This is a genomic window from Sinorhizobium fredii USDA 205 (assembly GCF_001461695.1).
GTDB classification, from domain to species: Bacteria; Pseudomonadota; Alphaproteobacteria; order Rhizobiales; family Rhizobiaceae; genus Sinorhizobium; species Sinorhizobium fredii.
The window spans coordinates 112,327-212,733 of sequence record NZ_AUTC01000035.1; the positions used below are offsets into that span (position 1 = coordinate 112,327).

The window sequence follows — 100,407 nt, forward strand, 5'->3', positions numbered from 1 at the left end:
AATTTGCGCTCATCCGCAAGCGAGGTGTTGACCTCGAGAGCGATGCCGGCCGAGGAGAAGACTTTCTGACCATCGGTCGAGGCGAGGCGCCACGTATACGCCTCGTAGCCGAGCATGCGGTTGGCGATGCGGAGAGTTTCGATCGCCGCGGAGAAGGGCAGCATTGAAAAGTTCGGCACCAGAAAGAAGACGAGCGAGCGCTTTTTGGTCAGAGGCTTGTTCATGAGGCTTCCCATGCTGGACGAGGGTGTCTATTCGTCGCTTGGAATATGTCAAACGGCTTGTCGATTTGCGACATTGACATGGAAAGCCGCGACCGGGAAGAAATTTCGCATTGCGACATTGGGGCAATGGAGTTCCTCGGGCGTCGGAATCGGCGATTGTGTGAAAGCGACGGAATGCCCGTCTGAAGTGGCGCAATCCGACAAAATATGCTGCGGGCGCCGGAAGGTGTCGCCTTACAGGGGGTGGTTGCAATATTGCAGATTGCGACTTTTCCGATGAGGGGGCGACTGATGTCGGTATCTGACAAGCGGCAGGAGCCCGGACAAGCGGCGTGAAGGCCATATTGCATGGGCTGGCCGCGACGCTCGGCTCCGGTCTGGCGAAAGTCGCGCCGTGGCGACGCGCCCAAAAATGAAGGGCATTCCGTTTGCGGGAATGCCCTTCATCGTCTCATCACCACCCAGCAGGCGCGGGGCGTATGACAGGTCGTGTCGCTGTTCATTGTTCCGTCTTATGCACCGCGTCGTCGACGGATGGGAAGCCGATATCCTTCAGCGTGTCGTAGGAGAGGTTCTCCAGAACTCGTTCGTTGCGGTGCCGCTTCCAAGCGGCCCAGGCGCGTGCGCGCAGGCTGAAAAGACCGGGCAAAGCCGCAAGGCTCTGGCTCGACGATGCGTTTTGGTTCATAGACATTGCTGGTTCCTTCTGAGCTTTTCAAAAGGTCGCGACCATGTGTCGGTTATGACGCAACCTCATTGATCAATCAAACGAATATGTTTGATGTTTTTCATCAAACATTGTGATCGGTTAGGGCCTGGCGTAACAGCTTCCCTCAGGTGCGCTGATCGCCTTATATTCTGCTTGCAACACGTCCTTTCGGACCCATGCCGGCAGTTTCGCCAATTGCCGCCGGGTTTCCACCCGGTTTCTGGCGATCTTGGTCGCGCGCCGTCTGTCTGCAATCCGCTCGATCAAGGTCCGGGCTCGCGACAGCATCGAGAGAACGAAATCGCTGCCGTCGTCCGCCTGCCGCGTGTTGGAATGCAAACCTTCTGCGTCCATCATCGGCACGCCTTTATCGATCGTAGGAGTGCCGCTGATCCGTCGTGCGGTTGCGGCGGCGTTGTCGATGGCCAATGTCAGGGCGGTCATGACCTTGCTCCTTTGCGTTGTGCGGGGTGCTTCCCGCCTCCTTACGAGCTTGACTATCGCTCCAATGTGATGTTCAATCAAACGAAATGCAGTTAAGGTATCTTTCAGATTTTCTGAATGAGGAGGCCGCCATGAACATGATACTGCGCCACGCGCTTCCGCTGCTCGAGATGGACGTGTTGAAGACCTTTGTCGCCATTGCCGAAACCGGCAATTTCACGACTGCGGCCGAAGCTGTGTACCGGACGCCATCCGCCGTCTCGATGCAGATCAAGAAGCTCGAGGAGACGCTCGGCTGCACGCTTTTCCTGCGCGATGCGCGGTCGGTCTCGCTGACGCCGAAGGGCGAGCTGCTGCTCGGCTTCGCCCGCCGGCTTTTGTCGCTCAACAACGAAACGGTGTCTCGATTCCTGCTGCCAGACATGAACGGTGTCGTGCGCGTTGGCGCACCGGAGGACGTCGGCGAACGCATCCTGCCGGAGGTACTGAAGCGCTTTGCCGAAACTTACCCGAATGTCACGGTCGATGTGTCGATCGGCATGAGCACCGCGATGCGCAAGCGGGTCGACGAGCACAGGCTCGACATCGCCATCTATAACAGCTTGTCCGACGAAGCGGCCCAGGACGGCGAAATCCTCATGCAGGAAAAGCTGGTCTGGGCCGGTGCCAAGTGCGGCAATGCTCATCTGCGCGATCCGCTGCCGGTTTCGATGTGGGAGGACGGCTGCGTATGGCGCGCCGATGCGGTCGAGAAGCTGTCGCGGGCCGGGCGCAAGTTCCGCGTGGCGTTCCTGAGCGCCTATACAACGGGACAGCGCGCTGCGGTTCTCGCCGGCCTCGCGATCGCGCCACTGCCGCGGTATCTCGTCCGGGGCGAGATGGTGCAACTTGGCGAGCGCGACGGGTTGCCGGATCTCGGGCATTACGAAATCGGCCTGAAGGTGGTCGAGGGTGCACCGGCACCGGTGCTCGCGGTCGCTGATCACGTCCGCGAGGCCTTCGCCGACCTCCAAATGCATGCGGGCAGGGTGGCCGAGCCCGTCTAGCTGTGGAGCCCCAAGCGCGTTCATCTGAACGCGCGGCGCTCTAGATCAGGGGCAGACGCTGCCGCACGACTGCAGCGTGAAACTCCACGCCGTGGATCAGCCCGGCATCGTTGAAATCATAGTTCGGATTGTGCAGCGGCGCCGAGTTGCCGTTGCCGAGGAACACGAAGCAGCCCGGAACATGGGCGAGGAAGCGGGCGAAGTCTTCCGAACCGGTCATAGGCTCGCGAGCGACCCGAATGTGGCCCGCATCGAACACGCTGCGCGCTGCGGAGAAAGCATGCTCGACCAGTCTCTCATCGTTGACGAGCGGCACGAACTCGCGCGTGTAGCTCACCGCTGCTGAAACATTGTGAGCGAGGGCGGTGCCCTCGGCGATCAAGCGCATCTGCTTTTCGATCTCGGCGCTGACTTCGGGGCGGAAGCTTCGGGCGTCGCCCAGAATGCGGGCGAGCCCGGGGAGGGCGTTACGTGTGCCATCCGTGACGAGCTCTGTCACCGACACGACGCCGATATCGGCCGGGCTCAAACGACGAGAGACGATCGTCTGAAGATTGGTGACAAGCGCGCAGGCGGCGACCAGCACTTCGTTGCCGGCATGCGGTCGTGCCGCATGTCCGCCAACACCCTTGAGCACGATCTCGAAATTGTCTTCGGCCGACATGATTGGGCCGGGGCGCGTCTCGAAATGGCCGATCGGAAGCCCGGGCATATTGTGCAGGCCGTAAATTTCCTCGAAGGGAAACCGCTCCATCAGCCTATCGTCGAGCATGGCGAGCGCGCCCTTGCCCCATTCCTCCGCCGGCTGGAAGATGAAGCGCACCGTACCGTCGAAACCGCCATCCTGGGCAAGCAGCTTTGCCGCGCCGAGCAGCATGGTCGTGTGACCGTCATGGCCGCAGGCGTGCATCACGCCCGGGTTCTGTGAGCGATATTCCAAGCTTCCCTGTTCGGGGATGCGCAGCGCATCCATGTCAGCCCGGAGCGCTATGGCGCGATTGCCGGTGCCGCGTCTCAGCGCGCCGACGACGCCGGTGCCGCCGACACCTTCGGCGACCTCAAGTCCGAACTCCCTGAGCTTTTCTGCGACGAAGGCGGAGGTGCGCTTCTCCTCGAAGCCGAACTCCGGATGAGCATGAAGGTCGCGCCGCCGACCGATCATCTCACGTTCAAGCAGTTTCAAATCGGACATTTCATTTCCTCTACCCTGCGCTTGCGAGACTCTTGACGACGTCGAGCAGAACATTCGCCCCGGCGATGAGGTCGTCATCCGGCGTGTATTCGAGCGGATTGTGACTGATGCCGCCAACACTCGGGACGAAGATCATCGCGGATGGCGCAATTCGCGCGATCATCTGGGCGTCATGGCCGGCGCCGGAGGTCATGCGTTTCGAGGCGAGGCCGCGCCTGATGGCCGCTTGCTCGATGATCTCGACAATCCTTGCGTCGAAAGTCACCGGCTCAAATCGCGCCAGGCGCTCGGTCGAAATCGTCACGCCCTCGGCCGCCGCCAATTCTTGCAGGAAGCCGGCGAGCGCCGCTTCTTCCGCTCTCAGCCGTTCCGCGTCCGGATCGCGCAGATCGACGGTGAAGGTGGCGCGCGACGGAATGACGTTGATCGCATTCGGTTCGAAAGCGATGCAGCCGACCGTGGCGACGGTCGACGTGCTGGAGGCCATGGCGCGATCGCGCAGGAACCTGATGACGCGGGCGGCCGCATGGCCGGCATCGCGCCGCATCGACATCGGCGTCGTTCCGGCATGGTTGGCGACCCCGTCAATCGTCACCCGCTGCCAGGAAATCCCCTGCAGGTTCTCGACGGCGCCGATCGGTACGCCCTCGCGTTCCAGCACCGGGCCCTGTTCGACATGGAGCTCGACATAGGCGTGGGGTTTCAGAAAGCCCGGCTCTTCTGCGCCCGAATAGCCGATGCGAGTCAATTCCTCGCCAAGCACACTGCCATCCGTGCCGACGGTCGCGAGAGCTTCTTCAGTCGGAAGCCCGCCGGCATAGACGAGCGATCCCATCATGTCGGGTGCATATCGCACGCCTTCCTCGTTGGTGAAGGCGGCAATAGCGATCGGCCGTGTCGGAGCGAAGCCGGACGCCTTCAACGTCTCGACCACCTCGAGACCCGAAAGCACACCATAGCAGCCGTCATAGATGCCGGCATTGATGACGGTATCGATATGCGAGCCGATGAGGAGCGGGGCTTGCTCGGCATCGCCGCTGTGGCGCCAGATTCCGAAAATGTTGCCGATCCGATCGACGGCGACTTCCAGCCCCGCATCCTGAACCCAGGCAACAAATTGGTCGCGTCCAAGCTTTTCCGTATCCGAGGCAGCGAGGCGGACAAGCCTGCCTTCTTCATCGCGGCCGATCGCACCGAGCGCGTCGATGCGTCCAAGGAGCCGCGCTGCATCGATGAGGAGATTGCTCATCCTTCGGCTCCCATCCGGTTCTTCGCCGCAACGGCGGCAGGCGTGAGTCCGACGATCTCTTCGAATTTAGCCGGATCCGTCGCGCCTTCAGTGTTTACGAGGAAGATGCGCGCGTGTTCATCGATGCGAAGAGCGGCCCTGATCGCTGGATCGGAGACTGCCTTGATCAGACCAGCCAGTCCGACGCCGCCGCTCTCACCTGCGACGATGGCCGGGTCACCGGCGACGGGATTGGCGAGTTGCTTCATGACGGAGATCGCATCCTCTTCATCGACGGTCATGAAGGCGTCGGCGACGCGGGAGAGGACACGCCATGCCACAAGTGAGGGCTCGTAGCATTCGAGCATGGCCATGACTGTGGGCTCCCCGTGCGCAATCGTCACCGGATGCCCCGCGCGTGCTGTCTCGAAGATGCAGGCCGCGCGGGCAGGATCGACGACCGTGAAGACAGGGCGTTTGTCGCCAAGCACGATCGCCAGATGGGCCGCGACGGTGGCGGCAATCCCGCCAACGCCAGACTGGATGAAAACATGTGTGGGGGGCTTCTGCAGTTTCTTCAAGGCTTCGCGGACAAGTGCCGTGTAGCCCTGCATTACGAGGCCGGGAATGCGTTCGTAGCCGGGCCAGGACGTGTCCGAGACGATGGTCCAGCCGTTTGCCTCCGCGATGCGCGCAGCCTCCCGAACGGATTCGTCATAGGTGCCGTCGACGCGGATCATCTCGGCGCCGAAACGGGCAATGGCTGCGACACGCTCGTCGCTCACGCCGGAATGCACGAAGATTGCCGCCCGCGCGCCCACGAGCTGCGCACCTTGTGCAACCGACCTGCCGTGGTTGCCGTCCGTAGCGCAGGCAAATGTCATGGTGCGTACGACTGCCTGGATGTCTGGCGATTGAAGTTCGGAAACATCGACCGGACGGCCAAGTTCTTTGCCTGCTTCCTCAAGAACAAGCCGGATCACCGCGTAGGCTCCGCCGAGCGCCTTGAAACTTCCCAGCCCAAGGCGATGGCCCTCGTCCTTGATGTGGATGGCGCCGACGCCGAGTTCGGTGGCCAGGGCCGGGAGCGCGTGCAGCGGCGTTTCGGCATGATTGGCGCGGTGCGCTAGGAACCGTTCGACCGTGTCCGCCGTGCGTTCGCCGAGGGTTTCCACGTCGACGGAGGTGAGCGGTCCGTTGTGGCTGGGAAGTGTGTTGAGTAGAAACATGGCCAACCTCGTTCAAAAATGCTGGCGAAGATATATTGCATGCACGACGAAAATTGCGATGTATTCGCGGGCGCAAGTTGCAAGTTTGTTTCGTGAGGAGCTCCTTTGGCGAAGACCGTTCCCGAAATTGCTCTCGACTCCTTCGACCTGGCGATCCTGAAGATCCTGCAGAGGGACAATGCGACGCCGCAGCGCACGATCGGCGAGGCGGTCAATCTTTCCGCGCCGGCGGTGCAGCGGCGCATCAAGCGCATGGAGGAGGCGGGAGTCATCCAGGCGAATTGCGCGATCGTCGACCCGGCCAAGGTTGGCCAGCCGATCACCATCTTCGTCGAGGTCGAGGTGGTCAGCGAGACGGCCGAGCTGATCGACGCGGCCAAGGCCGAGTTTTCAGCAACGCCGGAGGTGCAGCAATGCTACTACGTCACCGGCGAGGCGGATTTCATCCTGGTGATCGTCGTCGCCACCATGGCCGACTACGAGGCGCTGACCCGGCGCCTCTTCTTCGGCAACAACAATGTCAAGAAATTCCGCACATTCGTCGCCATGGATCGGGTGAAGGTGGGGCTGACGGTGCCGCTCGAGGCGTCCGTTTCGGCCCGTTGACTGCGCCTCGGGCCGCGCCACATGGGGCCAGTTTGTGAGGGGTTATTCCCGGCTCCGGCGCCTCCTGCGCCCGCCGCCTTCGCCGCCGTCGTCGGCGGGCACCTTGCGTTCGGGGAGCGTGACGACCTCGGCGAGTTTCGGGAAGGCATCGACTTTGTTCGGCATCGCCATGGCGTTGACGAAGTGCTCCTGAAATTTCGATTCAAGAGCTGTCTCTATCTTCTCGATTTTCCTCACGGTTTCCTCGATCTCGCGGCGGTGGCCGCGGTTGAGGAGCGCCATCAGTGCGCCGGTGCCGGCAGCATTGCCGACCGCCTTCACTTCGGCGAGGTCGCAATCCGGGATGAGGCCAAGCACCATGGCGTATTTCGGGTCGATGAAGGAGCCGAAGGCTCCGGCAAAGCGGATTGTGTCGACGTGCTCGACGCCCTGCTTTTCCATGAGCAGCTTGATGCCGGCATAGAGTGCGGCCTTGGCGAGCTGGATTGCCCGGATGTCATTCTGCGTCACGGTAATGCGCTGATCCCCGTCATGCAGCAGGTAGGAGAAGGTGCGGCCGTTTGGGATGATGCGCGGGCTCTTTGCGGCCATGCCGCCATCGACGACGCCGTCCTGCGAAATGATGCCTGTCAGATACATCTCCGCGACCACCTCGATGATCGCCGAGCCGCAGATGCCGGTGACGCCGGTCGCTGCGGCGGCTTCCGCAAAACCCTCTTCATCCGACCACTTGTCGACGCCGATCACGCGGAAACGCGGCTCCAGCGTTTCCGGGTCGATGCGGATGCGCTCGATCGCGCCGGGAGCGGCGCGCTGGCCGGATGAAATCTCCGCGCCCTCGAAGGCCGGGCCGGTCGGCGAGGAGGCGGCGACGACGCGTTCCTTGTTGCCGAGCACGATCTCGGCATTGGTGCCGACATCGACGAGCAGCATCATCTTGTCCTGACGGTGCGGGCCCTCCGAAAGCGCCGCACCGGCGGCGTCCGCTCCGACATGGCCGGCGATGCAGGGCAGCATGTAGAGCCTCGCGCCGCGATTGACCTCGATGTCGATCTCATGCGCCCAATATTGCAGCGCGCCGGAAACGGCGAGCGCGAAGGGCGCCTGGCCGAGTTCCGTCGGGTCGATGCCGAGGAAGAGGTGGTGCATGATCGGATTGCCAACGACCACCATGTCGAGGATATCGTGGCGATCAATCCCGCCCTCGGCGCAGACCTTGCCGATGAGCCCGTTCACCGCCTCGCGCACCGCCTTGGTCATCGCCTCGCGGCCATCCGGGTTCATCATCACATAGGAGACGCGGCTCATCAGATCCTCGCCGAAGCGGATCTGCGGGTTAGATGTGCCGGAGGAGGCAACGATGCGTCCGGACAAGAGCGAGACCAGATGCATGGCGATCGTCGTGGAACCGATGTCGCAGGCAACGCCATAGGCCTCGTTCTTCAGCCCCGGCCAGAGGCCGACGATGAAGGGGCGGGAGGAATCCATGTCCCGGTGGATCGCGGCGGTCACCGCCCAGTTGCCCTTGCGCAGGACGCCCTGAACCTGTGGGATCAGATGAGGCGCGATCAGGAGATCCTTCCAGCCCCAGTCCTTCTCGAGTATCACCTTCATCCGGTCGAGATCGCCGAGCGGCTTGTGCATGTCCGGTTCGTCCACTTCGACATAGCACATCTGGACGGCGGCATTTCGCTCGATGACACGGTCCGACGCAGCCTTGCGCACCACCTGAGCATTGATGACGGTATCCTGCGGCACGTCGATGACGAGATCGCCGACGATCTGGGCCGAACAGGACAGGCGTCGGCCATCGGGTAGTTCGCGCACGGTGGCGTAGCGCTGCTCCTTCGGGCCGATAGGCGAGACGTGGTCGTTCGAGGAGACGATCTTGTGCTTGGCGAAATTACCTTCCTGCACGGAAACCTGACAGCGTCCGCAGGTGGCGCGGCCGCCGCAGACGCTTTCGACATAGACCCCGAGCTTGCGTGCAGCATCGAGCACGGGCGTGCCAACCGGGAAGCGGCCGCGCTTGCCCGAGGGCATGAAAAGCACCAGAGGATCCTTCTGCGCGGCTTCGGTCATATTGGTCTCGATTTCGGAAGTGCTTTCGATGCGCATGCTGGTCGGTCTTTCGTCAGGTCCGCTTCAACCGGGGAGCGAAGCGCGGGTAGACCGCTTCAGACTGAACCGGAATGACGCTTGATAGTTGTCAGATCCCGACATGAAAAGATCTGCCAGCACATTTCAGAAGGGTTGTCGTGTGCTGACGTACAGGATGGTCACGGTTTGCTGCGCGATAGCCGCCGGGCGTTGCTGCGCACCCGCTTGCCATAGGGCTTGAGGGCCGCTGCGGCAATAGCCGTCCCGTGCTTGGAACCGCTGCCGGTCACCAGCCGCATCGTGCTGTCGAGAGTCGCCTTCCAGAGGGCCAGGTTCACGGCCATCCCGCTCTCGGCCGCCGCCGCGACCTTTTCGGAAACCATGCGTTGGAGCTCGGCTACGTCCTGCGTCTTGCCGGTCATTGCCGCAAGCTGCATCTGATGCAGCCGAAGCGCAATCACGAATGGAGCTTCGAACCAAAGCGTGGCGGTGTCCAGGCGGAGGCGGCGCGGTGTCATTGGTTATCTCCACTCTTCGGCCGGATGCGAGTTCCGGACGCTTCGCTATGGTGCCGCTGTCAGCTTCACGACTGCGAATGCGTAGGCGACTGCCGCTGCCAACACCGTCGAACTACCCCAAAAGCATAGGTTTATCACCCGCTCTCGGGATTCGGGATCGATCTTATTCGTCAAAGCCGCACCTAATAGGACTGTAAGCACCGCGAGCATTACAAACACGACTGGGAGAAGATAGATCCGAAGCGCACCGTAAAATCTTTGAAACTCGCCCGCATCCTCAAACAGCGTGTATCTCGCGAGGAGGGTCAAGGGGACGAGAACCGCAAAAAGCCGAAGATGGCTCTTCATGGCAATTCCCCTTGATAGGCAGTGCAGCGTCGAAGCAAAATGTTACTCTCGCACTGCGCCAGCGCCAGCCCGCGCCGCGCGTCCGCCCCGCCGTCCACCGCCGGCAGCCGGAGCCGCAGCGGCCACGACATGGCCGCCTTCGGCCGGCTTGTGGTCGCGATAGGTCATGATCCAGTTGGTGCAGTTCGCGTCGGTACCGTTCAGGACGTTCGCGGCGCGCACGGCTTCCATTTCCTGCGGGCGGCAGGGGTTCATGATCGCCGAGGTCATGCCGGCGCCGATCACCATCGGGATGAAGCCGGCATTGATGCCGTGGCGGTGCGGCAGGCCGAAGGAGATGTTGGAAAGGCCGCAGGTGGTGTTGACCTTCAACTCTTCGCGGAGGCGCCGCAGGAGGGCGAAGACCTGCCGGCCGGCATCGCCAAGCGCGCCGATCGGCATGACGAGCGGATCGACGACGATGTCGTGCGGCTTGATGCCGTGATCCATGGCGCGCTCGACGATCTTCTTGGCGACGGCGAAGCGCACGTCCGGATCCATCGAGATGCCGGTTTCATCGTTGGAGATCGCCACGACCGGTACGTCGTATTTCTTGACGAGCGGCAGGATCGCTTCCAGCTTCTCCTCTTCGCCGGTGACCGAGTTGACCAGCGGCCGGCCCTTGGCAACGCGCAGGCCAGCTTCGATCGCCGCCGTCACGGAGCTGTCGATCGACAGCGGCACGTCGACGAGGCCCTGGACGATCTCCAGGGTCTTGACCAGAAGCGGCGGTTCGGTCTCGTTCGGGTTGACGGCTGTCACGCCGGCATTGACGTCCAGCATCGTCGCACCCGCGGCGACCTGCTCCAGCGCGTCCTTGATAACCGTCTCGAAGTTGCCTTCGATCATTTCGGCGGCGAGCTTCTTGCGGCCGGTCGGGTTGATGCGTTCGCCGATGACGCAGAAGGGCTGGTCGAAGCCGATGACGATCTCGCGGGTGGCGGAAGCGACAATGGTGCGGGTCATATAAGATCCTCTGATCCTGGAGCGTGGGGCTATGTAATAGGCCCGGTCTGTGTTTGTAAGGCGCGGGACGAGCCGAAGCGCCGGTTTTCCTCTGTTAAAGCCACGAGCCGTGGCTTTGTCCTCAATGCGGATGGTGAGCCGCGGCCTCCGCCAACTGCTGCTGGTTTTCCTCGATGCCTTCGCGCAGATGCCCAAGCCGCTCGGCGACGAGCGTTTCCGTCGGCGTCGCCTCGTGCTTCCACGGCTTGCGGCCTTTCAGGACGCCGGACTCGTGGACGATCTCCGCCACGTACTCCTCCTGGCGATAGGCCATGACGTGAACGCCCGAAACGCCCTCTATCTCCTTCACCTCGTTGATGATGTCGATGCAGAGCTGTTTGCCTTCCTTCTTCTGGTCCTGCGCGCCTTCAAGGCGTGTGATGATCGTATCCGGAATATGGATGCCCGGCACGTTGGAGCGGATCCAGCGCGCCGTCTTGGCAGAAGCCATCGGCCCGACGCCGACGAGAATGAAGCATTTCTCGTGCAGGCCGAGGTCGCGGACCTTCTTCATGTATTCGCGGAACATCGGCACGTCGAAGCAGTACTGGCTCTGGACGAACTGGGCGCCCGCTTCGATCTTCTTTGCCAGCCGATAGGGCCGGAAATCGTAAGGCGGCGCAAAGGGATTGATTGCCGCGCCGAGGAAGACCTGCGGCGGCGTCGTCAGCTTGCGGCCCGAGAGGAATTTCGAGTTGTCGCGCATGATCCTGACGGTCTCGAGCAGCGACATGCAGTCGAGATCGAAGACGGGCTTGGCGCCCGGCTGGTCGCCGGCCTGCACGCCGTCGCCGGTCAGGCACATGATGTTCTGCACGCCCATGGCCGAGGCGCCGAGGACGTCGCCCTGGATGGCGATGCGGTTTTTGTCGCGACAGGCGATCTGCATGATCGGGGCGTAGCCCATGCGGGTCAGTAGCGCGCAGATGCCGACCGAAGACATGTGGCAGTTGGCGCCAGAAGCGTCGACGGCGTTGATGCCGTCAACCCAGCCGTCGAAGATCGCCGCCCGCTCGTAGACGTCCTGCGGGTTGGCGCTGTCCGGCGGGTTGAGTTCGGCCGTCACGGCAAATTCGCCGCGGCGGAGCACCCGCTCAAGCCGGCCGCGCGAGGAATGGCCGGGCAGGGGATCGAGCGGCGCGCTAGGGTCGAAAGGGTTGATATCGGGGCTCATTGCTGGCCGTCCTTCCTCGTCTCTGCGCTCGCCGCGGCTTCCGCCGTCACCCGCAACCAGGACGAGGTTTCCCGCAGCGACTGGTTGACCGGCTTCTGGACGTTCATGATCGCGTTGCCCTTCTCCATGTTCTGTGAACCCTTCCACGCCTGCACCCAGACACAGGGCATGTCCGGCTCCACTTCGCAGTTGCCGTTGGCACGCACGCCGCCGCAGGGTCCGTTCCTCAGCTGTTTCGGACAGTTCATCGGGCAGGACATGCCGGTCGAGGACAGCGCGCACTGACCGCACATGCGACAGTCGAACAGGAAACCCTTGACGTGACGTTCGACAAAGGTAACTGGCCGCTCAACGCGGCCATAGCCGATGGCGTTCCAGAGCGGATGGAGCATCAGGAACATGTCGGCGAAGCGATTGTAGAACCACTCGAGGAAGCGAGAATGGCGCACCGCCCACAGCCGGACCGTGTATTTGTGGCGCGAGCGCCGGCTCGGCGAAACGTTCGTCGGCGTATAGGCGCCGCTCGCCGCCTTCTTGGCGGGCTGGGCGTTGCCGGTGACGATCTTGGGGTCAGGCATTTTCCCGCCCTCCGGCCTTGACGAGTGCAACGAGCCGCTCCCGGTCGTAGGCGGCCTCCAGTTCGGCTGCCGCCTTGTCGGCCTCCGCCTCGAGATCGTCTGACACCGGGACAGGATCGGCCTTGCGCCATTCGGCGAGATAGTCGTCGGTCTCGGCGGCGCCGGTGCGCATGGCGCACATGTCGATCGCCTCGGTGAAGCGCAGCGAAAGCTCGCGCTTGGCGCTTTTGCGGCCCTGCTTGATGATGACCTGGGCGGGAATATCGCGCCAGAAGACGATGATGCGGTCTGCCATGGGATTCTGTTCTCCTCAAGAGGGGACAATGCGCATGTCCATGCGCCGTGGCTCACCTTGCCACGACGTCGGATATGTCAAAAAACGACGCTCCACTGTTCCTATACGAGCGAAATGCGTCACGGCTCTCTGAGCGGCCGTGTTTGACATTCGAGACGCCGAAACACGCCCGGAAAAGCCGCTGTTTTGGATGGCGATATTGCGCGGGAGGTCGAGTCGAGACGCTGACCTACGCAGCGAGCTCAGAATATCAGCAAGAGGTCATTCACCATCCATTCACGTCACATTCGGCAAACAGGTATCATTGCAACAGATCGGATGTTGAGATGAAGAAGATAGGTATCCTGTTCCTCGCGGCCGCAACGGCTTTCACGAGCTATGGGTCTGCACAGGCCATGCCCGTTCCGTCGGCGCCGCAGTCTGGCTCCAGCGTAGAACTTGTTCACCACAAGCCGTGGCATCACCGTGGTGGTCCCCGACGGGCCTGGCGTGAAGCGGAAGGCGCCCGCTACGGCTATTACCATGGGTATCGTGGTTATCGCTACCGCCGGGAAGGGTATCGCCGGCATGACAATGGCTGGTGGTATCCGCTGGCCGCCTTCGGAGCGGGCGTTGTCATCGGCGGCGCCATCGCCGCGCCGCCGCGTTACGCAGAGCCCAGCTATGCCGAACCTCGGTTGCCGCAGCGCCATGTCAGCTGGTGCTACGATCAGTACCGGTCTTATCGCGCCTGGGACAATTCCTTCCAGCCCTACGGCGGTCCCCGGCAACAATGCTACTCGCCTTATTACTGAGGCTCTCGAAGCCCGTTCGCCATACCGCGAGCGGGCTTCAGCTTGGATGCCGATCAGTAACCGGAACTTCCACCGCCTTGGCTGCCGCCCATGCTGCTACCGCCGGAGCCGCTTGAAGCGCTTGCGGGAGGCGGGCTCGTGTTTCGGCTGGCTTGATTGGTCATACATCCCGCGAGCGTCAAAACGGCAATCGCGGCTGCGACGATCGATGATTTGCGGGTCATCATGATTCTCCAATCATAGATTGGGTATGACATATGGCGTGCCGCCACTATTCCCTGGAGATGCTCACCCGAGACACCCGCGCCGCTTGATTTCGCAGAAACGCGCATCATTTCCATCGGATGTGCCGACGGAGGTCATGATGCCAAAGACTGCGATCGCAATGTTGTGTCTCGCACTTCTCGCGCTTTCATCCTGCGCAAACACTGCGCGCGGATTCAGGCAGGATAGTACGCAGACGGGCCATGCTGTGGATAGTGCGACCAAACGCGTCTTGACGGCCGCTCAGTAGGATAACGCGAAGATAGCGCGCGACGTCGAAAGTGACTATGCCGCATCCTCGGTCGCTGTCGGGCAGCTCGCCTCGATTGCGACGAGAACTCGGAGCGCTGCTTCCGCCTCGGATTCCGTGAGCCCGGCTAGAATCTGGTCCGCGAATACCGCGGGTACACCGGTCATATTGTCCCATACGGTCCAATGGTCGGTCGGGTCGAGAACGAGTTCATAGCGGTCTTGCTGCATCGGGTCTCTCTTCCTCGCCTTACCAGATCCCGCGTCGCATGCCATTCCAGAGCCAGGTCCAGACGGGTGGATGATACCATTGCCGGGAGGGCAGAGAGACAGCGACGGGTTGGAGGTTCCCGGCGAGCGCGTCTTCGACCGCCCGGATCGCGATAGCCGTCGAGGCGGCGGTCTGGAGCAGCGGATAAGTGTGCATCGTATCGGCACTGGTGGGCGTTTGTCGTGACTGATAGAGGATGCCGCCTGTATCGACGCCTTCGTCGACCAGATGCACGGTCGCACCGAAGTTTTCCGGATCGCTATGCACGAGTGCCCAATAGCCGCCCATCAGGCCGCGATACTGCGGGTTGATGCCGGCATGGAAGTTCAGGACAGGACAGGGGATCGCAGCCAGCGTTTCCGGCTTCAGCATGCGGCAGCTGACGAGGAAGACGACAGCGGGCTGAAGCGCCGTGAGCCGCGCGCGGCCCACGGCGTCGTTGATCGAGGCAATGTGGTGCACCGGCACCGAGGGATTGGCCGCTGAAGACACTCCGTACAGGCGCAGGATGTCGCCTGCTCGCCGTTGCGTGAAGCGCTTGCCGAGACGCGAGGCGATCATCGTCGCGAACTGGCCCAAGGCCGTGGCCCAGCCGAGATTGCGGGCGCGCCGTCTAACGAAATGCGCCTTCGATTCCGGCTGCTCCTGCAGGACCACGACCTCCTCGAAACGCGACGCGAGTGCATTGACGAGGATGTTCGGATTTTCGCCACCGGCGGTGACCACGACGATGCGTCCTCCGGCGGCCAAGGTCGCGGCGGCTTGCTGCCCCGCAGCTGATCGGCAGGGGACGTCCATCTTTGTTTCGGGTCCGTGTCAGTTCGCCGCAATCGCCTGCGGCGACCGGCTTGGATTCGCTGGAAATGCGGATGAAAAACGCATTCGTCTGCGAGGCAATATGCCAAGACAGCGTTACCGTCTTCTTAAGGACGGCGGCGATAGAGCCGTAGGGCGGGGATTTACGCTTCGACGAGGGCCCGGTTGAGGTCGCCATAGCCCGTATAGCGATACTCGTAATCGAGGCCAAGGTATTCAGCGGCTTGACGGGCCTTTTCCTGCAGCGCCGGGTCTTCCACCTGCGAGAGATAGACGAGCTTGCGGTAGTGGCCGAAATACATGTCGCGCAGTTCCGGATGCCGGTCGAGGCCGAGCGGCTCGATGACAAAGGCCTCGAACTGGCGGGCGAGAAAATCGGTGAGGAAGAAGGCCGTCAGATCATCGTCCCAACGGGCGGCGAAGTCCGCATTGCCGGCGAAGAAGGAATAGCAATGCGGACCGGGAATCCGCTCGACGCCCTCCTCCTCGCAGAGCCGGTCGAGGAGCCCGCCGGTGCCGCAATCGGCATAGGCAATGAAGATGCGTTCGAAGCCGTCGGCGCGCGCACGGCCGATCGCCTCACGCAGGCCGGGCACGATCTTTTCCGGCGTGTTGTGCCAGATGGCGGGCAGACAGTTGAGCTCGATATGCTGGAGCTTGTTCGCCTCGCAAATCGCAAGAATTTCACGCGCGATGGCGCCGCAGCCGATGACGTGAACTTTCTTTGGTTGTGCACGTTCTCTTGCCGACGTTGCGTTTTCCATCTTTATTCCGCCTTGCAGCAACATGAAGGAATCATGGTCATGACAACAAGAATTTTTGCAACGATTGGCGTCATTCTGATAGCGCTGACAACCCTGAGTTCCTGCGCCAACACAATCCGCGGCATGGGACAAGATACTGCGAATACCGTCAACGCGACAGAGTCGGCCGGCCGCCGGGTAGCCAAGGCAGCCAACTGACAACTGCGTGTCCGGAGGGGGCGCTGCACGGGCGCCCCTGCCTTGCAACAGATAAGAAAGCCGGCTGTCGGTTTCATCCGCGCAGCCGGCTTTTTTTCAAAGCCGGACGGCCTCAGCCGGCGGCAAGCTGGTTGTGTTTGCGCCGCATGAAATCCTTTGCGGTTTCGACGGCAACGGCGGCATCGCGGCAATAGGCATCAGCGCCGACAGCCTTGCCGAATTCCTCGTTGAGCGGCGCACCGCCGACGAGAACGACGTAGTCGTCACGCAGGCCTTTTTCCTTCATCGTGTCGATGACGACCTTCATGTAGGGCATGGTGGTCGTCAGGAGCGCCGACATGCCGAGGATGTCCGGCTGCTCGCGTTCGATCGCTTCCAGATAGTTCTCGACCGGATTGTTGATGCCGAGGTCGACGACATCGAAGCCGGCGCCTTCCATCATCATGCCGACGAGGTTCTTGCCAATGTCGTGGATGTCGCCCTTGACGGTGCCGATGACCATCTTGCCGAGCTTCGGCGCACCGGTTTCGGCGAGCAGAGGACGGAGAATGAACATGCCCGCCTTCATCGCATTGGCCGAAAGCAGAACTTCCGGTACGAAGAGGATGCCGTCGCGGAAGTCGATGCCGACGATGCGCATGCCTTCGACGAGCGCCTGGGTCAGGATGTCATACGGGGTCCAGCCACGCTTGAGGAGGATGTTCGTTCCATCCTCGATTTCCTCCTTGAGACCGTCATAAAGGTCGTCATGCATCTGCTGCACGAGTTCCTCGTCGGAAAGGTCCTCGAGAATGATTTCATCGTCTGCCATAGTAGGGTTCCTCGGTTCCTGGCATAGCCGTTTCGCGCCGGTGGCACGATCTCACTCCGGACGCGTTGTCTCATCCTTAGCGGGTGGCGCCTAAAAATCTCCTTTCGAAAGCGACGTCGCACATGATGAAAAACGACGACGCGGCCTTCCTGTCCTTCCGCTCTGTAGTCGTACCGCATCTTGGGCAGACGCGGAATCGGCCGGTCGGTAAAATTATGCAACAGTTCAAGATGTTAGTTCGACCGATTGCGCAATCCTTCGGCGAATGGCCGGGGCGCGGCTCGTCGCCTTGCTGCTGCAACGGCAAACCCGGCCGCGTCGGGAGAGTGTCTAAGTTGCGCCACCTGTTGGCGCATTGAGACCCGTACCGCTCCGACGGCTTGGTAGCATTAGGCCAAATCCATGCCGGGCGCATGGTGCCGCCACTGGATTCGACCCGCGGAAAGGATTATGCGCCCACCCACCGAAATTGTTGCAGCGTCCTTCGTGCGAGGGCGCGGCGGGAGAGGAATGAGCGAATGAGCGACGTTACAGAACAAGGCGCGGTCGAAGGCGGCGGACGCCGTGCGCGTGGCGAGGGACGGGGAGCGGCAGCGCGCCGCGCATCCCGCACCGGCGGCGGCGCAGGACCGTCTCTGCCCTATATCCAGCGCAAGATTCGCGAGTATGAGGTACTCGACGAGGAGGGCCTGCAGCTCATCGAGCGCAATGCCGACATCATTCTCGAGGAGATCGGCATCGAATTTCGTGACGACGCTGAGGCGCTCGAGCTCTGGAAGGCTGCGGGCGCCGATGTGCGCGGCCAGCGCGTGCATTTCCCGAAGGGCCTCTGCCGCGAACTTTTGAAAACCGCGCCGTCGAACTTCACCTGGCATGCCCGCAACCCGGAGCGCAATGCCCATATCGGCGGCAAGGCGACGGTTTTCGCGCCGGTCTACGGCCCGCCCTTCGTGCGCGACCTCGACGGCAACCGCCGCTATGCGACGATCGAGGATTTCCGCAATTTCGTGAAGCTCGCCTACATGGCGCCGTCCGTCCATTCGTCGGGTGGCACGGTTTGCGAGCCGGTCGACGTCCCGGTCAACAAGCGCCATCTCGATATGGTCTACAGCCATATCAAATATTCCGACAAGCCGTTCATGGGCTCGGTGACGGCGCCGGAGCGTGCGGAAGACACGATCGCCATGGCGAAGATCGTCTTCGGCGACGATTTCGTCGAGAACAACACCGTCACGCTGAACCTCATCAACGCCAATTCGCCGATGGTCTTCGACGAGACGATGGTGGGCGCGCTGAAGGTCTACGCACGCCATAACCAGGCCTGCGTGCTTTCACCCTTCATCCTGTCCGGCGCGATGAGCCCGGTGACCGTCGCCGGTACGCTGACGCAGATTCTCGCCGAAGTGCTCGCCGGTGCCTCGTTCACCCAGCTCATCCGCAAGGGCGCGCCGGTGCTCTTCGGCACCTTTGCCGCCTCGATCTCGATGCAGTCGGGCGCCCCGACCTTCGGCACGCCGGAGCCGTCGCTCGTCTCCTACGGCGCGGCACAGCTCGCCCGCCGCCTCGGCCTGCCGTTCCGTACCGGCGGCTCGCTCTGTGGCTCAAAGGTGCCGGATGCCCAGGCCGCGCACGAGTCGGCGAACACGATCAACATGACGCTGCTCGCCGGCACCAATTTCGTGCTGCATGCGGCCGGCTGGCTCGAAGGCGGTCTCGTCTCGTCCTACGAGAAGTTCATGATCGACCAGGATCAGCTCGGCATGATGCAGAAGATGGCCGAGGGCGTCGATCTTTCCGAAAACGCCCAGCGCTCGACGCGATCCGCGAAGTCGGTCCCGGCAGCCACTATCTCGGCTGCGCCCACACCCAGGCCAACTTCCAGACGGCGTTCTACCGCTCGCCGCTCGCCGACAACAATTCCTTCGAACAGTGGGAGATCGAAGGCGAGAAGCGGATCGAGCAGCGCGCCAATGCACTCGCCCGCAGCTGGCTCGAACATTACGAGGCACCTTACCTCGACCCGGCGATCGACGAGGCGCTCAAGGACTACATCGCCAAGCGCAAGGATTCGATGCCGGACGCCTTCACCTGAAAGGCTCCCGAGCGAGCCAGGGAGCAAGGCGGCGCGGCGCAGGTGGCCGACATGATCCAGAAGGAGGTCTGGCGCCCGCATTACGAACTTCAGGGGCCGAAACCAAAATGACGGCTGCCCCTGCTTGTGTCGACAATCTAGTCGAAACGCTCCGTGCGGCTCTTGAGCCGCACGGTCTTTTTTTGCGCGGCAGCGTGAATTTCACGCCGGGGGAGACTTCGCCCTTGCTGGACGGTGGCGAGCCTGCCGCGAGCGTTGCGCTGATCGGCAATATTGGCGGTTCGATCTGGGAGCCGTTCAGCCGCTGGCGCGAAGGCGGACGGGACCGCGGCGGCGCCGACCCGCTCGACGAGTGGTCGAAGCAGGTGATCTTGCCGGTGGCGGAGGCCGCCGGCGCCACCGCCTATTTCCCCTCTGATCCGCCCTGGCAGCCCTTTCAGCAATGGGCGAAGCGCGCCGAAGGATTGAAGGCTTCTCCGCTCGGTATACTCATACATCCGAGATTTGGTCTCTGGCACGGCTATCGCGGCGCACTCGGGTTTGACTGGGCATTGCCGCAGGCGGACGAGTTCGCAGTTGGCCATCCTTGCGACGACTGTATGGAAAAGCCGTGCATTTCCGCCTGCCCGGTGGATGCCTTGGGGATCGATATATTCGATGTGGGGCGATGCCGCACGCATCTGAGGACGAAGGCAGGGGCGGCCGGCTGTCTTGTAGATGGCTGCCTTTCCCGCGATGCCTGTCCTGTCGGCCGAGATTATCGCTATTCTCCGGCGCAACTGCGTTTCCATATGGCTGCGCTCAGTCTCTGAGCAGAATACGCGCCCACCGTGTTTGAATGCGATCCTGAGAGTCTCTCGCACCGCAGACGCGCCGCGAGAGAAGTCATTCACGTGTTGGCAAAGACGCGCGCATCAATCCGCCGGAATCTATGCGATGCTTCATGTGACGATTCCACTTACGTTTTGGACAAATGCCGCTGTTTCCAAAAGCCATTCTCGCTGGCGCCGCCATTCTCTCCGCCGGCCTTGCTGCCCCTGCGGTCGCTGCCTGCCGCAACGTCAGTCACCTCGGCGAGGACTATATCGCCTGCAGCTTCGATCCTGCGGCGAACGACATTCGCCTCTACAGCAAGGATCAAGCCGGTGCGCCGTTCAAGTCCTTCAAGGCGCTATCGCTCGAACTACGCCACCGGGACGAATATATCGTCTTCGCCATGAATGGCGGCATGTATCACGAGGACCTTTCTCCGGTCGGGCTGCATATCGAAGAGGGGCTGGAGCAGGCCCCACTCAATACCAATCCCGGCTGGGGCAACTTCCATCTACTGCCGAACGGCGTCTTCTATGTCGGCGATGGCAAGGCGGGCGTCATGGCGGCGGAAGCCTATCGCGCCGCCGGCATCAAGCTGCGTTTTGCGACGCAATCCGGGCCGATGCTGGTCATCGACGGCGCGCTGCACCCGCGCTTCCTGCCGGACAGCGACAGCCTGAAGACCCGCAACGGGGTCGGCGTGACGACGCAAGGCCAGGTGGTCTTCGCGGTTTCGAAGCGCCCGGTGCGCTTCCATGACTTCGCGACGCTGTTTCGCGACGCGCTCGATTGCCCGAACGCGCTCTTCCTCGACGGCACGATCTCGAGCCTTTACGCTCCGGAGATCAACCGCCACGACCGGCTGTTTCCGCTCGGGCCGATCATCGCCGTCGTTGCTCGGTTTCCGCGATGAACCGGCGCAGCGCTGCTTGGTAAGGAGGCTGTGTAATGACCGACGAACACATGCTGTCCGGACGGACGCCGCCGAAGCCGGCGGACGAGGCACGCGCGCGGGCGCTTGCCGCCGCCATGCAGGCCTATGACGCGGCGGAAGAAAATTCGGCTGCAACCCAAGGATCGACTATCCCCGGTCGTCAAAGCTCCATCTTCAACCGGATATGGAGCTCCATGATGAACCGGAAACTGCTGGCCGGATCGGCCTTGGCGACACTGCTCGTCGTACCCGCCGCCGCCTTTCTGACGCTCGAGATCGTCCGCAATGATCGGCCGTTCGGCGCCGAAGGCGAGATCGCCGCAAAAAGCGAGCCGAATGTACAGTTGGCTCGGCCGGAGGCGCCGGTTGCGAAGGAGGAACGAAAGGCAGAGGCCGACGGCGAGGCTCTCCACGCGCCCGGCGCTGCTCCCGTGACGATGGAGAGCATGGACCAGGCCGCCGGCGCCGCGGCGCCGATGAGCGCCGCCGGCGGAACTGTCGGCCTTGCCGCGCGAGGACGCATGGAGATCATGCCCGCGCCCACCGCACCGGCCGACATTCTTCCGCCGCCGGCGGAAAACCGCGAGCGCTTCGGCAACTCCGATGCCAATCCAGTCAAAAGCGTTGCGACCGAGCCGGTTTCGACCTTCTCCGTCGATGTCGATACGGCCTCCTATTCCTTCATCCGCCGCTCGCTGATGGCGGGCGAGATGCCGAATCCCGATGCCGTGCGCGTCGAGGAGATGGTCAATTATTTCCCCTATGACTGGCCGCGTCCCGCCTCTGCGGCGGAGCCTTTCAAGGCGACCGTTACGGTCACGCCGACGCCATGGAACGCCGGAACGCGGCTGATGCATGTGGCGATCAAGGGCTATGAGGTGGTCCAGAAGGAGGCGCCGAGAGCCAACCTCGTCTTCCTGATCGACGTCTCCGGCTCCATGGACGAACCGGACAAGCTGCCGCTGCTGAAGAATGCTTTCCGGCTGCTGGTCGATCGGCTGAGGCCGGACGATACGGTCTCGATCGTTACCTATGCCGGCAATGCCGGGACGGTGCTGGAGCCGACGTCCATCAAGGACAAGGCGAAGATATTGGCGGCGATCAATACGCTCCAGCCGGGCGGCTCGACGGCGGGCGCTGCGGGCATTGACGCGGCCTACCAACTGGCGGAGAAGGGCTTTGTCCAGGACGGAGTCAACCGCATCCTGCTCGCCACCGATGGCGACTTCAATGTAGGCCCGTCGAGCGACGAGGAGTTGAAGCGGGTGGTCGAGACGAAGCGCAGGAGCGGTATCTTCCTCTCCGTCCTTGGCTTCGGCCGCGGCAATTACAACGACGCGCTGATGCAGACGATCGCCCAGAACGGCAACGGTGTTGCAACCTATATCGACACGCTTGCGGAGGCACAGAAGACGCTCGTCGAGGAGGCGGGGTCGTCGCTCTTCCCGATCGCCAAGGATGTGAAGCTACAGGTGGAATTCAATCCGGCGGCGATCGCCGAATATCGGCTGATCGGCTATGAGACGCGCGCGCTGAAGCGCGAGGACTTCAACAACGACAAGGTGGACGCCGGCGACATCGGCTCCGGCCACAGCGTGACGGCGATCTACGAGGTAACGCCCAAGGGCAGTCCCGCCGTCCTCAGCGACGACCTGCGTTACGCGACGACCGAGAAGCCAGCGAGCGAACCGGCGACGGCTCACAGTGGCGAGCTCGCCTATCTCAAGATCCGTTACAAGAAACCGGACGGTGACAAAAGCGAGCTGATCACTACGCCCGTGACTGAAGCGAGTGCGGTGCCGTCGCTTGCTGAGGCGCCGCAGGACGTCCGCTTCTCCGTCGCCGTCGCCGCCTTCGGCCAGAAGCTCGCCGGCAATTCGGCGGTCGCGGGCTATTCCTATCCGGCGATCGCCGACCTCTCGGCTGGAGCCAAGGGGCCGGACCCGTTCGGATACCGCGGTGAATTCGTCAATCTGGTGCGCCTGGCAAAAGGGCTTGCGGGGGAGTGAACGTCTGCCCGCTCTCCACGCGCTCTCAGGGGATGCGGTTGCCGGGCGCGTGCTCCGAAGCTCAAGCCTTGGGAAACGCGCGCTGCAAGCCGCCGGATTTCGTCAAGCCAGCCTTGAACGCCTGATAAGCCGGATGCTGGCTGGAGCGGGCGGCCTCCATGAGCGGCATCTGAAGCCGGGCGGGGGCCTCGTTGCCGAGCCACTGCCCGAGCTTCTCCAGCTTCAATGTGTTCAGCAAGCGTGCCTCGGCAGCGAGACCGAGATGGCGGTACAGCCCCTCGAGCAAGTTCTCGTCCTGTTCCGGATTTTCCATCAGCAGCTTGACGAAGGCCTGATCCGCTATGCCGAAGCTCGAAAGCTTGGTGGCGGTCGTGTCCCTGTCCGGAAAGGCAGCTGGCGCGCTCATCGAATCGTCTCCCCTCGAATCGAACGTCCACTCGGGATAGGCGAGGCGCATGCGATCCGCAACGGCGGCAGGCGCTGTTCTCGTGCGATTGCCCGGAGGAGATCAATGCAGCTCGGCATGGCCAGCTAATGCCTACGGCGCGCCAAGAAATCAAGAAAGGGCCCCGGATCATCATAATCGCGGAGCCCTTCAATATCTGCCGATGACTGGACTTAAGCGCGGCGGCTGCGTCGCTCGCGTGCCGGGGCGGTGGCGCCCTCATTGGCCGTCTTGTTGCGCAAGGGGCCGATCTTTTCGATGATCACCTCGAGCGTCGGACGCTCGCCCTTGGTGTGGTTGTCGAGGGCAAGGCGCATCGCCGCCAGGTGATTGCACGTCGTGCCGCAGCAGCCGCCGATGATCTTCGCACCGGCGTCGACGGCCAGACGCGCATATTCCGCCATCAGCGGCGGCGTGCCCGAATAGTGGATCTCTGATCCGCGGAACTCCGGAATGCCGCAATTGCCCTTGACGACGACGGTCCCCTCCGGATTGGCGGCGGTCATGTCGAGAAGCGAGGACAGGATGTCGGATGCGCCGACGCCACAATTCGCGCCGACCGCGACCGGGCCTTCGCCGATCTCGGCGGCAACCGCGTGGAGGTCCTTCGGGTGCAGGCCCATCATCGTCTTGCCGGCGGTATCGAAAGAGCCGGTATAGACGTAGGGGAGACCGACCTTTGTGGCGGCCTCGGCGGCCGCGCGAATCTCGTCCGGCGAGGACATCGTCTCGATCCATGCGACTTCCGCGCCGCCCGCCTTGAGGCCCTCGATCTGTTCGACGAAGGCCGAGACCGCTGCGTCGTAGGAGAGCGCACCGAGTGGGATCAGTAATTCGCCGGTCGGTCCGACGGAGCCGGCGGTGATCACCTTGCGCGCCGCCTTGTCGGCCACGGCCCGGGCGATCTCGGCGGCGCGCTTGTTGAGCGCATGCACCCGGTCTTCCGCCTGGTGAAGCTTCAGCCGGTGGCGGGTGCCGCCGAAGGAATTGGTGAGAATGATATCGGCACCGGCGTCGACGAAATCCTGATGCAGCTTGGTGATGTTTTCCGGCTTGGTTTCGTTCCAGAGTTCCGGCGCTTCGCCCGCCTCGAGGCCCATGGCGAAGAGCGACGTCCCGGTCGCACCGTCGGCAAGCAAAACGCCCTTCTGGGCAAGGAGATCGGAGAGGGCGTTGGCTGCAATGGACATCGGTGTTTCCCGGCTGAACAAAGTGTAGCAAGATATAAACATATCTTTATGTGTTTGCGCGTGAGGAAGCAAGCTAAATGTGTGGCGAACCGTTGAGGCAAAGCCTTTCGAGGTTTAAGTGCCTGTCGGCAGCCGCGGCAGTTCATCCGCTAGAAGATGAGCGAGATCGCTCGAGGCGTGCTCCGCATTCGGGCGCAGGCGCAGGCTGAATTCCGCGACGGGCAGCAGCGGCAGATCGAGGTCCTTCGATGCGACCGCTATTCCGGTGCCCAGAAAGCGATCGGTGCGCGCCGTCACCGCGACACCGCCCAGGACCGCGGCGCGCAGGCCGGAGAGACTGGGGCTGGTCGCGGCGATGCGGAAGGGGCGGTTGATCGCTTCGAGCGCGAAAATAGCGGCGGCGCGAAAGCCGCAGGGCGGGTCGAGCACAGCCAATGGCAGATCGGTGTCGGGCAAGGTCACGCCCCTCTCGGCGCATAACCACATCATCGGTTCGCGCAAGACAAGCAGTTCATCTGCCGAAGGTGCCTTCCGCATCGCCAGGACTATGTCGATCTGGCCTTGCTCGTAAGCCGCCGTCAGTTCCTTCGTTCGACCGATCCGAAGGTCGAGGCGAACCCGCGGATGCGACCGCGCGAAGCGGTGCAGCAAGGCTGGTAGAGCTGTGTCGGCGAAATCCTGGGTACTGCCGAGTGCCACGCGACCGTCGGCCCGGGCGCCCTTGAGGCTGAGCCATGCGTCCCGATGCGCGTCGAGGATGCGGCGGGCATGAGCCACGAACTCCTCGCCGACGGGTGTCAGCGATCGTCCGCGCCCGGCCGGTGCGAGAAGAGGCTCGCCGACCAGAGCTTCAAGCCGCTGCATCTGGGCCGTCACGGCCGACGGCGAGCGGTTGATCACTTCTGCCGCACGGGCAAGCGAACCGCCCTCGGCAAAAGCGAGGAAAGTGCGCAAGAGTTCCGGGTCGATCATCCTCATACTTCAGTGATGCAGAATTATACCTGCAATACAATTCGATTTTTCTGATGTGATGAAGGTGGCAAGCTCACCTCGTCGTCGCATCTATCCGAGGAAGGAACTCTCATGCCGATCATCAACATCGCCGTTGCGGCCCAGGCGGACGCAGACTTGTCCGCGCAAATCGCCGCCTCCGTCAGCGAATTGACGCGCCTGCACCTGCGCAAGGATCCGACCGTCACGGCCGTTACGATCAGCTATATCGACCCGCGCCATTGGTTCGCCGGCGGAAAGTCGATCGCGTCACAGCAGACGACGAGTTTCTGGCTCGACATCAAGGTTGTCGATGGCACCAATACGAAACAGGAGCTCGCCAGCTACGTCGAAGCAGTCTATGCCGGGTTCGAATCCTTGCTCGGCCAGATCCACCCCGAAAGCTATGTGCTCGTCCATGAGGTGCCGGCCGCAGCTTACGGCTTCGGCGGCAAGACGCAGGAGTTCCGGTTCATCAGCGGCAAGTTGCAATCGGCCGCGTAGAAATGGGAGAGGGGCACCGTATCGGGCGCCCCTCTCCATTTCCGGCGAACGGTTCTTATGCCGCCTGGCGTTCGTTGTGACTTGTCGGCGTCACCATTGCGCCGATGATCATCTGCAGGTCGATGGCGCCGACCGGGCGGCCATTGGCGTCGACGACGTGGGCCGTGTTGATATGCGCACCCGTCATCGTCCGGGCGGCCGCTTCGAGGACCGTATCCGCCGCGATCGCCAAGCCCTCAGGATTGCCGGACAGCGGCCGCATGATCGTCTCGACATGCACGACCCGGCCGCGGTTCACCTCCTTGACGAAGGCCGTGATGTAATCATCGGCCGGCGAGAGCACGATGTCCTGGCCGGACCCCTGCTGCACGACGCGGCCGTCGCGCAGGATGGCGATCTTGTCGCCGAGCCGCAGTGCCTCGTCGAGGTCATGGGTGATGAAGACCACGGTCTTCTTCAGCTCCTTCTGCAGGTCGAGCAGCACTGACTGCATGTCCATCCGGATCAGCGGATCGAGCGCCGAATAGGCCTCGTCCATCAGCAGGATATCGGCGTCATTGGTCAGCGCCCGGGCGAGACCGACGCGCTGCTGCATGCCGCCCGAGAGCTGGTTCGGATAATGCTTCTCGAAACCCCTGAGGCCGACGCGATCGATCCAGCCGAGAGCTCGCTTCTCGCTTTCGCGCTGCTCGACGCCCTGGATCTCCAGGCCGTAAACGGTGTTTTCAAGTACGGTGCGATGCGGAAGAAGCGCGAATTTCTGGAACACCATCGCCGTCTTGTGGCGGCGGAACTGGCGAAGGTCGTTCTGGTTCATCTTGCAGACGTCGACGCCGTCATAGAGCACTTCGCCGGCAGTCGGGTCGATCAGCCGGTTGATGTGGCGGATGAGTGTGGATTTCCCCGAGCCCGAAAGACCCATCACCACCGTTATGCAGCCGCCGGGCATTGGGATGTTGATGTCCTGCAGGCCGAGGACATGGCCGTACTTCTCATTGAGCTCGGCCTTGCTCATGCCGTTCTTGACATGGTCGATATACTCATGTCCGCGCGGGCCGAAGATCTTGTAGAGGTTCTTCACCTCGATTGCGCGACTAGCCATGAAAAACCTCCGAATGCTTCTGCAGCCGCCTGCCGAAGGCTTGGCTGGCACGATCGAAAATAATGGCGCTGCCGATCAGTGCAACACCGCTGGAGCTGCGTTCCGCCGGTCCGCTTCTTTGAGAGCGTGTATGAGGCGTAACTGCTTCCAGGTTCCCCATTGGGCAATGTGACAGCGTAACGGGCGTGCTGCTGTGCTGTTTGCGACGCGGGCGGGGCGGCTTCGTCGCGAAACATGCGGCGGAGAGTGCCACAGCAAACACAACAGGATCCGGCCCGTTCGCAGCACGGCTTCCGTCAAAGCGCTGCCTTTACCTTTTCTGCGACCTCCGGGCTCACCCATTTCGCCCATATTTCCGGAAAGCGCTCCAGGAAATATCTTGCCGCATCCTCGTTGTTGGCCCGGTTCTGATCCATCCAGGCGAGAATTTTGTTGACCGTTGCGTTGTCCCACCCGCGGGCATTCACGTAATCCATAGCGATGCTTGCCTTTTCGGAAAAGGACTTCGTCACGACGGTAAAGACGTCAGAGACGGGATAGGAGTTGACCTTCGGGTTCGGACAGTTCGCCACGGCCGAGCAGGTATCCCATTCCGCCCTGTCGTGGTCGACGCCGAAGGATAGACGGATCATTTCATATTTACCGAGGATTGCCGTCGGCGCCCAATAATAGCCGAGCCAGCCGGACTTTGTCTCGAAGGCCTCGGCAATGGAGCCGTCAAGCCCGGTCGCCGAGCCGGGGTCGACAAGCTTGAAACCAGCCGCCGCAGCCCCCAGTGCCTTGTAGAGGTTGGCCGTCGAGATCTGACAGTTCCAGCCGGAGGGGCAGTTGTGGATCGCCCCCTTGGTCGGATCGTCGGTCGCCGGGAAAAGATCCGGATGCTTGAGAGCATCCTGCACGGTCTTGATCTCCGGATGGGCGTTGGCGAGGAATCTCGGGATCCACCAGCCTTCGACACCGCCTTCGCTGAGAATTGGAGCAGCCTGGATAAGGCGGCCTCCCTTGATCGCCGCTTCGAGCGGCGTGCGCACCGAGTGGATCCAAAGCTCCGGCGCCAGGTCGGGTTCAGCCTTCTCATTCATGGAGGCGAAGGTCGGCATCGTGTCGCCGGCGACAAGGGAGACGGTGCAACCATAGCCGTGTTCGAGAATAAATTTGTCGACATGGGCGGCGATGCCGGCGGAAGCCCAGTTCATTTCGGCAATGCTGACCTCGCCGCACTCTGCGGCCCGGGTCGGGCTGGCCAGGATGTAGATGCCGGCAGCAGCGAAGGTGATTGCGAGGAGTTTCGTCATGTTTCCAGGCCTCCCGCCTTTGAAGCGGCCCACGACCAGTCAGACTAGGTGTTTCCGAAGAGGAATCAACTTCTTCAGTTGATTGTTTCGAAAGTCGTGCCGGTACACCCAGTTGGCAGATGCGCGCGGTTACGCCGGTCGCTCCCCTTGTTTGAGGATGGCGCGATGATGACGGAAAAATTGCGAATTCACCTTTGGTTAAGTTCTCACTAACCATCCGGTAAGGATGTCAGGCTAATTGTTTGCCTGCGGCAGGCGACTGCCTCAGGTCCGGTTAGGTGTTGCGTACCGGACCTGCCTCTTTGGCGATCTTCGCATTTTGAGGGCCGGGTCCGCCGCAATTCAGCATGCTGACCGGCGTTGCAACAAACGCGCATTTCGCCAAACTCGGAGTACGAAGAGCTTCCTAGCCGACGTTCGACGTGCGGATGAAGCCGAGTGGACCGAATGGCGCGTCGAGCGGCGTATTGCGGATGCGGGACTGGCTGCGCGGCGCCTGCGAGTTCCAGGCGATCTGAACGAAATTGGGTTTGCTGAAGATGAACAGCATGGTTTTCCTGCCTTGGGAGGCCGGCTCACGAGCCGGGTTGTTTCAATGGCGGCGATATAGGCGTGCCACAGTCAGTCTTCGCCGCCAAACTCGGCATTCCATGTCGCATTTTCGCTAGACCGCAGAGCTTCATTACCAAGCTTGGTGAGCGGGTGACCCATGCCGTGATCGGCATCGGCCGGATTTCGGCGAAATGCCGTCGAAACAGAGCTTTGCCGGACAAGCTTTCGATGTTACGGGAGATCACATGACACGCGCGATCATGCTCCAGGGAACCGGCTCTGATGTCGGAAAATCGGTATTGGTGGCAGGCCTCTGCCGGCTCGCCGCCAACCGCGGCCTGAAGGTCAGACCTTTCAAGCCGCAGAACATGTCGAACAACGCGGCCGTTTCCGATGACGGTGGCGAAATCGGCCGGGCACAGTGGCTGCAATCGCTCGCCGCGCGCGTGCCCTCTTCGGTGCACATGAATCCTGTGCTTCTGAAGCCGCAATCCGACGTCGGCAGCCAGGTCATTCTGCAGGGCAAGGTCGCGGGGCAGGCCAAGGGCAGGGAATATCAGGCGCTGAAGCCGAAGCTGCTCGGCGCGGTGATGGAGAGTTTCGAACTCGTCTCCGCCGGCGCGGATCTCGTCGTCGTCGAGGGAGCCGGCTCGCCGGCCGAGATCAATCTCAGGGCCGGCGACATTGCCAATATGGGCTTCGCCACTCGCGCCAAGGTTCCCGTGGTTCTCGTCGGCGACATCGATCGCGGCGGCGTCATCGCCTCGCTGGTCGGCACCCATGCAATCCTGCCGGAGGACGACCGCCGGATGGTCACCGGCTATCTCATCAACAAGTTTCGCGGCGACGTCACCCTTTTCGACGATGGCATCGCGGCCGTTGGCCGCTTCACCGGCTGGCCTTGTTTCGGCGTCGTGCCCTGGCTGAAAAGTGCGGCGCGGCTGCCGGCCGAGGATTCCGTGGTTCTCGAGAAATTGGCGCGCGGCGGCGGCAAAGCTTTGAAAGTCGCCGTGCCCGTCCTGTCGCGCATTGCCAATTTCGACGATCTCGATCCACTTGCGGCAGAACCGGAGGTCGAGCTCGTCTTCGTTCGGCCGGGCACGCCGCTGCCGCAGGACGCAGGGCTTGTCGTCATCCCCGGTTCCAAATCGACTATTTCGGATCTCACGGACTTTCGTGCGCAGGGCTGGGACCGCGACCTCGAGCGCCACGTCCGGCGCGGCGGCCGGGTGATCGGCATCTGCGGCGGCTACCAGATGCTGGGCGCCCGCGTTGCCGATCCGCTCGGCATCGAAGGAAGCGAACGCGAGATTGCCGGGCTCGGGCTGCTTTCGGTCGAAACCGAGATGGCGCCTGAAAAGACGGTGCGCAACAGCCGCGCCTGGTCGCTGGAGCATGACGTGGCGCTCGAAGGCTACGAAATCCATCTCGGCAAGACGACAGGGGCAGATTGCGAACGCGCCCCTGTGACGATCGACGGCCGGCCGGACGGCGCGATGTCGCCCGACGGCAGGATCATCGGGACCTACCTGCACGGCCTCTTCGGCAGCGATGCCTATCGCGCCGCAGTGCTGAAGAGCCTGGGGATCGAAGGCGGGGGCGCCAGCTATCGTCAGTCGGTCGACGGCGCGCTCGACGAGGTTGCCGCCGAGCTCGAGGGCGTGCTCGACCGCGCCTGGCTCAGCCGCTTGCTCGGCTAGCCGCTGCGCCGCCGAACGCGACACTCCCTCGAACCCTCTTTGGTCGATATTGCATGGTTGCTGCGAAGGATGCAGCATGCCCGCGAGGCGGTAGGCCGGTTCTCCTGAACCGGTCGTGCCGCTGCCCGGCACAAAGGTCGGCGGTCATGACACGCGCCCAACTGGTCGGCGTCCTCATCGGATTGGCAATTGTCGCGGCGCTGACGGTGCTGCGGGCAAACGATCCACAACTGTTGAGATTCGCCCGCGAAATCACCTTCGACGAATACCAGCGCCTGGCGCCGCGGCCCTTCGAAAACCTGCCCGTGCGGGTCGTCGATATCGACGAGGCGTCGCTCAGGGAGTTCGGCCAGTGGCCCTGGCCGAGGGATCGATTGGCCGCCCTGGTGAACAGGCTGTCTGAAATGGGCGCCGCCGTCATTGCCTTTGACATTCTCTTCGCCGAGCCCGACCGACTGTCGCCGCGCACAGTTGTCCGCGACGTGCCGGGGATCGATCCGGCTTTGCTGCAACGCTTGCCGGACAATGACGAAATCTTTGCCAGGGCGATCGCCGGCAAGCCCGTGGTGCTGGGTTTCGGCCTGTCGAAAGCGGGAGACTATCGACCGCCGATCAAGGCGGGCTTCGCCTTTGTCGGCGAGAGCCCGTTCGATGCGCCGCCGAGGCTCGCGGCCGCGACCCCGCTCCGGCCGGAACTCGAAGCCAGTGCAGCCGGCCTCGGGCATATCAGCCTCAATCCCGACAGCCCGTCGGCGGTCGTACGCGCGGTCCCGCTGCTTCTCAGCGATGGCGAGCAGCTCTATCCAAATCTGGCGCTCGAGGCGCTGCGTGTCGCTCAGGGCGCTTCCACGTATCTGCTGGCGGGTGCGACGGATGTGCCTGACACGATTACAACGATCAAGATCGGCGATTTCGCTGTGCCTGTTACGGCCGCCGGCGAACTTTGGCTCTACGTCAGTGAGGACCGCCCCGAGAGATACGTATCTGCCGGTCGGGTGCTTGCCGCATCCGGCGCTCCCGGGGATGTCAGCGCCGCCGTCGAAGGCAGCATCGTCTTCGTCGGCACCTCGGCTGCCGGCTTGCTGGACATCCGCACCACGGCTCTCGGACACAACGTCCCCGGCGTCTCGCTTCACGCCCAGGCCGTCGAGCAGATCCTGTCGGGTCGCTTCCTCTCGCGGCCGGACTGGGCCGACGGACTTGAGATACTGTCGATTGCCGTTGCGGGCACCCTCCTCGTGATGCTGACGACCTTCGTCAGCCCGGGCGTGGCGCTCGCCTGCGGGCTATTGATCACCGGCTTTGCGCTCGCGGCCTCCTGGATCGCGTTCCTCTATGCAGGACTGCTCCTCGACCCGCTCGCCCCGATCCTTGCCGGATTGGTCACACATTTCGCCGCGACGGCCTACCGCTTCCTGGTGACCGACCGGGAACGGCGTGTCGTCCGACGCGCCTTCGGCCAGTACCTGTCGCCATCGCTGCTCTACCGCATCGAGCACACGCAGAACGCCTTGCGGCTTGGCGGAGACGATCGCGAGCTGACGATCATGTTCGTCGATGTCCGCAATTTCACTGAGATCAGCGAGCGTTTGGCTCCGACGGAGGTCGTCGGGTTCCTGAACACGCTTCTCGATGCGTTGAGCCGCGATGTGATCGAGAACGAGGGCACGCTCGACAAGTTCATCGGCGACTCGATCATGGCCTTCTGGAACGCGCCCGTCGACGTGGCCGGCCATCCAAGCAAGGCCGTTCGTGCGGCTTTGGCCATGCGGGAAACGCTTGCTCGCCTCAATGACAAGGATGCCTTCGGTTTTGGGGCAGAGCAAAGGGTCGCCATCGGGATCGGAATCCACACGGGACTTGCCTGCGTCGGCAACATGGGCGCCGAGGCGCATTTCAACTATTCGGCTGTCGGAGACGCCGTCAATGTGGCGGCGCGCATCGAAGCCGCCTGCAAGGAGGTCGGATTCGATATCCTTGTATCCGAGACAACGGCAAAATTGGCTGGTCGTTGCGCCTTGCTGGAGGCGGGGGCATTGGGGCTCAAGGGCAAAAGCACGCGAACGAGGCTCTTTGGAGTCGTTGGCGACGAAAGATTTGCCGCCTCGGATGCGTTCGCCGAATTGCAGGAAGTCCACCGGCGGCTGGTCGACGCTTTGCGCGTCCGTTCCACCGACAGTCGGCGCATTCTGGGAGTGGTAAAGCTCAAGGCGTCCGCGCTGGCGCCGGGATTGTCGGATTTCTATCGCCGGATTTCGCGGCGCGGCGATCATTTCATCGATGAGCCGACGGCGAAGGATGCGGCTGGTGAGTAGAGCGGGTTGCCGCCGCCGGGAACTGCGCCGCCTCTTGCGAAATCTCAATCGCAATCACCAACGTCCCGGAAAACGGGCCTTGCTCCGATCGTATCGTGGCGTGTCCGGCTTTTGGGGCCTGTCGGGCCTGTCCAGTTTATCGTGCCAGCTCTTGTCGTGCCGGTCCGGTTTGCCCGGCTTGTCCGGTTTGCTCGGCTTGTCCGGTTTGCTCGGCTTATCTGGCTTGCTCGGCTTGTCTGGCTTGGGCGGCTTGTCTGGCTTGGGCGGCTTGTCGGGTTTGGGCGGCTTGTCGGGTTTGGGCGGCTTGTCGGGTTTGGGCGGCGTCTCGATTGGTGGGGCAAGTTTGGTTGGCGGCAGAATACGGGGTTGAGGCGGATCGGGACGAATCTGAATTGCCGCTGAAAGGCCACAGCCGGTGCCGCTCCATCCGGGCGAGAGCTGCTGTCCACCGGAGAGGAACGGCAACGCCTGTCGGTTGCCAAGTGTCCTGAGGATGCTCCGGTCGACCCGGCGCGTATCGGTCATGTCGCCGTTCGGGCGAGCGACCACACAGTCGCAGCGCCGCGTCAGCTGTTGGCAGCCTCCTCGGCCGCAAAATTCGGCGGCGCCGCTCAAGAGCACCACTGCCGTCGTGCCGTCGCCGCCGACGTAAAAGTCGAAAACCGTGCCTCGAACGCCGATCGTTCCGGCCGGCGTCAAGATCTGATAGGCGGAGTGCTTCGAGTTGCCGCTGATCCAGCGAAACGTTCCCTTCGCTGCCGCGACGGTCAGCTTCTGCACGGATCTCGAGTCGTCGAACACAAACTTGTCGATCACAACTGACGAACCAGCACCCACGGCAAGCTTGCTTCCATCACGGAAGACGAATTGCCCGAGCCCCGATCTGGACGTCCGAATCCGCTCGTCCCGGTGGACCGGGTCGCTGACGACCAGTGGTCCGGTCGCCCCGCTCACTTCGGTCTTGATCCGGATCGCCTGACCGATCGGTTCGGCGGCCTTGCTTGGCATTGAGCCGTAAAGCGCGACGATTAGCGCGACAAATGCGGCACGACGCAAATATGCCATCGCACCCTCCACCAGCCTGGGCGCAGCATGTGAGCCGCGTCGGGCCTGCAAAGCCTATTTATCACGCGGCGGCGAGGGGTGTCTGCTCACCCGTTCGGGGTATGAAAGGCGTGCGGCGTCGGCTACAGGGCCGCGCTGCCGCAATTCGCCGGCTTCGCGTCGCAGCCGTCGATTGACTTTGCGGCCACGGCTTCATAATTAACGGCAATGGATGGTTCCCTCGCACCGAAGCGGCGCGGGGGAGTAAATGGGAATGTGACGGGCGGACCCACACCGGGCGCCCTTATCGCAGCCGACCCCGCGACTGTAGAACGGTCAGGGTTCGCCATCGGGCATGCGCTTCCCTTCCGATGAAACTGCATGGGGCAGTTTTTGCGGGATTGGGAGAGCAAGTCGGAAAAGCCACTGGCGTGGCATCGTGAATAGCCGGGCTGGACGCCTCTTCTTCTACGAATCGTCCGCCGTCACGAGCCAGCAACGCCGGGAAGGCGAGACGGACCCGTTCGGGCTCAATGTCGATGCGCACCGCATGCGCAGCGCTTTGCCCGTGACGCCGAGAGCCAGGAGACCTGCCGTCCATCAGGGCATCGCCCGGGGGAGTCCTCCCCTATGCCAGCACGGAGGTTGTCGTGGCTTATAAATTGCTTTCTGCGCGTGCCGGTCACGCGTACGCTTCCTATCGCTGCTTTGGCCCCATCGGATTCCACGCGCAGGGTCTGGTCGGATGACATTCTCCCATGCCGGACCGGTTTTCGTGCTCGGCGGCGCGCGTTCCGGAAAATCCAATTTCGCCGAGAGGCTCGTCGAAGCCTCAGGACTCCCGATGCACTACGTCGCGACCGGCCGCGCCTATGACGAGGAGATGCGCGATCGTATCGCTCACCACCAGGCGGCGCGTGAGGGCAGGGGCTGGACGACGCATGAGGAGCCGCTCGATCTTTCCGCTCTGCTTCGCCGCCTTGATGCTCCGGGACGGGCGATCCTTGTCGACTGCCTGACGCTATGGGTCACCAACCTGATGATGGACGAGCGCGACATGGCAGCCGAGTTTGCTGCCCTTGCCGATTTGCTGCCCGGTATGCAGGCGCGGCTCATCTTCGTTTCGAACGAGGTCGGTCTCGGTATCGTTCCAGAAAATCGCATGGCGCGCGACTTCCGCGATCATGCCGGCCGCCTGCACCAGATCGTCGCGGAGAAATCCGCCGAAGTCTATTTCGTCGCGGCCGGATTGCCGCTGAAAATGAAGGGTTGATTCATGACACTCGCAAAGGCCCATCCGGGCAAGATCCCCGCTACGGTCATCACCGGCTTCCTCGGTGCCGGCAAGACGACGATGATCCGCAATCTGCTGCAGAATGCCGATGGCAAGCGGATCGCGCTGATCATCAATGAATTCGGCGATCTCGGCGTCGACGGCGACGTGCTGAAAGGTTGCGGCGCGGAAGCCTGCTCGGAAGAGGATATCATCGAACTCACCAACGGCTGCATCTGCTGCACGGTCGCCGACGACTTCATTCCGACCATGACGAAGTTGCTCGAGCGCGAGAACCGTCCGGATCACATCGTCATCGAGACATCCGGCCTGGCCCTGCCGCAGCCGCTGGTCGCCGCCTTCAACTGGCCGGACATCCGCAGCGAAGTGACCGTCGATGGGGTCGTCACCGTCGTCGACAGCGCCGCCGTCGCCGCCGGCCGTTTTGCCGACGACCACGACAAGGTCGGCGCGCTGCGCGTCAATGACGACAATCTCGACCACGAGAGCCCGCTTGAGGAGCTCTTCGAGGATCAGCTCACCGCTGCCGACCTCATTGTTCTCAACAAGACCGATCTGATCGATGCCGCCGGCCTCAAGTCGGTGCGCGACGAGGTTGCCTCGCGCATCAGCCGCAAGCCGACGATGATCGAGGCAAGGAACGGCGAGGTGGCGGCTGCGATCCTCCTCGGCCTCGGCGTCGGCACCGAGGGCGAGATCGCCAACCGCAAATCGCACCACGAAATGGAGCACGAGGCCGGCGAGGAGCACGATCACGACGAGTTCGACAGCTTCGTGGTCGAACTCGGAGCGATTGCCGACCCGGCCCTCTTCGTCGACCGTCTGAAGGCTGTTATCGCCGAGCACGACGTGCTGCGCCTCAAGGGCTTCGCCGACGTCCCCGGCAAGCCTATGCGCCTGCTGATCCAGGCGGTCGGCAGCCGTATCGACCAGTATTACGACCGCGCCTGGGCGCCGGGCGAGGCACGCGGCACGCGTCTCGTCGTCATCGGCCTGCACGACATGGACGAGACCGCGGTGCGCGCGGCGATCTCGGCGCTGGTGTGAGGCGATTTTGAACGTGTGTGGGAATAACCCCTCCCCAACCCCTCCCCACAAGGGGGAGGGGCTAGGCGCTCGCGGCCCTCGCTGGCATTCATCCAGTCCTTGCGTCTGGCTGAACCGTCTGAGTCGAGGGCAGAGACGGTGCGGCAGGGCAAGTCCCTCCCCCTTGTGGGGAGGGGTTGGGGCGGGGTCTTCTTCTCACGACACCCGGGAGGAGCACCGATGCACCTCCTCCTAGCCCAGAAAGGCACGATCGCCGACGGCAACGAAGCGATCGACCTCGGCCAAAGCCCGGCAGATATCCTGTTCCTGTCGGCGGCCGATACGGAGCTTGCCTCGATTGCGGCCGCCCATCGCCGGAGCGCCGGGGCGAAGAGCTTACGCATCGCCAGCCTGATGAGCCTCATGCATCCGATGTCGGTCGACACCTATGTCGAACGCACGGCCCGTCATGCGAAGCTGATCGTCGTCCGGCCGCTCGGCGGCGCCAGCTATTTTCGATACGTGCTGGAGGCGCTTTTTGCGGCGGCGGTCGCCGGCAAGTTCCAGATTGCCGTACTGCCGGGAGACGACAAGCCGGATCCCGGTCTTGAGCCTTTTTCGACTGTTTCGGCGGAAGACCGCAAGTGTCTCTGGGCCTATTTCACCGAGGGCGGCGCCGACAATGCCAGCTTGTTCCTCGACTATGCCGAGGCGTTGATCGATGGAAGCGAGAAGCCGCAGGCGGCGCGGCCCTTGCTCAAGGCCGGCATCTGGTGGCCGGGCAGGGGTGTCATCGGGGTTAGCGAATGGATGCGGCTTGTTCGAGGGCGAGGGGATGCACCCCCCTCTGCCCTGCCGGGCATCTCCCCCACAAGGGGGGAGATCACGGATGCAAGCGCTCGTACTTCAACGACCGCTGAATGTGAGACGAGCCAGCGGGGGAGCAACGCCGTTGCCAATGTCGGTGGAAACTTGGGGCAAGTCGTTAGCGGCTTGCCAATCTCCCCCCCTGTGGGGGAGATGCCCGGCAGGGCAGAGGGGGGTGAGCCCCCGGAGGTGAAAACCCCGCCCATCGTCGCCATCTGCTTCTACCGCGCCCTGGTCCAGAGCGGTGAGACCAAACCCGTTGAGGCGCTGATTGACGCGCTGGCGGCTGAAGGCATGTGCGCACTCCCGGTGTTCGTCTCGAGCCTCAAGGATCAGGTCTCGATCGGCACGCTGGAGGCAATCTTTGCCGAAGCGGCGCCGGACGTGGTGATGAACGCCACCGGCTTCGCCGTCTCGGCACCCGGTGCCGACCGACAGCCGACAGTCTTGGAATCCACCGGCGCACCGGTGCTGCAGGTCATCTTTTCAGGATCTTCTCGCGAGGCATGGGATGCCTCGCCGCAGGGGCTGATGGCGCGCGATCTCGGCATGAATGTCGCTCTGCCGGAGGTGGATGGGCGCATCCTGTCGCGCGCTGTCTCCTTCAAGGCGGCATCGGTCTATGACCCGCTTGTCGAGGCCAACATCGTCGGGCACGAACCGCTTGCCGATCGCGTGCGCTTCGCCGCCCGGCTCGCCGCCAACTGGGCGAGGCTGCGCCGTGCCAAGCCGCAGACCCGCCGGGTCGCCATCGTCATGGCCAATTATCCGAACCGCGACGGCCGCCTCGGCAACGGCGTCGGCCTCGATACACCCGCCGGCACGATCGAGGTGCTGAAGGCGATGGCGGCGCAAGGCTATAGGGTCGGCGATCTGCCCGAGGACGGCGATGCGCTGATCCGCTTCCTGATGGCCGGGCCGACCAATGCGGCGAGCCGCGAACGGGAAATCCGTGAGACGATTTCCCTGAGCGAATACAAGGGTTTCCTCGCCACTCTTCCGAAAAAGATTCAGCAGGAGGTGAGCGAGCGCTGGGGTGCGCCGGAGGCCGATCCCTTCTTTCTCGATGGCGTCTTCGCGCTGCCGCTCGCCCGCTTCGGCGCCGTCCTTGTCGGCATCCAGCCGGCCCGCGGCTACAATATCGATCCGAAGGAAACCTATCACGCCCCGGATCTGGTGCCGCCGCACGGCTATCTGGCCTTCTATGCCTATCTGCGCCAGGGCTATGCTGCCGACGCGATCATCCATATGGGCAAGCATGGCAATCTCGAATGGTTGCCCGGCAAGGCGCTGGCACTTTCGGAGACCTGCTATCCGGAGGCGGTGTTCGGCCCGATGCCGCATCTCTATCCCTTCATCGTCAACGACCCAGGCGAGGGCACGCAGGCAAAGCGCCGCACCAGCGCCGTGATCATCGACCATCTGACGCCGCCCTTGACGCGGGCCGAGTCCTACGGGCCGCTAAAAGACCTGGAGGCCCTGGTCGACGAATACTACGAGGCGGCCGGCGGCGATCCGCGGCGGCTGCGGTTGCTCAGTCGCCAGATCCTGGAACTCGTGCGCGATATCGGCCTCGACGGCGACGCCGGCATTAAAAAGGGCGATAGCGACGACAAGGCGCTCGAAAAACTCGACGCCTATCTCTGCGACCTCAAGGAAATGCAGATCCGCGACGGGCTGCACATCTTCGGCGTCGCGCCGGAGGGGCGACTGTTGACCGATCTCACCGTGGCGCTGGCCCGGGTGCCGCGTGGTCTGGGCGAGGGCGGCGATCAGAGTCTGCAGCGGGCGATTGCGGCGGATCTGGGGATGGGTGGGTCGGCGCACTTACCCCCCTCTGTCCTACCGGACATCTCCCCCACAAGGGGGGAGAATGGGGAGGCAAGCGCTTCCTCCACAGAGGCTGTCGAAATGGCGGCAAACCCGGCGGCCGCAAACAGTTCCGTAAACACCAATGGAGCGAGGGAAAATGCCGGTGGCCACCCGCCAATCTCCACCCTTGTGGGGGAGATGCCCGGCAGGGCAGAGGGGGGTGCCTCCCCTCCGTCGCAACCTTTCGACCCGCTCGATTGCGTGATGTCTGCGCCTTGGACCGGTTGGAAGCCGGATCTTCTTGTCGCCCTCTCCGATGCCCCGTGGCGCACAGCGGGCGACACGGTCGAGCGGGTCGAACTTCTCGCGGCGAAACTGGTGTCGGGCGAGATTGCTTGCCCCGCCGGTTGGACCAACACGCGTGCTGTCCTCGACGAGATCGACACGCGGCTGAAGCCTTCGATCCAGGGTTCTGGTGCGGCCGAGATCAACGGCCTGCTCACCGGTCTCGACGGGCGCTTCGTTGCGCCCGGACCTTCCGGTGCACCGACGCGCGGCCGTCCCGATGTGCTGCCAACCGGTCGCAACTTCTATTCCGTCGACAGCCGCGCCGTACCGACGCCGGCGGCCTACGAGCTCGGCAAGAAATCGGCCGAACTGCTCATCCGTCGCTATCTGCAGGACCACGGCGAATGGCCGTCCTCTTTCGGTCTCACCGCCTGGGGAACGTCCAACATGCGCACCGGCGGTGACGACATCGCCCAGGCGCTGGCGCTGATCGGCGCCAAGCCTATCTGGGACATGGCGTCGCGCCGGGTGACCGGCTACGAAATCGTGCCGCTCGCCGTGCTTGGCCGGCCGCGCGTCGATGTGACGCTCAGGATATCCGGTTTCTTCCGCGACGCCTTCCCGGAGCAGATCGCTCTTTTCGACAGGGCGATCCGAGCCGTCGGTGCGCTAGAGGAAGACGACGCCGACAACATGATCGCCGCCCGGATGCGCGCTGAGGCCAGGCGACTCGAGGAAAGGGGTGTCGAGCCGAAGGAGGCGGGAAGGCGCGCCTCCTATCGCGTCTTCGGCGCCAAGCCGGGCGCCTATGGCGCCGGCCTGCAGGCGCTGATCGATGAAAAAGGCTGGGAGAAGCGCGGCGATCTCGCCGACGCCTATCTCACCTGGGGCGGCTATGCCTATGGCGCCGGCGAGGACGGCAAGGCCGAGCGAGGGCTTTTCGAGGAGCGCCTGCGCACGATCGAGGCGGTCGTCCAGAACCAGGATAACCGCGAGCACGATCTGCTCGACAGCGACGACTACTACCAGTTCGAAGGCGGCATGAGCGCCGCGACGGAGCAGCTCAAGGGGCAGCGACCGGCCATCTACCACAACGACCACTCGCGCCCGGAAAAGCCGGTGATCCGCTCGCTGGAGGAAGAGATCGGCCGCGTGGTTCGGGCCCGCGTCGTCAATCCGAAATGGATCGACGGCGTGATGCGCCACGGCTACAAGGGCGCCTTCGAGATTGCCGCGACGGTCGACTACATGTTCGCCTTCGCAGCGACGACCGGGGCTGTGCGCGATCATCATTTCGAGGCGGCCTACCGCGCGTTCATCGCAGACGAGAAGGTCCTCGATTTCCTACGCGGCAAGAACCCAGCTGCACTTGCCGAGATCGCCGAGCGGTTCCTGGAGGCGGTCGATCGCGGTCTGTGGAACCCGCGCTCCAACTCGGCGCGATTTGAACTGAACAGCCTGTCCGGCCCCGCGGCGACTGACCGTCCACGCGCCGGAAACGAATAGGGAGGACGCTATGAGCGACGAAACCGTAAGTGGAGGCGAACCGGTCGCCGAAAAGGATGAAGCGCGCCACGCCATGAAGATGGCGAAGAAGAAGACGGCGCGCGACAAGATCATGGCGACGAAGACCGACGAGAAGGGCCTGATCATCGTCCACACCGGCAAGGGCAAGGGCAAGTCGACGGCCGGCTTCGGCATGATCTTCCGCCACATCGCCCATGGCATGCCCTGCGCCGTCGTGCAGTTCATCAAGGGCGCCATGCAGACCGGCGAGCGCGATCTGATCGACAAGCATTTCGCAGATCTCTGCCAGTTCTACACGCTCGGCGAAGGCTTCACCTGGGAGACGCAGGACCGCGCCCGCGACGTGGCGACGGCGGAGAAGGCTTGGGAAAAGGCCAAGGAACTGATCCGCGACGAGCGCAATTCCATGGTGCTGCTCGACGAGATCAACATTGCGCTGCGCTATGACTATATCGACATCGCCGAGGTCGTCCGGTTCCTCAAGGAAGAAAAGCCGCACATGACGCATGTAGTGCTGACCGGCCGCAACGCCAAGGAGGATTTGATCGAGATCGCCGATCTGGTGACCGAGATGGAACTCGTCAAGCACCCGTTCCGCTCCGGCATCAAGGGGCAGAAGGGCGTCGAATTCTGACGCGGCGGAACTTTCGGCGGCCTTTGTCGCCTTGACCCGGCAAGTGCCCGCCCTTGTCGGGCGCGGGTGCATCAAAGCCAGCGTCGCACGCGCCGGCAATAGCGCAGATAGGCCTCGCCGAAGGCACCGGAGAGATGGGCTTCCTCCATGCGGATCTGGTAGGAAATCGAGATCCAGGCGGAGAGGGCCAGTGCAACGGAGACGACGTTCGGGACGGCAAGCACGGTGCCGATCAGCGCCGTTACCATGCCGACATAGATGGGGTTGCGGGAGAAGGCATAGAGGCCCGAGGTGACGAGCGGGGCATCCTGCGCCTCCGGTATGCCAATCTTCCAGGAAAAGCGCATGGACCATTGCGACAGCATTGTCAGCCCGCCGCCCAAACTCATCAAGGCGAGGCCGAGCGAGGCGAGCACCGGGTGCTCGAGCGATGGAATCCGCCCGAGGCCGGCATCGACGCTGGCGGGAACGATCGCCACGGCGATCAAATGCACGACGAGCACCGCAACGATGATGCGAAAAAGACTGCCGGCAAAGCCTTCGGCATCGTCGCCATAGGTCAGGACGACAGGAGACCGCCCCGTCAGAAGGCGAAGCCGGATTGCCAGCGCCAGCGTGAAGAGGCTGACAACAAGCATAAGGATTGCGGGAATCGTCGTGAACATCGCGGCTCCTGTGGTCGCCGGCACTGGTTTCCGGCGTTGAGTTTCAAAGATGAAACGACGTTGCAATCTCTAGTCACTAGAGCTTCAAGAGCCTAAATGGGGCCATTTTGGAATTGGTTAACTGGTGAGTGGAGGTGCCGCGCCTCACCCGCTTGAAAGCGGAGCCGGAGCCTTGCCGACCCGCGATGCAAGTGGTTGAACGGACGCTATGGCCTGCGCCCGATCGTTTCAGCCGGAATTGCAGCTAACCGCGTTATAGGCCCAGCCAGATTCTCAACGGATGCGCCGGGTCTGCCAGCAGCCGGATTGCCAGTGCGATCGAGACGACGACGAGCAACGGCTTGATGATCTTCGCGCCCTTCGCCATCGCGTAGCGGGAGCCGACCTGCGCACCGAGGAACTGGCCGGCTCCCATCATCAGCCCGACCTTCCAGAGCACGACGCCATAAAGAACGAAGACGAGGAAGGCACCGAGATTGGAGCCGAAATTCAGGAACTTCGTGTGGGCCGTCGCCTTGAGGATGCCGTAGCCGGCAAGCGAGACGAAGCCGAGCATGAAGAACGAGCCCGTACCTGGCCCGAAAATGCCGTCGTAGAGGCCGATCAGTGGCACGAAGGTGAGCGTGAAGAGGAATGCCGACATGCGGCGGTGCTTTTCGACATCGCCGATATTCGGCTTGCAGCCGAAATAGACGGCGATTGCGATCAGCAGAAAGGGCAGTACCCCCTTCAGCGCATCGGCTGGCACGACGGTCGCGATCAATGCGCCGAACACGGACCCCGCGGCCGACATCAGCGCCATCGGCAACTGGTCCTTCAGATTCACATGGCCGTGTCGCGCATAGGCGATGCTGGCGGAGCCGGAGCCGAAGAGCGATTGCAGCTTGTTGGTGCCGAGCGTTTCGAGCGGCGGGATGCCGGCGATCAGCATGGCGGGAATGGTGATCATCCCGCCGCCGCCGGCGATCGAATCGATGAAGCCGGCGATGAAAGCCGCCACGAAAAGGAAGAGCAGGAGATGGAAGGCGAGATCGGTCACGGACGGCTCGAGACGGAATGGAAATTGCTTCCGCCTTGTGTCAGAGGCGGCAGCGAAAAGCAAAAGGATTGTCGGCGCAAATCACCGCAGAAAATGCCGTTCTTATGCGCCGTTTACGACGCTGCGATGGCGCAATCCGGTTTGACCGCCCGGATGCCCTTCGGTAGAAATGACGATCATGCGACGGCGTCCGTGCGAGCGGATCGAAAGAGCGTCTGGTGCGGCCGACCCATTCAGGGGGCCAGATCCGGTGCTGTCCAGACCGGTGCGGCTCTCGGCCCAGGCCGGCGCTTCGTATGGAACGCCGACCGCTGCGCGAACCAACACCTCGGGTATTGGGCAAATCGCGCAGATGTTCAATGAATTGCAGCACGTTCGCGCGCCCCTGGGGACGCGTGGCGCTGCAGGGGAGCCGCGCTGCAGATGCCTTCGGTCACGAGACCAAACCCGACCGCAAAACTTGTCCTCGGCCTCGGCTGCGAGCGAAACACCGAGCCCGGGGAAGTGATCGCGCTTGCCGAGCGGGCGCTCGCCGATGCCGGCGCGGAAAAGAGTGATGTCGCGTTCGTCGCGTCGCTCGATGCGCGTGCCAAGGAGCCCGCCATTCATGCGGCAGGTCGGCATTTTTGCGTGCCCGTCCGCTTCTTCGACGCTGCGACACTCGAGGCGGAAGCGGCGCGCCTGCAGAACCCGTCCGAGATCGTCTTTGCTCACACCGGCTGCCATGGCGTCGCCGAGGGCGCGGCATTGGCCGGGGCGGGGCGCGATGCGGTCCTGCTCGTTCCGAAGATCCGCTCGGCCTGCGCGACGGCGGCGATCGCGGGGCCGCGGCGTTGCGCCGGCGCCTACCCAACCGAAGCAGCCGCCCCGGGTCCTGTCTGATGGTTTGTACTCGCGCCCATCCCATGTTGTCTGACAAGCAGATTCAATGCTCTGCCGTCATTTCCTTCAAAAGAGAATCAGCGCTGCTGTTTTGCCAGGCTGGGAGAAACGCGCCGTGACGGATACATTTTTTGCCGGCCTTCCCGAACTCGATCCCGGTTCCGTCTGGCTTGTCGGCGCCGGCCCCGGCGATCCGGGCCTCTTGACGCTGCATGCTGCCAATGCGCTCCGGCAGGCGGATGTAATCGTTCATGATGCGCTGGTGAATGCCGATTGCCTGAAGCTCGCCAAGCCGGGCGTCACGCTCGAATTTGCCGGCAAACGCGGCGGCAAGCCCTCGCCAAAGCAGCGCGACATCTCGCTCCGCCTCGTCGAGCTCGCACGCGCCGGGCTCAGGGTATTGCGCCTCAAGGGCGGCGACCCCTTTGTCTTCGGCCGCGGCGGCGAGGAGGCCTTGACGCTCGTCGAGCACGGCATCCCGTTCCGTATCGTGCCGGGCATCACCGCGGGCATCGGCGGGCTTGCCTATGCCGGCATCCCGGTGACCCACCGCGAGGTCAATCATGCCGTCACCTTCCTCACCGGCCACGATTCCTCCGGCGTCGTGCCGGACCGGATCAACTGGGAAGGCATCGCCAAAGGGTCGCCCGTGATCGTCATGTACATGGCGATGAAACATATCGGCCAGATTTCGGCAAACCTCATCGCTGCCGGCCGTTCGGCTGACGAGCCGGTTGCCTTCGTCTGCAACGCAGCGACGCCTGAGCAGGTCGTGCTTGAGACGACGCTTTCCCGTGCCGAGGCCGATATTTCGGCTTCGGGACTGGAGCCGCCGGCAATCGTCGTCGTCGGTGAAGTCGTTCGGCTGCGTCCGTCGCTCGACTGGCTGGGCGCGCTCAATGGCCGCGCGCTTGTCGCCGATCCGTTCTTAAGCCGCATACGCCGGAACCCGGCATGAGCGGTCTGATGATTGCCGCCCCGAGCTCCGGTTCGGGCAAGACGACCGTGACGCTCGGCCTGCTGCGGGCGCTGACGCGGCGGGGCTTCCCCATAGCGCCGGGCAAAGCGGGCCCTGACTATATCGACCCGGCTTTCCATACGGCCGCAAGCGGCAAGCCCTGCCTCAACTATGATCCCTGGGCGATGCGGACGGAACTGCTCCGCGCCAACGCGGCGGCCGCGGCGAAGGACGGCTCCACCCTCATCGTCGAGGCGATGATGGGGCTCTATGACGGCGCCGCGGACGGTACTGGATCGCCGGCGGACCTCGCCGCGACGCTTGGGCTGGCGGTGGTCCTGGTCGTCGATTGCGCTCGTCTTTCCCATTCGGTCGCGGCGCTGGTGCGCGGCTATATGGATCATCGCCATGACGTGCGCGTCGCCGGCGTCATCTTGAATCGCGTCGGCAGCGACCGCCACGAAGCGATGCTGCGCGACGCGCTCGAACGCGCTTCCGTGCCGACTTTCGGCGTGTTGCGGCAGGATGGTGCGTTGACGCTGCCGGAACGGCATCTCGGCCTCGTCCAGGCCGGCGAGCACGGGATGCTCGAGGCCTTCATCGACCACGCGGCAATGCGCGTCGCGTCGGGCTGCGACGTCGATGCCATTCTCGCCAACGCGTCTCCCTTGCGTCCGGATTCGCCATCGGAAGCCAAGGCGCTGCGGCCGCTCGGCCAGCGGATCGCCATCGCCCGCGACGTCGCCTTCGCTTTCAGTTACGAGCATCTGCTCTCCGGTTGGCTCAGGCAGGGAGCGGAAATTTCGTTCTTTTCACCACTTGGCGATGAAGCGCCCGATGTCGGCGCCGATGCCATCTATCTGCCCGGCGGCTATCCGGAATTGCACGCCGAGTCGCTCGCCGGCGCCACGCATTTCCGCGCTGTGATGCATGCTGCGGCCGGGCGCGGCGTGCGCGTTTTCGGGGAGTGCGGCGGTTACATGGCGCTGGGCGAGGGGCTTGTCGCCGCGGACGGTAGACGCTACGAGATGCTTGGCCTCTTGCCGCTCGTCACCAGTTTCGCGGAGCGCAAGCGACATCTCGGCTACCGGCGCGTCGCGCCGTTCGACACTGGGTTTTTCGAGGGAGCGATGACGGCGCACGAATTTCACTATTCGACCATCGTTTCCGAAGGGAAGGCGGAGCCGCTCTTTGCCGTGGAGGATGCGGCAGGCGTCGATCTCGGCCGTGCAGGCCTTCGCCGCGGCAACGTTGCCGGCTCCTTCATGCATCTGATCGACCTTTCGGCGTGACGATGTCCGCCCCGATCGCCCACGGCGGCGGAATCACCGAGGCTGCGGCCCGTTTCGGCGGCGCTCCGGACGACTGGCTCGACCTTTCCACCGGCATCAACCCGTGCCCGGTCGCGCTGCCGAAGATCGACGCGCGGGTCTGGCATCGCTTGCCGGATCGGCACTTGGAGGAGACGGCGCGCGCGGCGGCGCGCGGCTACTACAGGACCGGCGATCTTATGCCGCTGCCGGTGCCCGGAACCCAGGCCGTCATTCAGTTGCTGCCGCGGCTTGCTGACCCGGAGCGGCGCGCCGCGATATTCGGGCCGACTTATGGCGAGTACGCACGCGTCTTGAAGGCAGCTGGCTTCGCTGTCGATCCTGTCGCATGCGCCGATGATCTGTCGGCAGCGCACGGCATTGCCGTTCTCGTAAACCCCAATAACCCGACCGGCCGGCTTTTCCCGCCCGACGAAATTCTGGCGATGGCAACGGCGATGAAGGCGCATGGCGGCCTGCTCGTCGTCGACGAGGCGTTCGGGGATCTCGAGCCGGAGGCAAGCGTTGCTCCGCATGTCGCCGCCCAGGACAACCTCGTCGTCCTTCGCTCCTTCGGCAAGTTCTTCGGTCTCGCAGGCCTCCGGCTTGGCTTCGTCGTCGCCAACGCGACGATCACCACATCCTTCCGCGAATGGCTTGGCCCTTGGGCGGTTTCAGGTCCGGCGCTCTCGATTTCGGCAACGCTGTTGGAAAGCGACACGAAGCCGATCAGGGATGGCATCCTCCAGCGCAATGAGGCACTTCACACGGTGCTTTGCAGCGCCGGCATCAATGTCGTCGGAGGTACCGGGCTCTTCGCGCTCGTCGACCATGAACGAGCAAACGATCTTCATGCGGGCCTCTGCCGGGAGCGCATTCTGACGCGCAAGTTCGACTACGATCGGCGCTGGCTGCGGATCGGTCTGGCCGCGGACGCGGACGGCGACCGCCGTCTTGCCGAAGCCTTGCGCCTAGCAGGAGTGTAGATGTCGACCGAAATATTTCTCGTCCTCGTTGTCGCTCTGATTATCGACCGCCTCGTCGGTGACCCCGACTGGCTCTGGGATCGGCTGACGCATCCGGTGGTGCTGTTTGGCAAAGCGATCGGGATATTCGACGAAGCGCTCAACCGCGGCGGGGACGGCGGCTGGCAGAAGATGCGGGGCGTTGCGACCATCCTTGTCCTTCTCGCTGCAAGCATCCTGCTCGGCGTGGTGCTCAACCGCCTGTTCCATGTCCTTGGCGCTGTTGGTTTTGTTCTGGAGGCAATGACCGTTGCCGTTTTCCTGGCCCAGAAGAGCCTCGGCGATCACGTTCGCCGGGTCGCTGAGGGCCTGCGCAGTGATGGTCTTGCGGGCGGCCGCGAGGCTGTCTCGATGATCGTCGGCCGTGATCCCAAAACGCTCGATGAGCCCGGCGTTTGCCGGGCCGCGATCGAAAGCCTCGCGGAAAACTTTTCCGATGGCGTCGTCGCGCCCGCCCTTTGGTATGCGGTGGCCGGACTTCCCGGCCTCCTTGCCTACAAGATGCTGAACACGGCCGATTCCATGATCGGCCACAAAAGCCCGAAATATCTTCATTTCGGCTGGGCTTCGGCGCGACTCGACGACCTCGCCAACCTGCCGGCCGCACGACTTTCGGTGTTCCTGATTGCCGCCGGCGCCCGTTTCAAACGCGGCATCGAGGCGGCAAAGGCCGCGATCGATGTGGCAAAGCGTGATCATGGCTTTCACCGCTCGCCCAATTCCGGCTGGCCGGAGGCCGCGATGGCGGGCGCGCTCGGTATTCAACTTGCCGGGCCGCGCGTCTATGGCGGCGTCAGCGTGGACGAGCCGATGATCAACGGCGCCGGCCGCGCGGTTGCAACGGTAGACGATATCGACGCCGCCGTGGCCGTCTTCCATGGCGCTTGCACCACGCTCGCTCTGGCCTCTGCCTTCCTTGTTCTGCCGTTCCTGCTTTTCTAAGAGTCGTGCAGTTGGAGGCGACTAAAGAGGCAGATCAGCAGTCAATGCCGGCATGGCGCATCAGCCGGCGGCCATCCGGGACGATCACCCGGCGGCTGTTCTCGACGCGGATCACGCCTTCCTTGCGCAGCTTCGTGATCTGGCGGCTCACCGTTTCAATGGTGAGGCCGAGATAGTCGGCGATATCAGCGCGCGACAACGGCAGGTCGAATTCCTTCGCGACGCCGTTCTCGGGATCGACGTGGGTGGCGATGAGATAGAGGAAGCTCGCGACCTTTTCCTGTGCCGTCTTTCGGCCCAGAGTCAGCATCCAGTCCCGCGCCTCGTCCAGTTCCTTGAGCGCCTGTTCGTGCAGCCGGTGCTCGAGACCGGGCGCTTCCCCGACGAGGCGTTCGATAACGGCGCGCGGAAAGGCGCAGACGTCGGTGTCGGTCGCCGCTTCCGCGCTCAAGGCGCTCTCCCGCATGAAGGGACGGCCCATGAAGTCAGGGGCGAATTGCAGCCCGACGATCTGCTGGCGGCCATCGGAAAGCATCTTGCTGAGCTTCACCACGCCGCGAATGATGTTTGCATAGTTGTTCGCTGCTTCGCCCTGGCCGATCATCTCGCTGCCGGGCTCGACGCGCCGACGCGCTGCATGGCGGCTGAGTTCGGTGAGCTGGCTCGCTGTCAACGTGCCGCAAACGCCGCCGTGGCGCGCCTCGCAAGCGGCGCAGACGACGGGAATGTCGGAATTGTGGATGTCCTTGCGACTATGTTCGACCACGATCTGCATCTCTCACTGCCTCGCCGTTTGTCACGAGCAAAAGGGGAACGTCCCGCTTAAATCAAGCCTAGACGTGTATGAATCCGCCAAGCGCGAAACTATGTCTCAGGCCGAACTGACGAATGTCAATTTATCGGCTTTGGCTGGCGATCACTTGATCAAGATCAAAAAAGGCGCCGGCAGGTGCGGGCGCGGGACCGTTTCCGGCGGATATCGGCGCCCAGCGGCACACGGTTTCCGTTTGGCAACACCATTTTTCGAATCTGAGTGGCAAAAGGCCGGGAGGCATTGGCTTTTGCGGTGCATTTTTCTATAGGGATCGCCAAGACTCGATTTTCAAGAGGTAAGCGCGTGACAGCTACATTCGACAAGGTTGCCGACATCATTGCGGAAACGAGCGAGATCGACCGCGAAACGATCAAGCCGGAAAGCCACACGATCGATGATCTCGGTATCGACAGTTTGGACTTCCTCGACATCGTCTTTGCGATCGACAAGGAATTCGGCATCAAGATTCCGCTTGAGCAGTGGACCCAGGAAGTCAACGAAGGCAAGGTGTCGACCGAGGAATACTTCGTGCTGCAGAACCTCTGTGCCAAGATCGATGAGCTTCGGGCGGCCAAGGCCTGATTGACTCGCTGCTGAGACACGACTCGATCCGTTTAACGATGCCGCCTGCAGCGTCCTTCGCTTGACAGGCGGCATCGGCATTTTTACTTGAGCCCGAAACGAACGGGATAGGCCCTCATGCTCCTTGAATATTTCCAGATGATCGACCGGATTGAAACGGTCGATCTTGCGGCGGGCCGGCTGACGGCCCGGTCCGTGGTTCCGGAGAAGAGCCCGGTGTTCGAGGGGCATTTCCCGGGCTATCCGCTGGTTCCCGGCGTGCTCTTGATAGAAACGATGGCGCAGGCCTCCGGTTTCCTCGTGCTTGCCGCCACGAAATTCGTGGCGATGCCCTTCCTGATGTCGGTCGACGGCGCCAAGATGCGCGCTTTCGTCGAGCCTTCCGCCGAACTCGAGATAGAAGCATTCCTGGAGCACGAAGGCTCGGGCTTCGCGGTGACCAAGGCCAAGATCGTTTCGGGCGGCAAGAAGATCTGCGACGCCCAGCTCAAGCTAAGGACGATGCCATTTGATCAGGTACCGCTGGGCGAGATCGTCCGCAAGCGCGCCGAGGAAGTGGGATTGATGGCCGCGACGGCCGCATCGGAGAAGTAAAATGAGCAAATCCGCGAACGACGTTGTGATCACCGGCGTCGGCATTGTGACGAGCCAGGGCGTCGGCGCCGAGCCGCATGTAGCCTTGCTGAATGCCGTCGAACCGCCGAAGGCTCGGGTCGAGACGGAGCGCTTCGCGCCCTATCCGGTCCATCCTCTGCCGGAGATCGACTGGTCGCAGCAGATCGCCAAGCGCGGCGATCAGCGGCAGATGGAGAATTGGCAGCGCCTCGGTGTCTTCGCAGCCGGCCTTGCACTGGACGATGCGGGGCTCAAGGACAATCTTGAAGCCTGCGGCAGCATGGACATGATCGTCGCGGCCGGCGGCGGCGAGCGCGATATCAATGTCGACTCGCTGATCGTCGACGAGGGCCTGAAGCGCAACGATCGCGAACAGCTTCTGAACGAGAAGCTGACGACGGAGCTCCGCCCGACGCTTTTTCTTGCCCAACTCTCCAATCTGCTGGCCGGAAATATCTCGATCGTCCACAAGGTGACGGGTTCGTCACGCACCTTCATGGGCGAGGAAGCGGCGGGCATTTCTGCGATCGAGACCGCTTTTGCCCGCATCAAGGCCGGGCAGTCGACGCATACGCTCGTCGGCGGCGCCTTTTCGGCCGAGCGTCTCGATATCCTCCTCTTGATCGAAGCCATCCAGGGCCATGCCCTTGGTGAGTGGCACCCGATCTGGTCGCGCAAGCGGGGCAACGGCGGCGGCATGATCTTGGGCTCCGTCGGCGCCTTCCTCGTTCTGGAATCGCGCCAATATGCCGAGGCCCGCGGCGCCCGCATCTATGCCACGATCGATGCGATCGAAGGCGATCGGGGCAGCCGCGAGGACGGCAGGCTCGAAGCAAGGCTCAGGGATCTGGCGCGGCCGGCCGCAGAGCTCGAGCCGCAGTCGACCGTGGTCTTTTCCGGCACCAGCGGCTTCCATGATCTTGCGCAGCGCGAGAAGGCCTTCCTCGATACCGAGCTTTCCGGACGACCGGTCCGCGCCTATGGCGGTCTCGTCGGCCATGGCATCGAGGCCCAGTTCCCGGTCGGCATGGCCTTTGCAGCCCTTTCGATCGGGCATGCGGCCAAGGTGCCGCCCTTCGATCCCGCCGAAGCGCCGATGACAGCGCCTGCCAGGGCGGCGATCGTCACGACCATCGGCCACGCCCGCGGCGAAGGGATCGCCGTGCTTTCCGCGGAATAAGGAGCTCAAGCATGAGCAAGGCTTACACCGATCACCTTGGCCGTCCGATCGTCGCCGTTACCGGAATGGGCGTCATCACCTCGCTCGGACAGGGGCTGGCGGACAATTGGGCGGCGCTCAGCGCGGCGTCTCCGGCATTCACAAGATTACCCGCTTTCCGACCGAGGGGCTTTCGACCCGGATCAGCGGCACGGTCGACTTCATTGAAATTCCGGCCGAGAACGCCGTCGAACGCTCCTACGCCATGGCGCGCGAGACGACTCTGGAAGCGCTCGCGCAAGCCGGACTCTCCGGCGATTTCAACGGCCCGCTGTTCCTGGCTGCGCCGCCGATCGAACCGGAGTGGAACGCGCGCTTCGAGCTCGCGGACCGGGCGCCGGCCTCGGAGCGGCCGGGCGACGCCTATAACCGGTTCCTCGCCGCCATGCGCCAGAAGGCCGATCCGGTCTTCCACGAGGCGGTGCTGTTCGGCTCGATTTCCGAACGGCTTGCCGATCGGTTCGGGACGCGCGGCCTGCCGGTGACGCTGTCGACGGCCTGCGCTTCGGGCGCCACCGCCATCCAGCTCGGCGTCGAGGCGATCCGCCAGGGCCGCACCGATCGCGCCCTGACGGTCGCGACCGACGGCTCCGTCAGTGCCGAGGCGCTGATCCGCTTCTCTTTGCTTTCGGCGCTGTCGACCCAGAATGATCCGCCGGAAAAGGCATCGAAGCCGTTTACCAAGGACCGCGACGGCTTCGTGATCGCCGAAGGCGCCGCTACCCTGGTGCTCGAGTCGCTCGAAGCGGCGATTGCCCGCGGCGCCCGCATCTACGGGATTCTGAAGGGCTGCGGTGAGAAGGCCGATCTCTTCCATCGGACGCGCTCCTCGCCCGATGGCGGGCCGGCGATCGCCACGATCCGCGCGGCGCTCGCCGACGCCGGTATCGATGAAACCGGCATCGGCTACATCAATGCCCACGGCACCTCGACGCCGGAGAACGACAAGATGGAATATCTGTCGATGTCAGCCGTCTTCGGTGAGCGGCTGCCGTCGATCCCGGTTTCGTCCAACAAGTCGATGATCGGCCACACGCTGACCGCCGCCGGTGCGGTCGAGGCGGTCTTCTCGATCCAGACGATGCTCACCGGCACACTGCCGCCGACCATCAACTACCAGAACCCGGACCCGGCGATCGTCCTCGATGTCGTGCCGAACGCGAAGCGCAGCCAGCAGGTCACCGCCGTTCTGTCGAATTCCTTCGGTTTCGGCGGCCAGAACGCCAGCCTCGTCATGACCGCCGAGCCGGCTTGAGTGATACGCGAGCCATGGCGAAGACGTTTACCCCCCTCTGGCCTGCCGGCCATCTCCCCCACAAGGGGGGAGATCGACTCGCGGCAAGCCGATCACTCCGACGGGGAGCTTCGCAAGTCGGGTCCCGTGGTGGTGTGCGCAGGAGCCGCCACATCCAATCTCTCCCCTTGTGGGGGAGATGGCCGGCAGGCCAGAGGTGGGTGCCGCACCGCATTCCCCAGAATAGCGGCTCGTCGACAAGGCGTGTATATGCCCCACAGGTCGGCCCGGCCCTGCCGCACGACTATCGGAACATCTAAAGGAATGACCATGCGCGCCCTGCAACTGCTCGATGACCGCAAGCTCGAAATCACCGACCTGCCGGAGCCGGAGGCGCCCGGTCCCGGCGAGGTGACGCTCCGGGTCAAGGCGGTCGCGCTCAACCATATCGACGTCTGGGGCTGGCGCGGCATGGCCTTTGCCAAGCGCAAGATGCCGCTGGTCATCGGCGCCGAAGCCTCCGGCGTCGTCGAGAGCATCGGACCGGGTGTTGCGAGCGTTCTGCCGGGCCAGCTCGTTTCGATCTACGGTGCGCGCACCTGCGGCCTCTGCCGTCCCTGCAAGGAAGGGCGAGACAATCTCTGCGAACATGTCGGCGGCGTGCACGGCTTCCACCTCGACGGTTTTGCCCAGGAGAAGATCAATCTGCCGGCGCGCCTGCTGGTGCCGGCGCCGCCCGGCGTCGACGCGGTCGGCGCGGCGCTCGCTCCGGTGACTTTCGGCACCGTCGAGCACATGCTGTTCGACAATGCCAAGCTCGAGCCCGGCGAAACGATCCTCGTCCACGCCGGCGGCTCCGGCATCGGCTCGGCGGCGATCCAACTCGCCAAGAAGATCGGCTGCACCGTCATCACCACGGTCGGCTCCGATGACAAGATCGACAAGGCAAAGGCGCTCGGCGCCGATCATGTCATCAATTACCGCACCGACCGCTTCGAGGGCGTGGTGCGCAAGCTCACCAAGAAGAAGGGCGTCGACGTCGTCTTCGAACATGTCGGCAAGGACACCTGGGCGGGCTCGATGCTGTCGATGAAGCGGGGCGGCCGGCTCGTCACCTGCGGCTCGACCTCCGGCGTCTCCACTGACATGAACCTGATGATGCTCTTCCAGCAGCAGCTGAAGCTGCTCGGCTCGTTCGGCTGCCGCATGGAGAACATGGCGAACGCCATGCAGAAGATGGCACGCGGTCTCGTTCATCCGGTCATCGATACGGAGGTCGGTCTCACGGACATCGATCGAGCGCTTGAGCGGATGGAGTCCCGCCAGATCTTCGGCAAGATCATTCTACGGATGGATTGATACCGGTGCGGATGCTGATAACACGGCTGGTGCTCGCTGCCGATCGCTTCCGGCAATGGCTGATCGCGCAGTTCGTCTTTCTGCTGCTCAATGTCCTGAAGCTCTTCCCGGCGGATGCGGCGATCAATTTCATGGATCGTGTCGCGCGCTGGATCGGTCCGAAGACCAGCCGCCACAAGCTGACGCTCACCAATCTGCGCAATGCCTTTCCGGACAAGAGCGACGCCTGGATAGGGGAGATCGCGCTCGAAAGCTGGGGCAATATGGGCCGGCTCGCCGCCGAATATGTCTTCCTCGACCGGCTGTTCGATTTCGATCCATACCGCCCGGAGCCGGGCAGGGTGGAGGTCTCGGGGATTCCGCTCTTCCTGGAACTGCGCGACAATCCACGGCCCTTCATCGTCTTCACGGCCCATAGCGGCAATTTCGAAATGCTGCCGGTGGCGGGGTCCGCTTTTGGGCTGGACGTGACGGTCCTCTTCCGGCCGCCGAACAATCCTTACATGGCCGACAAGGTCTTCGAATTCCGCAAGGAGCGGATGGGCAATCTCGTGCCGTCCCATGCGGGCTCTTCCTTTGCGCTCGCCCGCCAGCTCGAACGCGGCGGCGCCGTTGGCGTGCTGGTCGACCAGAAGTTCCGCAAGGGGCTGAAGACGAAGTTTTTCGGACAGGACGTCCAGACCAATCCGCTGCTCGCGAAACTGGTCCGCCAGTTCAATTGCGAGGTCTATCCGGCCCGTTGCGTTCGTCTCCCCGGCGGTCGCTTCCGCCTGGAACTGGAGCCGGCCGTCGAAATTCCGCGCAGGGCCGATGGCAGCGTCGACGTCAACGCAACGGCGCAGATGCTGAACGACAAGGTCGAAAGCTGGGTCCGCGAATATCCGGGCCAATGGCTCTGGTATCACGACCGCTGGCGGATCAAGGGCAGTCTCTGAGCCAATCGGTTGTTTTGCGGACGGGAAGGCCGCTGCACAATGACGTGGCGCCCAATCTTTCGAAGCGGAGCGAAGTATCGGTTTGCCCCGAATTCCGAACGGTGTCCGCAAATATACGGCGTCGAAAACGTTTGCGGGAGATCGCCGCTTCCTTCTGCTGTTGAACGACTAGACGATGAGTGTACACTCGTCGTGGCGCTGGGGCGTGGAAGGTGCAACGCGGTTTCGCGTTGCACCGGGGTCGGTCAAAACATAGAAATTTTCAGCTGCACTTACTCGCCTTGAACGCATTGGCGCGGCCTTCGCCGCGGGAATGAGGTTTTCAAATTGAACGAATTGATTGAGCTGTTTTGGTTCAAGTATTCGCAGTTGCAGTATGCGGTAAAGATCGCAGACGACCATCTGATCGGTATCCTCGACCGTGAACTCGAGCCAATTCTGAGGGCTGTCTACGCCGAGAAGGCCGCCAGCGTCGAAGATGCCCGCCTGCAGTTCCAGTTTCTCGTGGACCTGTTGCGTGCCGAGGCGGACGACATCGCCTGTGTGCTGCGCCATTCGCGATTGCTCAAATCGCTGATCGACCGCTATCTTGCGGCGACGAGAAGCGCCGACCTCACCGGGCTGGATCTCGACCGGGCCCCGAAAATGCCGACCAAAGGGCGTGCCGACGAGGGATTGCTCAACGAGGCGATCCTCGACTGTCTTCCCGACCGTGTCGCGGTCATCACGCCGGATTACCGGTACCTCTACACCAATGCCGCGCATGCGAGCCATCTAGAACGCCGGCCGATGGACCTGGTCGGACGGCATGTCGTGGAGTTCATCGGCCTCCAGCGTTTCGAAGAGCGCGTCAAGCTCCATCTCGACCGCTGTTTCGCCGGCGAGATAATCGATTACACCTTTGCCAAGACCGTCGACAGCCGAACGGTCGTCGTCCGCTGCCGCATGACACCCTGCCGATCATGCGCCGGCAAGCTCATCGGCGCTATCCTGGTCATTCAGGAACATGCCGACAGGCGTAGGGCGGTCGCCGCTTGACCTTCGCTCAAGCCGGCAGCGTTCCTGGCTGCTCACCTCGGTGCCGGGCGAGAATGCCGCGCAGGCATTCTTGCTCGAAGACTATGTGCCGACGCACATTCGTGAAGAACCCGCGCAGCATATAACCGGCGGTTTCGGCGTTGGCGCTTGCGTCCGCCGCCCCGAGCCGCGCCAGCATCTCGGACAATTCCTCCGCGTAGCATTCGTCCTCGCAATGCTCGTATTTCAGCTCTTCGAGCATGGCGGCCAGGGCGGGATCGTCGCCGCTCCTTCTTTCGATACAGGCAAAGACGAGCCGTTCCTCACCGGCGTGCAGTTCCCGGAGCAAGGGGCCGAGCATTCTTGCGGCATAGGCGCAGATCTCCCGGTCGATCTCCGGAAGGTTGTCGGCAATGGCCTCCAGGCTGTCGCAGAGCGCCAATTGATCCTTGTGAGCCTCCGCAAGCCAAGCGAGCGGCTCGGCGGCGGCCATTGTCGGCGGCCGCGACTGCGCGCCGTGAGAAGGCGCAAGTCCCTTGATTCTCGTTATCATGCGCTCAGGTCCCGTCCAGCATCTCTTCACGTCGCAGTCCTCCACGACAGGGAGGATGCGGCAGTGCGCCGTACCTAACCTTGATCTGAATCAAGGCAGGTGATGGATGATTCCGACAATTCTCCAGCCGCATTGGCCGACGCGCGACGATGCGCGTGATGGCTGGCAGGTGGAAAAGTTGGGGGCCCAACAATGAAATATACGGTGGAGACGATCCTGCTCGGTATCGGCGCTTTCCTGGCGCTGGTGGGGGCCGGTTTCGCTGAGGATCGTTTTTTTGCAGCGCATATGTGGGTGCTGTTCTTCGCGCTGTTCGGCGGTACGATCGTGCTGATGCGGCGGGTCGATTTTCGGCCGGCCTTTGCAGGGCAGGCGCCACGCCAGGAATACTTCGACGAGGTGGTGAAGTACGGCGTGATTGCCACGGTCTTCTGGGGCGTCGTCGGGTTCCTCGTCGGCGTCGTCGTGGCGCTGCAACTCGCCTTTCCCGACCTCAATATCGAGCCTTGGTTCAACTTCGGGCGCGTGCGGCCGCTGCACACCTCGGCGGTCATTTTCGCATTCGGCGGCAATGCCCTGATTGCGACCTCCCTCTATGTCGTGCAACGCACCAGCCGCGCCCGACTGTTCGGCGGCAATCTCGGCTGGTTCGTCTTCTGGGGCTACCAGCTCTTCATCGTGCTTGCCGCCACCGGCTATCTGCTCGGGATAACCCAGGGGCGCGAATATGCGGAACCGGAATGGTACGTCGACCTCTGGCTGACGATCGTGTGGGTCGCCTACCTCGTTGCCTTCCTCGGCACGATCCTCGTGCGCAAGGAGCCGCACATCTACGTGGCGAACTGGTTCTATCTCGCTTTCATCGTGACGATCGCAATGCTCCACATCGTCAACAACCTGGCGGTGCCGGTCTCGTTCCTCGGCTCCAAGAGCTACTCGGCCTTCGCGGGCGTGCAGGATGCGCTGACACAATGGTGGTACGGCCATAACGCCGTCGGTTTCTTCCTGACCGCCGGCTTCCTGGCGATGATGTATTACTTCATCCCCAAGCAGGTGAACCGCCCCGTCTATTCCTACCGGCTGTCGATCATCCACTTCTGGTCGCTGATCTTCATGTATATCTGGGCCGGTCCCCATCACCTTCATTATACGGCGCTGCCCGACTGGGCGCAGACGCTCGGCATGGTCTTTTCCGTGATGCTCTGGATGCCCTCATGGGGCGGCATGATCAATGGTTTGATGACGCTGTCGGGAGCCTGGGACAAGGTCCGCACCGACCCCATCGTGCGCATGATGGTGATGGCCGTCGCCTTCTACGGCATGGCGACCTTCGAAGGGCCGATGATGTCGATCAAGGCCGTCAACTCGCTCAGCCACTACACCGACTGGACCATCGGCCACGTGCATTCCGGCGCGCTCGGCTGGAATGGCCTGATTACCTTCGGTGCCATCTATTACCTGGTGCCGAAGCTATGGAACCGCGAGCGGCTCTATAGCCTGCGCATGGTCAACTGGCACTTCTGGCTCGCCACGCTCGGTATCGTCGTCTACGCCGCCACCATGTGGGTTGCCGGCATCCAGCAGGGGCTGATGTGGCGCGAATACGACGACCAGGGCTTCCTCGTCTATTCCTTCGCGGAATCGGTCGCGGCGATGTTCCCCTACTATGTCATGCGTGCCGCCGGTGGCGCCCTGTTCCTCGCCGGCGCGCTGATCATGGCCTTCAATGTAACGATGACCATCCTCGGTCGTGTCCGCGACGAGGCTTCGATCCTCGATGCTGCGGCGCTGCCCGCGGCTGCGGAATAGGAGGGGAGACCCATGTCCATTCTCGACAAACATTCGCTGCTCGAACGCAATGCGACGCTGCTGCTCGTCGGTTCCCTGCTCGTCGTCTCGATCGGCGGCATCGTCGAAATCTCCCCGCTCTTCTACCTCGAAAACACGATCGAGAAGGTCGAAGGGATGCGGCCCTATTCGCCGCTGGAGCTTGCCGGTCGCGATATCTATGTCCGCGAGGGCTGCTATGTCTGTCACAGCCAGATGATCCGGCCGTTCCGCGATGAGGTCGAGCGCTACGGGCATTATTCGCTGGCGGCGGAGTCGATGTACGACCATCCCTTCCAGTGGGGCTCGAAGCGCACCGGTCCGGACCTCGCCCGCGTCGGCGAGCGCTATTCCAACGAATGGCACGTCCAGCACATGATCGAGCCCCGTTCGGTCGTGCCGGAATCGGTCATGCCCAGCTACGCCTTCCTCAAGGAGACGCCGCTCGAGGTGAAGAACGTTCCCATGAGCCTCAAGGCGAACAGGGCGGTCGGCGTCCCCTACACGGACGAGATGATCGACAACGCGCTGGCGGACGCCAAGGCGCAAGCCGATCCGAATGCCGACACCACCGGCCTCGAGGCGCGCTATCCCAAGGCCAAGCTCGGCGATTTCGACGGCGATCCGCAAAAGCTGACGGAGATGGATGCGCTTGTCGCCTATCTGCAGATGCTCGGCACGCTCGTCGACTTTTCCACCTACGACGACACGACCGGCTATCGCTGAGAGGGGGACGCTGACATGGAAACCTATACCGCCATGCGGCATTTCGCCGACAGCTGGGCGCTCCTCGGGATGACGCTCTTCTTTCTCGGCGTCGTCGCTTTCGTCTTCCGGCCTGGCGCCAAGACGGCCGCCAACCAGGCGGCCTCCATCCCCTTCAATCACGATGTGATCGGCTCTACGCCAGAGCGGCACGCGGGCGGAAACCCGCAGCACACTTTTCCTCATGCCGCTCGAAAGGAGGACTGATCATGGCGGACAAGCATATTGACGAGATCAGCGGCGTCGAAACCACCGGCCACGAATGGGATGGCATTCGCGAACTCAACAATCCGATGCCTCGCTGGTGGGTCTACACCTTCTACGCCACGATCCTATGGGGCGTCGGTTACGCAATTGCTTATCCATCGATCCCGATGTTGACGGATGCGACGAAGGGCATGCTCGGCTTCTCCAGCCGCGCCGAGGTGAGCACCGAGCTTGCCAATGCCAAGGCAGCGCAAGCAGGCAGCCTTGAGCGCATCGCGTCGAGTTCGCTGGAGGAGATCATCGCGGATCCGCAACTTCAGCAATTCGCCGTTGCAGGCGGTGCCTCGGCCTTCAAGGTCAACTGTGCCCAGTGCCACGGTTCCGGCGCGGCCGGCGCCAAGGGCTTTCCGAACCTCAACGACGACGAGTGGCTCTGGGGCGGCAAGCCCGAGGAGATTTATCAGACGATCGCGCATGGCGTGCGCCATGGCGGCGATGCGGAAACGCGCGTCTCCGAGATGTCATCCTTCGCGGAGATGCTGACGCCCGAAGAGATGCGCGATACCGCGGCCTACGTCGTCAGTCTCACTGGGACGTCGTCCGATCCAGCGCTCGTTGCGAACGGAAAGCAGCTTTTCGCGGACAATTGTTCCGCATGCCACGGCGCGGATGCAACGGGCAATCGCGAGATGGGAGCACCCAATCTGGCGGACGCAATCTGGTTGAACGGGGAGGGCGAACAGGCGATCGTCAACCAGATGAAGGCGCCGAAGCATGGCGTCATGCCCGCCTGGCTGCCTCGCATCGGCGACACGACAGTCAAGCAACTCGCGGTCTTCGTCCACTCGCTGGGCGGCGGCGAATAAGGGATACGAAACCGCATTGGGATTCATAGTGGTGCAAGCCGCGCGTCTTCAGGACGCGCGGCTTTTCTGTGCGGAATTCAACAGGAGGTGCTAAGCTTTGTCGGCGGCAGCCCTCGAGAGGACAAGCGAGATGTCACAGGACTGGCCCATGTTCATCCTGCAGTGCATCGTCGTCTTCGGCCTAGTCAGCGTGCTTTTCATCCGCTTCGGCGAATAGTCTCCGCGCCGCTGCCGCCTGATCTGAACGTTTGAACCTTCCATTAGTCTTTCGACCAGACCGCCAGCTCGTAGCCATCCGGATCGGCAAAGTGAAAGCGCCGTCCGCCGGGGAACGCGAAGATCGGCTTAACGATCCTGCCGCCGGCGCCCTCGACCCGGGCCAGAGCGTCCTCCAGGTCATCGGCATAGAGGATGACGAGCGGCCCGCCGCTGCTGACCGGACCGAGCGTCGTGAAGCCGCCGGTCAGCCGGCCGTCCGCGAACTCGCAGTATTCCGGACCGTAATCGGTGAAGGTCCAACCGAAGGCACCGCCGTAGAAGGCTTTGCTCGCTGCAATGTCGGCAACGTTGAATTCGATATAGTCGATGCGTCGGTCGCTGCCGCTCATGGCATGTTCTCTCCCGTCTTTGCTTTCTCGTTGCCTGCTTCCAGAATGGTCTTCAAGGCGGCGAGATCCTTTTCTACCCAGGCGGCGTCGGCCGCAAACTGCGCGTCGCTCATGCTGGTCTGCCTCAACAGCGTGAACATTACTTCCGCGCCGTCGCCATTCGGCACGACACGGAGCGCGTTATGGACCTTGGCGCCGTCCTCAAGCGTCACCAGATGATCGACGACCCCAAGTGCGTTGTCGGGAGCGAAGCGGACGCGGGCGTTGCCGAGTTCGCCGGGCGCGATCCATTCGTCACCGTCACGCGTCAGCCCCGAGGAGAGCCCGGAAGCCCAAAGCGGCATCATCGCGTGGTCGGCCATGAAGGCGTAGACATCGCGCCAGTCTCGCTCGATCGAGATATGAATTATTCTGGCGGCCATCGTGGTCATGCGTGTCTCCGTTTTTCAGCCTGCATAGCACCTCATTGTGCCGCGATCTTGAATGAAACGGCGAATCTTCCCTCGAGCGTAAGATGCCTTCTCAATGCGCCGTTCGACGGCGCCCAGCCATCCTACAGCGAGAAGTGGGCCGAAAGGAGCTGATTATGGCCGAGGACTTATCGACGCACCGCTGGCATTCGGCCGCAGACTTGACGCAGATCAAGGTTTGAGACGGGGGAAATCGGCGATGACAGGGGCGATCATGAAATAATCCGGAATCCATGGATGCATCCCCGATCCCTCGCCAAAACTCAGTCCGTCGAACGGCTGGAAGCCGAATCGGTCAGTGCCGCGCGCGTCCGCAAGCCGCTCTATGAGAAGCGCAGGAAGATCTTTCCGAAGCGGGCCGAAGGACGCTTTCGCCGCTTCAAGTGGCTCATCATGCTGGTGACGCTCGGCATCTACTATTTGACGCCGTGGATCCGCTGGGATCGCGGCACCCATGCGCCGGATCAGGCCGTCCTTGTCGACCTTGCGGCAAGGCGCTTCTACTTCTTCTTCATCGAGATCTGGCCGCAGGAGTTCTTCTTCGTCGCCGGGCTCCTCGTCATGGCGGGCTTCGGGCTTTTCCTCGTGACCTCGACGGTCGGCCGCGCCTGGTGCGGCTATGCCTGTCCGCAGACCGTATGGGTCGATCTCTTCCTGGTGATCGAGCGCTTCATCGAAGGCGACCGCAATGCGCGAATGCGGCTCGATGCGGGTCCGTGGACGCTCGACAAGATCGTCAAGCGCCTTGCCAAGCATGCGATCTGGGTTCTCATCGGCGTGGCGACCGGCGGCGCCTGGATCTTCTATTTCGCCGATGCGCCATCGCTGCTCAAAAGTTTCGTCACGTTCGAGGCGCCGCCCGTCGCCTATTTCACCGTGGCGATCCTGACGGCCACAACCTATGTCTTCGGCGGGCTGATGCGCGAGCAGGTCTGCACCTATATGTGCCCCTGGCCGCGCGTCCAGGCGACGATGCTGGATGAAAATTCGCTGGTCGTCACCTATAACGACTGGCGCGGCGAACCGCGGTCGCGGCACGCCAAGAAGGCGGCGGCAGCCGGCGAGGTAGTCGGCGATTGTGTCGACTGCAATGCCTGCGTCGCGGTCTGTCCGATGGGCATCGACATCCGCGACGGCCAGCAGCTCGAGTGCATCACCTGCGCGCTCTGCATCGACGCCTGCGACGGCGTGATGGACAAGCTCGGCCGCGCGCGCGGACTGATCTCCTATGCAACGCTCAGCGATCATGCCGCCAATCTGGCGCTTGCGACCAGCAACAGGGCGGCGGCGATCGATCCGCGGCGTGTGCGCGACGCGAACGGTGCTTTCGTGGACAAGGTCAGGCATTTCGACTGGCGCATCATTTTCCGCACCCGCGTTCTCCTCTATTTCGCCGTCTGGGCGTTGATGGGGCTCGGACTGGTTTATGGGCTCGCGTCGCGTGACCGGCTCGAACTCAACGTGCTGCACGATCGAAATCCGCAATATGTCGTGGAGTCCGACGGTTCGGTGCGCAATGGCTACATGGTCAAGCTGCTCAACATGATCCCCGAACAGCGCACCATCACGCTGACGATCGAGGGCATGCCCTCGGCGCGGATGCGCATTGCCGGCCAGGCGCCCGGCGACGGTCGTAGCTTCGCGATCGAGGTCGATCCGGACAAGGTCACGGCGCTCAAGGTGTTCGTGACCCTACCCAAGGAAAACCTCGTCGAGGCGGATGCCGGCTTCACGTTGATCGCGGACGATCCGTCGAGCCATGAGCAGGACCTGTACCAGGCGAATTTCAACCGGGCCGCACAAGAAAGATGAGGCGCACATGAGCGAGCATTTGAGCAAACAGCGTCAATTCACCGGTTGGCACATGATTGCGGTGATGGCTTTGTTCTTCGGTACCATCATCTCCGTCAATGCCGTCATGGCGTGGAACGCCAGCCGGAGCTGGAGCGGTCTCGTCGTCGCGAACAGCTATGTCGCCAGCCAGCAGTTCAACGGCAAGGTCGCCGAGACCCGCGCCTTTGAGGCGAGTGGCATTACCGGCCGGTTGACGGCCGAGCCCGGTGCCGTCCGCTACGTGGTCACGCTGAATGGTGAACCGGCGAAACACATCGACAGGGTGGTCGCCACCTTCAAGCGGCCGGTCGAGGAACATGAGGATCTGCGGATCGACCTCGATCGGCAGGGCGCGGGGGCATTTCTTGCGGCGGAAAAGCTGAAACCCGGCCAATGGATCGCCGACCTCACGGCGATTTCGGGAGACGCTGTCGTCCATCGCCAAGCCGTCCGCTTCATCGCTCCGGGAGAAGGCAAATGAGCTGCTGCGCCGCTGGCGTCGACACTGTGGTGGTTGCCGAAGGGGGGCAAATGCAGCCCGTCTCCGAAGAGCTTTGGCTTGCGAGCCGAAACCTCGGAGGCGGGTTGCGCCAGACGGACCTCAGCGTGCCTGGAGTCCACTGCGGCGCCTGCATCGCGGCGATCGAAGGTGCGCTGCGCGCCAGATCCGAGGTCGAGCGAGCCCGTGTCAATCTCTCCTCGCGCCGCGTGTCGATCGTCTGGAAGGAAGAGGTTGGCGGTCGCCGCAGCGATCCCGGCGACTTCGTCAGCGCGATCACGGCTTGCGGCTACCGGACGCATCTCTTTTCATCCGGCGAAGACGAAGGCGATGACCTGCTCAAGCAATTGATCCGCGCCGTGGCAGTATCCGGCTTTGCGGCAACCAATATCATGCTGCTCTCCGTTTCCGTCTGGTCCGGGGCGGATGCGGCCACCCGCGATCTGTTCCATTGGATTTCGGCGATGATCGCCGCGCCGACGCTGGTCTATGCCGGCCGCTTCTTCTACCAGTCGGCCTGGAACGCGCTTCGCCATGGACGCACCAACATGGATGTGCCGATCGCGCTGGCGGTGACGCTGTCCTATGGCATGTCGCTCTACGAAACGATCGGCCACGGCGAGCATGCCTGGTTCGATGCGTCCGTGACTTTGCTGTTCTTCCTGCTGATCGGCCGTACCCTCGACCACATGATGCGGGGGCGGGCGCGGTCGGCCATCAGCGGCCTGGCACGCCTGTCGCCACGCGGCGCGACGGTTGTCCACCCCGATGGCACGCGCGAATACCGCGCTGTGGACGAGATCAGGCCCGGCGAACGCCTGATGATCGCTGCCGGCGAGCGAATCCCGGTCGACGGGCGCGTGCTTTCGGGCACCAGCGATCTCGATCGCTCCGTCGTCAACGGCGAGAGCGCGCCCGTCGCGGTCGACCCTGGCGATGTCGTCCAGGCCGGAACGCTGAATCTTACTGGTCCTCTTACCCTGGAGACGACCGCAGCGGCGCGGGACTCTTTTCTCGCCGAGATCATGGGGCTGATGGAAGCCGCCGAAGGGGGCAGGGCCCGCTACCGCCGCATCGCCGACCGGGCGGCGCGTTACTATTCGCCGGCGGTTCATCTGCTCGCGCTCCTGACCTTCATCGGCTGGATGCTGGTGGAGGGTGACGTCCGCCATGCCATGCTGGTTGCGGTTGCGGTGCTGATCATCACCTGCCCCTGCGCGCTCGGGCTGGCCGTGCCGGTCGTGCAGGTCGTTGCTGCCGGGCGCCTCTTCCAGGGCGGGGTCATGGTCAAGGACGGTTCGGCCATGGAGCGCCTTGCCGAGATCGACACGGTACTTCTCGACAAGACCGGGACGCTGACGGTCGGCGAACCGCAGCCTGTCAACGCGCATGAGATTGCGCCTGGCGTGTTGGCAACCGCCGCGGCACTCGCCGCGCATTCGCGCCATCCGATCGCGATCGCCTTGCACCATGCGGCCCGCCGCTCTCATCTGGAAGGCGATATACGCGAAATTCCGGGCGCGGGCATCGAAGCGAGGGCAACAGACGGGGTCTATCGGCTCGGCAGCCGCAGCTTCGCCTGTGGCGCCAGCGGCGTCTCGGGTGGATTGCCCGAAGCGGTCCTTTCGTTCGACCGCCAGGAACTTGCCTGCTTCCGCTTCGAAGATCGCCTCCGCCCCGCCGCGCGCGAGAGCATCGCAACGCTGCACGAGTTGGGGCTTGCGACAGGGATACTTTCCGGCGACCGCGAGCCGGTCGTGGCGGAGGTCGGCAGCAGGCTCGGCATTGCCAACTGGCGGGCCGAGCTCTCGCCGCGCGGCAAGGTCGAGGCCGCCGCCGCGGGCGGCCGGAGGGTGTTGATGGTTGGCGACGGCATCAACGACGCGCCGGTCCTTCGCGCCGCCCATGTTTCGATGGCGCCGGCGACGGCCGCTGACGTCGGCCGCCAGGCTGCGGATTTCATCTTCATGCATCGGCCATTGAGTGCCGTTCCTTTCGCCATCGAGATCTCGCGTCGGGCCGGCCGGCTGATCCGGCAGAATTTCGCTCTGGCAATCGGCTATAACCTCGTCGCCGTCCCGATCGCGATCTTCGGTTACGCGACGCCGCTGGTGGCAGCGATCGCGATGTCTACCTCGTCGGTGATCGTCGTCGCGAATGCCTTGAGATTGCGAAGCCTCTCGTCCGCAAGGGCCGATGAGGACGTTGCCTCACACTTGCAACCACTAGGGAGCGCCCGGTGAACACGCTCGTCTATCTCATTCCGATTGCCTTGCTGCTCGGCGGCCTCAGCCTCGCGGCCTTTCTCTGGGCGCTGAAGAGCGGACAGTATGAGGATCTCGACGGCGCCTCATGGCGCGTGCTCGACGATGGCGATGGCAAGCCGGAGCAGCGTTGATTTTGTCAGGAATGGCTTGTCGTAAATCGATTTGAGTGCCAAAACAGCCTCCGTCGCTGCATGTCTCGCCCGTCGCTTTTCTGATGGGTGCGCCGCATGCGCAGATCAAATTCAAGGGGTCGGCACACGGCCATCGCGACCGGTGCCAGCCTCTCCTGTCCAATGGAGGCAATCACGTGTCACAGGCGGAAATCGGCCTAATCGGTCTCGGCGTCATGGGATCGAACCTGGCGCTCAACATCGCTGAAAAAGGCAACAAGATCGCCGTTTTCAACCGCACGGTTGATGCGACGCGGAAATTCTATGCCGAAGCTGGAGCGCTCAAGGAGCAGATCGTTCCTTGTGAGACGATCGAGGAATTCGTCGCGGCGATCCGTCCGCCGCGGCCGATCATCATCATGATCAAGGCCGGCGATCCGGTCGACCAGCAGATGCAGGCGTTGAAGCCCTATCTTTCGAAGGGCGACATCATGATCGATGCGGGCAACGCCAACTTCCGCGACACGATGCGCCGCTTCGACGCGTTGAAGGACAGCGATCTCACCTTCATCGGCATGGGTGTTTCCGGTGGCGAGGAGGGCGCCCGCCATGGACCTTCGATCATGGTCGGCGGCACCGAGGACTCCTATCGCCGCGTCGAGAAGGTGCTGACGTCGATCGCTGCGAAATATGACAATGATCCCTGCGTCGCCTGGCTCGGCGAAAACGGGGCGGGCCACTTCGTCAAGACGATCCACAATGGCATCGAATATGCCGACATGCAGATGATCGCCGAGATCTACGGCATCCTGCGCGACGGTCTGAAGATGACGGCCCAGGAGATCGGCGAAGTCTTCGGTGCCTGGAACAAGGGGCGGCTCAATTCCTACCTGATCGAAATCACCGAAAAGGTGCTGAAGGCCGCCGATCCGCTGACCGGCAAGCCGATTGTCGACCTGATCCTTGACAAGGCCGGCCAGAAGGGCACCGGCAAGTGGTCGGTGATCGAGGCGCAGAACATGGGCGTGCCGGCAACCGCCATCGAAGCGGCCGTCGCCGCCCGCAGCATCTCCGCGGCGAAGGAAGAGCGCGAAGCTGCCGAAAAAATCCTCGGCCTGCCGGCGGTCGGCGAATTCAAGGTGGCCGACAGGCAAGCCTTCATCAATGACCTAGAGAACGCGCTGCTGGCCGCCAAGATCGGCGCCTATGCGCAGGGCTTCGCTGTGATGTCGGCCGCCTCGAAGGAATTCGGCTGGAGCCTGCCGATGCCGACGATCGCCAGGATCTGGCGCGCCGGCTGCATCATCCGCTCGCAATTCCTCGACGAAATCACCACCGCCTTCACCAAGGCGCCGGATGCAGCCAACCTGATCGTCACGCCTGCCTTCGCTTCGATGGTGAAAGAGACCGACGGAGCACTCCGCCGCGTCGTCTCGGCAGCCGTGCTCGGCGGCCTGCCGGTGCCGGCGCTTGCTTCGGCGCTCGGCTATTTCGACAGCTACCGCCGCGGCCGCGGCACGGCCAACGTCATCCAGGCGCAGCGCGATTTCTTCGGCGCCCACGGCTTCGACCGCATCGACGGCGCCGACAGCCACCACGGGCCGTGGGGCAGTGGGCTGAACGGCTAACGGAGACACGTCCTCCGGAGATACGGGGCGGCCGACAAAGCCGTCCCGTTTGATTCCTGCCAGGCGATTTCCCAGCAGCGCCACTTTTTGGTGACGTTCACTTCGACGGTCAGGTTGCCGAACGCTGCGCTACTGCATGTTTCCTTAAATCGTACTCGATTTTAAGGATAAAAACATGCAGCGATTCAAAGTGCTACAGCGACCTTTGTGGGTCTGAAAAGACGCACGGCGCTGTTAGGTAACTAATAGGTTACTTTTCTGAATGCACCGGAGTTCAGGCTGATTTCAGTCACGAGTTTTCGGCGCAGAGCCGTGGCGTAGTCGCTCGGGGCAACTGGTGTCATGACGAAGGCTTGGGGGCCGCCAATGACGTGGTCGGTAAAATAGGCTGCCAGTCGATAGTGAGGGCTCTCATTCACTGCTGGAATGACGATTGCGTTGATTGTGTATCCCTTCGCAATCGCCGTCCGCCTGCTCTGCTGAACAGGAAGCCCGTCGTTGTTCTCGCCATTGGCAGAGATGTCGATGACTTTCTTCGTCGCCTTGCCTTCGAACTGACCGAGCAGCAGGCATCCGACGTCGATGGCCGAAGAAACCGATGTCCCGCTTCGCCCCCTCCTGCCGAAGCCGGTGTCGCCCTTCTTCCTGATCACAAGGGCAGCAGCCTCGGCATCTGCAAGCCCACAGATTCTTGTCCATGGCAGCACCATGCGTAAGCGTCCGGGACTCGACCATTCGAAGTAGGTTATGCTGATGCAGCCGAGATGATTGCCCGCAATGGCGTCAATGACGTCCGGCGAAGTGAGCGCTGCGGCATGTCCGTTGCGCTGCATGTCGGCGACCTCGGGATCAACCGAGGCAGAGTAGTCGACCGCGAATACGACCGCGGCATCGACATCGACCGCATGTGCCTGCGGTCCCCAAAGCACGCAAGCTGCAAGCGTCCCGACGAGCCGCAAGAATGAGTTCGCTTCCATTGCCAACCCTTCCTGCTGGTCAAGTCGTCAGTGACGGAAGATAAACGGCATGCGTAGTGGCGTCGGGAAGCGCGCGTACTGAGCGCCCCGTAGAGACATCGATATTGGGTGAGCGATTGCTTATTATGATTTTGACAGAACACTCTCACAAAGAGACGCTTCTTCAAAATCACAATTTTCTAATATACAGATTGAGCACTGCGGCAGGGCCGCCGCGGCCCGGCAGATTGTTGCGATGCGGCTTATTTTTCGCGCTGCGGGTAAATCGTCGCGCCGCGCTTCAGCATCTCCACGAAGGTCTCGATCTTCTTCCTTCGACCGGCTTCCGTCTTCATGTTGTGGGTGCGGAAGGCCAAGGCGAAGCGGTTCTGCTCGCTGAGCTTGCCGAGCATCTCCTTGGCCTTGGGCTCTGCGTCGATGGCAGCCTGTAGATCGTCGGGGATCTTCATGTCCTTGCCGCTCTTGTAGGCGCGGTCCCAACGGCCGTCGGCTTTGGCCATCTCCACCTGCTTGAGACCGTGCGCCGTCATCCGACCCTCTTCGATCAACCGCGCGACATTGTCGACGTTGATTTGGCTCCAGGTGCTCTTTCTGCCGCGCGGCGTGTAGCGCTGGAGAAAGCTCTTCTCATCGAGCCCCTTTCGCACGCCGTCGATCCAGCCCCAGCAGAGCACCACTTCGATCGCTTCCTTGGGTGTGATCGACTTGAGCCCCGACCCCACCTTGTGGACCTTGACCCAGACTTCGTCCTCCTTGTCGTGGTGGCTGCCGAGCCAATTGTAGAATCTCTCGGCGGTCTCGAACTCGCGCACCTTATCGGGGTCGACCTTGACGGGCGGCATGCGGCAATCTTCCTCCTGATGGTTGCATCTTCATTCCTGAATCGACGGTGTAGCCTACAAGGCGGCGCATCTGCGTTCCAGTTCTTAGCCTCTGTCTGCGCGGTTGCGCGCGAACTGACAAGCGGACCTCGGTGAGGCGGCTGGCGCACGCGATGGGCACGTGAGAAGGTTGGGTGGACTCACGGCCAGGCGGACAGACCCGGGCTCGTCTAGAGGGGAGGTTTCCATGCCTGCGGTGTCGGACCTGAGCTATGATGACTGGCTTGAGCACGCGTTCAGCCACTCGATCCGGCCGCACGGCAATGCTTGGTTTTTCGATGAAGACCCTCCGTGGTGGGATCCCGAGCCATTTCTCGCCGTCGATTACTTTACGAGGCTCTTTTTGACGACCGAGCGTTCGCTCGCCGGCTTTTCCGATGCGCAGATCGCCCAGGGGTTCACCTACCTCCTGAGCACGAGCGCCTCGGGGGACAACGGGTGGTTCTACAAGACATCCACGCCCACGGCGGCGCGGCTGGCCTGCGTCGAGGCGATCCAGCATGTCTTCGCCTGCCTGTTCGCGCCGCGCTGCGCGGCTGTGCTGGGTCACATCGACGAACCCGGCGCGGCTCCCCTCAACACCGTCTGTTACATGTGGTGGGACGAGTTCCCATGTCTGGCGCTCCCGGACGATCCTGATTGCGACCAGATCCACAGGGCGGCGATCGAGGTCATGCGTCGAACGCTGAGGCTCGAGGCGATTGCGTGTCAGGAGGCAGCACTCCACGGCCTCGGCCATTGGGCACGATATCGACCGAACGAAGTCGCTGCGGCCGTCGATGAGTTCCTCGGCGACGGCCGCAGCAAGCGAGCCGAGATCGTCTCCTATGCCCGTTGGGCGAGGTGCGGCTGTGTCCTCTAGGATGTCGTGAAACTCGCTGCAGAGCGGCAATGTTCACGTGCGGCGCTTCTCGTTGGTGCCGCCCTCTGGATGAAGGCGGCCGGCAAGGTGTAGACTTGCTTCACGGAGCGGGCGAGGGAGAAGCTCAGTGCCGACGCAAGGAGCAGAGGGACGCCATCTTGCTGTTGTTCTGGCTGCCGACGTTGCTGGCTACAGCCGTCTGATGTCGGAGGACGAGGAGGCGACGCTCAGCGTACTCACCAAGTATCAGGAAATCATCGCGGGACTCGTCGCCGAACACCGGGGTCGCGTTTTCAACATGGCCGGTGATGGCGTCATGGTCGAGTTTGCAAGTGCTGTGCAGGCGGTGCGTTGCGCCGTTGCCATCCAGCGAGCCCTCGGCCGCCGCAACATCGATCTTCCGGAGCATCGCCGCATGGTTTTCCGCATTGGCATCAATCTTGGCGACGTGATCGCCCGCGACGGCGATCTCTTCGGAGACGGCGTGAACATAGCGGCGCGATTGCAGACGCTCGACGAGCCGGGCCACATCTGCATCTCTGCTTCGGTGCATGAGCAGATCGCCGGAAAACTCAGCTTCGCGTGCGAGTGCCTCGGCGAAAAGACCTTGAAGAACATCGCGCGGCCAGTGCGCGCCTATCGTGTGCGCTCCAACATGGAACCGCCCGTACCCGTGACGGAACTGCAGAGCGGCTCTCTGGCCTTGCCGGACAAGCCCTCGATTGCGGTAATGCCGTTCGTCAATATGAGCGGCGATGGCGAGCAGGATTACTTTGCTGACGGTCTGACGGAGGATCTCATCACCGCATTGGCGAAGTTCCGCTGGTTTTTCGTCATCGCGAGAAATTCGAGCTTCTCCTACAAGAACCGCGCCGCCACGGTTCAGCAGATCGGCAGTGAACTCGGCGTGCGCTACGTGCTGGAGGGGAGCACACGCAAATCGAGCGAACGGGTTCGTGTCACGGCGCAGCTGGTCGAGGCCGAAACTGGCCATCATGTCTGGGCCGAGCGGTACGACCGCGACCTGGCGGAGCTCTTCGCGCTCCAGGACGAGATCGTCGACCGCGTTGCCGGCGCGATCGAGCCGGAAATGCTGCGAACGGAGACGCTGCGGGTCCGGCGTAAGGCGCCGGAGAATCTGACGGCCTGGGAACTGATCTTCCGCGGCATGTGGCATTTCTACCAGTTCACTCCGGCCGAGCACCGCTGCGCACGCGATCTGTTTCGCAAGGCGATTGCGGCTGCCCCCGACATTGCCGAAGGATATACGTGGCTCGGTCGGTGCAACGCGGGAACGCTGTTCTTTCGGTGGAGCGAAAATCCGGCGGGGGACATGGCGGAAGGCTGGCAGGCGGCGCTGCGTGCCGCACAACTCGCAGAAACCGATCCCTATGCACATTACGCGGTAGGCATTATGAGCTTCGTCATGGGCAGGCTCAATCGGGCAATGGAGGCCGCCCAGCGATCGATCGACCTCAGCCCCAGCTTCGCGCTCGGCTATATGCTGCTCGGCATGTCACGCCTCTTCCTGGGCCGCGCGGCCCTGGCCACAGAGCCGCTTCAACGTGGACTGCGCCTGAGCCCGCATGATCCACTCGCATTCCTATGGCTGCATTTCCTGGCATTCGCACATTTCCTCGCAGGAGAAAGCGACAAGGCGCTGCAACCGGCGCTCGACGCCGCTGCCAAGCGGCCGGATCTACCCTCGACGCACTGCGCACTCGCCTGCTGTCTGGCAGAGCTTGGGCGGCAGCGTGAGGCCGAACAAGCAGTCGCCGAAATGAGCCGCAGCTCGTCTGCCGGGCAAGAGGAACTGGGCGAGTTCGTCTCGCGCTTCGTCAATCCCGACCAGCGCGAACGGATACGCGAAAGTCTGCGCAAAGGGGGGTGGCAGGGCCACTGGTAGCTGGCGGACGAAGGGATCGTTCCTAGATTTTCAGCTATCGTTGCATAGGCGGCTGAAACTCCGGCTGGCTGAGGCTCTGCAGTGTCTCGGTTGGCCGCCCTTCGATATGGCCGATCACGGCCCTGGCGAGTTCACGGCCGGCCACGCGGATATCCTCGTACATGGTCATGACCTCCGGACGCAGCCAGCGCAGGAAGTCGCTCGGAACCTTGGAGACCATGTCGGCGTCCTCGCCGAGCTTCTTTCGTGCCGCCTCGATGCCTGCAATCAGTGCAATCGCTCCCGAGCCGCTGCCGGAAACGATGCCGTCCGGGGCGTCGGACGAGCCCATGAGCTTTTCGAAGGCGTCACGAATGGCGACGAGGCTATAGTCGATGTTGACCTGATGGAAGCTGACCGACTCCGCGCCGAAATCCTTGAGGCCACGTTCGAAGCCGGTGCGCATATGCGAGTGAAAGGTGAGATGCGGCGGCGGCTCCAGCAGCACCAGCCGGCGCCTGCCGCGCTCGACGAGCTTGCGCACGGCCTCATAGCCGAAGCGTTCGTTATCGAAATCGTGATAGGGGTGCACGATCCCCATCTCGGTCCGTCCATGCGTCGCGAAGGGCAGTTGACGCTCGGTGAGCAGCGTCACGCGCGGGTCGTGCGGCTCCATTCGAGAGATGATCACGCCGTCGGCGGCGCCGGTGTCGAGAATGTAGCGGATCGGACCGAGCGGATCCTTGGAGGAACTGTAGGGCGTCACAACTAGGTGGTAGGGGGTGCCGGCGAGGATTTCGGTGATGCCGATGACCATCGGGCTGGTGATGCCCATGATCTCTTCCTCAAGCGTCAAGACGAGGCTGATGACATTGGTCTTGCCGGTCCTGAGGCGCACCCCCGCACGGTTCGGCTGATAGCCGATCTGCTTGGCGACCAGCCGCACGCGCTCCTTGGTCTCGGCGCCGATATCGGGGGCGTCCTTCAGGGCGCGGGAAACGGTGGTTATGCCGAGCCCGGTCATGAAGGCGATCGTCTTCAATGTCGGCCTGGCGCCCTCGGTTGGCGGCGTCACCGCCGGCCTGTTCCTTGTCCTGCCTTCCATGCTTGTCCCATTAAGCCCGCTTGTTCGGGACCTCCAAAGCGACCGTTTCCACCGCAGCTGCGGTGTCGGCACCTTCGCGATAGTCGGTCTCCTATCCCAATTGCCGCGTTATATACGATTTGCCCGAACGCACCATATCGGGTGGAGCGATATCGCGACCTGAAATCTGTAACGATACAGTAACAATGTCGAGCCTTTTTGTTGCTGCAGTGCGAAGTAACTAAACAGGGAGTTGAATCCGGCCTGCGCGACGCTCGATGCTGCGACTGCGAAATGTCGGCTGCCAGCAAGGCTCAATTTCATATTAGTTTATGTATTTAAAACAATATATTATATGTAGTTCTTCGGAGATTTGCGTTGTTCGGATAAGGCTGCAAAGCAGCCGTTCTGGCCGCTGGTAGATACAATCAGGGGATGCAGCGATATAATTAATTTGAATTATCCGTTGTGGGTGTTGCGTCGACAAATGGATTGAACTAAGTTTTTTACGGTAACGTTACAGTGAGGGAGGAGACTCATGAAATTACGTTCTCTGGCCAGCGCTCTGGCCGCAACTGTCGCCCTACCGTTGGGTGTCGCTCAGGCAACCGATCTGGAGGTCACCCATTGGTGGACGTCCGGCGGCGAGGCCGCAGCGGTCGCCGAACTGGCGAAGGCGTTCGACGCGACCGGCAACAAATGGGTCGACGGTGCGATCGCCGGCTCCGGCGGAACGGCGCGACCGATCATGATCAGCCGCATCACCGGCGGCGACCCGATGGGCGCCACTCAGTTCAACCATGGTCGCCAGGCGCAGGAACTGGTTGAGGCCGGGCTGATGCGCGATCTCACCGATGTCGCCACGCGCGAGAACTGGAAGGAGATCGTCAAGCCGGCCAGCCTACTCGACTCCTGCACCATCGAGGGCAAGATCTATTGCGCGCCCGTCAACATCCATTCCTGGCAGTGGCTGTGGCTTTCGAATGCTGCCTTCAAGCAGGCTGGCGTCCCGGTTCCGAAGAACTGGGACGAATTCGTCGCTGCTGCACCGGCGCTTGAAAAGGCCGGGATCGTGCCGCTCGCCCTCGGCGGCCAGCCGTGGCAGTCGTCCGGCGCCTTCGACGTCCTGATTGTCGCGGTCGCCGGCAAGGATGTGTTCGAGAAGGTTTTTGCCCAGAAGGACGAAGAAGTTGCCGCCGGACCTGAGATCGCCAAGGTCTTCAAGGCAGCCGACGATGCGCGCCGCATGGCGAAGGGCAGTAACGTCCAAGACTGGAACCAGGCGACGAATCTGGTCATTACCGGCAAGGCCGGCGGGCAGATCATGGGTGACTGGGCCCAAGGAGAGTTCCAGGTGGCGGGCCAGAAAGCCGGCGTGGACTACACCTGCCTTCCCGGTCTCGGCCTCAACGAGGTACTCGCGACAGGCGGCGATGCTTTCTACTTCCCGCTGCTCGAGGACGAGGAAAAGTCCAAGGCACAGGAAGCGCTGGCATCGACTTTGCTGAAGCCCGAGACGCAGGTTGCCTTCAACCTGAAGAAGGGCTCGCTGCCGGTGCGTGGCGACGTGGATCTCGCAACCGCCAATGATTGCATGAGGAAGGGTCTGGACATCCTCGCCAAGGGCAGCGTGATCCAGTGGACAGACCAGCTTTTGTCACCTGATAGCCAGAAGCAGAAAGAAGACCTCTTCTCCGAGTTCTTCGCAAACCCGTCCATGACGCCCGAAGACGCGCAGAAGCGCTTTGCGGACATCATCGCCGCGGCGGATTGATCTCGGCCTGTTGACGGCCTCGCTTCCGGCGGGGCCGTCGCCCGGGCCCTCGCCCCAAAACCCGCGCCGGAGGTCGCATGAGGCGTCGTCGGCAGCGGTAGACGAGGGCAGGGGCTACGATCGTGGTCGGCGTTGGCGCTCGCGGCTTGTTCGTCGAATGCGCCGCTCACCGCCATAAATTGTCGCAGTTCCGGAGGAGGAAACATGACGGCTCTAACACGTGGCTCGGCCAGACCGAACCAGTGGCTGCGCAACCTGAATGCGAAGATCGCCTCTATCCCGATGATCCTGACGGCCTTGGTCATCTTCCTCGGCGGCACAATCTGGACCGTCGTTTACTCCTTCACGAATTCAAAGCTGCTGCCACGCCTCTCCTTCGTCGGCCTCGACCAGTACGAGCGGCTGTGGGCGGCGCCGCGCTGGATCGTTTCTATCCAGAACCTCGCGGTCTACGGGTTCTTCTCGCTGATCTTCAGCCTGGTGATCGGCTTCGTGCTCGCCGCGCTGATGGACCAGAAGATCCGCTTCGAAAACACGTTCCGGACGATCATGCTCTATCCCTTCGCCCTGTCCTTCATCGTGACCGGGCTGGTCTGGCAGTGGCTTCTCAATCCGCAGTTCGGCGTCCAGTCGATCATGCGCTCACTCGGCTGGACGAGCTTCTCTTTCGATCCGCTCTACGACGCCGACATCGTCATCTATGGCATCCTGATCGCCGCGCTCTGGCAGGGGACGGGTCTCGTGATGTGCCTGATGCTCGCGGGTCTGCGCGGTATCGACGAGGACATCTGGAAGGCAGCGCGGGTCGACGGCATCCCGATGTGGAAGACCTATGTCCTGATCATCATTCCGATGATGCGCGGCGTCTTCATCACCACCCTGGTGATCATCGCCAGCGGTATCGTCAAAGTCTACGACCTCGTCGTGGCGCAGACGAGCGGCGGACCGGGGATCGCATCGGAAGTTCCTGCCAAATACGTCTACGACTACATGTTCCTCGCCCAGAACCTGGGCCAGGGTTTCGCCGCCTCCACCATGATGCTCATCACCGTCGCCATCATCATCGTGCCTTGGGCATATCTGGAATTCGGAGGAGGCCGCAAGCGTGGATAACATGGTCGCCAGCAACAACACGCTCACTGCCTATGACAAGGGACCCGGGCGGATCACCGCCGGTCCGAGCGGCCGCAAGCCGCGCCGCAGGCTCTCTCGTCGCAACATCATCGTCTACGGCACCTTGATCGTCGTGGCGCTGTACTACCTGCTGCCGCTCTACGTGATGATCATGACGTCGCTGAAGGGCATGCCGGAAATCCGCGTCGGCAACATTTTTGCGCCGCCGCTCGAGATTACTTTCGAACCCTGGGTGAAGGCCTGGGCCGAGGCCTGTACCGGTCTCAACTGCGATGGACTCTCCCGCGGTTTCTGGAATTCGGTCCGCATCACCATACCTTCGACGATCATTTCGATCGCGGTCGCCTCGGTGAACGGTTATGCGCTTGCGAACTGGCGTTTCAAGGGGGCGGAGCTCTTCTTCACCATCCTGATCGTCGGTGCCTTCATTCCCTATCAGGTGATGATCTACCCGATCGTGATCGTGCTCAGGGAAATGGGCGTCTACGGAACGCTGACCGGGCTCGTCATCGTGCACACGATCTTCGGCATGCCTATCCTGACCCTCCTGTTCCGCAATTACTTCGCGGGCTTGCCCGAGGAGCTCTTCAAGGCGGCGCGTGTCGATGGCGCCGGGTTCTGGACCATCTACTTCAAGATCATGCTGCCGATGTCGTTGCCGATCTTCGTGGTGGCGATGATTTTGCAGGTCACCGGCATCTGGAACGACTTCCTGTTCGGCGTCGTCTTCACGAGGCCGGAGTATTACCCGATGACCGTCCAGCTCAACAACATCGTCAATTCGGTGCAGGGCGTGAAGGAATACAACGTCAACATGGCGGCAACGATTTTGACGGGAGCCGTTCCGCTCGTTGTCTATTTCGTCTCCGGACGGCTCTTTGTCCGCGGCATCGCAGCCGGTGCAGTGAAAGGATAAGCAAGTATGACAAGTGTTTCCGTCAGGGATCTGTCGCTGAACTTCGGTGCCGTCACGGTTCTCGACAAGCTCAATCTCGATATCGACCACGGCGAATTCCTCGTCCTGCTCGGCTCGTCCGGCTGCGGAAAGTCGACGCTGCTGAATTGCATCGCCGGCCTGCTCGACGTGTCCGACGGGCAGATCTTCATCAAGGATCGCAACGTCACCTGGGAGGAGCCGAAGGACCGCGGCATCGGCATGGTGTTCCAGTCCTACGCACTCTATCCGCAGATGACGGTCGAGAAGAACCTCTCCTTCGGTTTGCAGGTCGCCAAGATTCCGCAACCTGAAATCGACAAGCGCGTCAAGCGCGCCTCGGAGATCCTGCAGATCCAGCCGTTGCTGAAGCGCAAGCCCTCCGAACTTTCCGGCGGGCAGCGGCAGCGCGTGGCGATCGGCCGGGCGCTGGTGCGCGACGTCGACGTCTTCCTCTTCGACGAGCCGCTGTCGAACCTCGACGCCAAGCTGCGATCCGAACTGCGTGTCGAGATCAAGCGGCTGCACCAGTCGCTGAAGAACACGATGATCTACGTGACACACGACCAGATCGAGGCGCTGACTCTTGCCGACCGCATTGCCGTCATGAAGAGCGGCGTCATCCAGCAGCTTGCCGACCCGATGACCATCTACAACGCGCCCGAAAATCTCTTTGTCGCCGGCTTCATCGGTTCGCCATCGATGAACTTCTTCCGCGGCGCGGTGGAAGCCAAGGACGGCCGCAGCTTCGTCCGGGTGAACGATGTCGCCTTCGACGTCACGACCTATCCGGCACACACGGGGCTGCAGCCGGGCCAGAAGGTGGTCCTCGGCCTGAGGCCCGAGCACGTCAAGGTCGACGAGGCGAGGGAGGGGCACGAGGTGCACCAGGCGGTCGTCGACATCGAAGAGCCGATGGGCGCCGACAACCTTCTGTGGCTGAGACTTGCCGGCCAATCCATGTCCGTCCGCATCGCTGGCCAGCGTCGCTATCCACCGGGTAGCACGGTACGGCTCACCTTCGACATGGCCGTCGCCTCGATCTTCGACGCGGTCTCGGAAAACCGTCTCTGACGAATATCCGACGGAGGCTGATGGCTTCCGCTCGAAAAAAAGCCTGCGCCAACCGCCGGCCAACGAATGGACTGTGGAAATGCCTTCCGAAATCATCAACCGCGACGCCATCCGCATCGACCTTTCCGGCGATTGGCTGCTCGCTTCGGCGGACAACAGCCATGCGCTGACCATTGCGCTTCCGGGCGACGTGCACAGCGCGCTTCAACGGGCCGGCATCATTGCCGACCCCTATCGCGGGCGGAACGAGGACGACGTCCAATGGGTGGCGCACAAGGACTGGGTGCTCGAGCGCACAGTTTCCATCGATGCGGGCGATCTCGAAGGCTCTTGGTACCTTGATCTCGAGACGATCGACACGGTTGCCTCGGTCTTCGTCAACGATCGGCTCGTTTTGCAAGCGGACAATTGCTTCCGCCGCCATCGGCCCGATGTATCGCAGGCGCTTGTCGCGGGCGAGAACCGTGTTCGCGTCGTGCTCCACGCCTCGATCGCCGAGGGTGCGCGGCGCCAGGCGGCGCAGCCTTTTTACGTGCCCTATCACGACGGCAACTCGCCGATCGCCAACGGCAATATGCTGCGCAAGCCGCAATGCCATTTCGGCTGGGATTGGAACATCGCCATCGCGCCGCTCGGCGTCTATGGCTCGCTGGCGCTCTGCCGGCTGGAGACGGCGCGGATCGAACATATCACGACGCGCCAAGTCTGGCTGGAGGACGGGTCTGTCGACCTGCAGGTGACGGTCGAGCTCTATGCCCGCGATCCCGGCATCTTGCCGATCCACTTCGAGCTAGACGGCCTGCGCGAGCGCCTCGACTGCAGCGTTGCCGCGGGCGAGACCCGCATCACCCATGTGTTCAACGTGGCGGAGCCGAGGCGCTGGTGGCCGGCGGGCAGCGGCGAGCAGGCGCTGTCACTCCTCAAGGTGGAAACCCCCGAGGAAAGCGTCACGCGGCAGATCGGCTTCCGCACGCTTGAACTCGTCACCGACAAGGACGCGGCCGGCAGCCGCTTTGCGCTCCGCCTCAACGGCCGCGAGATCTTCTGCCGCGGCGCCAACTGGATACCGGCCGATGCGCTGATGTCGCGCGTCACGCCGGAGCGCGTCGAGGACCTGTTGCGCTCCGCCGTCGATGCCAACATGAACATGATCCGCGTCTGGGGTGGCGGTTTCTACGAGCCGGATTGGTTCTACGATCTCTGTGACCGGCTCGGCCTGCTCGTCTGGCAGGACTTCATGTTCGCCTGCAATCTCTATCCCTCGACGCCGGACTTTCTCGAAAATGTTGCCGCGGAAGTAACGTACCAGGTCAAGCGTTTGTCGTCGCATCCGTCGGTCGCGCTCTGGTGCGGCGACAACGAACTGGTCGGGGCACTCACCTGGTTCGAGGAAAGCCGCAAGGATCGCGACCGCTATCTCGTATCCTACGACCGGCTGAACCGAACCGTCGAGACCGCAATGAAGGCGGCCTCGCCGGAGGCGATCTGGTGGCCGTCGAGTCCGTCGGTCGGCTATCTCGACTTCGGCGATGCCTGGCATGCCGATGGCGCCGGCGACATGCACTACTGGTCCGTCTGGCACGAGAACAAGTCCTTCGACAATTACCGCACCGTGCGGCCGCGCTTCTGCTCGGAATTCGGCTTCCAGTCCTACACGTCGATGCCGGTCATCCGGCGGTTCGCCGAGGCGCGCGACCTAAACATCGCCTCGCCGGTGATGGAGGCGCATCAGAAGAATGCTGGCGGAAACGAGCGGATCGCCGGTACCATGTTCCGCTATTTCCGCTTCCCGAAGGATTTTCCGAGTTTCGTCTATCTGAGCCAGATCCAGCAGGGTCTGGCGATCCGCACGGCGGTCGACTACTGGCGCTCGCTGAAGCCCCATTGCATGGGAACGCTTTACTGGCAGCTCAACGACACCTGGCCGGTCGCCTCCTGGTCGAGCCTCGACTATGGCGGCCATTGGAAGGCCATGCACTACATGGCGCGCCGCTTCTTCCAGCCGGTCGCCGTCGCCGCCATTCCGGGGCCGGACGGCAGGGAGATCGCCTTCTCCGTGGCGAACGATACGCCCGAACCGGTGACGATCGAACTCGAGGCCTTTCTCGTCTCACTCGACGGCAGCCGCCGTCCGTTGCTGGCGGCGATGGGCTCTTGCTCTCCGGACCGCGCGGCGACGCTCGTTGCCATCGCTGCGAGCGACATTCCGCAGGATGCGCTCCTCTTCTGGTCCTTCGAGGCATCCAATGGCATGCGCGGCGAGGGGCATTACGTGCATGGCACCTACAAGGCGCTCGACCTCGCGTCGTCCGGGCTGACGCTCGATGCGGCGCCGCGGCCGGACGGCAGTTTCGACCTTACCGTGGCCGCGACCGGTCTCGCACTGCACGTGATGGTCGAGGCGGATGTCGAGGGCCGCTGTTCCGACAACGCCTTCGACCTGACCGACGGTGAAGTGAAGACGGTCCGTTTCACGCCGAAGGAGCCGCTTCAAACGGGCGGCGTGCCGCGCTTCACGGCCTATGACCTCGAATCCTGTCAGGGAAGGGGCTGAGCGACATGAGGCTTCATCCCGCCAGAACGCGTGGTTCCGCATCGGTGAACACCACCTGATAAGGATGCGGCGCCAGCCGCGTCCGCCTCTCTTCCGCCCATTCCCGCGAAGCCCCAATCGCGCGAACCCACAAGGAGATTTTCAATGAAAGACGTCAGCTTCCAGCTCTATAGCGCCCGCAACTTCCCGCCGCTTGCCGAAGTGCTCTCCGCTCTCGGTGAAGCCGGTTATACGCAGGTCGAAGGCTACGGTGCGCTCTACGCATCGCTTACCGACGGGGAGATCGCCGGCTTCAAGAGCGGTCTTGATCGCCATGGACTCGCCATGCCGACCGCCCATTTCGGGCTCGACATGCTCGAGTCGGATCCGAACCGGGTGCTCAAGATCGCCAGGACGCTCGGCATCCGTGCCATTTATTGCCCCTATCTGATGCCCGACCAGCGCCCGACCGATGCGGCCGGCTGGCGCGCCTTCGGAGCGCGATTGCAGGCGGCGGGCAAGCCGTTCCGCGACGCGGGGCTCGACTTCGGCTGGCACAATCATGATTTCGAGTTCTTCCCGCTGGCGGACGGCTCGGTGCCGCTCGACCTGATTTTCGCCGGCGGCCCGGAACTCTCCTGGGAGGCGGACATCGCCTGGATCGTGCGCGGCAACGCCGACCCCTTTGCCTGGATCTCGAAATACGGCAGCCGCATCACCGCGGTCCACGTCAAGGACATCGCCCCCAAGGGCGACAACGCAGGCGAGGACGGCTGGGCGGATGTCGGGCAGGGCACCCTCGACTGGAAGGCGCTCATCAAGGCGCTCTCCAAGACCTCGGCCAAATATTTCATTGCCGAGCACGACAATCCCAGCGACTTCCGACGCTTCGCCAAGCGCTCGCTGGCTTCCATTCAATCCTACTGAGGAGCGGATACCTCCATGGCAAAAGAACTTGGCGTCGGCATCATCGGATGCGGCAACATTTCAACCACCTATTTCAAGCTTGCGCCGCTCTTCAAGGGCATCCGGGTCGTCTCCTGCGCCGATATCAATCCGGCTGCCGCCGAGGCGCGGGCTGCCGAATATGACGTGACCGCGCAGAGCATCGAGGCGATGCTCGTCAATCCGGAAGTGGACATCGTCGTAAACCTGACGATCCCGGATGCGCATTTTCCGGTTTCGAAGGCCATCCTCGAATCCGGCAAGCACGTCTATTCCGAGAAGCCGCTGGTGCTGACGCTCGAGCAGGGGGAGGAACTGCGGGCGATCGCCAGGGCGAAGGGGCTGATGGTCGGCTCGGCGCCGGACACGTTCCTCGGCGGCGGGCACCAGCTCGCCCGTGCCCATATCGACGCGGGCAAGATCGGCCGCATCACCTCCGGGACCTGCCACGTGATGAGCCCCGGCATGGAGATGTGGCATCCCAACCCGGACTTCTTCTTCCTGCCGGGCGGTGGGCCGGTGCTCGACCTCGGGCCCTACTACATCGCCAATCTCGTCAACCTCATCGGACCGGTAAAGCGCGTCGCAGCACTTTCTTCCATGGCGAGCCAAACCCGCACCATCACCAGTGAGCCGCGCAAGGGCGAGGTGATTCCGGTCAAGACGCCGACCAACATCCACGCGCTGCTCGAATTCCACAACGGCGCGACGATCACGCTTTCGGCAAGCTGGGATGTCTGGTCGCACCGCCACGCCCACATGGAGCTCTACGGCGCCGAAGGCTCATTGTTCGTGCCCGATCCGAATTTCTTCGGAGGCACGGTCGAAGCAAGCGGGCAGGGCAAGGACATCCAGCCGCTGGAGATGTGGGACCATCCGTTCGCTGTCGACAACTGGGAACACCCGCTCGGCCCGATCGCCAACTATCGCACCGCCGGCCTCGCCGACCTGGCGGACGCGATCCTGACAGGCCGCGACGCGCGCTGCTCGCTCGATCGCGCCCTTCATGCCGTCGACGTCATGGTGTCGATCCTGAAATCAGGCGAGGAGGGCCGTTTCGTGACGCTTTCGACGACCTGCACCCAGCCGGCGGCCCTCGGCATCGAGGCGGCGCAGGCGCTTCTGCGCTGACCGGAAACCCCCTCCCGGCCCTTCGGGCCACCCTCCCCACAAGGGGGAGGGAAGCCCCGCAGCACCGCCGCTCCACACCGTCTAAGAGCCGGAAGTAATAACCAATCCCCAGCGCTGCGGGGTTACTGGTGAGAGGCGACGCCGATCGTGAGGCATACGCGACGACCGAGCCCCTCCCCCTTGTGGGGAGGGGTTGGGGAGGGGTATTCAAAACCACCGACTTTGAAACGAAGGAACATCATCCATGGCCTGGCAACCGGCGGAAAACCGATACGAGACGATGAAATACAACCGCTGTGGCCGGAGCGGCCTGAAGCTGCCGGCGATCTCGCTGGGGCTGTGGCACAATTTCGGGAACGACACGCCGCATGAGCGCAAGGTCGACATGTGCCGGACGGCTTTCGACCTCGGCATCACGCATTTCGATCTCGCCAACAATTATGGCCCGCCGCCCGGTTCGGCCGAGACTGCCTTCGGGGAGATCCTCAGGACCGAATTCGCTGGCCTACGCGACGAACTGATCATCTCCTCCAAGGCGGGATACGACATGTGGCCCGGGCCCTATGGCGAATGGGGCAGCCGCAAGTATCTGATCGCCTCCTGCGACCAGAGTCTGAAGCGCATGGGGCTCGACTATGTCGACATCTTCTATTCCCACCGCTTCGATCCGGACACGCCGCTCGAGGAAACCTGCGGTGCGCTCGACTATATCGTCCGCTCGGGAAGGGCGCTCTATGTCGGCATCTCCTCCTACAATTCGCAGCGCACCCGGGAGGCGGCAGCTATCCTCAAGGAACTCGGCACGCCCTGCCTCATCCACCAGCCGAGCTACTCGATGCTCAACCGCTGGGTCGAGGATGATGGCCTCGTCGACACGCTCGAAGAGCTTGGCATCGGGTCGATCGTTTTCTCGCCGCTCGCCCAGGGCATGCTGACGACGAAGTACCTCAACGGCATCCCTGAGGATAGCCGCGCCGCACAGAACCATTTCCTCAAGAAGGACTTCATCCGCCCGGCGATCATCGACAACATCCGCAAGTTGAACGCTATCGCCGAGCGGCGCGGCCAGACGCTGGCGCAGATGGCGCTCGCCTGGGTTCTGCGCGGCGGACGCATCACCTCGGCGCTGATCGGCGCAAGCCGTTCCGAGCAGATCGTCGATTGCGTCAGGGCGCTCGAAAACGACTCGTTTACAGCGGAGGAACTGGCGGAGATCGATCTCTTTGCCCGTGAAGCCGATGTCAATCTCTGGGCATCGTCGGCCGAGCGCTGACCGCACCGGAATACTTTGATTTGCCTCGATTTTAGGCATTCCGATAAGGTTTCCAGGACCTGTACAAAAGTAGGGGGGTGGCGGCTCAATGCCGCCGCTGGACATGTATTTGCTATTATGTATGGTGCGTTGATGTTGTCCGATTTGCGAAACCCTTCTTGGGGTTTGGCCCGGCGGAGACGAGGAGGAACGAGACCCTTCGATGGCCCGAAGCGGGCTGAGAAAAGGGCTCAACAGGCGGTGGCGCTGACATTGTTTCGCGCCGGAGCCGCCATGGCGGGAATTAGGGAGGAACTATGGATCGCCGTTCATTCATTAAAAACGCGAGCCTCGGCGGGCTGGGTGCGGCTGCTGCATCGGCGCTCGCGTCGCCGGCCGTCGCGCAGAGCAGTCCGAAAGTCACCTGGCGCCTGACGTCGTCCTTCCCCAAGGGGCTCGACACGATTTTTGGCGGCGCGGAGGTCTTCGCCAAGCACATATCCGAAGCGACCGACGGCAATTTCGAGATCCAGGTCTTCGCCGCCAACGAGATCGTGCCCGGTCTCCAGGCTGCCGATGCTGTCTCCGCCGGCACCGTCGAGGCCTGCCATACGGTTGCCTACTACTACTGGGGCAAGGATCCGACCTGGGCGCTCGCCTCTGCGGTTCCGTTCGCGCTCAACGCACGCGGCATGAATGCCTGGCACTATCATGGTGGCGGCATCGACCTCATCAACGAATTCTTCGCGTCGCAGAACCTGGTGGTCTATCCGGGCGGCAACACCGGCGTGCAGATGGGTGGCTGGTTCCGCAAGGAGATCAAGACGGTCGCCGACCTGCAGGGCTTGAAGTTCCGCATCGGGGGCTTTGCCGGCGCCATCGTCGCCAAACTCGGCGTCATCCCGCAGCAGATTGCCGGTGGTGAGATCTACCAGGCGCTCGAAAAGGGCACGATCGACGCGGCCGAATGGGTCGGCCCCTATGATGACGCGAAGCTCGGCTTCCAGAAGGTTGCGCCCTACTACTACTATCCGGGTTTCTGGGAGGGTGGCCCGACGGTGCACCTGATGTTCAACAAGGCGAAGTTCGACGAACTGCCGAAGAACTACCAGGCGCTGGTCCGCACCGCCGCCCAAGCGACCGACGCCAACATGCTGCAGAAATACGATCACCTGAACCCGACGGCGATCAAGCAGCTCGTTGCCAACGGTGCGAAGTTGCGGCCCTACAGCCCGGAAATCCTGACTGCCTGCTTCGAGGCCGCGGAAGCCACTTACGCGGAAATGGAAGCGAAGAACGAGAACTTCAAAAAGATCTGGGGTTCGATCAAGGCTTTCCGCAAGGACTACTTCCTGTGGCTACAGGTGGCGGAATACACCAACGACACCTTCATGATGCAGCTCCAGCGGGGCGGAAAGCTCGGCTGATCGCGAGATCGAGGCCCCCTGTAATCGGGGGCCTTCGACCGGGCGGGCGTGAAAGCGGTATTGAGCCGTGCCGCTCGAAGCTCTGGAATCGATTGCATCAATTCCGGTTGATTCAATCCGAAATGATCTACAGTAGGCCGGCCGCAAGAAGAATAAGAGCCGGTTCGACAACCGTTCGAAGGACGGGAGGGGAATATATTGCAATTGGCACTGCGGATCATCGCGGTGATCGACGGCTTGAGCAGGCGAGTCGGCATTGTCGCCATCTATCTCGTGCTCTTCTGTTCGTTGATCTCCGCCTTCAATGCGATCTTTCGCTACAGCACGGACTCGCTGCTTTGGCTTCAGGGCAATTACGGCGGTGCGACGATCTTCGGCGGCATGCTGGATCTTTATCGCAATAACTCCAACACACTATCGGAAATGCAGTGGTACATGTTCGCCGGTATGGTTCTGCTCGGGGGTCCCTGGGCGCTGAAGATGAACGAACATGTTCGGGTCGATCTCTTCTACGGTTGGGTCAGTGAGCGCACCCGCACCTGGATTGACCTCCTTGGCGGCATCTTCTTCCTGCTGCCGATGTGCCTCCTGATGATCTATTTCACTTGGCCCTGGTTCGTTCAGTCCTGGGTGACCAACGAAGGCTCCCTCAATGCCGGCGGCCTGCCGCGTTGGCCGGTGAAGCTGCTCATTCCGGTCGGCTTCGGTCTGGTCGCGCTCCAGGGCGTCGCCGAGATCATCAAATGCGTTCTGGCTCTGACCACGAACTATGTCCGTGAATTCGCCTACGAGAAGCCGCTGCAATGATGGACTGGTTCGTACACAATATCGCGCCCCTGATGTTCGTGGGGCTTATCTTCTTCATGGTCATCGGCTATCCGGCGGCCTTCTCGCTTGCGGCTGTCGGGCTGTTCTTCGGGCTGATTGCGATCGAGCTCGGCCTGATCGCGCCCGACTTCCTCGGCAACTTGACCTACCAGCTCTTTTCGGTGGTCTCGAACGAGCTCTTGCTGGCGATCCCGTTCTTCACCTTCATGGGCGTCATCCTCGAGCGATGCGGGCTGGCGGAGGATCTTCTCGAAGGCTTCGGCCAGCTCTTCGGCGGCGTGCGCGGCGGTCTCTCCTATGCGGTGATCCTCGTCGGCGCGATTCTTGGGGCGATCACCGGCACTGTCGCCGCCTCGGTCATCGCCATGGGGCTGATCTCGCTGCCGATCATGACGAAATACGGCTACAACGTGCGCCACGCGACCGGCGTCATCGCCGCCTCGGGCACGATCACGCAGCTCATCCCGCCATCGCTGGTGCTGATCGTTCTGGCAGACCAGCTGCAGAGATCGCCGGGCGACATGTATATTGGCGCGACGGGCGCCAGCATCGTCCAGGTGCTGCTCTTCATGGGCTGGGTCTTCCTTCTCAGCATCTTCAAGCCCGATCATGTGCCCGCGCTGCCGCCCGAAGCGCGCACGCTCCGCGGTTGGCCGCTCTACAGGAAATGCATCCGCGGCATGGTGCCGTCGCTGGCCTTGATCTTCGTCGTGCTGGGTACGATCTTCATGGGACTCGCGACGCCGACAGAGGCGGGTGCAATGGGTGTCGTCGGCGCCTTCGTCCTCGCCTGGATGAACCGGCGGCTGACCTGGAACCTTGTCTATCAGGGCATGGACATCACCATGCGGCTGACCGCCATGGTCGTCTTCATCCTGCTTGGCGCCCGTGTGTTCAGCCTCGTGTTCCAAGGCGTCGGCGGGGGGCATTGGATCGAAAGCATGCTGACGTCGCTTCCGGGCGGGGTCGTCGGCTTCCTGATCTTCGTCAACATCTTCGTCTTCGTCATGGCGTTCTTCCTCGACTTCTTCGAGATCGCCTTCATCATCATTCCGCTGCTGGCACCGGCCGCGACGGCGCTTGGTATCGACCTCATCTGGTTCGGGGTGATGATCTGCGCCAACATGCAGACGAGCTTCATGCATCCGCCCTTCGGCTTCGCGCTCTTCTACCTGCGCGGCATTGCGCCCAGGACGATCCGCACGCGCGACATCTATCTCGGGGCCATCCCGTGGCTCTGCCTGCAGCTCATCCTGGTGGGCCTGTTGATCGCCTTCCCCGAAATGGTCACCTTCTTCCTCGATAAGGAGGTTGTACAGGACCTCGATACAATCAAGAGTCTTGTACCGGGTGCCGACGGCGGCACGCAGAACGGACTTGATTCGCCGCCGTCTTTCGGGCTCGATTCTCCACCGAAGTTCTGACGGCCCGGAGTTGGCGGGGAGGCTTCGGCCTTCCCGCCGGCCCATTTCACGAAACCGTATCGGCACGTGGCTGGCACGTCAGCATGAGCGAGGGAGCTTTCTCATGACCGCGATGATCCGCAATCCCATCCTGCCGGGCTTCAATCCCGACCCGTCGATCTGCCGTGTGGGTGACGACTACTACATCGCGACATCCACCTTCGAGTGGTATCCGGGCGTGCAGATTCACCACTCGCGGGACCTCGTGAACTGGCGTCTCGTCCGACGGCCGCTGGAGCGGGCGAGCCAGCTCGACATGCGCGGCAATCCCGACAGTTGCGGCATATGGGCGCCGTGCCTTTCCTATTGCGACGGGCTGTTCTGGCTCGTCTATACGGATGTCAAGCGCTTCGACGGCAACTTTAAGGATGCGCACAATTACATCGTCACGGCGGAAGCGGTGGAGGCGACGTGGTCCGATCCGGTCTATGTCAATTCGTCGGGGTTTGACCCGTCGCTGTTCCATGACGACGACGGCCGCAAGTGGTTCCTGAACATGCAGTGGAATCACCGCACGGAGAGTTTCGGCGGTTCGCCGAAGCATCCGGCCTTCGATGGTATCTTGCTGCAGGAATGGGACGAGCGGACGCGCAAGCTTGTCGGCCCGGTCAAGAACATCTTCGCCGGCAGTTCGCTCGGCCTCGTCGAGGGACCGCATCTCTTCAAGCGTGACGGCTGGTATTACCTGACCACGGCCGAGGGAGGGACGGGCTACGATCACGCGGTGACCATGGCGCGCGCCCGGACGATCGATGGTCCTTATGAGATACATCCGCACGTCCATCTCATCACCTCGAAGGATCATCCAGAGGCTCCGTTGCAGCGGGCCGGCCACGGCCAATATGTCGAGACGCCGGACGGGCAGGCCTACCACACCCACCTTTGCGGCCGGCCGCTGCCGCCGCACCGCCGCTGCACGCTCGGCCGCGAGACGGCGCTGCAGAAATGCGTCTGGCGGGAGGACGGGTGGCTCTATCTGGAAAATGACGGCGTCGTACCGGAGGTCATCGTGCCGGCCCCGGTCGAGACGAGCCTTGTGCCGCTGCCCGCCGTCATCGAGACGGATTTCGAGGAAGGGGTGCTCGCGCCCGAGTTTCAGTGGCTGCGCACCCCGCTGCCGGAGCGGATCTTTTCGCTGGAGCGGCGGGAAGGGCACCTGCGTCTGTTCGGCCGCGAAAGCATCGGCAGTTGGTTCGAGCAGGCGCTCGTGGCCAGGCGCCAGGAGCATCATTCGTTCCGTGTCGAGACGGTCGTCGAGTTCACTCCGCACATCTACCAGCAGGTCGCGGGTCTGACGCATTACTACAACCGCCACAAGTTTCATGCCCTCGGCCTCACCTGGCACGAGACGCTCGGCTGTGTCGTTACCATCCTTTCCTGCCCGGGAGATTTCCCGCACGGGCGTCTGCAATATCCGGCCGGCAGCGGCGTCGCGGTCCCCGAGGGCCTGGTTCATCTGGCGATGGAGGTCCGGAACAATGACCTCCAATTCTTCTGGCGGGCGACCGCTGAGGAGGATTGGGCGTCCATCGGGCCGGCGCTTGATGCGGGGGTCGTCTCGGACGAGGGCGGGCGTGGCGAGCATGGGTCTTTCACCGGCGCCTTTGCCGGTATGTTCGCCTTCGACACGTCGGGCAGCGGCATGCCGGCGGATTTCGACCGTTTTCGCTATGAGGTGCTTGCGGCGTAATCTGAGCTTGCTTATCAGCAAAGGCTTGTAAATGCCTATTATCATTACATAATTGTAACGGGACGTTTCATTTTTGGTTCAGGAAGGAAGCTCTAGTTTCAAGGGGTATACAATGAAAGGAAAACCCCATGAAACGCCTCCTGATCGCGTTTGTCGCCAGATCATTCCTTGCCACGCCGATGGCGTTCGCTCAAAGCGCCGGCGCCTCTTTCGAGCTTGCACAGGCGCATGAACGCTATCGTCACAGGCCGGTCGACCGCCATGTCGACAGGACGTACGAAAAGCGCGTGATCATCAAGAAATACCGCTGGGCGCGCGGCCATAGGATGAGCGCGGCCGAGCGGCGCCACATGGCCTATGTCAACGACTATCGTCGCTACAGGCTGCGACCCCCGCCGCGTGGCCAGCAATGGGTACGCGTCGACAACGACTTCCTGCTGATCAGCCTTGCCACGGGCGTCATCGTCGGTTTGGCTTCCGCCCACTAGCTTTGAAAGCGACGTGCACGGAGATGTGGCCGGCAACAAGGCATCTTGAGAAAGGCGGGCCTTGCGGGCCCGCTTTCGCCGTCTCGGGAGGGCGAAGTCAGCTTGCCGAAGATAGGCAATCCTTCAGCGAAGCGCCGATGTTCTCCATCAGTTGGAAGTACAGATCCGGGCTGGCCTCGAGGGTTGCGGCTTCCGGATCGAGCGTGCCGGATTTTGCCGGCGTGCCCTCGATCACGACATTGACCAGCTTCGGCTCGAATTGCGGTTCGGCGAAGACGCAGGTGGCGCCGAGGTCCTCGATCTTGGCGTGAATCTCGGACAACCGTTCGGCGCCCGGCAGCACCTCCGGGCTGACGGTGATGGAGCCGGCGACCCGGACTTTGTAGCGGTGCTCGAAATATTGATAGGCGTCGTGGAAGACGACGAAGGGCTTGTTCTTGATCGGCGCCACCGTCTCGGAAAGGCCCTTGTCCAGCGCGTCGAGTCGTTGGTTCAACTTCTGCAGATTGGCCTGATAGGCTGCGGCATTGGCGGGGTCGGCCTCGGCGAGCGTCCTCTCGATCTCGGACGCCATCGCCTTGGCATTCATCGGGTCGAGCCACATATGCATGTCGAACTCGCCTTCGCCATGCTCGTGGTGGTGCTCGGCGGTTTCCGCTGCGGCGCCATGGGCGTCGGCATCATGCCCCTCATGGCTGGCGTCCTCTGCGCTGTGCTCATGGCCTTCCTCGCCATGCTCATCGCCGTCGTCATGCGGCTCGAAGGCGCCGCCCTCACGGAATTTCAGCTTTTCGATACCGGGCGCCTCGCTGAGCTCGACCACTTTGGCGTCGCCACCGAGGGCTTCGAGCGGCTTTTCAAGAAAGACTTCGAGACCGGGGCCGACCCAGAACACCAGCTTTGCCGCCTGCAGCGCCGCGGCGTTCGACGGCTTCATATTGTAGGTATGCGGTGAGGCGGCGCCTTCGACAATCAAAGACGGCTCGCCGACGCCCTGCATGATCGACGCCACGAGCGAGTGGATCGGCTTGATCGAGACCACCACGTTGGGAGCCTCGGCAAAGGCCGGCGAAGACAGAAGGATCGTGGACGCAAAGAGAAAGGCGGCAGTCGATTTCATCGGGTTCTCCGAGGTTGCAGGTCAACGCGCTTTAGGCGCCGCTGCGTACCAATTGTTGCACAGTGGCGCATGTAATGTTATTACATCAATTGCGTTATGCTATAACGTGTGCAATAGCCAGAGGCAACCGCCCAAAACGGAATTTTTCCATGCTGAATTTCCGATCGCCCGATACTACGCCGCTCGTCAGCCTTGCGAATGCGGGCGTGCGCCGCAACGGGCGTTGGCTCGTGCGCGGCGTCGAGTTTTCGATCAGCCGCGGCGAGATCGTCACGCTGATCGGCCCGAACGGTTCGGGGAAATCGACGACGGCGAAAACGGCGATCGGCGTGCTCAAGCCGGATGAAGGCCGTGTCGAGAGGGTCCCGAACCTCAGGGTCGGCTACGTGCCGCAAAGGCTTGCCGTCGATTGGACACTGCCGCTGACGGTCGAGCGGTTGATGACGCTGACGGGGCCTTTGAAGGGCAGGGAGATCGAGGAGGCGTTGGCCGCAACGGGCATGCTGCACATGGCCAAGGCCGAGGTGCAGCATCTGTCGGGAGGCGAATTCCAACGGGCCTTGCTGGCACGCGCGATCGCCCGCAAGCCGGATCTGCTCGTTCTCGACGAGCCGGTGCAGGGCGTCGATTTTTCCGGCGAGATTGCGCTCTACGAACTCATCAAGCAGATCCGCAACCGCACCGGCTGCGGCATCCTGCTGATCTCGCACGACCTTCACATCGTCATGGCGGAGACCGATACGGTCGTCTGCCTGAACGGCCATGTCTGCTGCCGTGGCACGCCGCAGGCGGTCAGCCAGAGCCCGGAATATCTGAAGCTGTTCGGGCGGCGGGCCGCCGGGGCGCTCGCCGTCTACAGTCACCACCATGACCATACGCACCTGCCGGACGGTCGGGTGCTGCACGCCGATGGCAGCATCACCGAGAGCTGTTTCCCCGGCGATGGCCATCATCACCATGACGAGGCCGAAAACGTCCACGACCACGATGCCGACTGCGGCTGCGGGCACCACACACGGCTGCACGGGTATGACGCCGCGGAGAAGCGCGATGCTTGACGATTTCTTCATTCGCGCCCTCGTTGCCGGCATCGGCATTGCCATGGTCGCGGGGCCGCTCGGCTGCTTCGTCATCTGGCGACGCATGGCCTATTTCGGCGACACGATGGCCCATTCGGCGCTGCTGGGCGTGGCGCTGTCGCTGCTTCTCGAGCTCAACCTGATGATCAGCGTCTTCATCGTCGCCTCGGTCGTTTCGCTGCTGCTTCTCTTCCTGCAAAAGCGCGGCGCGCTGTCGACGGACGCGCTGCTCGGCATCCTGTCGCATTCGGCGCTGTCGATCGGCCTCGTCATCGTCGCCTTCATGACCTGGGTCCGCATCGATCTCGTCGGCTTCCTCTTCGGCGACATCCTCGCCGTTACCGAGGCCGATATCGACATCATCTGGGGCGGTGGCATCCTGGTGATCTTGTCGCTCGTCTACCTCTGGCGGCCGTTGCTCGCCTCGACCGTAAACCCGGAATTGGCCGAGGCCGAGGGGCTGAGGCCGGAACGGGCGCGGCTGTTCTTCATGCTGTTGATGGCGCTGGTGATCGCGATTGCCATGAAGATCGTCGGCATTCTCCTCATCACCTCGCTGCTGATCATCCCGGCGGCGACGGCGCGCCGCTTCGCGACATCGCCGGAAATCATGGCGGTTCTCGCCTCGCTGATCGGCGCGCTTGCCGTTGCCGGCGGTCTTTTCGGTTCGCTGCAGTGGGATACGCCGTCCGGACCGTCTATCGTGGTTGCCGCGCTGGCGCTGTTCGTACTCAGTCTGCTGCCGCTCGCCCGATCGGAGCGCGCGTCGCATTCTTCGCATGGAGGACACTGATGGGTACGCCCGAATTGACGAAGAACCAGTCGCTGGTGATGGGTGCGCTCACTCACGCGGAAGGGCCGATGAGCGCCTATACGATTCTCGACAAGCTCAGGGACCACGGCTTCCGTGCGCCGCTGCAGGTCTATCGCGCCCTCGACAAGCTCCTGGAATACGGCCTCGTCCATCGGCTGGAGAGCCTCAATGCCTTCGTGGCCTGCTCCTGCCCGCACGACCATGAGCATGACCACGGCGTGACCGCCTTCACCATCTGCGAGGGCTGCGGCCAGGTGACGGAATTCCACGACGAGGCGATCGAACAGCGACTGTCGGCGCTGGTTCGCGCCCAGAGCTTCAAGACCGAGAAGACGACCATCGAAATTCGCGGGCACTGCAAGAGCTGCGCCTGAGGCCAATGCGACCTATTCTATGAGCAATAGGCCGCGCTTGTGGTCGCCGTCCAACGTGTCCACGGCCGAGTACAGCTTTTCGCGCGGGACGAGCCAGGGTTTGAAGCGCTCGTTCACGTCCAGGACGAAGACCAGGTCTTCGGCCTCGAGGTAGCCGCCGATCGGCGAGTGATGGCCGACACCGGCGCCGAAGATCGCCTCTCGTGAGAAGTTGACGATATAGCGTTTGCTGGGGTCGTTGCTCGCCCGCAAATGGCGTTGAAACTCGTCCGGCGTCAGATCCCGCAACACGGTCACCTTGCGCTCCGTTTTCGCTCGCGCCACCTCGGCAAGTTCGTCGAGCGTCAGCCCCATCCAGCAGAAACCGAGGCGGCACCAGCCGGTCCCCTCGAGGACCTCGGCTTCGCTCGTCTCCTCTTCTCCAATGGAGCGAAACACGTTTGCGATGCTGGCGGGGCCGCAGAACGAGCCATTTGCCTGCCACGTCAGACTTTGCCCGTAGCTCGACGCGGCCGGCAACCCCCAGGCGCTATCCAGCAGTTCCGGCGACTGCTCGACGGAGGCACGGATCGCCGCAGGCGAGACTTCGGCCGGCCGCAAGGCGTAGGCGCCGCCGAGGGCGACGGCGACGGCGAGACCAATTGCGGTACCGACGAGACGTCCACGCCTCATTGCTCTGACCTTTGGAACCGGTGCCTGAGCATAGCGCAACGCCACGGCCGCGCCTACTCATGCTGGTGAAGGCTCAATCCAACCGGCTGAGCTGTGTCGCGTAACGCTGCCAGTTCTTCACATAATGTTCGGCCGAGCGCTTCAGGCCTTGCACGGCCGCGTCATCGAGCGTTCGTATCACTTTGGCCGGTGCGCCGACGATCAGTGAATTGTCGGGATATTCCTTGCCCTCGGTGACCAGCGCATTGGCGCCGACCAGGCAGTTGCGGCCGATCCTGGCGCCGTTCAGGACGGTGCCGCCCATGCCGATCAGCGAATTGTCGCCGATGGTGCAGCCGTGAACGATCGCCTTGTGGCCGATGGTGCAGCCTTCGCCGATCGTCACCGGAAAGCCCGGATCGACATGGACGACCACCGCCTCCTGGATATTGGTGCGGGCGCCGATGCGGATCGGCTCGTTGTCGCCGCGCAACGTCGCGCCGAACCAGATGCCGACCTCCTCGCCGATCTCCACCTGGCCTATGACACTGGCATCCGGCGCGACCCAGTAGCGGCCTTCCGGCGGCGTGGTCGGCTGCAGAGGTCCCAGCGCATAGAGTGGCATGGTGTGTTCCTTCTGCTTGGAGGAAGGCGCGTCCGGCTTTCCTGCCGTCGCGGTGCGATTAGACAACCTTGACGGAGAGCGCCGCGATGCCGTCGATACCGCAGGTGACGACATCGCCGCGCTGTACGGCCCCAACCCCTGCGGGCGTGCCGGTCATGATGATGTCGCCGGGAGCCAGTGTGAAGAGGCGCGACAATTCGGCGATGATCTCCGGTACGGTCCAGATCATCTGGGCGAGATCGCCCTGTTGGCGCGTCTCGCCATTGACCTTCAGCCAGATGTTGCCATTCGTCGGATGGCCGACCGCGGTTGCCGGGGCGATCGCGGAGATCGGCGCGGAATGCTCGAAGGCCTTGGCCGCGGTCCAGGGACGGCCGGCCTCCTTCGCCTGCGCCTGCAGGTCGCGGCGGGTAAAATCGATGCCGACGCCATAGCCATAGACATGCGCGATCGCTTCCGCGACCGGGATGTTTGCACCGCCATGCCTGAGGGCAACGACCAGCTCCACCTCGTGATGCACGTCGGACGAAAGCGGCGGGTAGGGGAAATCCTGGCCGGGTGGCAGCAGGTTGTCCGCATTCTTCTGGAAAAAGAAGGGCGGTTCGCGGTCGGGATCATGCCCCATTTCCCGCGCATGGGCAGCATAATTGCGTCCCACGCAATAGACGCGCCGGACCGGAAATCCGACGGGGCTCTCGAAAATCGGCAAGAGGACAGGCAATGAGGGCGGTATGACGGTTTCCATGGTCGTCCGGTTCTCGCCTGACCCGAGGGGTGATGCGGAAAGTCAAACGCTACAGCGACCTCCCATGCCGGTGATGGACGGTGGCGCTGTAGCGAATCTTTGGTGGGACGTTAGCAGCCGGAAGGGCTGCGGCAATAGGCAAACTTATGCCGAGGGTGATTTATTGGGCACGCGAGGTCTGAAATCAGGCGCAGCGGGCATAGGCTTCAAGCTGGTCGCGGGTCAGAAAGCGACCGTCCGAGCGCGAGTTCAGTTCCGGGTGGCTGTATTCGAGGCTCGGCACTTCGGGAAGTTCAAGGGCCTGGCGGACGGTCATGATGCCGATGTCCTTGCGGCCGGTTTCACGCTTCATGCTGACTTCGACGATACGTCGGAGATGGCTCTCTCTCATCATGATGTCTCTCCCGTATTATTTTCTTTTCCCTTTTGGTCCGGAGCTAAACTCCGAACTTGTTCTTTGTGAGGCACCTCAGAATATACGCGTTTTAAATGAACACTTCACGACAGAAATCTGGCGGTTTCGCGGAAATTTCCGTGTCATTTCAAGATCGGCCGCAATCTGGCCGGGCCCGAAGGCATGCTGATGACTTGAAGTTTGCGTCATAGCTTATATTAGAAACGGCCCTGGTCTTCAAGCAAAGCCGTCTGCTTGTGATATTAATACTATTTTTGCGCGCCTCGATCTATCTATAAATAATATAATTGCTGCCGCCGAAGACGTTTTCGGCAGGCATATTGCAACAATAGACCTCTCGGCGTCTACAGGCGCTGAACACTGGCTGGTCTGCGCTTGCGTCTCGCCGGCTCAATGAGCCGTCAGGTGCGCTTCCTCAACCGCGAAAATGAACAGCCGGCGGGCCTCGTCGGGAGTCCGGCGACCGGCGATCGCCGCGCGGCAGGCACTGCGTGCCGCGACGTAATAGGGACCGCGGTGGGGCCATTGGCCCGCCAGGCATGCGAGCGCGTCGGACGGCCCCTTCACCATGCGGACATCGCCGCTAATCAACCCAAGTTCGATGGGGCGGTTCCACAACACCTGATGCATGCTTCTCCTCCTGAAGTACAACGTCCCGGGCAAGTCCGGGCGTACCGCGATTTCGGTTCCGGTAGTCGGGTGGAGGGCCCCTCGCGCACTGCTCCTGCCGCCTCTCGGGATTCAATGCAAAAAACGTCGTCGGCCATTGTCCGGTTCCGCGCGGCCTTTGTGCGCGTCGGCGGGCAAGGCTCTTTAATCTAGCGCAGGATTTCTCGTTTGTCCGCACTTTCGAGAAATCGGGCGATCCGGTGCGGGCGAGGGATTGCGGACGCCCGCTTCCGTATCTCGGCCACGCGGAAATTTCCTATCCACGGTTGTTCACACTTGCAGATGTGTCGTCCGTAACGACGTTGGCCTGAAAGCCCCTTAAATGTACGGGTTTCAATGACTTGATGGCGAGCCTATATATTTTCTGCTGGGGAGACATAAATGGTAGAGGTTGCAGAAATTCGTTTGATGTGGTTGCCGCTGCGCAACGGGACCTATTGTGCCATGCTCGGCCGGCACGAAGTCGCCTTCGTCATGAAGCGCGAGACGATGAGCGACTGGGCATGGCGGATTTCCCATTGCAACGGCACCAACAATACAGGCTTTCACTACGCGTCGACGCTCGAAACCGCCAAGGCGGCCGTGCTGGCCGGTGTCCAGGATTGGTTTCGCCAGGCAGGGTTTCGGTAGCTGGCGAGACATTCCCGCCGCATGACGGATGCGTGCGCCGGTTCCTCGGCCGCTGGGTCCCGGCAGCGCATCTGTATCGCATGGGCGCCGGCTAGCATCTGCGTAGCGCACCGGACAGCCAAGCCATCTCGCTTTATCGATGTCGGCGCAGTATAAGGCGTCCGCGTGGGCGCAGTCGCTTGGACTTCGCCCAGTCGACGCTACAAGGCCGCCATTTGGCCGTGTTGCGTGCGGTCAAGAAAATGGAAGAGAATTGACCAGACCATGAGAGAGATGTCGCAAACGGTCGGAACGTCTGAGAAGGGTCGGTACTTCAAGAGGCCCGTGTTCGCCGTGGCGCCGATGATCGACTGGACGGACCGGCACTATCGCTTCTTCGCCCGGCAACTCTCACGCCATGCGCTGCTCTATACGGAGATGATCGTCGCCGATGCGATCCTGCGCGGCGATCGGGACAGGTTGCTCGGCCATGACGCGTCGGAGCATCCAGTCGCGCTGCAGCTCGGCGGCAACGATCCGGCGAAGATGGCGGAAGCGGCACGGATCGCCGAAGGTTTCGGCTATGACGAGATCAACATGAATGTCGGCTGCCCCTCGGACCGGGTGCAGTCCGGCACTTTCGGCGCCTGCCTGATGCAGGAGCCGGCGCTGGTCGCCGAATGCGTGGCGGCGATGAAGGCGGCGGTGACGATCCCGGTCACCGTCAAGTGCCGCATCGGCGTCGACGATCAGGATCCGGAGGTGGCGCTTCGCGCGCTCGTCGCGCGTGTCAAGGACGCCGGGACGGATGCCGTCTGGGTGCATGCCCGCAAGGCCTGGCTGCAGGGCCTGTCGCCGCGCGAAAACCGCGAAATTCCGCCGCTCGACTACGGTTTGGTGCATCGCCTCAAGGCGGAAAATCAGAATCTTTTCATCGGCCTCAACGGCGGTCTTCAAACACTGGACCAGGCGCTCGCACATCTCGATCCGCGATTGCTTCCTGGGTCTGGGCCGAAGCTTGCCGGCGACGGGGCGAAGAGCGAAGCACCGCTGGACGGCATCATGCTCGGCCGTGCCGCCTACCACGACAGCGGCTTGCTCACGGCCGCGGACGGCTATTTCGCCCATCCGCGGACTGGCTCGGCGCCGATGCCGCTTGATCCCGACACCGTCTCGGATCGCGGCCATTGTCTGTCGCTCGCGTTCTGGACGGGCGTGCGCGACGCCATGGCGGCCTATGCAGCCGCCCATATCGAAAATGGCGGCCGGCTGATCCATGTGACGCGCCACATGGTCGGGCTCTTCCAGGGCTGGCCCGGCGCGCGGCGCTACCGCCAGGTGCTTTCCGCCGACGCCACCCGCAAGGGCGCCGGCCCGGAGGTGATCCACGCCGCCTTCGACGCGGTGTTCGAGGCGATCACGGCCCGCCAGGCGGCGGAATAGAAGTTCACTTGGGCCGGCCTGCTTTGAACTCCTGTGACGAGCACAGGAATGAGGGAAATAGAAGCGAACGCGACACGCACCTGAGGCGCTGCTTCAATAAATCTCCCCAACAAAAAAACGGCGCCTCTCGCGAAGCGCCGTCTTTCAAAATCCGATCGAAACGTCCGGCTCAGAGTGCCTGGAGGTTGACCGCCTTCGGGCCCTTGCCCATGCGGTCCGGCTCGGTGTCGAAGCTGACCTGCTGGCCATCCTTGAGCGTCGCGAGGCCGGCGGCCTGAACAGCGGAGATGTGGACGAAAACGTCCTTCGCGCCGCCGTCCGGCGTGATGAAACCGAAACCCTTGTCCTGGTTGAAGAATTTTACGATGCCCTTGGTGGCCATGGAAGAAGTCCTTTTCCTTCAGTCTGTCTTTGCCGCAACCCAGCGCTTCAATAGCACGGCTTGGCTGCTTGAGGTAGTGGATTCGTGCCCCTTTTGGGAAACGAATATGTCGTCTTCAGCGGTATGCTGAAAGGCGTCGAGTGGTCACGATATCGGGGAAAAGACGTCTACGATGCCGCTTGCGGCAGACCCGGCAATGGCCGGGCTCAAACGAAAGTCCAGTCTCCGGGATTGAAATCGCCCGAACGGCGATAGAAGTGGCAGTATTCGGCGTAAAAGGCAAGCGAAGAGTTCCGCCTATGGGCGCGCCTGGGCAATGCCTTGCGCTACGGGCTTCTCCGCGACTTGCGGGACAGTGAAGCGACGGACAAATGTCGTGGATTGCCTCGTTTCCACCACATTTTCGCCGCGACGCTTCGGTGAGCGTTGCGCGGTTCCGATGCGATCGCCGTGGACTTGCTGCTGGCGCAGCGAACAGTTAGGTCTGGACCGGACAGGACCATTGCAAATCGACGAACGACAGGTGGCCGGCGTGATCGATCCCTATGCCCTCCTTGGACTTGAGCGCGACGCCGACGAGCGGGCGATCCGGGCGGCCTATCGCCGGGCGGTGAAGACGGCGCATCCGGACCGCGGCGGCGATGCCGAAAAATTCGGCAAGCTGCAGACGGCCTATGACCTTTTGAAGGATCCGGTGCGCCGCAAGGTCTATGACGACACCGGCTACGATCCGCAGCTCGTCGATCCCAAACAGGTCAAGGGTCTGATGATGCTGGAGACGCTCGTCAACGACTTCATCCTCGACCTGCGCGAGCCCGGCAGCTTCGATCCGGTGGCGGCCATGCGGCGCAAACTCTCCGACGACATCGTCAAGACCCGCTTCCATATCCTCGAACTGGAGCGTCACCGCTCCCGCGTCCGCAAGCACCTCGACCGCCTCGGCCGGCGGCCGGAGACCGATGTGCTCGGCTCGATGCTGCGCGCCCGCAGCCAGTCGATCAGCGATGCGATCAAGACGGCCGAAGCGCAGATCGAGGTGATCGAGGAGGCTTATGCGATGCTGGAAGGCTATTCGTATGAGATGGAGCCGCTTCAGGTGGAGGCGCGGGCGGCGGAGTAGGGGGGCCCTGTCGCGCGTGCATGCCGCGGCGTGATTAGACGACGGTTCCTGTGCCACTGCACTGCGCCACAGCAGCAAGCAACTTTGAGGGCAAATCAGATAGGCGATAGGCGGCGCCAACGTTGAAACGCTGGCGCCGCGTAGAGACGGTCTATCTACCGATCGGTGGATCGGGATGATCACCCGCGGTGCGTGTTATCTGGCCCCGCCCGTCTTGGAACCGCTTTGCGACTGTCCGGCGCCCGGACCGCCTTTCGAAACGCCCTTGCCATGGCCGCTGCCGGGATTTGTCGGATCCCGTCCGTTGCCCCAACCATTGTTGCCGCGATCCTTGTCACCGTTGCCGTTTCCGTCGCCGTTATCGTGGCCGCCACCGTTATCGTGGCCGCCGCCGCCGTTATCGTGGCCGCCGCCGCCGTTATCGTGGCCGCCGCC

At 62.8% G+C, this 100,407-nt stretch carries 93 protein-coding genes and 5 pseudogenes (1 of these 98 only partly in view); 57 read left to right on the forward strand and 41 right to left on the reverse strand.

Features of this window, described 5'->3' with window-relative positions; genetic code table 11:
* The 3 genes from N181_RS05215 to N181_RS05225 all read right to left on the reverse strand — a co-directional run.
* On the reverse strand, positions 1–224 hold the start of the coding sequence (locus N181_RS05215) for a GlxA family transcriptional regulator (protein WP_012708387.1). The gene continues 781 nt to the left of window position 1, outside the view; only the first 224 of its 1,005 coding nucleotides appear in the window; it begins with the start codon at positions 222–224; its stop codon lies beyond the left edge, outside the window.
* Positions 225–723: 499 nt separating this feature from the next.
* A complete protein-coding gene (locus N181_RS32905) occupies positions 724–918 on the reverse strand; it encodes a hypothetical protein (RefSeq protein WP_037395358.1) in 195 nt (64 codons plus the stop codon).
* 114 nt (positions 919–1,032) lie between these two features.
* A complete protein-coding gene (locus tag N181_RS05225; protein WP_037395360.1) occupies positions 1,033–1,377 on the reverse strand; it encodes a hypothetical protein in 345 nt (114 codons plus the stop codon).
* 131 nt (positions 1,378–1,508) lie between these two features.
* Here N181_RS05225 and N181_RS05230 point away from each other — a divergent pair, with 131 nt between their 5' ends.
* The gene (locus N181_RS05230) at positions 1,509–2,423 is read left to right on the forward strand and encodes a LysR substrate-binding domain-containing protein (RefSeq protein WP_014328741.1); all 915 of its coding nucleotides are present in this window, start codon (positions 1,509–1,511) and stop codon (positions 2,421–2,423) included.
* Positions 2,424–2,463: 40 nt separating this feature from the next.
* Here N181_RS05230 and N181_RS05235 read toward each other — a convergent pair whose 3' ends face one another.
* The 3 genes from N181_RS05235 to N181_RS05245 are packed head-to-tail and all read right to left on the reverse strand — an operon-like array spanning position 2,464 to position 6,072.
* On the reverse strand, positions 2,464–3,615 hold the full coding sequence (locus tag N181_RS05235; protein ID WP_037395362.1) for a M20 aminoacylase family protein: 1,152 nt from the start codon (positions 3,613–3,615) through the stop codon (positions 2,464–2,466).
* A 10-nt stretch (positions 3,616–3,625) separates the two neighbouring features.
* Positions 3,626–4,864 (reverse strand): Zn-dependent hydrolase, encoded by a 1,239-nt coding sequence (locus N181_RS05240; RefSeq protein WP_014328739.1) that lies wholly within the window; start codon positions 4,862–4,864, stop codon positions 3,626–3,628.
* The gene (locus tag N181_RS05245) at positions 4,861–6,072 is read right to left on the reverse strand and encodes a diaminopropionate ammonia-lyase (protein WP_014328738.1); all 1,212 of its coding nucleotides are present in this window, start codon (positions 6,070–6,072) and stop codon (positions 4,861–4,863) included. The genes N181_RS05240 and N181_RS05245 overlap by 4 nt, the downstream gene beginning before the upstream one ends.
* A gap of 105 nt (positions 6,073–6,177) precedes the next feature.
* On the opposite strand from N181_RS05245, the gene N181_RS05250 reads away from it, so the two are divergent.
* Positions 6,178–6,678, forward strand: coding sequence for an Lrp/AsnC family transcriptional regulator (locus tag N181_RS05250; protein WP_014328737.1), 501 nt, complete (start codon positions 6,178–6,180; stop codon positions 6,676–6,678).
* A gap of 42 nt (positions 6,679–6,720) precedes the next feature.
* Here N181_RS05250 and N181_RS05255 read toward each other — a convergent pair whose 3' ends face one another.
* From N181_RS05255 to N181_RS05285, 6 genes are all read right to left on the reverse strand, one after another.
* Positions 6,721–8,796: an ASKHA domain-containing protein gene (locus tag N181_RS05255; protein ID WP_014328736.1), complete on the reverse strand. Its 2,076-nt coding sequence runs from the start codon at positions 8,794–8,796 to the stop codon at positions 6,721–6,723.
* A gap of 161 nt (positions 8,797–8,957) precedes the next feature.
* Positions 8,958–9,296 (reverse strand): hypothetical protein, encoded by a 339-nt coding sequence (locus N181_RS05260; RefSeq protein ID WP_014328735.1) that lies wholly within the window; start codon positions 9,294–9,296, stop codon positions 8,958–8,960.
* Positions 9,297–9,686: 390 nt separating this feature from the next.
* A complete protein-coding gene (locus N181_RS05270) occupies positions 9,687–10,649 on the reverse strand; it encodes a methyltetrahydrofolate cobalamin methyltransferase (protein ID WP_037395370.1) in 963 nt (320 codons plus the stop codon).
* Positions 10,650–10,770: 121 nt separating this feature from the next.
* Positions 10,771–11,862: a methylenetetrahydrofolate reductase gene (locus N181_RS05275; protein WP_014328733.1), complete on the reverse strand. Its 1,092-nt coding sequence runs from the start codon at positions 11,860–11,862 to the stop codon at positions 10,771–10,773.
* Positions 11,859–12,440, reverse strand: coding sequence for a methylenetetrahydrofolate reductase C-terminal domain-containing protein (locus N181_RS05280; protein WP_037395372.1), 582 nt, complete (start codon positions 12,438–12,440; stop codon positions 11,859–11,861). The genes N181_RS05275 and N181_RS05280 overlap by 4 nt, the downstream gene beginning before the upstream one ends.
* Positions 12,433–12,735: a virulence factor gene (locus N181_RS05285; RefSeq protein WP_014328732.1), complete on the reverse strand. Its 303-nt coding sequence runs from the start codon at positions 12,733–12,735 to the stop codon at positions 12,433–12,435. Before N181_RS05285 ends, N181_RS05280 begins: the two co-directional genes overlap by 8 nt.
* Positions 12,736–13,061: 326 nt before the next feature.
* Between N181_RS05285 and N181_RS05290 the strand changes: the two genes are divergently transcribed.
* Positions 13,062–13,529 carry a BA14K family protein gene (locus N181_RS05290; protein WP_037395374.1) on the forward strand — a complete coding sequence of 156 codons (468 nt, stop codon included), beginning with the start codon at positions 13,062–13,064 and terminating at the stop codon, positions 13,527–13,529.
* Positions 13,530–14,078: 549 nt separating this feature from the next.
* Here the strand turns inward: N181_RS05290 and N181_RS05295 are convergent.
* The 3 genes from N181_RS05295 to N181_RS05305 form a co-directional block, all read right to left on the reverse strand.
* A complete protein-coding gene (locus N181_RS05295) occupies positions 14,079–14,273 on the reverse strand; it encodes a hypothetical protein (protein WP_037395376.1) in 195 nt (64 codons plus the stop codon).
* 19 nt (positions 14,274–14,292) lie between these two features.
* Complete coding sequence (locus N181_RS05300; RefSeq protein WP_014328730.1) at positions 14,293–15,111, reverse strand: formyl transferase; 819 nt, start codon at positions 15,109–15,111, stop codon at positions 14,293–14,295.
* Positions 15,112–15,272: 161 nt separating this feature from the next.
* Entirely contained in the window at positions 15,273–15,893 is a 621-nt protein-coding gene (locus N181_RS05305) for a DUF1638 domain-containing protein (protein WP_037395377.1), read from the reverse strand.
* A 39-nt stretch (positions 15,894–15,932) separates the two neighbouring features.
* Here N181_RS05305 and N181_RS05310 point away from each other — a divergent pair, with 39 nt between their 5' ends.
* Positions 15,933–16,091, forward strand: a complete 159-nt coding sequence (locus tag N181_RS05310; protein ID WP_037395385.1) for an entericidin domain-containing protein — start codon at positions 15,933–15,935, stop codon at positions 16,089–16,091.
* A gap of 112 nt (positions 16,092–16,203) precedes the next feature.
* Here N181_RS05310 and N181_RS05315 read toward each other — a convergent pair whose 3' ends face one another.
* Positions 16,204–16,902, reverse strand: coding sequence for a corrinoid protein (locus N181_RS05315; RefSeq protein WP_014328728.1), 699 nt, complete (start codon positions 16,900–16,902; stop codon positions 16,204–16,206).
* 518 nt (positions 16,903–17,420) lie between these two features.
* Between N181_RS05315 and N181_RS05320 the strand changes: the two are divergent.
* The 4 genes and pseudogenes from N181_RS05320 (at position 17,421) to N181_RS05335 (ending at position 22,750) form a co-directional block, all read left to right on the forward strand.
* Positions 17,421–18,994, forward strand: a pseudogene (locus tag N181_RS05320) (trimethylamine methyltransferase family protein).
* A 107-nt stretch (positions 18,995–19,101) separates the two neighbouring features.
* Positions 19,102–19,806: a 4Fe-4S dicluster domain-containing protein gene (locus tag N181_RS05325; protein ID WP_037395378.1), complete on the forward strand. Its 705-nt coding sequence runs from the start codon at positions 19,102–19,104 to the stop codon at positions 19,804–19,806.
* A gap of 161 nt (positions 19,807–19,967) precedes the next feature.
* Positions 19,968–20,720 carry a phosphodiester glycosidase family protein gene (locus N181_RS05330; RefSeq protein WP_037435726.1) on the forward strand — a complete coding sequence of 251 codons (753 nt, stop codon included), beginning with the start codon at positions 19,968–19,970 and terminating at the stop codon, positions 20,718–20,720.
* A 35-nt stretch (positions 20,721–20,755) separates the two neighbouring features.
* A complete protein-coding gene (locus N181_RS05335; RefSeq protein ID WP_037435724.1) occupies positions 20,756–22,750 on the forward strand; it encodes a vWA domain-containing protein in 1,995 nt (664 codons plus the stop codon).
* Positions 22,751–22,811: 61 nt separating this feature from the next.
* On the opposite strand, the gene N181_RS05340 is transcribed toward N181_RS05335, so the two are convergent.
* The 3 genes from N181_RS05340 to N181_RS05350 form a co-directional block, all read right to left on the reverse strand.
* Positions 22,812–23,156 (reverse strand): hypothetical protein, encoded by a 345-nt coding sequence (locus N181_RS05340; protein WP_014328722.1) that lies wholly within the window; start codon positions 23,154–23,156, stop codon positions 22,812–22,814.
* Between the two features lie 212 nt (positions 23,157–23,368).
* Positions 23,369–24,385, reverse strand: a complete 1,017-nt coding sequence (gene bmt / locus N181_RS05345) for a betaine--homocysteine S-methyltransferase (protein WP_014328721.1) — start codon at positions 24,383–24,385, stop codon at positions 23,369–23,371.
* 114 nt (positions 24,386–24,499) lie between these two features.
* Positions 24,500–25,363, reverse strand: a complete 864-nt coding sequence (locus N181_RS05350; protein ID WP_037395396.1) for a LysR substrate-binding domain-containing protein — start codon at positions 25,361–25,363, stop codon at positions 24,500–24,502.
* 105 nt (positions 25,364–25,468) lie between these two features.
* Between N181_RS05350 and N181_RS05355 the strand changes: the two genes are divergently transcribed.
* Positions 25,469–25,879 carry a tautomerase family protein gene (locus tag N181_RS05355; RefSeq protein ID WP_014328719.1) on the forward strand — a complete coding sequence of 137 codons (411 nt, stop codon included), beginning with the start codon at positions 25,469–25,471 and terminating at the stop codon, positions 25,877–25,879.
* A 55-nt stretch (positions 25,880–25,934) separates the two neighbouring features.
* Here N181_RS05355 and N181_RS05360 read toward each other — a convergent pair whose 3' ends face one another.
* The 4 genes and pseudogenes from N181_RS05360 to N181_RS33960 all read right to left on the reverse strand — a co-directional run bounded on the left by N181_RS05360 (position 25,935) and on the right by N181_RS33960 (position 28,826).
* Positions 25,935–26,981: a quaternary amine ABC transporter ATP-binding protein gene (locus N181_RS05360; protein ID WP_014328718.1), complete on the reverse strand. Its 1,047-nt coding sequence runs from the start codon at positions 26,979–26,981 to the stop codon at positions 25,935–25,937.
* Positions 26,974–27,072 (reverse strand): annotated as a pseudogene (locus N181_RS34590) (proline/glycine betaine ABC transporter permease); the annotation flags it as partial. The gene N181_RS05360 and the pseudogene N181_RS34590, both read right to left, overlap by 8 nt.
* 205 nt (positions 27,073–27,277) lie before the next feature.
* The gene (locus tag N181_RS05365) at positions 27,278–28,276 is read right to left on the reverse strand and encodes a glycine betaine ABC transporter substrate-binding protein (RefSeq protein ID WP_037395398.1); all 999 of its coding nucleotides are present in this window, start codon (positions 28,274–28,276) and stop codon (positions 27,278–27,280) included.
* Between the two features lie 406 nt (positions 28,277–28,682).
* A complete protein-coding gene (locus N181_RS33960) occupies positions 28,683–28,826 on the reverse strand; it encodes a hypothetical protein (RefSeq protein WP_014328715.1) in 144 nt (47 codons plus the stop codon).
* A 247-nt stretch (positions 28,827–29,073) separates the two neighbouring features.
* On the opposite strand from N181_RS33960, the gene N181_RS05370 reads away from it, so the two are divergent.
* Positions 29,074–30,528, forward strand: coding sequence for a cobyric acid synthase (locus tag N181_RS05370; protein WP_014328713.1), 1,455 nt, complete (start codon positions 29,074–29,076; stop codon positions 30,526–30,528).
* A 146-nt stretch (positions 30,529–30,674) separates the two neighbouring features.
* On the forward strand, positions 30,675–32,843 hold the full coding sequence (locus tag N181_RS05375; protein ID WP_037435722.1) for a CHASE2 domain-containing protein: 2,169 nt from the start codon (positions 30,675–30,677) through the stop codon (positions 32,841–32,843).
* Positions 32,844–32,897: 54 nt separating this feature from the next.
* Here N181_RS05375 and N181_RS05380 read toward each other — a convergent pair whose 3' ends face one another.
* Positions 32,898–33,908 (reverse strand): FecR family protein, encoded by a 1,011-nt coding sequence (locus N181_RS05380; RefSeq protein WP_037435720.1) that lies wholly within the window; start codon positions 33,906–33,908, stop codon positions 32,898–32,900.
* Between the two features lie 724 nt (positions 33,909–34,632).
* On the opposite strand from N181_RS05380, the gene cobU reads away from it, so the two are divergent.
* From cobU to cobO, 4 genes are all read left to right on the forward strand, one after another.
* Entirely contained in the window at positions 34,633–35,160 is a 528-nt protein-coding gene (gene cobU, locus N181_RS05385) for a bifunctional adenosylcobinamide kinase/adenosylcobinamide-phosphate guanylyltransferase (RefSeq protein WP_037395402.1), read from the forward strand.
* Positions 35,161–35,163: 3 nt separating this feature from the next.
* Positions 35,164–36,228 (forward strand): cobalamin biosynthesis protein CobW, encoded by a 1,065-nt coding sequence (gene cobW, locus N181_RS05390; protein WP_037395404.1) that lies wholly within the window; start codon positions 35,164–35,166, stop codon positions 36,226–36,228.
* 219 nt (positions 36,229–36,447) lie between these two features.
* Entirely contained in the window at positions 36,448–40,680 is a 4,233-nt protein-coding gene (gene cobN, locus N181_RS05395; RefSeq protein WP_037435718.1) for a cobaltochelatase subunit CobN, read from the forward strand.
* A gap of 10 nt (positions 40,681–40,690) precedes the next feature.
* Positions 40,691–41,335, forward strand: coding sequence for a cob(I)yrinic acid a,c-diamide adenosyltransferase (cobO, locus tag N181_RS05400; RefSeq protein ID WP_037395414.1), 645 nt, complete (start codon positions 40,691–40,693; stop codon positions 41,333–41,335).
* Between the two features lie 71 nt (positions 41,336–41,406).
* Here the strand turns inward: cobO and N181_RS05405 are convergent, their stop codons facing one another.
* Positions 41,407–42,000: a methyltransferase family protein gene (locus N181_RS05405; RefSeq protein ID WP_014328706.1), complete on the reverse strand. Its 594-nt coding sequence runs from the start codon at positions 41,998–42,000 to the stop codon at positions 41,407–41,409.
* A 253-nt stretch (positions 42,001–42,253) separates the two neighbouring features.
* Positions 42,254–43,039: a TSUP family transporter gene (locus N181_RS05410; RefSeq protein ID WP_037395416.1), complete on the reverse strand. Its 786-nt coding sequence runs from the start codon at positions 43,037–43,039 to the stop codon at positions 42,254–42,256.
* A gap of 423 nt (positions 43,040–43,462) precedes the next feature.
* On the opposite strand from N181_RS05410, the gene N181_RS05415 reads away from it, so the two are divergent.
* The 5 genes from N181_RS05415 (at position 43,463) to cbiB (ending at position 48,156) form a co-directional block, all read left to right on the forward strand.
* The gene (locus N181_RS05415; protein WP_014328704.1) at positions 43,463–43,921 is read left to right on the forward strand and encodes a cobalamin biosynthesis protein; all 459 of its coding nucleotides are present in this window, start codon (positions 43,463–43,465) and stop codon (positions 43,919–43,921) included.
* A gap of 115 nt (positions 43,922–44,036) precedes the next feature.
* Positions 44,037–44,879, forward strand: coding sequence for a uroporphyrinogen-III C-methyltransferase (cobA, locus tag N181_RS05420; RefSeq protein ID WP_037395418.1), 843 nt, complete (start codon positions 44,037–44,039; stop codon positions 44,877–44,879).
* A complete protein-coding gene (locus N181_RS05425) occupies positions 44,876–46,171 on the forward strand; it encodes a cobyrinic acid a,c-diamide synthase CobB (protein ID WP_014328702.1) in 1,296 nt (431 codons plus the stop codon). The genes cobA and N181_RS05425 overlap by 4 nt, the downstream gene beginning before the upstream one ends.
* A gap of 2 nt (positions 46,172–46,173) precedes the next feature.
* Positions 46,174–47,175, forward strand: coding sequence for a threonine-phosphate decarboxylase CobD (gene cobD / locus N181_RS05430; protein WP_037395420.1), 1,002 nt, complete (start codon positions 46,174–46,176; stop codon positions 47,173–47,175).
* The gene (gene cbiB / locus N181_RS05435; RefSeq protein ID WP_037395421.1) at positions 47,176–48,156 is read left to right on the forward strand and encodes an adenosylcobinamide-phosphate synthase CbiB; all 981 of its coding nucleotides are present in this window, start codon (positions 47,176–47,178) and stop codon (positions 48,154–48,156) included.
* A 34-nt stretch (positions 48,157–48,190) separates the two neighbouring features.
* Here the strand turns inward: cbiB and N181_RS05440 are convergent, their stop codons facing one another.
* Positions 48,191–48,931 carry a Crp/Fnr family transcriptional regulator gene (locus N181_RS05440; protein WP_037395422.1) on the reverse strand — a complete coding sequence of 247 codons (741 nt, stop codon included), beginning with the start codon at positions 48,929–48,931 and terminating at the stop codon, positions 48,191–48,193.
* A 342-nt stretch (positions 48,932–49,273) separates the two neighbouring features.
* Between N181_RS05440 and N181_RS05445 the strand changes: the two genes are divergently transcribed.
* The 7 genes and pseudogenes from N181_RS05445 (at position 49,274) to N181_RS05475 (ending at position 55,952) form a co-directional block, all read left to right on the forward strand.
* Positions 49,274–49,552, forward strand: a complete 279-nt coding sequence (locus N181_RS05445; RefSeq protein WP_014328698.1) for an acyl carrier protein — start codon at positions 49,274–49,276, stop codon at positions 49,550–49,552.
* A gap of 117 nt (positions 49,553–49,669) precedes the next feature.
* On the forward strand, positions 49,670–50,146 hold the full coding sequence (locus tag N181_RS05450; RefSeq protein WP_014328697.1) for a 3-hydroxyacyl-ACP dehydratase FabZ family protein: 477 nt from the start codon (positions 49,670–49,672) through the stop codon (positions 50,144–50,146).
* A 1-nt stretch (position 50,147) separates the two neighbouring features.
* The gene (locus N181_RS05455; RefSeq protein ID WP_037435716.1) at positions 50,148–51,347 is read left to right on the forward strand and encodes a beta-ketoacyl-ACP synthase; all 1,200 of its coding nucleotides are present in this window, start codon (positions 50,148–50,150) and stop codon (positions 51,345–51,347) included.
* Positions 51,348–51,358: 11 nt separating this feature from the next.
* Positions 51,359–52,641, forward strand: a pseudogene (locus tag N181_RS05460) (beta-ketoacyl-ACP synthase).
* A gap of 309 nt (positions 52,642–52,950) precedes the next feature.
* Positions 52,951–53,979, forward strand: coding sequence for a zinc-binding dehydrogenase (locus tag N181_RS05465; protein ID WP_037395431.1), 1,029 nt, complete (start codon positions 52,951–52,953; stop codon positions 53,977–53,979).
* 11 nt (positions 53,980–53,990) lie between these two features.
* Positions 53,991–54,914: a lipid A biosynthesis lauroyl acyltransferase gene (locus tag N181_RS05470; protein ID WP_037395424.1), complete on the forward strand. Its 924-nt coding sequence runs from the start codon at positions 53,991–53,993 to the stop codon at positions 54,912–54,914.
* A gap of 327 nt (positions 54,915–55,241) precedes the next feature.
* Positions 55,242–55,952 (forward strand): PAS domain-containing protein, encoded by a 711-nt coding sequence (locus tag N181_RS05475; RefSeq protein WP_037395427.1) that lies wholly within the window; start codon positions 55,242–55,244, stop codon positions 55,950–55,952.
* A 7-nt stretch (positions 55,953–55,959) separates the two neighbouring features.
* Here the strand turns inward: N181_RS05475 and N181_RS05480 are convergent, their stop codons facing one another.
* Complete coding sequence (locus tag N181_RS05480; RefSeq protein WP_060563285.1) at positions 55,960–56,484, reverse strand: hemerythrin domain-containing protein; 525 nt, start codon at positions 56,482–56,484, stop codon at positions 55,960–55,962.
* 192 nt (positions 56,485–56,676) lie between these two features.
* On the opposite strand from N181_RS05480, the gene ccoN reads away from it, so the two are divergent.
* The 4 genes and pseudogenes from ccoN to ccoP all read left to right on the forward strand — a co-directional run bounded on the left by ccoN (position 56,677) and on the right by ccoP (position 60,149).
* Entirely contained in the window at positions 56,677–58,293 is a 1,617-nt protein-coding gene (ccoN, locus tag N181_RS05485) for a cytochrome-c oxidase, cbb3-type subunit I (protein WP_037395436.1), read from the forward strand.
* A 12-nt stretch (positions 58,294–58,305) separates the two neighbouring features.
* Complete coding sequence (ccoO, locus tag N181_RS05490; RefSeq protein WP_037395438.1) at positions 58,306–59,037, forward strand: cytochrome-c oxidase, cbb3-type subunit II; 732 nt, start codon at positions 58,306–58,308, stop codon at positions 59,035–59,037.
* A 15-nt stretch (positions 59,038–59,052) separates the two neighbouring features.
* A pseudogene (locus N181_RS34595) lies at positions 59,053–59,202 on the forward strand (cbb3-type cytochrome c oxidase subunit 3); the annotation flags it as partial.
* A gap of 83 nt (positions 59,203–59,285) precedes the next feature.
* Positions 59,286–60,149: a cytochrome-c oxidase, cbb3-type subunit III gene (ccoP, locus tag N181_RS05500; protein ID WP_037395441.1), complete on the forward strand. Its 864-nt coding sequence runs from the start codon at positions 59,286–59,288 to the stop codon at positions 60,147–60,149.
* A gap of 260 nt (positions 60,150–60,409) precedes the next feature.
* On the opposite strand, the gene N181_RS05505 is transcribed toward ccoP, so the two are convergent.
* Together N181_RS05505 and N181_RS05510 are read right to left on the reverse strand one after the other, a co-directional pair.
* Positions 60,410–60,757, reverse strand: coding sequence for a VOC family protein (locus N181_RS05505; RefSeq protein WP_037435705.1), 348 nt, complete (start codon positions 60,755–60,757; stop codon positions 60,410–60,412).
* Positions 60,754–61,188 carry a hypothetical protein gene (locus tag N181_RS05510; RefSeq protein ID WP_037395449.1) on the reverse strand — a complete coding sequence of 145 codons (435 nt, stop codon included), beginning with the start codon at positions 61,186–61,188 and terminating at the stop codon, positions 60,754–60,756. The genes N181_RS05505 and N181_RS05510 overlap by 4 nt, the downstream gene beginning before the upstream one ends.
* A 276-nt stretch (positions 61,189–61,464) precedes the next feature.
* On the opposite strand from N181_RS05510, the gene ccoG reads away from it, so the two are divergent.
* The 5 genes from ccoG (at position 61,465) to gndA (ending at position 67,564) form a co-directional block, all read left to right on the forward strand.
* On the forward strand, positions 61,465–63,039 hold the full coding sequence (gene ccoG / locus N181_RS05515; RefSeq protein WP_037395451.1) for a cytochrome c oxidase accessory protein CcoG: 1,575 nt from the start codon (positions 61,465–61,467) through the stop codon (positions 63,037–63,039).
* Positions 63,040–63,046: 7 nt separating this feature from the next.
* Positions 63,047–63,541: a FixH family protein gene (locus N181_RS05520; protein ID WP_037395453.1), complete on the forward strand. Its 495-nt coding sequence runs from the start codon at positions 63,047–63,049 to the stop codon at positions 63,539–63,541.
* A complete protein-coding gene (locus tag N181_RS05525) occupies positions 63,538–65,802 on the forward strand; it encodes a cation-translocating P-type ATPase (protein WP_060563286.1) in 2,265 nt (754 codons plus the stop codon). The genes N181_RS05520 and N181_RS05525 overlap by 4 nt, the downstream gene beginning before the upstream one ends.
* A complete protein-coding gene (gene ccoS / locus N181_RS05530; protein WP_014328680.1) occupies positions 65,799–65,957 on the forward strand; it encodes a cbb3-type cytochrome oxidase assembly protein CcoS in 159 nt (52 codons plus the stop codon). The genes N181_RS05525 and ccoS overlap by 4 nt, the downstream gene beginning before the upstream one ends.
* Before the next feature lie 176 nt (positions 65,958–66,133).
* Entirely contained in the window at positions 66,134–67,564 is a 1,431-nt protein-coding gene (gndA, locus tag N181_RS05535) for an NADP-dependent phosphogluconate dehydrogenase (protein WP_037435699.1), read from the forward strand.
* A gap of 242 nt (positions 67,565–67,806) precedes the next feature.
* Here the strand turns inward: gndA and N181_RS05540 are convergent, their stop codons facing one another.
* The gene (locus N181_RS05540; RefSeq protein ID WP_037395467.1) at positions 67,807–68,541 is read right to left on the reverse strand and encodes a DUF1194 domain-containing protein; all 735 of its coding nucleotides are present in this window, start codon (positions 68,539–68,541) and stop codon (positions 67,807–67,809) included.
* A gap of 242 nt (positions 68,542–68,783) precedes the next feature.
* A complete protein-coding gene (locus tag N181_RS05545) occupies positions 68,784–69,383 on the reverse strand; it encodes a YdeI/OmpD-associated family protein (RefSeq protein WP_037395469.1) in 600 nt (199 codons plus the stop codon).
* Positions 69,384–69,609: 226 nt separating this feature from the next.
* Between N181_RS05545 and N181_RS05550 the strand changes: the two genes are divergently transcribed.
* Both N181_RS05550 and N181_RS05555 read left to right on the forward strand, forming a co-directional pair.
* Positions 69,610–70,284: a hypothetical protein gene (locus tag N181_RS05550; protein WP_014328676.1), complete on the forward strand. Its 675-nt coding sequence runs from the start codon at positions 69,610–69,612 to the stop codon at positions 70,282–70,284.
* 127 nt (positions 70,285–70,411) lie between these two features.
* A complete protein-coding gene (locus N181_RS05555; protein ID WP_050984050.1) occupies positions 70,412–72,190 on the forward strand; it encodes an adenylate/guanylate cyclase domain-containing protein in 1,779 nt (592 codons plus the stop codon).
* 34 nt (positions 72,191–72,224) lie between these two features.
* Here N181_RS05555 and N181_RS05560 read toward each other — a convergent pair whose 3' ends face one another.
* Positions 72,225–73,274: a LacI family transcriptional regulator gene (locus tag N181_RS05560; RefSeq protein WP_014328674.1), complete on the reverse strand. Its 1,050-nt coding sequence runs from the start codon at positions 73,272–73,274 to the stop codon at positions 72,225–72,227.
* Positions 73,275–73,791: 517 nt separating this feature from the next.
* Here N181_RS05560 and N181_RS05565 point away from each other — a divergent pair.
* The 13 genes from N181_RS05565 (at position 73,792) to N181_RS05625 (ending at position 89,926) form a co-directional block, all read left to right on the forward strand.
* Complete coding sequence (locus tag N181_RS05565; protein ID WP_014328673.1) at positions 73,792–75,027, forward strand: ABC transporter substrate-binding protein; 1,236 nt, start codon at positions 73,792–73,794, stop codon at positions 75,025–75,027.
* Between the two features lie 204 nt (positions 75,028–75,231).
* Positions 75,232–76,140: a carbohydrate ABC transporter permease gene (locus N181_RS05570; RefSeq protein ID WP_014328672.1), complete on the forward strand. Its 909-nt coding sequence runs from the start codon at positions 75,232–75,234 to the stop codon at positions 76,138–76,140.
* 1 nt (position 76,141) lies between these two features.
* A complete protein-coding gene (locus tag N181_RS05575; protein WP_086018614.1) occupies positions 76,142–77,077 on the forward strand; it encodes a carbohydrate ABC transporter permease in 936 nt (311 codons plus the stop codon).
* A 6-nt stretch (positions 77,078–77,083) separates the two neighbouring features.
* Entirely contained in the window at positions 77,084–78,169 is a 1,086-nt protein-coding gene (locus N181_RS05580) for an ABC transporter ATP-binding protein (RefSeq protein WP_014328670.1), read from the forward strand.
* Between the two features lie 79 nt (positions 78,170–78,248).
* A complete protein-coding gene (locus tag N181_RS05585) occupies positions 78,249–80,723 on the forward strand; it encodes a beta-mannosidase (protein WP_037395471.1) in 2,475 nt (824 codons plus the stop codon).
* A 144-nt stretch (positions 80,724–80,867) separates the two neighbouring features.
* Positions 80,868–81,629, forward strand: coding sequence for a sugar phosphate isomerase/epimerase family protein (locus tag N181_RS05590; RefSeq protein ID WP_037395473.1), 762 nt, complete (start codon positions 80,868–80,870; stop codon positions 81,627–81,629).
* Between the two features lie 15 nt (positions 81,630–81,644).
* Positions 81,645–82,778 (forward strand): Gfo/Idh/MocA family protein, encoded by a 1,134-nt coding sequence (locus N181_RS05595; protein ID WP_037395475.1) that lies wholly within the window; start codon positions 81,645–81,647, stop codon positions 82,776–82,778.
* A 244-nt stretch (positions 82,779–83,022) separates the two neighbouring features.
* Positions 83,023–84,051 carry an L-glyceraldehyde 3-phosphate reductase gene (gene mgrA / locus N181_RS05600; protein WP_037395477.1) on the forward strand — a complete coding sequence of 343 codons (1,029 nt, stop codon included), beginning with the start codon at positions 83,023–83,025 and terminating at the stop codon, positions 84,049–84,051.
* A gap of 296 nt (positions 84,052–84,347) precedes the next feature.
* Positions 84,348–85,457, forward strand: coding sequence for a TRAP transporter substrate-binding protein (locus N181_RS05605; RefSeq protein WP_014328665.1), 1,110 nt, complete (start codon positions 84,348–84,350; stop codon positions 85,455–85,457).
* Between the two features lie 198 nt (positions 85,458–85,655).
* Positions 85,656–86,264 carry a TRAP transporter small permease subunit gene (locus N181_RS05610; RefSeq protein WP_037395479.1) on the forward strand — a complete coding sequence of 203 codons (609 nt, stop codon included), beginning with the start codon at positions 85,656–85,658 and terminating at the stop codon, positions 86,262–86,264.
* Entirely contained in the window at positions 86,261–87,709 is a 1,449-nt protein-coding gene (locus N181_RS05615; RefSeq protein WP_037395481.1) for a TRAP transporter large permease, read from the forward strand. The genes N181_RS05610 and N181_RS05615 overlap by 4 nt, the downstream gene beginning before the upstream one ends.
* 112 nt (positions 87,710–87,821) lie before the next feature.
* Positions 87,822–89,438, forward strand: a complete 1,617-nt coding sequence (locus tag N181_RS05620) for a glycoside hydrolase family 43 protein (protein ID WP_475513886.1) — start codon at positions 87,822–87,824, stop codon at positions 89,436–89,438.
* Between the two features lie 128 nt (positions 89,439–89,566).
* Complete coding sequence (locus tag N181_RS05625; protein WP_014328661.1) at positions 89,567–89,926, forward strand: RcnB family protein; 360 nt, start codon at positions 89,567–89,569, stop codon at positions 89,924–89,926.
* Positions 89,927–90,023: 97 nt separating this feature from the next.
* Here the strand turns inward: N181_RS05625 and znuA are convergent, their stop codons facing one another.
* Complete coding sequence (gene znuA, locus N181_RS05630) at positions 90,024–91,046, reverse strand: zinc ABC transporter substrate-binding protein ZnuA (RefSeq protein WP_014328660.1); 1,023 nt, start codon at positions 91,044–91,046, stop codon at positions 90,024–90,026.
* Positions 91,047–91,195: 149 nt separating this feature from the next.
* Here znuA and N181_RS05635 point away from each other — a divergent pair, with 149 nt between their 5' ends.
* From N181_RS05635 to N181_RS05645, 3 genes are read left to right on the forward strand one after another with little or no spacing between them, the layout of a single operon-like run.
* Positions 91,196–92,104, forward strand: a complete 909-nt coding sequence (locus N181_RS05635; protein ID WP_037395485.1) for an ATP-binding cassette domain-containing protein — start codon at positions 91,196–91,198, stop codon at positions 92,102–92,104.
* A complete protein-coding gene (znuB, locus tag N181_RS05640; protein WP_037395487.1) occupies positions 92,097–92,918 on the forward strand; it encodes a zinc ABC transporter permease subunit ZnuB in 822 nt (273 codons plus the stop codon). The genes N181_RS05635 and znuB overlap by 8 nt, the downstream gene beginning before the upstream one ends.
* Positions 92,918–93,313: a Fur family transcriptional regulator gene (locus N181_RS05645; RefSeq protein WP_014328657.1), complete on the forward strand. Its 396-nt coding sequence runs from the start codon at positions 92,918–92,920 to the stop codon at positions 93,311–93,313. The genes znuB and N181_RS05645 overlap by 1 nt, the downstream gene beginning before the upstream one ends.
* Before the next feature lie 12 nt (positions 93,314–93,325).
* Here the strand turns inward: N181_RS05645 and N181_RS05650 are convergent, their stop codons facing one another.
* From N181_RS05650 to N181_RS05670, 5 genes are all read right to left on the reverse strand, one after another.
* Entirely contained in the window at positions 93,326–93,985 is a 660-nt protein-coding gene (locus N181_RS05650; protein ID WP_014328656.1) for a phytochelatin synthase family protein, read from the reverse strand.
* A 73-nt stretch (positions 93,986–94,058) separates the two neighbouring features.
* The gene (locus N181_RS05655) at positions 94,059–94,589 is read right to left on the reverse strand and encodes a gamma carbonic anhydrase family protein (protein WP_037395490.1); all 531 of its coding nucleotides are present in this window, start codon (positions 94,587–94,589) and stop codon (positions 94,059–94,061) included.
* A 58-nt stretch (positions 94,590–94,647) separates the two neighbouring features.
* Positions 94,648–95,334: a fumarylacetoacetate hydrolase family protein gene (locus tag N181_RS05660; RefSeq protein WP_014328654.1), complete on the reverse strand. Its 687-nt coding sequence runs from the start codon at positions 95,332–95,334 to the stop codon at positions 94,648–94,650.
* A 184-nt stretch (positions 95,335–95,518) separates the two neighbouring features.
* Positions 95,519–95,728, reverse strand: a complete 210-nt coding sequence (locus N181_RS05665) for a hypothetical protein (RefSeq protein ID WP_014328653.1) — start codon at positions 95,726–95,728, stop codon at positions 95,519–95,521.
* 411 nt (positions 95,729–96,139) lie between these two features.
* Positions 96,140–96,379: a DUF982 domain-containing protein gene (locus tag N181_RS05670; RefSeq protein ID WP_014328652.1), complete on the reverse strand. Its 240-nt coding sequence runs from the start codon at positions 96,377–96,379 to the stop codon at positions 96,140–96,142.
* A gap of 420 nt (positions 96,380–96,799) precedes the next feature.
* Between N181_RS05670 and N181_RS05675 the strand changes: the two genes are divergently transcribed.
* Both N181_RS05675 and dusA read left to right on the forward strand, forming a co-directional pair.
* The gene (locus N181_RS05675) at positions 96,800–97,048 is read left to right on the forward strand and encodes a hypothetical protein (protein WP_014328650.1); all 249 of its coding nucleotides are present in this window, start codon (positions 96,800–96,802) and stop codon (positions 97,046–97,048) included.
* A 264-nt stretch (positions 97,049–97,312) separates the two neighbouring features.
* Positions 97,313–98,470, forward strand: a complete 1,158-nt coding sequence (gene dusA / locus N181_RS05680; protein ID WP_037395492.1) for a tRNA dihydrouridine(20/20a) synthase DusA — start codon at positions 97,313–97,315, stop codon at positions 98,468–98,470.
* A 169-nt stretch (positions 98,471–98,639) separates the two neighbouring features.
* Here the strand turns inward: dusA and N181_RS05685 are convergent, their stop codons facing one another.
* On the reverse strand, positions 98,640–98,852 hold the full coding sequence (locus N181_RS05685) for a cold-shock protein (RefSeq protein WP_012708287.1): 213 nt from the start codon (positions 98,850–98,852) through the stop codon (positions 98,640–98,642).
* A 502-nt stretch (positions 98,853–99,354) separates the two neighbouring features.
* Between N181_RS05685 and N181_RS05690 the strand changes: the two genes are divergently transcribed.
* On the forward strand, positions 99,355–99,972 hold the full coding sequence (locus tag N181_RS05690; protein ID WP_086018615.1) for a J domain-containing protein: 618 nt from the start codon (positions 99,355–99,357) through the stop codon (positions 99,970–99,972).
* Between the two features lie 195 nt (positions 99,973–100,167).
* On the opposite strand, the pseudogene N181_RS05695 reads toward N181_RS05690, so the two are convergent.
* A pseudogene (locus N181_RS05695) lies at positions 100,168–100,407 on the reverse strand (hypothetical protein); the annotation flags it as partial.

Excerpts from the sequence above, each read along its gene's own strand:
- N181_RS32905 (WP_037395358.1), bottom strand. The coding sequence starts at position 918 with ATGTCTATGAACCAAAACGCATCGTCGAGCCAGAGCCTTGCGGCTTTG.
- N181_RS05225 (WP_037395360.1), bottom strand. The coding sequence starts at position 1,377 with ATGACCGCCCTGACATTGGCCATCGACAACGCCGCCGCAACCGCACGA.
- N181_RS05230 (WP_014328741.1), top strand. The coding sequence starts at position 1,509 with ATGAACATGATACTGCGCCACGCGCTTCCGCTGCTCGAGATGGACGTG.
- N181_RS05235 (WP_037395362.1), bottom strand. The coding sequence starts at position 3,615 with ATGTCCGATTTGAAACTGCTTGAACGTGAGATGATCGGTCGGCGGCGC.
- N181_RS05240 (WP_014328739.1), bottom strand. The coding sequence starts at position 4,864 with ATGAGCAATCTCCTCATCGATGCAGCGCGGCTCCTTGGACGCATCGAC.
- N181_RS05245 (WP_014328738.1), bottom strand. The coding sequence starts at position 6,072 with ATGTTTCTACTCAACACACTTCCCAGCCACAACGGACCGCTCACCTCC.
- N181_RS05255 (WP_014328736.1), bottom strand. The coding sequence starts at position 8,796 with ATGCGCATCGAAAGCACTTCCGAAATCGAGACCAATATGACCGAAGCC.
- N181_RS05260 (WP_014328735.1), bottom strand. The coding sequence starts at position 9,296 with ATGACACCGCGCCGCCTCCGCCTGGACACCGCCACGCTTTGGTTCGAA.
- N181_RS05270 (WP_037395370.1), bottom strand. The coding sequence starts at position 10,649 with ATGACCCGCACCATTGTCGCTTCCGCCACCCGCGAGATCGTCATCGGC.
- N181_RS05275 (WP_014328733.1), bottom strand. The coding sequence starts at position 11,862 with ATGAGCCCCGATATCAACCCTTTCGACCCTAGCGCGCCGCTCGATCCC.
- N181_RS05280 (WP_037395372.1), bottom strand. The coding sequence starts at position 12,440 with ATGCCTGACCCCAAGATCGTCACCGGCAACGCCCAGCCCGCCAAGAAG.
- N181_RS05285 (WP_014328732.1), bottom strand. The coding sequence starts at position 12,735 with ATGGCAGACCGCATCATCGTCTTCTGGCGCGATATTCCCGCCCAGGTC.
- N181_RS05290 (WP_037395374.1), top strand. The coding sequence starts at position 13,062 with ATGAAGAAGATAGGTATCCTGTTCCTCGCGGCCGCAACGGCTTTCACG.
- N181_RS05295 (WP_037395376.1), bottom strand. The coding sequence starts at position 14,273 with ATGCAGCAAGACCGCTATGAACTCGTTCTCGACCCGACCGACCATTGG.
- N181_RS05300 (WP_014328730.1), bottom strand. The coding sequence starts at position 15,111 with ATGGACGTCCCCTGCCGATCAGCTGCGGGGCAGCAAGCCGCCGCGACC.
- N181_RS05305 (WP_037395377.1), bottom strand. The coding sequence starts at position 15,893 with ATGGAAAACGCAACGTCGGCAAGAGAACGTGCACAACCAAAGAAAGTT.
- N181_RS05310 (WP_037395385.1), top strand. The coding sequence starts at position 15,933 with ATGACAACAAGAATTTTTGCAACGATTGGCGTCATTCTGATAGCGCTG.
- N181_RS05315 (WP_014328728.1), bottom strand. The coding sequence starts at position 16,902 with ATGGCAGACGATGAAATCATTCTCGAGGACCTTTCCGACGAGGAACTC.
- N181_RS05325 (WP_037395378.1), top strand. The coding sequence starts at position 19,102 with ATGACGGCTGCCCCTGCTTGTGTCGACAATCTAGTCGAAACGCTCCGT.
- N181_RS05330 (WP_037435726.1), top strand. The coding sequence starts at position 19,968 with ATGCCGCTGTTTCCAAAAGCCATTCTCGCTGGCGCCGCCATTCTCTCC.
- N181_RS05335 (WP_037435724.1), top strand. The coding sequence starts at position 20,756 with ATGACCGACGAACACATGCTGTCCGGACGGACGCCGCCGAAGCCGGCG.
- N181_RS05340 (WP_014328722.1), bottom strand. The coding sequence starts at position 23,156 with ATGAGCGCGCCAGCTGCCTTTCCGGACAGGGACACGACCGCCACCAAG.
- bmt (WP_014328721.1), bottom strand. The coding sequence starts at position 24,385 with ATGTCCATTGCAGCCAACGCCCTCTCCGATCTCCTTGCCCAGAAGGGC.
- N181_RS05350 (WP_037395396.1), bottom strand. The coding sequence starts at position 25,363 with ATGAGGATGATCGACCCGGAACTCTTGCGCACTTTCCTCGCTTTTGCC.
- N181_RS05355 (WP_014328719.1), top strand. The coding sequence starts at position 25,469 with ATGCCGATCATCAACATCGCCGTTGCGGCCCAGGCGGACGCAGACTTG.
- N181_RS05360 (WP_014328718.1), bottom strand. The coding sequence starts at position 26,981 with ATGGCTAGTCGCGCAATCGAGGTGAAGAACCTCTACAAGATCTTCGGC.
- N181_RS05365 (WP_037395398.1), bottom strand. The coding sequence starts at position 28,276 with ATGACGAAACTCCTCGCAATCACCTTCGCTGCTGCCGGCATCTACATC.
- N181_RS33960 (WP_014328715.1), bottom strand. The coding sequence starts at position 28,826 with ATGCTGTTCATCTTCAGCAAACCCAATTTCGTTCAGATCGCCTGGAAC.
- N181_RS05370 (WP_014328713.1), top strand. The coding sequence starts at position 29,074 with ATGACACGCGCGATCATGCTCCAGGGAACCGGCTCTGATGTCGGAAAA.
- N181_RS05375 (WP_037435722.1), top strand. The coding sequence starts at position 30,675 with ATGACACGCGCCCAACTGGTCGGCGTCCTCATCGGATTGGCAATTGTC.
- N181_RS05380 (WP_037435720.1), bottom strand. The coding sequence starts at position 33,908 with ATGGCATATTTGCGTCGTGCCGCATTTGTCGCGCTAATCGTCGCGCTT.
- cobU (WP_037395402.1), top strand. The coding sequence starts at position 34,633 with ATGACATTCTCCCATGCCGGACCGGTTTTCGTGCTCGGCGGCGCGCGT.
- cobW (WP_037395404.1), top strand. The coding sequence starts at position 35,164 with ATGACACTCGCAAAGGCCCATCCGGGCAAGATCCCCGCTACGGTCATC.
- cobN (WP_037435718.1), top strand. The coding sequence starts at position 36,448 with ATGCACCTCCTCCTAGCCCAGAAAGGCACGATCGCCGACGGCAACGAA.
- cobO (WP_037395414.1), top strand. The coding sequence starts at position 40,691 with ATGAGCGACGAAACCGTAAGTGGAGGCGAACCGGTCGCCGAAAAGGAT.
- N181_RS05405 (WP_014328706.1), bottom strand. The coding sequence starts at position 42,000 with ATGTTCACGACGATTCCCGCAATCCTTATGCTTGTTGTCAGCCTCTTC.
- N181_RS05415 (WP_014328704.1), top strand. The coding sequence starts at position 43,463 with ATGCCTTCGGTCACGAGACCAAACCCGACCGCAAAACTTGTCCTCGGC.
- N181_RS05425 (WP_014328702.1), top strand. The coding sequence starts at position 44,876 with ATGAGCGGTCTGATGATTGCCGCCCCGAGCTCCGGTTCGGGCAAGACG.
- cobD (WP_037395420.1), top strand. The coding sequence starts at position 46,174 with ATGTCCGCCCCGATCGCCCACGGCGGCGGAATCACCGAGGCTGCGGCC.
- cbiB (WP_037395421.1), top strand. The coding sequence starts at position 47,176 with ATGTCGACCGAAATATTTCTCGTCCTCGTTGTCGCTCTGATTATCGAC.
- N181_RS05440 (WP_037395422.1), bottom strand. The coding sequence starts at position 48,931 with ATGCAGATCGTGGTCGAACATAGTCGCAAGGACATCCACAATTCCGAC.
- N181_RS05450 (WP_014328697.1), top strand. The coding sequence starts at position 49,670 with ATGCTCCTTGAATATTTCCAGATGATCGACCGGATTGAAACGGTCGAT.
- N181_RS05455 (WP_037435716.1), top strand. The coding sequence starts at position 50,148 with ATGAGCAAATCCGCGAACGACGTTGTGATCACCGGCGTCGGCATTGTG.
- N181_RS05465 (WP_037395431.1), top strand. The coding sequence starts at position 52,951 with ATGCGCGCCCTGCAACTGCTCGATGACCGCAAGCTCGAAATCACCGAC.
- N181_RS05470 (WP_037395424.1), top strand. The coding sequence starts at position 53,991 with ATGCTGATAACACGGCTGGTGCTCGCTGCCGATCGCTTCCGGCAATGG.
- N181_RS05480 (WP_060563285.1), bottom strand. The coding sequence starts at position 56,484 with ATGATAACGAGAATCAAGGGACTTGCGCCTTCTCACGGCGCGCAGTCG.
- ccoN (WP_037395436.1), top strand. The coding sequence starts at position 56,677 with ATGAAATATACGGTGGAGACGATCCTGCTCGGTATCGGCGCTTTCCTG.
- ccoO (WP_037395438.1), top strand. The coding sequence starts at position 58,306 with ATGTCCATTCTCGACAAACATTCGCTGCTCGAACGCAATGCGACGCTG.
- ccoP (WP_037395441.1), top strand. The coding sequence starts at position 59,286 with ATGGCGGACAAGCATATTGACGAGATCAGCGGCGTCGAAACCACCGGC.
- N181_RS05505 (WP_037435705.1), bottom strand. The coding sequence starts at position 60,757 with ATGAGCGGCAGCGACCGACGCATCGACTATATCGAATTCAACGTTGCC.
- N181_RS05510 (WP_037395449.1), bottom strand. The coding sequence starts at position 61,188 with ATGACCACGATGGCCGCCAGAATAATTCATATCTCGATCGAGCGAGAC.
- ccoG (WP_037395451.1), top strand. The coding sequence starts at position 61,465 with ATGCATCCCCGATCCCTCGCCAAAACTCAGTCCGTCGAACGGCTGGAA.
- N181_RS05520 (WP_037395453.1), top strand. The coding sequence starts at position 63,047 with ATGAGCGAGCATTTGAGCAAACAGCGTCAATTCACCGGTTGGCACATG.
- N181_RS05525 (WP_060563286.1), top strand. The coding sequence starts at position 63,538 with ATGAGCTGCTGCGCCGCTGGCGTCGACACTGTGGTGGTTGCCGAAGGG.
- N181_RS05540 (WP_037395467.1), bottom strand. The coding sequence starts at position 68,541 with ATGGAAGCGAACTCATTCTTGCGGCTCGTCGGGACGCTTGCAGCTTGC.
- N181_RS05545 (WP_037395469.1), bottom strand. The coding sequence starts at position 69,383 with ATGCCGCCCGTCAAGGTCGACCCCGATAAGGTGCGCGAGTTCGAGACC.
- N181_RS05550 (WP_014328676.1), top strand. The coding sequence starts at position 69,610 with ATGCCTGCGGTGTCGGACCTGAGCTATGATGACTGGCTTGAGCACGCG.
- N181_RS05560 (WP_014328674.1), bottom strand. The coding sequence starts at position 73,274 with ATGGAAGGCAGGACAAGGAACAGGCCGGCGGTGACGCCGCCAACCGAG.
- N181_RS05565 (WP_014328673.1), top strand. The coding sequence starts at position 73,792 with ATGAAATTACGTTCTCTGGCCAGCGCTCTGGCCGCAACTGTCGCCCTA.
- N181_RS05570 (WP_014328672.1), top strand. The coding sequence starts at position 75,232 with ATGACGGCTCTAACACGTGGCTCGGCCAGACCGAACCAGTGGCTGCGC.
- N181_RS05575 (WP_086018614.1), top strand. The coding sequence starts at position 76,142 with ATGGTCGCCAGCAACAACACGCTCACTGCCTATGACAAGGGACCCGGG.
- N181_RS05580 (WP_014328670.1), top strand. The coding sequence starts at position 77,084 with ATGACAAGTGTTTCCGTCAGGGATCTGTCGCTGAACTTCGGTGCCGTC.
- N181_RS05585 (WP_037395471.1), top strand. The coding sequence starts at position 78,249 with ATGCCTTCCGAAATCATCAACCGCGACGCCATCCGCATCGACCTTTCC.
- N181_RS05590 (WP_037395473.1), top strand. The coding sequence starts at position 80,868 with ATGAAAGACGTCAGCTTCCAGCTCTATAGCGCCCGCAACTTCCCGCCG.
- N181_RS05595 (WP_037395475.1), top strand. The coding sequence starts at position 81,645 with ATGGCAAAAGAACTTGGCGTCGGCATCATCGGATGCGGCAACATTTCA.
- mgrA (WP_037395477.1), top strand. The coding sequence starts at position 83,023 with ATGGCCTGGCAACCGGCGGAAAACCGATACGAGACGATGAAATACAAC.
- N181_RS05605 (WP_014328665.1), top strand. The coding sequence starts at position 84,348 with ATGGATCGCCGTTCATTCATTAAAAACGCGAGCCTCGGCGGGCTGGGT.
- N181_RS05615 (WP_037395481.1), top strand. The coding sequence starts at position 86,261 with ATGATGGACTGGTTCGTACACAATATCGCGCCCCTGATGTTCGTGGGG.
- N181_RS05620 (WP_475513886.1), top strand. The coding sequence starts at position 87,822 with ATGATCCGCAATCCCATCCTGCCGGGCTTCAATCCCGACCCGTCGATC.
- N181_RS05625 (WP_014328661.1), top strand. The coding sequence starts at position 89,567 with ATGAAACGCCTCCTGATCGCGTTTGTCGCCAGATCATTCCTTGCCACG.
- znuA (WP_014328660.1), bottom strand. The coding sequence starts at position 91,046 with ATGAAATCGACTGCCGCCTTTCTCTTTGCGTCCACGATCCTTCTGTCT.
- N181_RS05635 (WP_037395485.1), top strand. The coding sequence starts at position 91,196 with ATGCTGAATTTCCGATCGCCCGATACTACGCCGCTCGTCAGCCTTGCG.
- znuB (WP_037395487.1), top strand. The coding sequence starts at position 92,097 with ATGCTTGACGATTTCTTCATTCGCGCCCTCGTTGCCGGCATCGGCATT.
- N181_RS05645 (WP_014328657.1), top strand. The coding sequence starts at position 92,918 with ATGGGTACGCCCGAATTGACGAAGAACCAGTCGCTGGTGATGGGTGCG.
- N181_RS05650 (WP_014328656.1), bottom strand. The coding sequence starts at position 93,985 with ATGAGGCGTGGACGTCTCGTCGGTACCGCAATTGGTCTCGCCGTCGCC.
- N181_RS05655 (WP_037395490.1), bottom strand. The coding sequence starts at position 94,589 with ATGCCACTCTATGCGCTGGGACCTCTGCAGCCGACCACGCCGCCGGAA.
- N181_RS05660 (WP_014328654.1), bottom strand. The coding sequence starts at position 95,334 with ATGGAAACCGTCATACCGCCCTCATTGCCTGTCCTCTTGCCGATTTTC.
- N181_RS05665 (WP_014328653.1), bottom strand. The coding sequence starts at position 95,728 with ATGATGAGAGAGAGCCATCTCCGACGTATCGTCGAAGTCAGCATGAAG.
- N181_RS05670 (WP_014328652.1), bottom strand. The coding sequence starts at position 96,379 with ATGCATCAGGTGTTGTGGAACCGCCCCATCGAACTTGGGTTGATTAGC.
- N181_RS05675 (WP_014328650.1), top strand. The coding sequence starts at position 96,800 with ATGGTAGAGGTTGCAGAAATTCGTTTGATGTGGTTGCCGCTGCGCAAC.
- dusA (WP_037395492.1), top strand. The coding sequence starts at position 97,313 with ATGAGAGAGATGTCGCAAACGGTCGGAACGTCTGAGAAGGGTCGGTAC.
- N181_RS05685 (WP_012708287.1), bottom strand. The coding sequence starts at position 98,852 with ATGGCCACCAAGGGCATCGTAAAATTCTTCAACCAGGACAAGGGTTTC.